Source organism: Rhodococcus sp. MH15 (assembly GCF_019266045.1).
Lineage (GTDB): Bacteria > Actinomycetota > Actinomycetes > Mycobacteriales > Mycobacteriaceae > Rhodococcus_F > Rhodococcus_F qingshengii.
Genome location: NZ_LPNP01000069.1, coordinates 346 through 115,688, shown reverse-complemented (window position 1 = coordinate 115,688; position 115,343 = coordinate 346). Strand labels below are relative to the sequence as shown.

Sequence of the window (115,343 nt, the reverse complement as noted above, 5' to 3'; positions counted from 1 at the left end):
CACCCGATGGTCCTGACGCCGGGAGCAACCCATTACCGGCCGATCGACTGGGACGGCGCGTACGCACTGATCGCCGAACATCTGAACGGCCTCGCATCGCCGGACGAAGCGGTGTTCTACACCTCCGGTCGCACGTCCAACGAAGCCGCGTTTCTCTACCAGTTGATGATTCGCAGCTACGGCACCAACAACATGCCCGACTGTTCCAACATGTGTCACGAGTCGTCCGGAAGCGCACTGACCGAATCCATCGGCATCGGCAAAGGCTCGGTGACAGTTCCCGACCTCGAGAACGCCGATCTCATCCTCATCGCCGGACAGAACCCCGGCACCAACCACCCTCGAATGCTCTCGACGCTGGAGAAGGCAAAGAGCAACGGCGCCAAGATCATTGCCATCAATCCTCTGCCCGAGGCGGGATTGCGCAGGTTCAAGGATCCACAGAAGGTGTCCGGCGTGATCGGGCACGGAGTCGACATCGCGGACGAGTTCCTGCAGATCCGGCTGGGCGGCGACATGGCGCTGTTCCAAGGCCTGGGGAAGCTGCTGCTCGAGCAGGAAGATCGCGCTCCCGGGACGGTCGTCGACCGTGCCTTCGTCGACCGGTACTGCGCCGGTTGGGACGAATACGAGAAGCACATCCGCGCGGTCGATCTCGACACGGTACTCGAGGCAACGGGTCTGTCGATGGCACAGCTCGAGGAAACGGCGGCCGCACTTGCCCGATCCGAGCGAACCGTCACCTGCTGGGCCATGGGGATCACTCAGCACACACACGGAGTCGCCACCATCGAAGAAGCAGTCAACCTGCTGCTCATGCGTGGAATGATGGGCAAACCCGGTGCCGGCGTTTGTCCGGTGCGAGGACACTCCAATGTCCAGGGTGACCGCACGATGGGCATCTGGGAAAAGATGCCGGAAGAGTTCCTGGCCGCGCTCGATACCGAGTTCTCGATCTCGAGTCCCCGCAAGCACGGATGGGACACCGTCGACGCGATCCGCGCCATGAACGCAGGCAAGGCAAGCTTCTTCATGGCGATGGGCGGCAACTTCATCCAGGCAAGCCCGGACACCGCAGCGACTGAAACAGCGTTGCGTCAATGCGAACTCACCGTGCAGGTGTCCACCAAGCTGAACCGCAGTCACGTGGTCCACGGGCAGACCGCGATCATCCTCCCCACCCTCGGACGCACCGACCTCGACGTCCAAGCCGGCGGAAAGCAGCTTGTCTCCGTGGAGGATTCGATGTCCATGGTGCACCTGTCGCGCGGACGCCTCACACCGGTCAGCCCCTACCTGCGTAGCGAAGTCGCCATCATCTGCCAACTCGCCCGCGAACTACTCGGCAACGATCACTCCGTCCGCTGGTCGGCCTTCGAGGGCAACTACGATCTGATCCGCGATTCCATCTCACGGGTAGTGCCAGGCTGCGAAAACTACAACTCCCGCGTTCGAGAGCCAGACGGATTCCAACTCCCCCACCCGCCGCGTGACTCGCGTGAGTTCCGCACGCACACCGGCAAAGCCAACTTCGGCGTGAACGACCTGCACTGGATACCCACTCCGAGTGGGCGCCTGATTCTGCAGACGATGCGCAGCCACGACCAGTACAACACCACGATCTACGGCCTCGACGACAGATACCGCGGCATCAAGGGCGGACGCAAAGTCATCCTCGTCAACGCCGAAGACATCACCGCGCTCGGATTCCGTGACGGCGATCTCGTCGACATCGTGTCCGAGTGGACAACACCCGACGGCACACTCGAAGAGCGTCGGGTCACGGAATTCCGCATCGTCTCCTACGACACCCCGCGCGGCAATGCTGCGGCGTACTACCCCGAGACAAATCCGCTCGTTCCCCTCGAACACGTTGCAGCCAAGTCGAACACGCCGGTGTCGAAGGCCGTCACCGTTCGACTCGAAGCATCGGGCGCCTGAGATGGGACGAGTCACCGCACGAACACCGGTCGTTCGAATCTCGGGTGATCGGGTCGTCACGCGCCCCGACACGCTGGCCGTCGAGGAACCACTCGAAATGAGAGTGGGCGGTCAGGTGCTGGCAGTGACGATGCGGACCCCCGGCAACGACGTCGATCTCGTGCACGGATTCCTTCTCAGCGAAGGTGTCATCGCCACCCGCGACGACGTGAGCGTCGTCCGCTACTGCGACGGCGTCGACGAATCCGGTGCGAACACGTACAACGTCCTCGACATCGCTCTCGCTCCCGGAGTGCCGTTGCCCGACCACACCACCGATCGGAACACCGTCGTCAGTTCCGCGTGCGGCGTGTGCGGCAAGACCTCGCTCGACGCCGTCCGAACCACGACGCGACATCCGCTGGTCGGTGACACGACTTCCGTCACCTCGACCATCCTGTCGGCCATGCCGGTCACACTGCGGGAGAGCCAACGGATCTTCGAGCGCACCGGTGGCCTGCACGCGGCCGGATTGTTCACCGACACCGGCGAACTCCTGGCACTGCGCGAGGATGTCGGCCGTCACAACGCCGTCGACAAGGTGATCGGTTGGGCCATCACCGACGGCCGAGTGCCCCTCTACGACACGATCTTGATCGTCAGCGGTCGGGCGTCGTTCGAACTCGTCCAGAAGGCGGTCATGGCCGGCATTCCGATCCTCGGTGCTGTCTCCGCGCCGTCGTCGCTGGCCGTGGAACTAGCGCAGGAGTCCGGGCTGACTCTCGCCGGTTTCATCCGCGGCGATTCGATGAACGTCTACTCGCACCCGCACCGAGTCGAGGTCACGTCGAACTCGCACGCAACTGAGCCGACAGTCGCACAGCGGAGTTGACTTCCCCGTAGCCCTCGTATCCACCCACCCGCTGCACGACCTCGAAGAACAGGTCTCCCCCGACGGTCGGGGTGAACAGGTGGAAGAACTCGCCGTGAGCGTCCGCGTCGTAAAGAATTCCGGTGCTGCGCATCCGGTCGAGCAGTTCCGGATTCAGTCCGAAACGCGCGTCCAGATCGTCGTAGTAGTTCGGGGAAATGGGTAGCGGAGCAAATCCCCAGTCCTGCATGGACGCAGCGGCACCGAAGATGTTCTCACACGCGAAGGCGACGTGGCTGACGCCGCCGCGACGGACCGTCGGCAGCCCACTTCGACTTCCCTCCACCATGTTCAGCGAGATGCGCAGGGTATGTCCGTCACCGTCCTGAACGAGCGTGAGCGCCTGGCTTCGCATGAGGCCGACAGAATCGGTGACGTCCTGCCCCTCGTGTGGTTGCATCTCGAACACGGACCGCAGGAGCAGCATGATGCCGTCCCAACTCTCGGCCGGAACCGCCAGTGCCACGTGGTCGATCCCGGTGAACACTGCGCCCTGTTCACGATTGCGCTCGGCGGGCAGCGGGTAGATCTCGAATGCCGATTCCCACGCTGCAGCGCTGCCGGGGCCACGAAGGTCGATCGATGTCGCATCGGTGACCTTCAGGCGTACGACGTCCGGTACCTCGGAGTTCTCGTCGCTCGACCCCGGCAACTGCACGCGCGTCGCCGGCACTTCGAGAGCCAGAGCGCGCTCTCCCCACACCTCGGGTTCGGTTGCCCGGATGCCGATCTGAGTGAGAACCGGTAGATCCGCAGGCAGCCCGGGCGCCGTCCACACCGTGCCCGCAGTCGCATCCACGGCAACGGTGAGCGGTCCGTGCCGCCACAACTGCAAATCGTGATCGTGGTGCCGTCCGACAAGATGAAAACCGACGCGGGAGAGCATCGAGTGCACCTGGTCCTGTTTCGCCGGACCCGCCGCGATTCGCAGAGACACGATTCCTTCGAGCGGGGTGCGCTCCGGGGCGGTGAACAGCGTGGGTCCACCGGCGGCAGGGTTCGCGGCGGCGACCTGTTCTTCCAGATGCAGGAGCGACCGATGAGCGTCGATTGCCGTCCGCTGGGTGTCGGCGCGGCGGAATACGTCGTTGAAGATCTCGAGCGACCACGGTCCGTCGTAACCGGTGGCGTAGACATGCTGAGCGAACGCATTGAGATCGAAGCTGCCCTGCCCCGGGAAGTTTCGGTGATGCCGGCTCCACTGGAGGATGTCCATCGCCAAGAACGGAGCGTCCGCCAACTGGAGGAAGAAGATCTTCTCGCCGGGAATCTCGCGAATTCCGGCGGGATCGTCACCGCGCGAGAGGATGTGAAAGCTGTCCAGACAGGTACCGAGCGAAGGATGGTCGACGCCCTCGACGATCTGCCACGCATGGCCGTACGTGTTGACGTGGGCACCCCACGCGAGCGCCTCATAGGCAACCTTCTTGCCGTGCTCGGACGCCAGTTCGGCGAGAGCTCCGAATTGCTCTGTCAACTGACCGTCATCGTGACTCGCGGTCGGCAGGGGCGAGGAGCACACCAGGAGCGTCTCGCACCCCAGTTGATCCATGAGCTCGAATTTGCGTTGCACTCGAACAAGATTCCGAGCAAATTGGGCCTCGTCCACCGTGTCGAAGTCACGGAACGGCTGATACAGATCGAGGGTCAAGCCCAGATCCGCAGCCCTCGTTCGTAATTCCTTCGGGGACCACGGCGAAGCAACAAAATCCGGCTCGAACACCTCGAAGCCGTCGAAGCCGGCAGCAGCGATGGCGTCGAGCTTCTCCTCGAGAGTGCCACTGAGCGATACCGTCGCGATCGACGTCCGGACCGGGGCACTCACAGCGCTGCCGCAGTCTGTTCGCCGTGTACAAGTTCCGTCATGTGCGTGAGCATCCGCTTACTGTCGGGCTCGATGCCCGTGAAGATCCGGAACGCGTCGACGGCCTGGAAGACAGTCATTCCGCCTCCGCTGAGCGTCGGGGCTCCGATCAACCTTGCCTGACGCAACAGTTCGGTTTCGAGTGGACGGTAGACGATTTCGGCCACCCACAGATCAGGGCGAAGCAGATCCGGCGAGAATGCCATTCCGGGATGAGCCGCCATTCCCATCGGCGTCGCGTGGATCAATCCGTTTGCCTTGCCGAGCACTTCGGCGAGGTCGCTCGTGTGCCGCGCCTCGACAACCTGCGCCGGAAACTGCTGCGCGAAGGTTTGTGCAAGTTCCTGCGCGCGAGGCAGGCTCGAATCGACCAACGTCAGCGTCCCGACGCCACGGTTGAGCGCGGCATAGGCAACCGCCGCACCAGCTCCGCCGGCACCGAGCTGCACGACACGATCGAGCTGTGCTCCGGGAAGTCCGTCGTCGAAATTTCGGCCGAAGCCCGACCAATCGGTGTTGTGTCCGATCGCCTTGCCGGAGTCGAAGAGGACCGTGTTCACCGCTCCGAGCCGGCTCGCATCCGGCGAGAGCTCGTCGAGGTGCTCGATCACCAACTGCTTGCACGGGTGAGTGATGTTGAGGCCGCGGAACCCGAAACGTCGTGCATAGGTGAGAAGTTCACCGATGTCCGACGGCGCCATCCCCATCGCATCGAGATCGAGGATGCGGTAAACGTACGGCAGGCCCTGTCTGCGCCCTTCCTCCTCGTGCATGATCGGAGTCAAGGAGGCTCCGATGCCGGTGCCGATCAGACCGCAGAGGATCGAATCACTCATCAGTTCTTCCCTTCTCGGACGCAGACGAATTCGACTGCGGCGCTGTAACCGTCGATTCCCAATCCGCAGATGACAGCGTCGGCGATCCCGGACACGTAGGAGTGGTGACGGAATTCTTCGCGGCCATGGATGTTGCTGATGTGCACCTCCACGACAGGGGCATCGAGTGTGACCAGAGCGTCACGCAACGCAATGGAGGTGTGCGAGTACCCACCGGGATTGATGACGATGCCCGCAACGTTTCCCCTGGCCTCGTGGATCCAATCGATCAGTTGGCCCTCGTGGTTCGACTGCTTTGCCTCGACCATCGCCCCGAACTTCTCGGCCGCCGCTACACAGCGGGAAACCACGTCGTCCAGCGTGTCTCTCCCGTAGAACTCCGGTTGGCGCTGGCCCAACAAATTCAAGTTGGGCCCGTTGAGGACCAGAACCGGTAGAGATGAAGTCATCAGGGGCACCTCGGGGTTGACGCTCGAAACTAATGTACGAACTAGTGAGTTAGTTCACGGGACGTTACTCCCCCGACGCGGACTCGACAAGCAAAGTCGACAAACTGCTGACAGATAGAGTGAGCACATGGTTTCCGAGCAGTCAGTGAACTCCGTGGTGTCGAAGCCGGAGAAACGACGCCGAAACAGCGATCTGACCAGGGTGAACATCATCGCCGTCGCCACCGAGGAGTTTGCCGACAAAGGCTTTGCCGGCGCCCGAGTGGACGAGATCGCAACCAAGACTCACACCACCAAGCGCATGATCTACTACTACTTCACCGACAAGGAAGGGCTGTACAAGTCCGTCCTCGAGCATGCGTACAGCGTCATTCGCGCACAGGAACGCGAACTCGACCTCGAGGGGTTGAACCCCACCGCAGCGGTCCGCGCCTTGGCCGAACTCACCTTCGACCACCACGAACAACACCCGAACTTCATTCGGCTGGTAGCCAACGAGAACATGCTCCGCGGTGAGCACATCGAGAAATCCGAGCTACTCAGCGGTCTCGGCGCCCCCGCCGCCGACCTGGTCTCGCAGATCCTCCACGACGGACAGCAGTCGGGAGCATTCCGCTCCGACGTAGATGCTCTCGATATTCACATGTTGATCAGCAGTTACTGCGTCTTTCGTATCGCCAATCGTTACACCTTCAAAGCGCTCTTCGACCGCGACCTGACCGACTCGACGCATCGTGAGCATCTTCGAACCATGCTCGGGGACATGGTTGTTGCCTTCCTGACCTCGAAGGCGCCGTCCTGACCCACCCCGAAGTCCGAAAAATCCCCCTACGGTGGTGAGTGGAACTCACAGCTGCCACCGGGAGGAATGACGTGACCGAGAATTACGTAGACGGGCTTTCACTCGAGGAGAAGGCGTCGTTGACGTCGGGCTCGGATTTCTGGCACAGCCAGTCCGTTCCCGGAATCGAATCGATACTCCTGACCGACGGTCCGCACGGAGTCCGGAAACAACCCGAGGGCGGCGACGCACTCGGACTCGGCCACAGCATTCCAGCGACATGTTTCCCACCGGCGGTCGGGTTGGGCTCGTCGTGGAACCTCGACCTCATCCGCCAGGTCGGTGAGGCTCTGGGCGACGAGGCCAAAGCCGAACAGGTCTCGGTCCTCCTCGGCCCAGGCATCAACATCAAACGATCACCCTTGTGTGGCAGGAATTTCGAATACGTCTCCGAGGACCCATTCCTCTCCGGCCGCGTCGCGGCAGCGCTGATCACCGGCATCCAGTCTCGCGGCGTCGGAACCTCGCTCAAGCACTTCGCTGCCAACAACCAAGAACACGACCGGATGAGAGTCAGTGCCGACGTCGACGAACGGACACTGCGCGAGATCTATCTGGCCGGCTTCGAATACGCCGTCAAGACCGCGGCCCCGACGACGGTCATGTGCTCGTACAACAAGATCAACGGTGTGTACTCGAGCCAGAACCATTGGCTGCTCACCGAGGTACTCCGCGAACAGTGGGGCTTCGACGGCCTCGTCGTTTCGGACTGGGGAGCGGTCAACGACCGCGTGGCGGCACTCGCCGCGGGCCTCGACCTGGAAATGCCGCCGACCGGAACCGATACCCAGATCGTCGACGCCGTGCGCGGCGGCGACCTGGACGAATCAGTGCTCACCACTGCCGCCGAGCGCCTGGCGACGCTGGTGGCACGCACCGCCGCCGCGCGCACCGAAGGCCACACGTACGACGTCGAGCGTCACCACGAACTGGCACGGACCGCTGCAGCGGAGTCCGCTGTCTTGCTGGCCAACGACGGAGAACTACTGCCGCTGACCCCTGGCGGGCAAACCGTCGCGGTGATCGGCGAATTCGCGTGCAGCCCGCGGTACCAGGGAGCCGGCAGTTCACAGGTGGTCCCGACCAAGCTCGACAATGCCTTGGACGCGATCCTCGACCTCGAAGGCGCCGACCGCGTCACTTTCGCACCGGGCTTCACCTTCGACGGCACTCCGGACGACGACATGGTCACCGAGGCTGTCGACGCCGCACGCCGCGCCGACGTCGCGGTGCTGTTCCTCGGACTACCGTCCGCCACGGAATCCGAAGGATTCGACCGAACCGACATCGAACTGCCGGCTGACCAGATCGCCCTGCTGGAAGCGGTCCACGGCGCGAACCCGAACACGGTCGTCGTGCTCGCCAACGGCGGTGTGGTTGCGATCGAGCCTTGGAAGGATCATGCCGCCGCAATCCTCGAGGGCTGGCTACTCGGCCAGGCGGGCGGCTCGGCGATTGCCGATCTTCTGTTCGGCATCACGAATCCGTCCGGCCGCCTGACGGAGACCATTCCGCTTCGCCTCCAAGACAATCCGTCGTATCTGCATTTCCCGGGATCACAGCAGCACGTCCGCTACGGCGAAGGTCTGTACGTGGGATACCGCTACTACGACTCCGCGCTGCGCGAAGTGGCGTACCCGTTCGGGTTCGGGCTGAGCTACACCACCTTCGACATCACCGATACCTCCGTCGAGGCCGGTGAAAACTCCGCCGAAGTGACCGTCACCGTGCGCAACAGCGGCGACCGATCGGGCAGCAGCGTCGTTCAGGTCTACGTCCACGACGCCTCGGCAAGCATCGATCGACCCGCGCAGGAATTGAAAGGCTTTGCCAAGGTCCACCTCGACCCCGACGAATCCGCGACTGTGACCATCACGCTCGACAGCAGGGCATTTGCCTATTGGTCTGTCACGGAAAAGGACTGGGCGATCGAGGCCGGCGACTACGAGATCCGCGTCGGCTTCTCGTCTCGGGACATCGCAACCACCGACACGATCACCCTGGCCGGGAACGTCGGCGTCGGCACGCTCGACGCCATGTCGACCATCGGCGAATGGCTCGCCCATCCCGTCGGCAGCGCAGTTCTCGGCGCCGCCATGGCTGCCGCAGCGGGCGACGGTGCACAGGCGGTCAGCCCCGAGATGATGGCACTCGCAGGCTCGATGCCGCTCGGAAAACTCGCCACCTTCGGCCTCGGGATCACCGAGGAACAGGTGGAGCAGTTGGTGGCGGCCGCCGCGCAGCCAGGCTCCTGACTCCCTGAACTGCGGTTTCGACGAGCGGCGTGACCGCCAGTAGATTTTTATGAACTATTTGGTTAATAATCTTGTGTAGTTGCTGTGGCGTCGGTTACATTCCTTGTATCGCTCTCCGCACAGACGTTCTTTATACGAACACAATCGGCGGATGTAGAGCCTCCACGACGCTTCCACCCAGGAGATGAGCATGTCAGCTAGCACGGTTACACCGTCCGGGCCCGAGGCGGGATCCTTGGCAAGGCCGGATACGACCAAGGTCAAGCGCGCCGCAACATCGTCGTTTCTCGGCAGCATGCTCGAGTACTACGACTTCTACATCTACGCCTCCGCCGCTGCGCTCATCTTCCCCACGGTGTTCTTCCCGGACAGCGGACATGCGGCTCTGCTTTCGCTGGCCACCTTCGGTGTCGCGTACGTCGCGCGTCCCCTCGGCGCTGTAGTCCTCGGTCATTTCGGTGACCGCGTCGGCCGCAAGAAGATCATGCTGCTCACGCTCATCATGATGGGCGCAGCAACATTCCTCATCGGATGTATTCCCAGCGCAGATTCGATCGGAGTTCTTGCACCGATCCTTCTTGTCTTGATGAGAATCGCTCAGGGCATCTCCGCCGCTGGCGAACAGAGTGGCGCCAGCTCACTGACGCTCGAACATGCCCCCGAAGGCCGACGCGCGTTCTTCTGCAGTTGGACCCTCAACGGCACCCAGGCCGGCTTCATCCTCGCCAGCCTCGTATTCCTGCCCATCGCCGCGCTCCCCGACGACATCCTCTACACGTGGGGCTGGCGAATCCCGTTCTGGGGCAGCCTGATCGTTCTGGTCGCGGCATACATCATGCGTCTCAAGCTCGAAGAGCCCGAAGAGTTCACCGAGCAGCAGGAGTCGAAGGCCGTCGCCAAATTGCCTGTTGCCGATCTTCTTCGCACCCACAGCGCAAATCTGATTCGCGTGATCTGCTGCGCTTTCATCGCCGTCGTCTCGACCATCTTCTCCGTCTTCGGTCTCGCTTTCGCCACCACCGAAGAAGTGGGGATTCCGAAGTCGACCATGCTCTGGGTTGCCATCGCAGCCAACGCCGTAGCCCTGCTCAGTCAGCCCGCCTGGGCGATGCTCTCCGACCGGATCGGTCGCAGGCCGCTGTTCATCGGTGGCGCCCTCGGTAGCGCGGTGTTCATCTACGTGTACTTCGGCGCAATCGCCAGCGGCAACGTTCCCCTGATCTTCCTCGCCGCAATCGGATTGATGTCCGTCTTCTACGCTGCCCCGAATGCCATCTGGCCGTCGTTCTACTCCGAGATGTTCAACACCAAGGTCCGCTACTCGGGCATTGCGATCGGCACCCAGGTCGGCTTCGCCCTCGCAGGCTTTGCCCCCGCCATCGGCAACGCCCTCATGGGCGGCGACAAGACACACTGGATGCCCGTTGCCATTCTGACTTCGGTGGCCTGCGTCATCTGCGCGATCTCGGCGTTCACCGCCAAGGAGACTTTCCGCACCCCCCTCAAGGAGCTCGGCAACCCGATCTAGCCGACCACCCCACAGACACCCTGCACGAACGACTGTGTTGCGCGAACGACTGTGGCCCGGCATCTCGCGAGAGATACCGGGCCACAGTCGTTTTGAGTTTTCTACGCCGTCTTGTCGCGACGCTCGCCACGTTCCGGCTTACGCGGAACGATGGTCGGAAGTACGTTGTCGTTGACGGTCTCCGCGGTGACGACCACCTTTTCGACGTCGTCACGGCTGGGGATGTCGTACATCACCGGAAGAAGAACCTCTTCCATGATGGCGCGCAGGCCACGAGCGCCGGTTCCACGCAAGATCGCCTGATCGGCGATAGCGTCGAGCGCTTCTTCGGTGAACTCGAGTTCTACGCCGTCCATGTCGAACAGGCGACGATACTGCTTGACGAGAGCGTTCTTGGGCTCCGACAGGATCTGAACGAGCGATTCCTTGTCGAGGTTGGTCACCGACGCGATCATCGGCAGTCGGCCGATGAACTCCGGAATCAGACCGAACTTGATCAAATCCTCCGGCATGACCTCGGCGAAACGATCGACCGTATCCAGTTCGGCCTTCGACCGAACCTCGGCACCGAATCCGATACCGCGCTTGCCGACACGATCGGAGACGATCCGCTCGAGACCTGCGAAAGCGCCCGCGACGATGAACAGCACGTTCGTGGTGTCGATCTGAATGAATTCCTGGTGCGGATGCTTACGGCCACCCTGCGGCGGGACGCTTGCCTGCGTACCTTCGAGGATCTTCAGCAACGCCTGCTGAACACCTTCGCCGGACACGTCACGCGTGATCGACGGGTTCTCGCTCTTACGGGCGATCTTGTCGACCTCGTCGATGTAGATGATTCCGGTCTCGGCGCGCTTGACGTCGTAGTCGGCAGCCTGAATCAGCTTGAGCAGAATGTTCTCGACGTCCTCACCGACGTAACCGGCCTCGGTCAACGCCGTCGCGTCAGCGATGGCGAACGGGACGTTGAGCATCTTCGCGAGAGTCTGAGCGAGATACGTCTTGCCACAGCCGGTGGGGCCGAGCATCAAGATGTTGGATTTCGCGAGCTCAACCGTCTCACCCCGCGCGTCACGGCCCTTGTCGCCGGCCTGAATGCGCTTGTAGTGGTTGTAGACGGCCACGGCCAACGTCCGCTTGGCGGAGTCCTGACCGATGACGTAGTTCTCGAGGAATTCTCGGATCTCCGCAGGCTTGGGAAGCTCGTCGAGCTTGACCTCGCTCGATTCGGCCAATTCCTCTTCGATGATCTCGTTGCAGAGGTCGATGCACTCGTCGCAGATGTACACCCCGGGTCCTGCAATGAGCTTTTTGACCTGCTTCTGACTCTTACCGCAGAAAGAGCACTTGAGCAGATCCCCGCCGTCGCCGATGCGTGCCATCTCGTGAGGTCCCTACTTTCCATCATGTACGTGCACTCGCCGCCACTCGATCGGTCGAGACGCTCCGCAGTACTTCGGTAGTTGTCAGATCAGACAAACTGATCGAACAAATCTGGTCGAACAATCGCAGAACGCCGGTCGAGAACCAGCCCGTGAAGTGACGGTACCCGCAGATCCCGAACGGGGTCGACCTGTTCTCGGCGTTTCGTCTGCGGATAAAAAAGAAAAGAGTCGAGATTTCAGCCTGGCAAGCGCTCCACCAGGCACTTCTCGACGTGTCCGCCTCGTGTCGGGAATCGGGTAACAGATCCTCGACACGAGGCGGAAATCGACTACTTCTGTGCGCTGAGCTTCCGGTAAGCCAGCACGTCGTCGATGATGCCGTACTCCTTGGCCTGCTCGGCCGTGAGGATCTTGTCGCGATCGGTGTCGACGCGGATGGTCTCCGGATCCTTACCCGTGTGCAGCGACAGCGTGCTCTCCATGAGCCGACGCATACGCTCGATCTCCGCAGCCTGGATCTCCAGATCGGAAACCTGACCCTGGATGCCGCCCGTAGCCGGCTGGTGGATCAGAATGCGCGAGTTGGGGAGCGCGAAGCGCTTGCCCGGCGTACCGCCGGCCAGAAGCACGGCAGCTGCCGAAGCAGCCTGACCGAGGCAGACGGTGGAAATGTCGGCACGGACGTACTGCATCGTGTCGTAGATCGCCATCAGCGCGGTGAAAGAACCACCGGGCGAGTTGATGTACATCGTGATGTCGCGGTCCGGATCCTGCGATTCGAGAACCAGCAACTGCGCCATGAGGTCGTTGGCGGACACGTCGTCGACCTGCGAGCCGAGGAAGATGATGCGCTCCTCGAACAGCTTGTTGTACGGGTCGGACGTCTTGACGCCGTAGCTGGTCTGCTCCGTGAACTGGGGCAGGATGTAACGCGATTGGGGGCCCGACGGCGCCTGGCCGCCCAGCGAGTTAGCTCCGAAAAGATTGGTCATCAGTTCTCCAAAGTATGAATTGGGCAGCGAAAGGATGGGCGAACCGGCTCAGTTGCCGGTGCCGCCGGCCTGATTCGCACGGGAGACGACGTGGTCGACGAAGCCGTACTCGAGAGCTTCCTTCGCCGTGAACCAACGGTCACGATCGGAGTCCGCGGTGATCTGCTCGACCGTCTGGCCGGTGTGCTGAGCAATCAGCTCGGCCATTTCGCGCTTGGTGTGCTTGAACTGCTCGGCCATGATCGCGATGTCACTGGCGGAACCACCGATGCCGGCGGACGGCTGGTGCATCATGATGCGGGCGTGAGGCAGTGCGTAGCGCTTGCCCTTGGTGCCTGCCGAGAGCAGGAACTGACCCATCGACGCCGCAAGGCCCATGCCGAAGGTGGCGATGTCGCACTCGGCGAACTGCATCGTGTCGAAGATCGCCATACCTGCGGTCACGGATCCACCGGGCGAGTTGATGTAGAGCGAGATGTCTCGCGTCGGGTCCTCGGCCGAGAGCAGCAGGATCTGTGCGCACAGCTTGTTGGCGATGTCGTCGTCGACCTGGGTACCGAGGAAAATGATGCGCTCTCGCAGCAAGCGCTCGTACACCGAGTCGCTGAGGTTCAACCCAGCGGTCGCTGAAGTCATGGCGGGACTCTGCAAAGTCTCCAGGTGATTGGAAGTCACGGTACCTGCCTTCTATGTGGATCTACTTGTGCGGTGGATCGTCTATGCGAAACACTTCTACTGACACAGACAGTAACGAAGTAGGGCGGCACCGGAGTCCCGGTGCCGCCCTACTTCGCTCAAAGCGGAAAACTCAGTGCAGTCGATCGTGGTGAAAACACCCGTCCGCCTGCGTTTTTACTTGTCTTCGCTCTCGGCGGAATCAGACTCGTCCGCTTCGGTTTCGGCCTCACTGCTGCCGAACAGCTCTGCGGTGTCGACAACTGCGCCGGAGGTGTCCTTGACACCGGCCGACTCGACGACGGACGCGAGAGCCTTGCCACGACGGACGTCTGCGAAGACGGCGCCGAGCTGGTTGGCCTGCTGGATCTGCTGGATGAACTGCTCAGGAGCCATGCCGTAACGCTGCGCCTGGAACAGGATGCGCTCGGTGAGCTCGTCCTGACCGACGGTGACGTTGCCCGCATCGGCAATCGAGTCGAGCAAGAGCTGCGTCTTGACGGAGCGCTCAGCGGCTTCCTGTGCATCCTTGTCGAACTCTTCGCGGCTGCTGCCCTGTTCTTCGAGGAGCTTGTTCAGTGCCTCTTCGTCGTGATCGAGACCGTGAACGGCGTCGTGCAGTGCAGCGTCGACCTCAGCCTTGACGACAGCCTCCGGCAACGGAACCTCGACGGTCTCGAGCAGCTGCTCGAGAACCTTGTCGCGGATCTGACCGGCCTGCTCGACCTTGCGGACGCGTGCGACGCGCTCACGGAGGTCAGCCTTCAGTTCTTCCAGGGTGTCGAACTCGCTGGCGAGCTGAGCGAACTCGTCGTCCTCAGCCGGAAGCTCACGCTCCTTGACCGTCTGCACGGTCACGGTGACAACAGCTTCCTTGCCTGCGTACTCGCCGGCGACCAGCGTCGACGTGAAGTCCTTGGACTCCCCCGCCTTGAGGCCGATGATGGCTTCGTCGAGGCCCTCGATGAGCTGGCCCGAACCGACCTCGTGCGACAGTCCGCTCGCGGTTGCCTCGGCAACGTTCTCGCCGTCGACGGTGGCCGACAGATCGATGGAGACGAAGTCGCCGTCCTCGACTGCGCGGTCGACGCCGGTGAGGGTACCGAAACGCTGACGCAGCGAAAGCAGCTGCTCTTCGATAGCTTCGTCGGTGATCTCGATCGGATCGACCTCGACGTTGATGGAGCTGAAGTCAGGGAGCTCGATCTCGGGGCGCACGTCGACCTCGGCGGTGAACTCGAGGAGCTCGCCGTCTTCGATCTTGGTGACCTCGATCTCGGGCTGGCCGATGGCCTTCACGCCGGCGCTGGTGACAGCCTCGGAGTAACGCGACGGCAGAGCGTCGTTGACGACCTGCTCGAGCACAGCGCCACGACCGACACGCGCTTCGAGGAGGCGGGCCGGAGCCTTGCCGGGACGGAAGCCGGGGAGACGAATCTGCTGCGCGAGGGCCTTGTAGGCCTTGTCGAAATCAGACTTGAGTTCCGCGAAGGGCACCTCAACGTTGATACGGACTCGCGTCGGGCTGAGCTGCTCGACGGTGCTCTTCACGAAACTTCGCTCCTTCGTCTGGTCTTGCTCACAACTTGTGTTGAATCGGTACTGCTGTCTGGCGCGGCACTTCACTCCCGGACTTACTGGAGGTGAAGTGCCATGTACGTACTTGTCGGGATGACAGGATTTGAACCTGCGACCCTCCGCTCCCAAAGCGGATGCGCTACCAAGCTGCGCTACATCCCGTTTCCGATCACATGAAACACACGATACGGCCATCCGAGGCCACTAAGACAGCGGGCCACAAAGGCAGCCACCATCGGTGACCGCGCACAACCCTATCGCGCTCACTACTCTCTCACGAACCCGACCGCCATTTGTACACGGCCCGGCTGTCGACCCCGTCAGTATGTCATCCGACGGCAGCCGCATACAGCAGCCACATACAGCCTTGCCTCAACTGCCATTCAGAGCCGGAATCAGAAGTCGCGCCTGCGGCCGAGACACCCCGACTCGCCGAGCAATTCGCCAATTCCCCAGGTGAACGACGGTCTCGAACTTCTCCGACCCCCCGATTATGAAATCCGGTGGGGCATTGGGTACAGTTTCGTATCGCAGACGACGAACACGGCGATCCCGAGTTGTCGTATGCACGGGGATGTAGCTCAATGGTAGAGCCTCAGTCTTCCAAACTGATCACGCGGGTTCGATTCCCGTCATCCCCTCCATCAGGAGGGAAACTCCCCAAAAGATCCGCATCGGCCCAGCCGGTGCGGATTTTTTGTATTCCGACTTTGTCCACTCAGACCACTCCCCTGCGGTCCGTATCCTGGAGTTGTCCGGATCGATTCTGCTCGGGAGGCCACGTGACCACGATTCTTCTCATACTCGTCGTTCTGGCCGTAGTCGTATTCCTGGTCATGAAAAGCCAGCAACGCGGTTCCGGCCACAGCGCAACACAACTCGACGATGCGAAAGCCGATGCCCGGCAGTCGATCGAACGCCTCGGCGGTCAGGTCTACAACCTGACCGGCAGTGACGACGCGTCGCGCCAAGCCCTCGCCGACGCGGCCGAACGGTACAACGCCGCAGGCTCGCAGATCGATCAGGCCGCAACGCCGGTCCAAGCACGTCTCGCGAAACAGACTGCACTGGAAGGGCTTTACTACATCCGCGCGGCACGGGTGGCGATGGGCATGGATCCGGGACCGGAAGTTCCTTCCATCGACGGACAGAAGGCTGCCGGTTCGGTCACCGAAGACCGTGAGGTCGAATTCGAGGGCCGCAAGGTCGCCGCATCACCCAATCCGTCGTCGCACACACCCAACTACTACCCCGGCGGCCGAGTCGCCGGACGCCCGGTCCCGGCCGGCTGGTACTCCGAACCCTGGTGGAAGCCTGCACTCGTCGCCGGCTCCTGGGGTCTGGGTTCGATGATGCTGTTCTCGACCATGTTCTCCGGCATGGCCGGGGTTCCTTACGGCGCAGAGGCTTTCGCCCAGGGTGGCGATCCCGGCGCCGACACAGGCTCCGGTGACTCGGGAGATCAGGGTATGGACGCCGGTGATCCCGGCGCCGACCAAGGAAGTATCGACAACACGGACTACACCGCTGACGGCGGAAGCGACTGGTCTGGTGGCGACGGAGGCGGAATGGATTTCGGGGGCGGCGGGGACTTCGGCGGCTTCGACTTCTAAGCCGACTGACACACCGGGCACCAGAACAGGTTTCGTGCCTTCATGACGGAATGCAGGATCGGTGTGCCGCACACGCGGCACGGCGATCCTGCTCTTCTGTAGACATAGGTACGCGGACGATCCTTCGCGTACGCCGGATCTCCGTTGTCGTGCTCGGCGCGAACGACGTGCATCTTCCCCCGTCTGACGCCGACTTTCATCAATTCGACTAGGTCTGCCCACATGGCGGTCCACTCGCCGTGAGAGACGAGATTCCCCGGTCGTTCAGGGTTGATTCCGTGACGAAAGAGAAGTTCGGCGCGATAGACGTTGCCGACACCCGCCAGGACCGCCTGGTCCATCAGCAGGGCGCCGATTGCCGTCTTGGACTTGGAGATTCGCAACCAGGCCTTCTCTGGATCCGCGTCGCGGCGCAGTGGGTCCGGCCCGAGTCTGGCCTCGATCGCGGCGACCTGAGGAGGTAGCAGGACTTCGCAGGCGGTGGGACCACGAAGGTCGGTGCCGAAGTCGGCACCGACCATTCGCATCCGGACCTGGCCTACCGGTTCTTCCATCGGCAGGGTGACGTCGGTGAACTTTCCGTACAACCCGAGGTGTACGTGAACTGTCAGACCGTTGTCGTACGTGTGCCAGAGGTGCTTTCCCCAGGCATCCGAGGACGTGAGTACGTGTCCGTCCACCAGGCGCGCGTCCTCGGCGAATCTGCCTTGCGGACTGAGGACGCGGACCGGTGAACCGACGAACTTGCGGGCATGCAACCGTGCCAGCCGGTGCAGGGTATGACCTTCAGGCACGGAACAACTTTCGGATCAGGCTTGCGGCAGAGCCGGTGCGACGCCGGTCTTCTCGTACTCGGACAGGATGTCGATACGACGCTGGTGGCGCTCTTCACCCGACCATGCGGTGGCGAGGAAAGCGTCGACGATGGCAAGCGATTCCTCGAGGGAATGCATACGTCCGCCGATGCCGATCAGCTGAGCGTTGTTGTGCTCACGTGCCAGCTTCGCCGTTTCGACGCTCCAAGCGAGGGCGCACCGTGCGCCGGGAACCTTGTTCGCTGCGATCTGCTCGCCGTTGCCACTGCCACCCAGGACGATTCCCAGGCTGCCCTCGTCGGCGACGACGCGCTTTGCGGCTTCGATGCAGAAAGCCGGGTAGTCGTCCACGGCGTCGTACTCGTGAGCACCACAGTCGATGGCCTCGTGGCCGTTCGCTTTCAGGTGTTCGATGATCTCGTTCTTACGTTCGAATCCGGCATGGTCGGCACCCAGGTATACGCGCATGGCGACAATTCTCTCAGGCCCGACCAGCCGGGCGCACCCGGGTCGACGTCACACTTTCAGGAACACGCATCGCCGCGCGAGCACACCTATCGTGGTGCCCATGTACCCCGTCAACGGCCAGGCCGCTGCACCCGCCCTTCGTATGTCACCGGGCAGTGACGCCGTTCGCCACCCGTGGGAAATCCCGCTACTCGTGCTCGCGGTGCTGACGACGGTCGTCACTTATGTGGTGGCGATCGTTCTGATCGCTGCGGGTGATCTGTCGACGTGGATCCTCGTGGTGCTCGCGGCTCCGATCCTGCTGTTCCTTGCGCGAGGTCAGCTGTACGGATCGCAACAGGTCAACGGAATCAAGATGACGCCTTCACAGTTTCCGGAGGGGTATCAGCTCGTTGCCGAGGCTGCGGCACGGTTCGGCATGAAAACTCCGCCGGATGCCTACGTCGTGCTGGGGAACGGACGGATCAACGCGTTCGCGTCGGGGCACGGATTTCGCCGTTTCGTCGTCGTCTACAGCGACCTGTTCGAAGTCGGTGGGCAGGCACGCGAGCCCGATGCGCTCGCATTCATCATCGGCCACGAGGTCGGCCACATCGCTGCCGGGCATGCGTCGTACTGGCGCCAGTGGGGACAGTTCGCGTCGAACTACATTCCGGTGATCGGATCTTCGCTGTCGCGTTCCATGGAGTACACGGCGGACAACTTCGGCTTTCACATGCGTCCGCAGGGTGCACCGGGCGCGATGGGCGTCCTCGGCGCGGGAAAGTATCTGGTGGGTCTGGTCGGGTTCGACGAACTGGCCGATCGGGCGACACTCGAATCCGGGTTCTTCCCGTGGTTCGTCAACATCTTGTCGTCGCATCCGGTGCTGACCTGGCGTGCGGCTGCGCTTCGCAACCGCACGCACTCAGGGCATCTGTTCTTCCGGCCGGGCCAGCTCTACCGAAATCCGGCGCTCACTGCCGCTCAGTCGAACTGAGGATCCTCGTTGCGGGTCCGCTTGAGCTCGAAGAAGTGGGGGTAGCCGGCCAGCGCTACTGCGCCGTCCCACACCTTGCCTGCGTCCTCGCCGCGCGGGATGCGTGAGAGCACGGGGCCGAAGAACGCCACGCCGTTGACATGGATCGTCGGGGTTCCGACGTCGGGTCCGACGGCGTCCATGCCCTTGTGGTGGCTCTCGCGCAGAGCCTCGTCGTACTTGTCGGTGTCGGCGGCCTCGGCCAGTTCAGGTGGCAGGCCGACCTCGGCGAGGGACGACTTGATGACGTCGGCGAAGTCCTTGTTGCCCTCGTTGTGAATCTTCGTCCCCATAGCCGTGTACAGCGGCAGCAGGATCTCGTCACCCTTCAGCTGCGCTGCAGCGATGGCGACACGGACCGGGCCCCAGGCCTTGGTCATCATCTCCCGGTACTCGTCGGGAAGGTCACGGCCCTCGTTGAGAACCGCAAGGCTCATCACGTGGAACTTGGCCTCGATGTCGCGTACCTGCTGGGCCTCGAGAATCCAGCGTGAGGTGATCCAGCACCACGGGCAGAGCGGATCGAACCAGAAGTCAGCAGTGTCCGTGGTCTTGCTCGAGGTTGCGCTCACGAAGAAACTCCCTATCAGTTCATGTCGGTCAGGTCATATCAGTTCGGGGACATACTCCCGTTCTGCCAACAATCATGAACCCGCAATCCTTCCCGCGCTTTCCCCCGAACCACCTCCCGATCGCAGTAGTGTCGAAAAGAAACGAGTACGAAGGAGTGGTTCAGTAATGAGCACCAACCGGAGATTCGTGATCGTCGGCGGCGGGCTCGCGGGCGCAAAGATCGCAGAAGCCCTGCGTGACAGAGATTTCGACGGTGAGATCACCGTATTGAGTGAAGAAGACCACCTCCCGTACGAGCGTCCGCCGCTGTCGAAAGAGTTCTTCGCAGGCAAGAAGACACTCCCCGAATTCACCGTCCACGACGGCGAGTGGTTTCGCGACCATCGCGTCGATCTTCGCCCGGGAACGACGGCAACGGCCATCGACCCCGCTGCGCACACCGTGTCACTTCCGGACGGTTCCACGATCAGGTACGACAAGCTCGCCTTGGCCACCGGTTCGCGGTCGCGGCGCCTCGACATCCCGGGGTCCGACGCCGAGGGTGTTCACTACGTGCGAACAGTCGATCAGGCCGCCGCGCTGCTGCGCACCCTGGCCGCCGACAAGAAGCTCGTCGTGGTCGGTGCCGGCTGGATCGGCCTCGAAATTGCCGCGTCGGCTCGCGGTTTCGACGTCGAGGTCACCGTGCTCGAACATGCCGGCCTTCCGCTCGAATCGACCCTCGGCCCGGAAATGGGTGAGGTCTTCGCCGCGCTGCACCGCCAGAACGGGGTGGACTTACGCACCGGCACGGACGTCACCGCAATCTCTGTCGACGGCGGTCACGCCTCGGGTGTCACTTTGAGTGATGGAACCGTGATTCCGGCCGACGCCGTGTTGATCGCTGTCGGCGCATTGCCGAACACCGAGTTGGCATCGGAGGCGGGTATCGACGTCGAGAACGGGGTTCTCGTCGACGCCGGTCTGCAGAGCAGCGACCCCGACGTGGTCGCAGTGGGTGACATCGCGGCCGCACAGCATCCGATTCTGAATGCACGAATTCGGGTGGAGCACTGGGCAAACGCACTCAACCAACCCGAGACGGCCGCAGAGACCATGTTGGGACGGCCCGCCGAGTACGTCCGCATGCCGTATTTCTTCACCGATCAGTACGACCTCGGAATGGAATACGTAGGTCACGCACCGCACGGCGGCTACTCCCGTGTCGTCACTCGCGGCGACGTCGACAAGCGCGAGTTCCTGGCATTCTGGCTCGATTCCGCGAACAAGGTGCTCGCCGGCATGAACGTGAACATCTGGGATGCCGGTGACGCCATCAAGGAATTGGTCGCGTCTTCGCGTCCCGTCGATCCGGAGCGGTTGGCCGATCCGGAGATTCCGCTGGCAGAAGTGTCCGCTTGAGTGAAGTCGTTCTCTTCGTGATGGGATGGACGTAATAGATCCGCACCATCTACGAGGAGATCTTTGTGGTCGCACCGAACCTGACACGCGAAACCGCAGCGCAACGGTCAGCAATCCTGACCGTCGAGAACTACCTGATCGAACTCGATCTCACCGACGGCAAAGACGCACCCGGCGAGGAGACGTTCTCCTCGAAGACCACCGTCACGTTCACCGCCACGGCCGGAGCAAGCAGCTTCATCGACATCGTCGCGGCCAGAGTCCATTCCGCGGTCCTCAACGGCACCGCGCTCGACGTCTCCGGCTACGACGAGTCGACGGGCATCAGCCTGCCTGATCTCGCTACCGACAACGAGTTGGTCATCGAGGCCGATTGCATCTACTCCCACACCGGCGAGGGACTGCACCGATTCGTCGACCCGACCGATGACTCCGTCTACCTCTATTCACAGTTCGAGACGGCCGACGCCAAGCGCATGTTCGCGTGCTTCGATCAGCCTGATCTCAAGGCCACGTTCGACGTCCGCGTCACCGCTCCCACGTCGTGGAAGGTCATCTCCAACTCCGCGGTCGTCGAGACCCTTGCCGCCGATCCCGGCAAGCACGTTTTCCGGACCACCCCGAAGATGAGCACGTACCTGGTGGCACTCATCGCCGGTCCCTACGCGCAGTGGACCGACAACTACTCCGACGAGCACGGCGACATCCCGCTCGGAATCTTCTGCCGCGCTTCGCTGGCCGAGTTCATGGACGAGGAGCGACTGTTCACCGAGACCAAGCAGGGATTCGACTTCTACCACCGCAACTTCGGTGTTCCCTATGCTTTCGGCAAGTACGACCAGCTCTTCGTCCCCGAATTCAATGCGGGCGCGATGGAGAATGCCGGCGCCGTGACATTCCTCGAGGACTACGTCTTCCGTTCCAAGGTGACCCGCTACTCGTACGAACGTCGTGCCGAAACGGTCCTGCACGAAATGGCGCACATGTGGTTCGGCGACCTCGTCACGATGGCGTGGTGGGACGACCTGTGGCTCAACGAGTCGTTCGCGACCTTCGCTTCGGTCCTGTGCCAGACCGAGGCCACGGAGTACACGAACGCCTGGACGACGTTCGCCAACGTCGAGAAGTCGTGGGCGTACCGCCAGGACCAGTTGCCGTCGACGCACCCGATTGCCGCGGACATTCCGGACCTGGCCGCCGTCGAGGTGAACTTCGACGGCATCACGTACGCGAAGGGCGCCAGCGTCCTCAAGCAGTTGGTGGCATACGTCGGACTCGAGCCGTTCCTCGCCGGACTGCGTGAGTACTTCCGTGAGCACGCATTCGGAAACGCAACCTTCGACGATCTGCTGGGCTCACTCGAAAAGTCCTCGGGCCGTGACCTTTCCGACTGGGGTCGGCAGTGGCTCAAGACCACCGGTTTGAACATCCTGCGCCCCGACTTCGATGTCGACGCAGACGGAAAGTTCACCCGCTTCGCCGTCCTGCAGGACGGTGCTGCACCAGGCGCCGGCGAGCGGCGAATCCACCGGATCGCCATCGGCATCTACGACGACCTCGACGGCAAGTTGGTACGAAGCCATCGCGTCGAACTCGACCTCGATGCCGCGGAAAGCACGGATGTCCCCGAACTTGTCGGCGTCGCCCGCGGTGCACTCGTGTTGGTCAACGACGACGATCTCACCTACGGCTCCGTGCGACTCGATCCCGAATCGTTGGCGACGGCGATCGAGCGGGTCGGCGACATCACCGACTCACTCCCCCGCACCCTGGTCTGGTCGGCGGCGTGGGAAATGACCCGTCAAGCCGAACTGAAGGCACGCGACTTCGTCGCGCTGGTCGAGCGCGGCATCAGTTCGGAGACCGAAGTCGGTGTGGTGCAACGTCTCTTGCTCCAAGCCCAAACCGCCATCGGCTCCTACGCAGATCCGGCCTGGGCCGAGGCCGAAGGCGCGGCGAGCTTCGCCAATCGGTTGCTCGAACTCGCACGTGAGGCAGAGGCCGGGTCCGACCACCAGCTGGCATTCGTCAACGCACTCACCGGCGCAGCACTCTCCCCGTGGCACACCGAGGTACTGCGCGAATTGCTCGACGCCGATCCCTCCACCGTTGGGCTCGACGGCCTGATCGTCGACACGGACCTGCGCTGGCGCATCGTCGGGGCACTCGCGGCCGCCGGTGAGATCGACGCCGAAGGAACCACAACTCCGTTCATCGACGCCGAAGCTCAGCGTGACCCGACCGCTGCGGGCGCTCGTCAAGCCGCGGCGGCCGCGGCCGGACGTCCGCAGGCCGCTGTCAAGGAAGAGGTCTGGGCGAAGGTCGTCGGCGACGACTCCGTGCCCAACATCACCGCGCGATCGATCATCGGCGGGTTCGCTCGCGAAGGCCAGGACGAATTGCTCGAGCCCTTCGTCTCCCGCTACTTCGCCGATATCGCGGCGGTGTGGGAACGACGCTCGAGCGAAGTGGCACAGACCGTCGTCATCGGGCTCTACCCGTCGTGGTCGATCTCGGACGAATCCGTAGCGGCAGCAGACCGGTTCCTCGAAGGCGACATCCCTCCCGCGTTGCGTCGCCTGGTCGTCGAAGGCCAGGCCGGCGTGGTTCGTTCACTCGCAGCACGAAAGTTCGACGCGAGCTGACATGCGAAAGGCCGGTGCCCGCGTCGATTCTCACGAATCGACGCGGGCACCGGCCTGTGTCTGACAAACAGTTACGGCGCTGAAATCGCGGCTGCCATAACGCGGATAGCGCTGATCAGTCCGTCGATCAGATTGCCTTCACTGAAGGATGCAACAGCTGCCGTTGCTCCGAGCTGGGTAACACGATCGGTGACCCGATCGGCGATTGCCCGACCGCTGCGAACCTCGACGGTGCGCTGGTTGGGCGAAACGGCGATCAGGACGGAACGCTCGGCTTCGGGCGTGGTCGGGAACAATGCGTCGGCACCCGCTGCCGGATCAGAACCGAGATCACCGACGTACGCGTTGAACCGCACCTTGGTGGCCCGCGTCGCTTCGGTCATCGCGACGTCGAGCGCGACCAGATCCATGGTCTCGAACGGAAGATCGTCGGTGAACGGCTCGCCGATGCGATGCACACCGGATACGCGTCCACTGGACGTGACGACGCTGCCGACGGGCAGGTCCTCGGGCGCTACTGCGAGCGCGGTCGAATGATCACCACTTGCCACTTGCGGACCCTCCGATCAGATCAGCCGAACCGGCTTCGATTGCGTGTGCACTGCCGTGATGGCCACCGCGAACGGTGACCTCGTCGACAGCACTCCACAGCACGGGAGCGTGATCCCACGACTCACCGAGATGGAACGCCGGCGGAACCGGTCCCGGCGTCTTCTTCCCGAGGAAGGACGCAGCCGCGAAGAACGCGGTGATCAAGGCCGGAATCCCAACGTATATCAGTACTACCTCGAGAATGCTCACACCAGATAACGTAGCCCAGAACGCCAGGAAGGAAAGCGTCAGGGCCACAAATTCTCGGGCAATTTCGTTTCGGTGACGCTAGAACTCAATTCAGGCTGCGCCCACGCCGACACATTGCTCAGGCTGCGCCCACGCCGAGATACGGCATCCACGCCGGATGCAATTCCTTGGTCGCCGCGAGCAGACGCCAGTGAGGTCCGGACGGCGGGACCAATTCCGCACGGAGGGTCCATCCGAGTTCGCTGAGCATCTTGTCTGCCTTGCGGTGATTGCAGGGGGCACAGCACGCGACGCAGTTCTCCCACGAATGCCCGCCACCTCTGCTGCGAGGAACGACGTGGTCGATGGTTTCGGCTTTGGCTCCGCAGTACGCACATCGGAAGTGGTCACGATGCATCAGCGCGGCACGAGTCATGGGGATGCGGGCGCGATATGGAACGCGCACGTAGGTGCGCAATCGAATGACCGAGGGAACCTGCACCGACCAGTCCGCGGAATGGACTACCGGGCCCTGTTCGTCCTCGTGGACGGTATCGGCCTTGCCGCAGGCCATCAGTACGACCGCGCGCCTGGCAGGAAGGGCGGTCAGCGGTTCGTACGTGACGTTGAGCAGTAGCACCCGACGTTTCACCCACTCGGGGACGACGCGATCGGGAGGGAACATCTCGAGGTGAGAATGCTCGTCGGAAAAGAGTGGGTCGGTAGTGTGCGCGAACCCGTCAGGAACAACTTCCAGAACAGCCCCTAACGCGTGGTCGTTCCGCGCGCTAGTGGGCTGGAGTTGTCGGTGATTGCGTGCAGCATGTCGGTTCTTCATACGACCTCCGGGAGACTGCCCCCAAGTTGACCACGGATGATCGCGTTACGCACTCCCATTTCGAACAAAATTGCCAGGACGGCCGGTGAATTTCCGGTGAATGGGTACGCACTCCGACTCGATACAACCGTCGTCGACCCGGAAACCGACCACTACGGCCGTCAGGCACAATGGAACTTGCCATGAATGACGTACAGCACGACGTGCAGCAGACCTTCTACGACGCCGTCGGCGGAGCCGAGACGTTTCACAAGCTCACCGCGCGATTTTACGAAGAGGTCGCGAAGGACGAGGTTGTGCGCCCGCTCTACCCCGAGGCCGATCTCGGCCCGGCCGAGCGGCGGATGCGGATGTTCCTCGAGCAGTACTGGGGCGGACCGCACACGTACTCGGAGGAGCGTGGACACCCGCGTCTGCGGATGCGCCACAATCCATTCGTGATCGGCCCGATCGAGCGTGATGCGTGGCTGCGGTGCATGCACGTCGCCATCGCGTCCATCGACGAGAAGACTCTGAGCCCGGTGCACCGCAAGCAGTTGATCGACTACATGGAGATGGCTGCCGCGTCCATGGTGAACTCCGCTATCTGACCGTCTACCTAGCCTTCGGCCTGACCACGCGCGCGACCCGGCGGACTGCTCGTACCCCGAACGACACCGTGGGATGCAGGGGCGAACTCAAGATTGCATGCTTGCGCACGTACTCTTCGACCTCCCACTCCGACCAACTGCCCGCACGGAAGAGTGCGGCATCGCCGACACTCAGGGTTCGCTCGGCGATTCCGTCGGCCTGAACGGTGACCGACCCTTCGATGATGTGCACGATTTCGTCCGCGTGGAAGTACCAGCGGAAGCGCCCCTTCGTGCAATCCCAGACGTGTGTAGTCGTGGTCCCGTCTTTACTCGCCGACCATTGCGCCGACCGTGCAACCGGTGTGCCGAAGATTATCCAGTCGCGGTTGATGGGATCATCTTCGAGCAGTACATGATCCAAACTGACCGCTTCGATTGCCGACAAAGTCAAGGCCAAGCCCCCTTGGTTGAATTCCCGAATACTTCTCCCCCGGCAGTAACACCAAAGTTGCCACATGGTGTCACCGCGTGAATGCAAAGTACACCAAGGCTAGGTAAAGAGTCACGCTTTTGCCGTGTCCAAGTCGTGAGAGTGCCAGACGTTTGGCACTATGAACTGCTGTGAGCACCCCCGCGGATTCGTCCTCTGTAAGCCGGCCCGAAGCCCCGTGGTGGAACGAGGCGGTCTTCTATCAGATCTATCCGCGTTCTTTTGCCGATTCGGGCAGCGACGGTATCGGCGACCTCGGCGGAGTCGAGGAGAAACTCGGCTACCTCGAACTGCTCGGCATCGATGCAATCTGGTTGAGCCCGGTGATGAAGTCACCGATGGCAGACCACGGCTACGACGTCTCGGATCCTCGCGACATCGATCCCCTGTTCGGCGATCTGGCGACGATGGATTCGCTGATCACGTCGGCCCACGAACGCGGAATCAAGGTCACGATGGACCTGGTCCCGAACCACACGAGTGATCAGCACGAGTGGTTCAAGGCAGCCCTGGCGTCGGCGCCCGATTCGGCGGAGCGATCCCGTTACATCTTCCGAGACGGCAAAGGTGAGAACGGCAACGAACCGCCGAACAACTGGCCGAGCATCTTCGGCGGCCCGGCGTGGACCCGTGTCACCGAAGCCGACGGAACACCCGGCCAGTGGTACCTGCACATCTTCGCCAAGGAACAGCCCGACCTGAACTGGGACAACCCCGAGGTCTTCGACGACCTCGCCAAGACTCTGCGCTTCTGGCTCGAGCGCGGAATCGACGGATTCCGCATCGACGTGGCCCACGGAATGGCCAAGCCCGACGGTTTGCCGGACCACGACTGGGAGCTCAACGAGCTCATGCGCAATTCCGACGACGACCCGCGGTTCAACAACCCGGCAGTTCACGAAATCCACCGCGGCATCCGCAAGGTCATGGACGAGTTCCCGGAGGCGATGACCGTCGGCGAGATCTGGGTGAAGGACAACCAGAAGTTCGGCGAATACATCCGGCCAGACGAACTGCATCTCGGATTCAACTTCCGACTTGCAGAAACCGAATTCTCCGCCGAGTCCGTCCGGGAGGCCGTGGAGAACTCTCTTGCGGCCGTCGCCGAGGTCGGGGGTGTGCCCACGTGGACGCTGTCGAATCACGACGTCGAACGTGAAGTCACGCGCTACGGCGGGGGTGAGATCGGAACCCAACGCGCACGGGCGATGATCCTCGTCGAACTGGCGCTTCCGGGCGCGAGCTTCATCTACAACGGAGCCGAACTCGGCCTGCCGAACGTCGACCTGCCCGACGAGGCACTACAGGACCCGGTCTGGGAACGATCCGGACATGCCGAGCGAGGACGCGACGGCTGCCGAGTGCCCCTTCCGTGGGAAGGAAGCGAACCCCCGTTCGGATTCACCACCGGTGCGAGCACCTGGTTGCCGATGCCACGCGAGTGGTCGACACTCACGGTGGAGGCGCAGATCGAGGACGTCGACTCGATGCTCTCGCTTTATCGCGCCGCCCTCGAACTCCGTAGCGCCAGGCCGGAGTTCTCCGGCGCCGACATCGATTGGTACGGCAGTCCCCCCGGCTGCCTCGCTTTCCGTCGACGCGGTGGTCTGATCTGTGCTCTCAACACCACGGAGGTGCCGATCGCACTGCCGAACGGGCAGCTGCTGTTGAGCAGCGCGCCACTCGTCGACGGTCAACTACCCGTCAACGCTGCGGCGTGGCTGATCTGAGAGAACACCGCACCCGCCACCTGTAACTCCTATCGTGCGACCATCAGCGGTATCGAACCACCGCGGTGACGGTAGATCGAACCGAACCGTGCATCGAGCCGCACCCACGATCTACTCGCCCGCACCCGAACCAGTTCCGAGGAGTCGATCTGCTCGAGATCGATGTCGGCGGTCATCGCCTCGGACCCGGTGTGCGGAACGAATCCCATTGCGGTCAAGGCAAAAATAACTCGCATCGAGATCCCGACCGTGCCGGACGGACCACTGACCTCGAGCACGTCCTGATCGAGCAACGACGCCGGCGGACCGTGACTACTTCCATGCTCCAGTGCCAAGGCGTTGCCCCGCTGCGCCAGTTCGATCAGCACCCGGGCGGGTACGTCGTCCAGGTGCTCGAAGCCGTCCATCGGCGGCAACGCCCCACGCCACGCCGAATCCATGGCGAACCCCGGATCGATCAGCTCACTTGTCGCCTGCTCCACCGCCGAGAGCAACTGATCGCCGGCAGCCGAGGTGTCGTCAGGGTTGATGGTGCCCGCCACGGTTCGCGTAGCGAGAGCGTCGAAACCCGTTGACGCCCAAACGCTCAGGTGAGCATCTCCGCGTCGACGCATCCGGATGACCGTGGACTCGTCCAAACGCAAGGCATGACCGATGAAGCCGGCCAAGTTCTTTCGCTCGGCCTCCTCGGGCACGGTCAGTACACGTTCATGCACGTTGCCAGCTCTCCAAGTACTCGCGCTCGGGCCCGCTGAGGCGACGCAAACGTTGAGTGTCGATATCGAAGGCCGCGATCTGAGTCGACGCCACGATGGACGGCGGGACACTGAGATCCGCACCGCGGGGGCGAACCTCGTACGCGATGGTGAAGTCCACCGCGCGCACCTTTTCCACCCACATGAAGACGTCGAGCGGTGAATCGTCGTGCCGAAGTTGGCCGCGATACCGCACGTGGAGATCGGCAATCACGGCCCCGTCACGCAGGGTGACCGTCGGGCGCGAGTCTTCGAACAACCAAGGAATCCGCGCCTCTTCGAGCAACGTCACCATCCGTGCGTGGTTGATGTGCTGGAAGGCATCCATGTCGGACCACCGAACCACAACTTCGGCGTGGAATCCTTCGCTCAACGTCCTACCTCCGATCGGGTGCCCATGCTGCGCACCATGCTACGAACCTGACGCGCCGCCACCGAGAGCGTCGCGAGGTCAAGCGTCCCAGACTCGAAGATCTCGACGAGAGCTGCCCTCGCCCGGCTCAGACGCGAGGCATTGGTCGACTCCCATTCGTCGATCTTCTCCTGCGGCGACTCCCCCGGTTCGCCGCCGGCCAGAACCTCCATCGTCAGCTGCCGAAGCGAACTGTAGAGGTCGTCTCGCAACGCGAGCCTCGCGAGCGAGTGCCATCGATCGCCGCGCTCGAGTCCCGAGACCGCGCTCAGCAACCAGTCGATTCCCAGATGCGCGTCCAAGGCGTAGTACAGCTCCGCAACTTCGGCGATGTCGTGATCTGCGATGTCGGCGATATCCGCGATGTCGAGCAGGCAGTAGACATCCAGCAGTCGGAACACGTCCAGCGCCAACGCTTCCGGAGCCCCGCGATCGATCACCGATTGAGCCCGCACCAGCAGATCGTCGAGTTGATGGCCCGCAAGCAGCCCCGGGACCAGAGGTGCCGTAGCCCGATACGCCGCCGAGTAACGCGCAACCTCGGCGCCGACGGCGATCGGCTGGGGCCGATTGGCCAGGAACCACCGCGACGCGCGGTCGAGCAAGCGGCACGACTCAACGATCAACTCGTTTTCGATCTCTGCACTGACGCCCGCCGAGCGGATTCGCGACCACACCTCGTCGAGCGCAAACACCTCTCGCACAGCGGCGTAGGCACGGATCGAGTCCGTACTGCTCGCTCCGGTCTCCTCGGCCAAGCGGTAGGCGTACGTGATTCCGCCGTTGTCGATCACTTCGTTCACGAGCATCGTCGCGACGATCTGCCGCCGCAACGGGTGTGCCTTGATCTCCGTTTCGAACCGATCGCGAACAGCGGTCGGGAAGTACTGCGGGATCTGCTGGGCGAAGAAATCGTTGTCCGGCAACTCGGTTGCGAGCAGATCGTCCTTGAGTGAAAGCTTGACGTGCGCCGTCAGCGTCGCCAATTCCGGCGACGTCAGACCCACACCGGCCTCGAGTCGACGCTCGATCTCCTTGTCGGTCGGCAACGCCTCGAGCTTGCGGTCAAGGCCACGTGCCTTGGTCAGATCCGTCAACTGACGGCGGTGAACACCGAGCATCTGAGAAGCGGTCACGCGGGAGATTCCGAGCAGCGCGTTCTGAGCAATGTTGTCCGCCAACACCAGCGCCGCCACGTCGTCGGTCATCGACGCCAGCAACGGATTCCGTTCCTGCGTGGGCAGTAACTGCGAACGCACGAGCGAATCGAGAAGAATCTTGATGTTCACTTCGTGATCGGAGCAGTCGACGCCGGCCGAGTTGTCGATGGCGTCGGTGTTGATGTGACCGCCGCTGGCGCTGAACTCGATTCTTCCCAGAGCAGTGACGCCGAGGTTGCCGCCCTCCCCGATCACCTTGACCCGCAGATCTTGACCGTCGACACGCACGGCGTCGTTGCTCTTGTCGCCAACCTGCGCATTGGTCTCGGTCGACGCTTTGACGTATGTACCGATTCCGCCGTTCCACAGCAGATCCACCGGTGCCGACAGAATCGCCTGCATCAATTCCGGCGGCGAGAGCTTCGTGACCCCCTCGGCCAGACCCAGTGCGATCCGGACGCTTTCGGCGATCGGAACCGACTTGACCGTGCGGTCCCAGACGCCGCCACCTTCACTGATCAGGCTCTTGTCGTAGTCGGCCCATGATGACCGTGGCAACTCGAAAAGTCGTTGACGTTCGACGAACGAGCTCGCTGCATCCGGGTTCGGATCGAGGAAGATGTGTCGATGGTCGAACGCGCCCACCAGACGGATGTGCCGACTGAGGAGCATTCCGTTGCCGAACACGTCTCCGCTCATGTCGCCGACGCCTACCGTCGTGAAATCCTCGGTCTGCGTGTCGACCCCGAGTTCGCGGAAGTGCCGCTTGACGCTTTCCCAGGCGCCGCGAGCGGTGATACCCATGCCCTTGTGGTCGTATCCCACGGAGCCACCGGAGGCAAACGCGTCGCCGAGCCAGAAGTCGTACTTGGCGGCAACCGAATTGGCGAGATCCGAGAACGTCGCCGTGCCCTTGTCCGCGGCGACCACCAGGTAGCGATCCTGATCGTCCTTGCGCACCACTCGATCCGGCGTCACAACTTCGCCGGTAGCCGCGTGCACGTTGTCGGTGATGTCGAGCAATCCGGAGATGAACGTGGTGTAGCAGGCCTTGCCGGTTTCCAGCGTCGCCATTCGATCAACGGCCGGATCACCCGTCGGCAGAGGCGGATTCTTCACGACGAAGCCGCCCTTGGCGCCGACCGGCACGATCACCGCGTTCTTGACGGCCTGAGCCTTCACCAAGCCGAGCACCTCGGTGCGGAAATCCTCGCGCCGGTCGGACCAGCGGAGCCCGCCGCGCGCGACTGCGCCGAATCGCAGGTGGACGCCTTCGACCTCGGGTGAGTACACGTAGATCTCGAAAGCCGGCCGCGGCTTGGGCAACTCGCTGATCCGTGAGGGATCGAGCTTGACCGACAGGTAGTCGCGAGAGCGGCCATCGGCGTCGACGACGTAGAAATTGGTACGCAAGGTCGCCTTCACCAAGGAGAACATTCCACGCAGAATGCGATCGGCATCCAAGCTGAGTACCTCGTCGATGGACGCACGCAACTGCTCGTCCAATTCGGCGACGCGAATGTCGTCCTGCTTCTCGGGGTCGAACATCGCCTCGAACAACTGCACCAATGCAAACGCGGTCTGCGGGTGTGTAAGCGCGATTCCTTCGATGTGGAACTGACTGTACGGAAATGTGGCCTGGCGCAGATACTTTGCGTAAGCACGCAGCACCACGGCTTGCCGCCAGGACATTCCGGCCCGCAGCACCAACTCGTTGAATCGGTCAGCTTCGGCCCGGCCGAACCAGACTGCACCGAATGCAGCCGTGAATCGCTTCTGGACCTCGGTCAGCGGGGCGGTGCTGGTCTCGAGCGGCACCTGCGCATCGAGGTCGATCTCGACCGACGCCCGAAGATCCGCCGGTACCGACAATCCGAAATCGTAGATCCAGCACTGAACGCCGTCGAGTCGCTGCACGACGTGCGGCCGCTCGTCGAGAACTTCGACGCCGAGTGACTGCAGCACCGGTAGCACCTGGCTCAACGAGATACCGTCGCCGCCGACGAAGAGCGTGAAGCGCCAGGCACCGGGCGCGGAGTCCACAGCACGATAGAGCAGTACGTCGATCGCGCCTGGCGCCAACGCCTCGAGTCGGGCGATGTCGGCCAACGCGCGTGACGGTTCGAAGTCCTCCTTGTATCCATCGGGAAGCACCCGCGAATACCGCTGCACCAGTTCCGGATCCACACCCGGACTTTCACGAACAAGGTCGTTGATGCGGTCGTCCCAGCTACGACTGACTTCGGTCAACAGAGCCTGAACTCGCTCGCGGTTGGCCTCGGAGACATCCAGATGAACCGGCTCACTGTCCGGATCGCGCCGGATCGTCACGTGCAACAGCGCAAGATCGTTCTCGGTAACCCGGGCGGTGTAATCGACTGTGCCTGGTCCGAATTCGCGCCACAGCAGGTTTTGCATCGCCAGTCGCACTCGCGTCGTGTACCGGTCGCGGGGTAGGTACACCAAGCAGGACACGAAGCGTCCGAACGTGTCCTCGCGGACAAAGAGTCGCACCTGTCGACGCAGCCCGATGCTGTGCACGGCGTGGACGGTCTCGAACAAGGTCTCGGCGTCGCTCGAGAACAACTCGGTGCGTGGGAACGACTGGATGACCTCGAGCATCGCCTGACCGGAGTACGAATGCAGGTCGACACCGGCACGCGCGATGACTTCGCGAACGCGGCGCTCGATCAGAGGAATCGCGAGGACGTTCTCGTGGAGTGCGACCACGGTGAACACACCCAGGAATCTGTGCTCCCCCACGATGTTTCCCTCGTCGTCGAGGATCGAGACACCCACGAAGTACGGGTAGACAGCGCGGTGCACCGTGGCGGGGAACGATCCCTGCGTCAGGACCAGAAGCGGTCGATCCGGGAGATCTGCGACGGGAGGCAAACTCATCGGGCCTTCGGTGACCGCGTCGGAGCGCAGCACGCCGAGCCCGCTGCCGGCGACCGTGCGTGAACCGTCCTTCGTACCCTCGAATCGCCGGTATCCGAGCACGGCATAGTTTCCGTCCGCCATCCACCGCAGCAGCCGAGCGGTATCGGAGAATTCTTCGGGGGTGATCCTCCCGGAGGCAGTTTCTGCAGCACTCTCCAACTCGTCGGCAACGCGAAGTTGCAATGCCTTCATGTCCGGGGTGTCACCAACCACCTGGCGGACGTCCGCGAGCACCTTGCCGAGGTGTGCTTCGATCGCGTCGAGAGCGGAATCCTCGACTTCGGAGTCCAACTGGACGTGCATCCAGGATTCTTGGATACCGCTGTCGCCCAAGGACATCAGATTGCCCGAGTCATCGCGTTCAACCGTCAGGATCGGATGGGCGAATTGACTGATTCCCACACCTTGTCGGTTGAGCATCGCGGTAACGGACTCGACGAGCAACGACATGTCGTCGGTGACGATCTGGACGGCAGCGCCGAGACCCTCGGATCCTGACGGGCGGTACACACGCCATACGGCCGTGCCCGGGGTCCGCTGCCTCCCGAGCGCAAGATGCGCGAGCAGGACTCGATCCGATCGACCGTTGATGACGTCGTCGCTGTCACCCTCGTCGATATGCGTGAAAAAGGCCTCGCGAAGACGCGTCAACAACGTCGCTTCGTCGAGGCCTGTGCCCTGCTGCCGTACACGGTCTGTCATTCCTGGCTCACATCCTTGTGGGTTCTGATCGCCGCGACCAATCTCTGACTCGAGACTAGCCGCGGCAACCAGTACCTAGGGTGAACTGAGAAACGAAATCTACGATGTCGTCATCTGAACAAGCGATGCTTCGAGCACCGCGCGTTCGCTGTCCGCCAGCGGTCTGGACTTTTCGGACACCGTGTCGAATCCGACCATCAACGCGTCGCCGAAAGCGCATTCGACACCCGCGTTGTCACGGATGACGTGCCGAACCGTGAACGAGGAAGTCCCGACGTGAGTCGTGAAGATCTCCACATTCAAGGGACCGGACCGATCGGTGACCGGCTTGAGGAACTCGACGGTCATCTTTCGAACCACGAGGTATCCCGGCCGGCCGCCGAGCGGCGCCAGTTTCGCTTCCAGGAACTGGATGCGCGCTTCCTGCATGTACTCGACGTAACGCGTGTTGTTGACGTGACCCAACCGGTCGGAATCGCCCCACCGGACCTGGATCTGCGCTGTGTATACGTCGGACACCGGATCAGTCCCTGGTGAGCTTGCGGTGAGTCACGCGGTGCGGGCGTGCGGCGTCGGGGCCGAGTCGCTCGACCTTGTTCGCCTCGTAGCCCTCGAAGTTGCCCTCGTACCAGTACCAAGCTGCCTCGTTGTCGCCGAAGCCACCTTCCCACGCGAGGATGTGGGTACAGGTCCGGTCCAGGAACCAGCGATCGTGCGAGATCACGACGGCGCAGCCGGGGAACTCTTCGAGAGCGTTCTCCAGCGAGCCGAGGGTTTCGACGTCGAGGTCGTTGGTGGGCTCATCGAGCAGGATCAGGTTGCCGCCCTGCTTGAGCGTCATCGCCAGGTTCAGGCGGTTGCGCTCACCACCGGAGAGGACGCCGGCCGGCTTCTGCTGATCGTGGCCCTTGAAACCGAACGAGCTGATGTACGCGCGCGAGGGGAACTCGGTCTGGCCGACGACGATGAAATCGAGCCCGTCGGACACGGTCTCCCAGACCGTCTTCTTGGGGTCGATTCCGGAACGGTTCTGGTCGACGTAGCTCAGCTTGACCGTCTGACCGATCTTGACCTCACCGGCGTCAGGCTCCTCGAGACCGACGATGGTCTTGAACAGCGTCGTCTTACCGACGCCGTTGGGGCCGATGACGCCGACAATTCCGTTGCGCGGCAACGTGAACGAGAGATCCTTGATCAGAACGCGACCGTCGAAGCCCTTGTCGAGGTTCGAGACCTCCACGACCACGTCACCCAGGCGCGGCGGTGCCGGGATCTGGATCTCGTCGAAGTCGAGCTTGCGCGTCTTCTCTGCTTCGTTCGCCATTTCCTCGTAGCGATCGAGACGAGCCTTGTTCTTGGCCTGGCGGGCCTTGGCGCCGGAACGAACCCATGCGAGCTCGTCCTTGAGGCGCTTCTGCAGCTTCTGATCCTTCTTGCCGGCAACTTCGAGGCGTGCAGCCTTCTGCTCCAGGTAGGTGGAGTAGTTGCCCTCGTACGGGTACAGGCGTCCGCGGTCGACTTCACAGATCCACTGCGCGACGTGATCGAGGAAGTAACGATCGTGAGTCACGGCGAGGATTGCGCCGGGGTAAGCAGCGAGGTGCTGCTCGAGCCACAGGACAGATTCGGCGTCGAGGTGGTTGGTGGGCTCATCGAGGAGCAGGAGGTCGGGCTTGCTCAGCAGCAGCTTGCAGAGCGCAACGCGTCGCTTCTCACCACCGGAGAGGTGGGTGACCATCTCTTCCGGCGGGGGGCAGCGCAGGGCGTCCATAGCCTGCTCGAGCTGCGAGTCGATCTCCCACGCATCTGCGTGATCGAGCTTCTCCTGCAGCTCGCCCATCTCTTCCATGAGCTCGTCGGAGTAATCCGTAGCCATCAGCTCGGCGATCTCGTTGTACCGCTTGAGCTGGACCATCGTCTCTCCGAGACCGTCCTCGACGTTCTCGCGAACAGTCTTGGTCTCGTCGAGCTCCGGCTCCTGCATGAGGATGCCGACGGTCGCGCCCGGGGCCAGGAATGCCTCGCCGTTGCCCGGCTGGTCCAGTCCGGCCATGATCTTGAGGATGCTGGATTTACCAGCGCCGTTCGGTCCGACGACACCGATCTTCGCGCCGGGGTAAAAGCTCATCGTGACGTCATCGAGGATGATCTTGTCACCGTGCGCCTTGCGCACCTTCTTCATCGTGTAAATGAACTCAGCCATGACCGCCAGCCTATCGGTGTTTGCCCTATAACCCACATTGCGCGTTGGCCGTCACTCCGATGCGGGTTCTGCGGACAGTCCGAGGTCATCGACCAGATTCACCGACATGCTCATCGACCCCCACGAAAACCGCGATGGGGACACCTCCGGGTGTCCCCAGGACGGCTCAGATCATTGCCCTGTGGATGCCCTTCGGCTCGCCACCGAGCTGCGAGAGCGTCGACGCATGGAAAATGGAACCGGGTACATGGATCGCATGTGCCAAACCGGCATGAGCATCACGCCAGAACCGCTGCATCGGCGTGTTCAACTGCAAAGCCCCACCACCGGAACGAGCAAAGATCTCGTCCACCGCCCGCACCGCCCGCCACGCCGCAGCAGTCTGCGTACGCCGACCGATCGCACGAAGCTCGAACGAAACTTCCTGCCCCTTCTCCGTCATGTCCCAGAAACGATCCACCGTCTCCAAGATCGCAGCCCGAGAAGCAGCGATCTCGGCCGCCGCCTCACCGATCGCGAACAGCACGTACGGATCTTCCTTGATCGGAACACCACTGACCGTCACACGCTCACGCTGCGCCGCCATGTTGCACGCCAACGCACCCTCGGCGATACCGATCAACGACGAAGTGATCCCCAACGGGAAAATGCACGAGAACGGGAACTTGTACAACGTCTCCGTACGACCCGCTTCCTTCCACGCCGTCCCGTCGAAAACCTTTCCCGCATCAAGAGTCCGATACGTCGGCAAGAACGCATCCTTGACGATCAGATCCTTCGACCCCGTACCGCGCAGACCCACGACATTCCAGCTGTCCTGGTCGATGTCGTAATCCGAACGCGGCAACAACACGTGCAGAATCTTCGGCGGCATCAACGGCTTACCGGACTCGTCACCGACCATCGCACCGATCATGATCCAGTCACAATGATCGGTACCCGAGGAGAACGACCAACGACCGTTGAGGATGTACCCACCCTCGACCGGCCTCGCCACACCCATCGGCGCATACGGCGACGCCATCCACGTATCAGGATCGGTTCCCCACACCTCTTCCTGAGCCTTGCGGTCAAAGAACGCAAGCTCCCACGGATGCACACCGACGATGCCGCTGACCCAGCCCGTGGCACCGTCCATCGCGCCGATAGCCATTGCCGTCTCGGCGAATTCACGCGGATGCGCCTCGAGGCCTCCGAACTCCTTCGGCTGCAACATCCGGATGACGCCGGAGTCGCGCAAACGCTTCGCGCTGCCGTCCGTCAAGCGCATCAGCTTGTCGCCCTCGACCCCGTCGGCGCGGATCTCGTCGGCGAACTGTGAGATGTTGTCCAGAACCTGACCCATGATCTTTCCGCCTCCACTGATAGTCGATCAACGACCATTAAAGTAGAACACGTTCTAGAAACTTGCGGAAGTGAAATGGCCGACATTTCTTACACTCACACGGTCTGCAGTTCCGACGGGAGTTCGACGGCGTCGCTACCCGAGGCCGCAAGCAACTGTGCGTATCGCCCACCTTGTTGCACAAGTTCGTCGTGGGTGCCCTTTTCCACAACCACGCCCTGGTCGAGGACCGCGATGAGATCCGCATCTCGAACCGTGGAAAGCCTGTGCGCCACAACAAGAGTGGTGCGTCCGACCATCAGCTCGTCGAGCGCGTCCTGCAACGCACGTTCAGTGCGATTGTCCAAGGCGCTCGTCGCCTCGTCGAGGACGAGGATCGGCGGATTCCGCAGGACTGTGCGCGCGATCGCTATGCGCTGTTTCTCACCGCCGGAGAATCGGTAGCCGCGCTCGCCGACCATGGTGTCGTACCCGTCGTCGAGACCGGAAATGAACTCGTGGATCTGCGCGATGCGCGCTGCCTGCTCGATCTCGGCGTCCGTGGCGTCGGGTTTCGCGAACCGAAGATTCTCACGAATAGTCGTGTGGAAGAGATACGTCTCCTGCGACACCACACCTACCAGGTCGGAGACCGTCGCCAGATCGAGGTCCCGCAGGTCGACGTCGTCGATTCTCACCGATCCCGCAGTCGGGTCGTACAGACGTGCGGCCAAGTATCCGAGAGTGGTCTTGCCCGAACCCGTGGAGCCGACAAGCGCCAAGGTTCCGCCGGCCGGGACCGTGAGGTCGATGTTGTCGAGGGTCTTGCTGTCGGTTCCTGGATACGAGAAGTCGACGTGGTCGAACCGAAGTTCGCCGGACATCTTGGTGCGGTCGAAGCTCTTCGACTCTTCCGGATCCGCGATGTCGATCGGCAGATCCAGGTACTCGAACACGCGACTGAACAGTGCCATCGAGCTCTGCACCTCGACGCCCGTGTTGAGCAGCATCATGGTGGGGCGGAACAATTGTGTTTGCAGCGTGGTGAATGCGACGAGGGTGCCGACGGTGATGGTGTTGCCGTGATCGAGAGTGAATCCGGCAAACCAGTAGACCAGTGCAGGCATGGCTGCGAAGGTGATCGACATGGTCGCCATGCGCCACTTGCCGGCCATCATGGCCCGGAGTTCGACGTCTGCGACTTCCGCTGAACGCTCGGTGAATCGATCCGTCAGAGCCGACTTCGCGCCGGTCGTCTTGCCGAGGAGAATGCCACTGACGGAGAGAGATTCCTCCACCTGGACCGACAGATCACTGAGTAGCTTCTGCCGCGTACCCGAGATCTTGCGGCGCTCGTCACCGATCTTGCGTGCGATACGGATGAACACCGGCAAGATCGCCAGCGAGAAGATGGCAAGCCGCCAATCCAGAAGGAACAGAGCAACAATGGTGGCTGCCACGGTCGTTGCATTCTGCGCGATGGACGTTGCCGTGTTGGTGACCACCGACTGCATACCGCCGATGTCGTTGGCAATACGCGACTGAACTTCTCCGGTTCGGGTTCGAGCGAAGAATCCGAGCGACTGATTCTGCAGATGCGAGTAGACCCGCACGCGCAGTTGGTGCATCAGTTTCTGGCCGATGCTGTTGGACATCCAGGTCTGCGCCACGCCGAGACAGCTCGTGATCACGGCAATGGCGATCATGCCGATGGCCAGAACGCTCACGAGTCCGAGGTTCTTGTCCGGGATCGCCTTGTCGAGCATTTCGCGTAGGAGCAGCGGGCTGCCCAGCGCCACGATCGCGCTGAGTGTGATGACCGCGGTGACGATGGCGATCTGAGTTCGATACGGCGCAAACAGTCCGAGTACGCGTTTTGCCGGTACGGATTCCGCCGGAGTGATCTCGACAGCGGATCGTTCGATGTTTCGCATGTGATCTGGTTTCACGTTCTACCTCCTGGAGGCTTTCTCACCCTAGTTTCATATTGATGAGGTTACCTCACTATGAGGCTGACACCAACAACGCTAGACTGACGCCATGCATTCCCGAGAGCGCGAACTCACCGACGTCGTGATGTCCGTGGCACGGCTCATCCGCCGACGTCAGGTGGCAGCGCTGGAACCATTCGGTCTCTCGCCGTCGCAAAGCCGAGCGCTGCGAGTACTGACCCGAGTGGGCGAGCCGGTTCGACTCGGGTTTCTTGCCGAGCGATTGCGCATCGTTCCGCGGTCGGCGACCGACGTCGTGGATTCCCTCGAAGAGGCCGGATGGGTGCGCCGCACTCCCGATCCGAACGATCGGCGAGCCGTGTTACTCGAGCTCACCGACGCCGGCGCTACCCTCGCTGCCGACGTCGCAAAAGCTCAACGACGCGAATCTTCGGATGTGTTCGACGACCTCGACGAATCGGAGCGAGCAACTCTCACCGAACTTCTCGAGCGAGTGGACGCGGGGCACGACTCGCGGCCCCGCGACTGCCCGAAACCTTCGGTGTGAGTCCTCACGCAGCGACGGTGTCGATTGCGTCCTCGACATTCTCCGCCGACGTCGGCTTGCTCTGACGCTCGATCTTCGAGATGCAACGAGCAAGGTCCGCGCCTACCGCAGTCGCCCGTAGCTCGAGATCGGAACGAGGCACACCCTCTTTGGTCGTGTACTCGTTGGTGCGCAACTCCCCCGCCACCATGACCGGATCACCCTTCATGATGGATGCGCCGACGCCGGTGACCAACCGCCGCCAGCAGCTGACCGTGAGATAGAGGGTCGCTCCGTCCGTCCACTCTCCGGTCACCGCGTCTTTGCGACGCGTGTTGCTCGCCATCCGAAAGCTCAGCACCTCTTCGCCATTGGTGGTCTGCCGCTTCACCGGATTGGTGATGACGGTTCCGACAACCGTTGCATGCGTTTCGTACATGTCCGATCCCCCTTCGAACTCCAGAACCCGCCAACTGCCGCGGGGCCGATCACTGCGTCGGCAGTTTCGATTGTGGAACGGCAAACGCCCGGCTCGGGATCTTCGATTTCCACCTGTGCATCGGTGGAACAGCTGTGGAGAAACAGCACTGCCCGGACCGAATGGCCCGGGCAGTGTCGGAGCTAAGTGCTAGTGGAGGATTCGTCGGATTTCTTCTCGCTGGGTGTCCCGTCCGCAGAGTCCCCGCTTGTAGTCTCCGTGTCAGCAGCCTCACGGGGTTTCCACCCCTCGCGGTCCCGCCTGGCCAATTCGGCGAACATGGCGTTGTGAGCAGCGAGGTCGGCGTCGTGGTCACGCTCGGCCGCACGGTCGGTTCGGCGCGCGGTCCTGCCATCGCTGCGCGACCACTGAACCAGTAGCGCGAGCATGACCACCATGAGCGGGATCTCGCCGGTCGCCCACGCGATGCTGCCGCCCAGCTGCTGATCGCCGATCAGGTCGTTGTTCCAGCCGAGGCCGAGCGAACGGAAGTACGCGCCGCCCATGACGGCGGTGGTGCTCATCAATGCCACGCCGAAGAAGGCGTGGAACGGAAGTGAGCCGAAGACCATTGCCAGCTTGGTCACCGGCTGCAATTGGCGTGGTGACGGGTCGATACCGATCGCCACCCAGTAGAAGAGATAGCCGCTGAGGATGAAGTGCAGGTTCATCAGCAGGTGAGCGCTGTGCGAGTCGACGGTCGCGCCGTAGATTCCGCCGAGGTAGAGCGCGTAGAAGCCGCCGACAAAGAGAACTGCCGCCACAATCGGGTGGGTGATGAATCGCGAGAACGGGCTGTGCAGAGCGGTCAGAATCCACTCGCGAATGCCGGGCACGCCGTCCTTGCCTGCCGGATCGAGCGCCCGCAGAGCCAAAGTGATCGGCGCACCCAGAACCAGCAGGACTGGTCCCAACATCGACAGCGCCATGTGCGCACCCATGTGAACGCTGAAGACTGCCGGTGCGTATTTGCCGACGCCCGAAGACGTGGCGATCAGGAGCACCGCACAACCGCTCATCCAGGCGATGGTTCGGCCGACAGGCCAGGAATCCCCACGCTTGGCCAGCTTGCGAAGGCCGATGCCGTACAGAATCGCCGCAGCAACGGCGGCGGTGCCGAACATGAGGTCGAATCGCCAGTCCGTCACGAAGGCCATGAACGACGGCGGGTCCGGAAGGTTGTAACCGAGTTCGACCTCGGGAATCGAGGGAATCGACAGCGGAGGGGGCGGCGGGGTACGACCGAGGCCGATCGCGAGGCCGATGGTTGCCGCCATCACGATGCCTTCAGCGCCGGCAAATCGAATCAGGGCAGAGCGACTCTTCGGATTCTCCGCCAGCGCCGGTAGCGCCCGACTCCGCTGAGCCCAACCGAAGAACCCGAGGATGATCAGTGCAACTGTTTTCGCGACGATCAATCGTCCATACGTCGTGGTGAATACGTCGTCGAGAGGCAGACGGACAATAGCGTTGATGACGCCGCTGAATCCCATGACGACGAAGCAGATGGATGCGACCGTCGAAAAGCGTCGGGCTGCTACGTCGGTGTAATCGCCGCCGCGGCGCGCGTGTGCCAGTAGCGCGAACAACCCGCCGGCCCAGAGCGAAGCCGCCACGAGGTGCAGGATCAGACTATTGGTAGCGATGTCATGCGAGCCGCCCGAAGAGGAGTGACCGGTGAGAGCAAGCGGCATCAGTCCGAGGAGACCGACCAGCAGCAGGAGCGGAGTCCACCACCAGCGCAGTGTCAGTCGGGCCAGGATCGCCAGAACAACCGCGATGATCGCCGTCCAACGCCAAGCGCCGGCGATCTCGACCTGATCGAGTCCCGACCACAGGTTCGCCGGTTTGATCGCTTCGGCAAACGGCTGACCCGACGTGTCAGAGAGCGTCAGAGGCACCATCATGAACGAACAGATCGCCCACACGATCGCGGCGTGCGATGCAGTTCGGACTGCCCGATAGCCGTCGACGTCGAGGACGCCCGACTTCTGCGGCGGCACGAAGAACGCGGCCAGCAGCAGTGACCCGATCGCGATGACCGCGGCGATCTCCCCCAGTGCCCGCATCGCGGGCAGGCCGTACGTGGTGATCGGGCCTGGATCCGGAATACCCAGAAGAGTCAGTGCCTGCGACGCGGAGAATCCCACCACGATGGCTCCAGTGAGCCCTGCGATGAGTCCGCTGACCACGAATATCGCGGTCGAAGAAGCGGGTGCACCGCTGTGCTGTGTGGACTCCGGTGGGGAATCTGTCGGCGCGAGGTCGGGTGTAGCCATACCTCAAGGGTAGGACCTTCGCGAACCGACTACGACAACGCGTCGGAGTTGGGCGGCGCGCGTCACATCCCGAACCCTCGAGTATGATGTTCCACGCGCCTCCGTAGCTCAGGGGATAGAGCAAGAGCCTTCTAATCTCTTGGTCGCAGGTTCGAATCCTGCCGGGGGCACCACAAGATTTGATTCACGGATAGTCACACTGCGTGGACGAGCGGCCACTGGGCAGAGCAGTCCGATACGGACCGAAACCTAGCCCACAAATTACGTGCCGTCCGCAGTAATCTGCCTCGCATGAAGAAGGCACTTCCGAAGACCCTGAAGTCACTCGCCCGGACCGTTGGAATCCTGGCACTCGCGATCGTCGTTGTATCCGTCGTCGAGCGGTTCACCGGCGCACACCAACCGACTACCGGTCCCGCCTCGTTGACCGGGCCAGACCAATCGTTGTAGCCCTTCCCTGCGACTGCGACAAGGTCGTCTCACGAAGTTCTACGACGACGAGTCGGTAGGCAAGAGTCCACCAATGGCGGCTGAGTCGCGTGCAACACGCTGTGCGGAGCGGCCCGCGAGTGTCACAGAATCTCTGGGCTCCGGATCCCAAGGCGTAACAGCAACCGGGGCGGTCAAACCTTGCGGGCAGCCGTGGGTGTAGCGCCATTGACACAAGCTGCGTCAGAATGGTTGCGCGAGAACTTGATTCGAAGGTCCGATTTCGCGAAGTGTCCAGAGAGCTGCGAAAAGTACCGTCTGCGGGACCTCGCGGCCACTCGGTGCGGCTGCTCGGATGTGGCGACTGCGCACCGATCGAACCGGTCGCATCCACCGTCAGCAACTACTCAACGACCGTCACCTTTTGACTCCGGGGATCGAAAGCGCTTGAAAAGTAAGCCAGTTCATCGTGCCGAGCCGCGCGAGAACGACCTGAACTTGCGAGATCTCGGGATCTTCGAAGAAGCCTCCGACGTGGCATTTTCCGAGATCCACACACATCCCAGGCAGTGCCTCATCCGTGCGCACAAGAGCGTCGCCAAAAGTCGCTGCGGCGCGCGATCAGCTGGACTGACGTAACCGTACCGAAGGCTTTCTACGAAAAGCTGGGCGATTCTTTGTCTCGAAATGCCATGTCGGCCCCCGAAGCATTATCGACAGTTAACTCAGACCGGAATCCAATCTGCTAAGAAAAACGAATCCAATGTGACCCCTATCTCTGGATCATTTCAGAACAGGGGTTTCGATGACCCGCGACTGAATTCACCCCCTAATTCACCCTCCTCCTATACACAGAAAAATGATTTGCATTTATGTCGAGCGTGTGTGCACAGATAATTCGCTCCACACCTTGTCGTTCCGACAGCAAATAAGGGGCAGTGAACTGCATAAAGGCTCATTCGGTACAGCAGCGCCGACTCGGCTCGGCCGCTCACCGATTGTCGACAAGTGCCAAGGCAGGCATGCAACTGATGGTCGAGATCGAATTGTGATGAACCAGCCAGTTAACTTGAAAGAAATCAACGAAAGATAGATATACCCAGGTAAGCGCAGTTTTTCTTGCATGGACGCACGTCCATGGCGTATCCAGCTATGCGATTTGCTCGTGTTAGATTCCTGATTGCGCATCGCCCGGTTTGCGCCTTCTGCGTTGTTTGCGCGGAATTTGCATCTTCTCGCGAACGGCCCCGCCCACATTTCTTTACGTTGTGCCAAAGAAAGGAATTTCATGAAAACCGTCACGGCAGCGAAGCACGTAGCACGAAGACTCCCCCTCGGAGCCATCGCACTGTTGCTATTGCTATCCGGGATGGTGCTCATGCCCGAACTGCAATGAATCGCGCAGGAAAGATCCTCGGCCGCAGCCTTTAGTACCTCGTAGGTCGTCGCGTTAGCTAATACCGGCGGTCGATCTTTCTTGGAATTTCCTGGCCTACCCAGAGCCGGCCGTCGGTCTGCGCTGGCGCCAACCAGGTCCGATTATCAACTGTTCGGCTCCGCAATAGGACGCCTGAGAATCACCAACGCTCGCATCCAGGCTCCAGAGCTGCTCAAAGGTCCCGTTTCGCTATTCGCCGGCCCCGGAAACGGGGCCCAAATCATGTGTTCTGAACGAAAGGTGTTCGTCATGCGTAACCGTGTCTTCCCACGCCGCGCCGGGGAGGGGGTGGTGTCTCGGTGGGCAGCTTTGGGGATGATTGTTGCGGTCCTGGCGCTGGTCGTATCGTCGTTCTCTTTCGTCCAGGTTGCCTCGGCAGATGACGTCGGGACCTCGACCGCCACAGTTCCGACCTCAACAGTTCCGACCACAACGAAGCCGCCCGTAACTACGACGGAGGCGCCACTGAAAACGACGGCGCCGCCTACTTCCACGTCGGAGTCACCCACTTCTGCGAAACCGGCGATCACAACCACAGCGCCCCCGTCTACGACTTCTGTGGCGGCGCAGCGACTGGCCGCACGCGGAGTCAATCCCGGCATCGATGTGAAAATCACCGACGTCCAGGTCGAGGGAAAGAACGACCAGCAGATCACGGTCGGGGACTCCGTCACGGTGAAGGGCACCTGGGACGCGTCAAGCGCGAGCCCGCAACCGGGCGACCAGTTCACCATCGGATTCCCTGACGAGTTGAAGCTCCAGTCCAACCCGACGATCGCGCTCGAGGGCGACGACGGGACGGTTTGGGGCACATGCGATCTGGTTGCTTCCACCAATCTGATGACGTGTGTTCTCTCCGATGCCGTGGCGGATCGCCCGGACGAGGTGAAGGGCGATTTCTTCGTCTACACCAAGGCGGTCGCGTACACCACCGAAGAGAAAGTTGATTTCACGATCAACGGCAGTTTCGACGTGACGCACGAGCTACCCGGCGGTGGCGGCATCAGCGACGGCAGCGTGATCAGCGAGGCCAAGAAGTCCGGCCAACTCCAGGGCAACAAGCAGTCTGTGCGTTGGACGATCGACATTCCCGGTGCCGATCTGGCCGCACTGGACGCGGGCGGCACCGGTTCGGTGACCCTGAGCGACGCGCTCTCAGAGAACATGAAGCTGTGTACGGGCAGCCTGATCGACGCGAAGCTGTTGTCCGGTCGCCCGAACGATCTCAAGCCGGTCGCAGGCGGCGTCACCGTCACCCAGAGTGCCGCTGGTGATCCAGTCAGCATCGCGCTCGACAACGGCGGCCCCTTCGAAAGAAACAAGCTCTACCGCATCGAGTACACCTCGTGCACAACCAGCGGCGAAGTGGACATCACGGGCACTGTCTACGACAACTCCGTGACCATCGGCGGGAACACCGTAGGCGCGGCAGGCGTCGGCCAGGATTGGGCTCCAGAGACCGGGCCGTCGAAGTCCGGCGGTTGGGCCGGGGGCACCCGGTACAGCGAGATCGACTGGAGCATCACGGTTCCGGGCACTTTCATCGCGAGCCTCCCCGACCAGAAAGTCATCATCAAGGAGACTCTCGGCGCCAATCACGAGGTCTGCGAGGGCGGCCTCGTCCCGACGGTCTGGCGCGCGAACCGTCTACCCGGGCTGAACGGTGAAACAACCAACCACGTCAACGTCACCTCCGAGTTCGACATCGACGCTTCCGGTGCCACGGCGAGTGCCCAATCCTTCAGCATGACCATCACGCCGAAGGAAAAGATCAAGCAAGACTCGACGCAGTACTACTACGTGAAGTTCCGGTCCTGTGTGATCGAGAAGGAGGTGCCGGACTCCTCTGATGTGTTCACCAATACGGCGGTCGTCAACGGCATCTCCAAAGACGCTTCGGTGACGGGGCCCAAGTTCGAGGGCGGCAAGACCGGCACGCTCAACACCGAACCGAAGGACGTCGCGGGCGAGAAGCAGCCTGCCGGCACGACCATCGACTGGAAGGTACAGGTCTCCGGACACACCCTCGAGGGCCTCGACGCACCGGCGGTCATCACCGACACGTTCTCCGACAGCTTGGCGGTATGTGATGTCAGCGGCGATCTGAAGAAGGACCTCAATTTCAAGGTCACCGCGCGCGACTTCCTCGCAAAAGAGGGCGGCACGGACATCACCGCAGGCACCACGGTCACACGCAGCGGCGACAACGGGATTGCTGTCACCCTCCCGAAGGACGCGGGTGACTACAACCGTGAGACACGCTATTTCATCGATTACACCCTCTGCACCAGCAGCGGTGGGCTGGATCAGCGCGGCACGGTTTACGGGAACTCGGTCTTCTACAACGGCAAGACTCAGTCGACGCAGAGTGTCAAGCAGGAATGGGGCGGCGGCGGCACAGGTCAAGGCGTGTCGCGGGGCTCGTTCTCGCTTCTGAAGGAGATCGCTCCCTTCTCCGAGAAATTCCCCCAAGACACCGAGTTCACTGTGAAAGTCGAGGAGTTCGCCCCCGGGCAAGATCCAGCGACCGACGCCCCGGTGAGCTCCTACGAGATCAAGGTGAAGGCTGACGGGACACCCGTCAGTGGGATCAACCCCCGCGGAACCGGCTGGCAGATCCGCCTGTCCGAGATCAACCTCCCCACCGTTGACGGCGTGTACTTCGAGCGAGGAACGTTCCGCCCGTCAGAGGGCGTGACGCTCAACGGGGACCGCACCGAGGCGCTGGTGACCATCACGCCGAAGAGCAATGTCGGTGTCACACTGCTCAACAAAGCGAGCCTGGGATCGGCGAGGATCACCAAATCCGTCATCGGTGACGGAGCGCGCACGGGGCTCGAGGCTTTCGTCGTCAACGCAGAGATCGCCTTCGGTGACGACGCCGCCGGCAACGAGCTGCGTCAATTCACCCTGAAGGACGGTCAGCACTACGACCTGGGCAAATTGCCCATCGGAGCGAAAGTCACCTTCACCGAGGTCCAACCGACGAACACCGACCTCGTGACGTGGTCGCTGCCGGTGATCAGCCCGAAGACGCTCACCATCGGCACCGACGCGTCGGCGAACACGGTCTCCGTCACCAACGAGGCCACGATCACGCAAGGCACCTTCGAAGTGAGCAAAAAGCTCACGGGCCCGAAGGCGTCCGACAAGGCCGTACCGGCGAGCTTCGACGTGATTGCCACCTGGCTCGATACGGACGACAACCCGCAGAGCAAGACGCTGTCTCTTCCGTCCGACGGCACCCCGGTTCCGTTCGGCGAGAACCTGCCGGGCGGCACCGAAGTCACACTGACAGAGCTGGTTCCGGCAAACGGTGACGGTCTCGCCTATGGCGTGCCCGCATACTCCGGGAATGTCAGGATCCGTCCGGACAACGCAGCCGTGGTGACCATCGGCAAGGATCTGCGCAAGATCGAGGTGTCGAACTTCGTCGACGTCAACGACGGCACTCTGCGCATCGCAAAGCAGGTCGGCGGTGAGGCCGCCGAGGCCGTCGGCGACGACGTGGAGTTCACGGTCGAGGCGCGTTGGCGCGACGGTGTGGGGTACCGCACCCAGGTGCTGAGCGTCAAGCAGGGACAGACCACACCGCTCGGCGTCGACCTCCCTGTCGGCACCGAGGTGACCTTCACCGAGACCGGCCGTCCCGATGTCGACGGAGTCGAGTGGGGCGCGATCTCCTGGGGCACCAGCCCGGAAGGCGAATCGTGGCTGCACTCGAACCTCGACGGCACCGCGACGGGCATAGTCTCCGACGACCCGACCGACGGTCGGCTGATCACGCTGTCGAACGAGGCGCTGTGGAAATTCGGATCGGTCGAATTCACGAAGTTCATCCTCGACGCTGACGGCAACCCCGTCCGCGCACCCGAGGCCGACCTGCCTGACAGCGCGACGTTCGAGGTCCGCATCGACGGAATCGATCCGGCACTCCCCGCTGGAACTGATTTCCCGGCAGTGGGCCAGAGCATCACCCTCGATGCCGGAAACGACTGGAGCTGGACGTCCGACGAGGTTGTGCCGCGGAACACCGTGATCACCTTCTCCGAGGTCGACCCCAAGCCACTGGCCGGTATCGACTGGGCGCGGCCGTACTACTACGTCTCCGCGGATGCCGGTGACGCCGATTACCGCGACACCGTCAAGGCGGTGGCCGGTGAGAAGGCTGTGGTGGAGATCCACAACCGCCCGATCCCGACCACCGAGGTGGATATCGACAAGATCGTGACCGGCCCCAAGGGCAGCCAGGTGGCCAAGGACGGATCCACGATCTTCCAGGTCACGGCTACGTGGACGGACATCGACAATGAGGCGCGGTCTTGTGTCCTCGATGTCAAGCCGGGCGCTTCGGTCACTCCGACCGCCCAGTGCGACGCAGCCGTCATCGACGGCCGAGTCCAGTTCCCGCTGAACACCGACATCACTTTCACAGAAACCGGTGCTCACACCGACGTCACCAACGTCAAGTGGGGTGACGTGATCTGGGGCGTCAAGGAAGGCAAGGCGGACGTCTCGACGATCGACGGCGAACCGACCGCAACTTCCGTCAAGCTCACCGGCGAAGCAAGCAAGTCGGTGGTTCTGGGACTCGAGAACAAAACCAGCAGCAATGGGCTGATCATCATCCCGATCCCGATCCCGCTGCCGCCGTGGGAAATCCCGACATGGCCGGGCTCTGAAGTACCCGGAGGACCAGGCACTGACGTGTCGACTCCCGGCAACAACGCTCCCGGCAACAACGGTGGTGGACACAACGGTGCTCCGGGCACACCTGCTCCGGGAAATCCTGCTCAGGCCAAACCGGACCAGTCCTCGTCCCTGCCGGTAACCGGCGCGAACGTCATCTGGCTCGCCGGTCTGGCGCTGGCACTGATCGGCGGTGGCGCATGGCTCACCCTGCGTAACCGCAAGCGTGGACCCGGCCAGGAGTAACTCCCAACCAGGAATACCGAAACAGGGCGGGTGCGACATACGCCTGGTCGCACCCGCCCTGTCACCGTCACGACGTATTCATCTCGCGGCCGCCCCCGTGGCCCACCCTTCGAAGGAGAAACACCATGTCATTCCTCCCGTTCCCGATCGTCATCGAAGGCATCGAGACCACTGGTTCTGCCGCGATCGACGGCCTCGGTCGCCTGTCCGTACTCCTTTACGATCTCCTCGGCGGTACCGGAAGCGCCACGATCAACGCGGGCAGCTAGTTCGATACGGCACCAATTCGACACATCAGTTAGCTCGGTAAATCTGTGAAGAGGAGACCCCGGTCCGTGAGCGATACCGAAGTTCCAGGGCGTCGTCGGCCGGGCGCAGGCCAGGTAATCGGCGAACTGCTCCTCACGGCCGGGGTCGTCATCCTGCTGTTCGTCATCTATGAGGCGTTCTGGACCAATATCGTCTCAGGGCGGCTGCAGGACGAGCTCAACAACAGTCTGGAGGAATCCTGGGCCGAAGTCCCCGAAGCCTCAGGAGCGATCGATGGTCAGCCGGTGTCCCCGCTGATCCCTGTGCTCGGCGAGGGATTCGCGCGCGTGCATTTCCCCACACTCGGCGCCGCGTACGCAATCGTCGAGGGCACACGCAACGAGGACCTGCGGGCCGGCCCCGGCCACTACCCGGACTCGCAGATGCCCGGCGAAGCCGGAAACTTCGCGCTCGCCGGGCACCGCAATGGTTCCGGCGCAGTCTTCCAACACCTGGATCGACTCGATGCATGCGATGCCGTCGTCGTGGAGACCGAGTTCCAATGGATGACGTACCGGTTGCTCCCACTCGACCAGGCCTCGCCCGAACGTCGCGCTGCGGCGAAAGCCTGCTTGAATCCCGAGCAAGCCGATCGTGTTTCCGAAGGCGACTACGTCCATCTCCTCGGGCGGCACATCACCGTGCCCGGGGATGTTGCGGTCGTCAACCCGCTGCCCGGAAACCCTTGGGCCGAGCCCGACGCCACGCTGGAAAGTATGTTGACACTGACCACGTGCCATCCGCTCTACTCGAACAGCGAACGCTTGATCGTCCACGCGGTTCTCGTCGAAACAATCTCGAAGACTTCGGGCACCATTCCCGCGGCATTCCAGGAGCAATGAATGTACGGATACCTCTGGGGAGCGCTCCCCGGCCCCCGACCAGTGAAGGCCCTGCTGGCGATCGTTCTCGTGGTCGCGGTGGTGCTGCTACTCATGGAATTCGTATTTCCTTGGGTGTCAGAGCATATGCCCTACTCCGACGTCACCGTATAGAGCGCCCGTGCAGGTCGGCCGACACCGGCACGAGGCCCGGCTGGCGCCCGAAGGCGCTGTCCTACAGCGGACTCGACGGACCTACGATGATTCTGGCGTGTCGATGCAAACCAGTTTCCGCGTGTGTCGGAACGGGTCGCCTAGTTGACACTCGAGGCTCTCCGGAATGTTCGTTCGACGCCTGAGCGAGCACTGAGACCTGACTCCGCCGCTACAGAACCTTCGTGAAGATCTGCGCCGGCGCTGCCGTCTCGAGCTTGGCCAGCGCCTCAACCAACCTGACGAAGTGCTCGGTATGGGTGTGGGCGTCGAGGTGCTCCTGAGATTCCCATTCCTCCACCAACACGAGCTCGCAGGGATTGTCGGTGCGCTGCAGTAACTCGTAATTGATGCAGCCGTCCTCTTTTCGGGTCTCGGTGACAAGTTCGTCGTACAACCGAAGCACTTCCGCGAGATCGCCCTGCTCCACTGTGGTTGGCACCAAAACCCTGATCACAAAGACTCTCCGATTCGTCTGACCCGCGTTGAACCCTCCGCTCGAAGTCTGCCGTAGACCTCCGACAGATCGACATTTCCGTTGTGACTCGAAGTTTGCGGACAGGCGCAATACCTACGAAACACCCCCGATACCGGAGGTTCGTAGGGTTTGCCGAAGTCGGGCTCGCAATCAGCAGCGCAGCCCTGGGCCCGGGCGAGGGGTAAGCACATGAGTGGAAATGCAGTTCGCTTGCAAGCGATCAAGGACGTCGAGGCCTACACACCTCCGGTGGTCAGTTTCACGACCGACGAGACACCCGGAGAGGTGTTCGGAGCCAACGTCTTCAACAAGGTGGTCATGCAGAAGCGACTGCCCAAGCTTGTCTACAAATCGGTGATGGCGACGATCGAGCAAGGCAAACCGCTTGATCCCATGGTCGCCGATGCGGTCGCGTCGGCGATGAAGGACTGGGCGTTGGAGAAGGGCGCAACCCACTACGCCCACGTCTTCTATCCACTGACCGGGTTGACGGCCGAGAAGCACGACAGCTTCCTCGAGCCGGTCGGCGACGGCAGTGCACTGGCGGAGTTCGCCGGCAAGACCTTGATCCAAGGTGAACCCGACGCTTCGAGTTTCCCGAACGGCGGGCTGCGCAACACATTCGAGGCTCGCGGATACACCGGCTGGGATGTCACGAGCCCGGCCTACGTTCTCGAAAACCCCAACGGCAACACACTGTGTATCCCGACCGTGTTCGTTTCGATGACCGGCGAAGCGCTCGACCACAAGACTCCCCTGCTGCGTTCACAACAGGCAATGGGTTTCCACGCCGAAAGAATCCTGAAGTTGTTCGGCCACGACGACCCCGAGCACATCGTATCGTTCTGCGGTCCCGAGCAGGAGTACTTCCTGATCGATCGACACTTCTTCCTCGCCCGCCCCGACCTCCTCAACGCCGGCCGAACACTCTTCGGCGCAAAGCCGCCCAAGGGCCAGGAGTTCGACGACCACTACTTCGGGGCGATCCCGGAACGTGTGCTCGGATTCATGATGGACACCGAGCGGGAACTTTTCAAACTCGGTATCCCCGCCAAGACACGGCACAACGAGGTTGCGCCCGGCCAGTTCGAAATCGCCCCGATGTTCGAGCGAGGCAACATCGCCGCGGACCACCAGCAGTTGCTGATGACCACCTTCAAAACCATCGCCAAGAAGCACGGCATGGAATGTCTGTTCCACGAGAAGCCGTTCGACGGTGTCAATGGCTCCGGCAAGCACGTCAACTTCTCGCTGGGCAACTCCGAACTCGGCAGTTTGCTTGTCCCCGGCGACAATCCGCATGACAACGCCCAGTTCCTCGTATTCTGCGCCGCAGTCATCCGGGCCGTCCACAAATACGCCGGCCTCCTGCGCGCGTCGGTCGCATCGGCAACCAACGATCACCGTCTCGGTGCCAACGAGGCTCCCCCGGCCATCATCTCGATCTTCCTCGGCGATCAGCTGGCCGACGTCTTCGAGCAGATCGCCAAGGGCGCAGCGACATCGTCGAAGGACAAGGGCACCATGATGATCGGAGCCGACACCCTTCCCGTCCTACCGACCGACCCGGGCGACCGCAACCGCACGAGCCCATTTGCCTTCACCGGCAACCGTTTCGAGTTCCGCGCGCCAGGATCGCTGCAAACAGTCAACGGCCCGATGGTCACCATCAACACGATCATGGCCGAGGCCTTGGACTACATGGCCACCGAACTGGAGGCCGCGGTCGCCGACGGCGCCGATTTCGACACCGCCGTCCAGAATCTGCTCACCGAGATCATCACCAACCACGGTGCGGTTGTCTTCAACGGCGACGGGTACTCGGAGAACTGGCAGATCGAGGCCGAGTCTCGCGGCCTGCCGAACCTTCGCACGACGCTGGACGCCCTTCCTGAACTGATCACCGAGTCCTCGATGGAACTCTTCGAGAAGTACAAGGTCTTCAACCACCGGGAGATGCACAGTCGCTACGAGGTCGGACTCGAACAGTACGCACTGAGCATCGGCGTCGAGGCACGCCTGGCCGCCGAAATCGGTACGACGCTGATCCTTCCGGCCGCAGTGCGCCACCAGACGGAAGTTGCGCAGAACTTCGTCGCACTGAAGTCCGCCGGCCTCGAACCGGATTCAGCACCGCTCGAAGAAGTGTCGGCGCCCGTTGCGGCTCTGCGCACAGCGCTCGCGGCCCTGCGCGCAGCAATCGACACCGACGCCGGCGAGTCGCCATTCGATCAGGCCAAGCACGCACAGGACGCACTCCTGCCCGCCATGGCAGAGGTACGTGCAGCGGCCGACTTCCTCGAAACCATCGTCGCCGACGATCACTGGCCACTCCCGACGTATCAGGAAATGCTCTTCATTCTCTGAGCATCACCCGAATATCACTACCCACAGAACTATGGCCTGCAACTCGATCGAGTTGCAGGCCATAGTTGTCGAATCTTGCTCGGCTAGCGGTCTTCCGGCATCGTGACTTCGAGGACGCGAGCCTCACCGGTGGTCGCGGGGTCAGGACGATCGCGCGAATCCGACGACGCCATCTGGAGTCCGTTCAAATCGGTCCGCATGTAGATGACGTTGTAACGGTCCCACGTGGTGGCGACGAATTCGAGGAACTGTCCGCTCGCCCACGGGTGCATGAATCCGCCGTACAACGCGGGCAACGTGATTCCACTCAACAGGGTCTGCGTACCACTCCACGGGCCTTGCGGTTGGTCGGCCTGACGGATCACCAGGTTGCCCTCGGCACTGGTGTACATGGCAACGAACTTGTTCAGGTAGTCGTTCCACTGCACTGCGAGTTCACTGACCGGTGCCTTGATGACCTGAACGGCATCGGTATCTCGCGGACTCCAACCGGAGCCGTCCCAGTATTCGTAGGCACCGAGATTTCTGATGTCGGCGCCGGCCACTCGCGCCAGGATCGCCTTACCGAAACGACCTGAGGGAGTTCCGTATTCGTAAATGTAGCCGTCCCGACCGTCGAGGAAGGCGCTCTGCTGGAAGTTGGAATTGATCGGCGATACTGCCGGAATCCCCGGAATGCCAAGTCCTTCGGTATTGGCGCGAACTGTCGCCGGATCGAGTTCCCAGTTCTCACCGTTGTCCGTGGAGAAAGCCAAAGCCGAGTAGTTGGTGGTCCAGGCTCCGGGTTCGTCCCACGACCGAACGGACATGAATCTGATGTACTGCACACCACCGTGAGAGATTCCAGCGGTCGGGATGGTGGTGAACTCACCCGGAATGCCGAATCCCGGAATGATCTCCTTGGAATGATTGGGGCCGTCCAAAGGAGAACTGTCGATCTTCATCCCGTCGGCAATGGCGGTGTCGTTGCTGCGGAACAATACGTTGCTGCGCCAGTCGTCACCCGGGGTGTCGCAGTCGCCCACCGTGTCGCCGAATGCCATCAGCACGTCGTGATCCGGCCCCGAAAGACCGTTGTCCCACATGATTCCGAGGTCGGTACCCGACACGTTGAACCGCTCGATGGTGTTGTTGGGACTGCCTGGGCCAGTGACCATTTCGATCGCCTTGGTCCGGCCGGTCAGCACCGGCAGAGCACCGTTGGGGGCGCCGGTGATCCAAGGCAGCGCGTTGGCGAGGGAGCCGGTACCGGCGGAACCACTGCCGAGTGATCCGGTCAGCGAGCCGAGCGAACCCGTCATCGATCCGGCGGAACCACTTCCTCCCGACCCACACGGTCCGCCGATCGCCGACGCAGACGGTGCTGCGGCAATCGTCGCGGCAATCGTGACGACGCCTATCGACAACATCGCCGACATGGAGTGTTTTTTACGCACGTGCAGCCCCTCTGATCATTTCGACTCCCGTTCGGACCACAGGCACAGTGATCCCCGACCGCAGAAGCAAACCATTTGGACTGTGTTAAGAGAGTGAAAGCTGAGCAAATTGTTATAAATCGCCCGTTCAACTGACACAAGTGACAGCTGTGTCCGATTTCACCTTCACAGGACAGTTGTCCGATACAGCAATAAAGGCGCCTAGTATGTAACGGAAATGTAAAAGAGTTCTCACAACGAGGTAGGTGAGCGGTGTCCGTACGTGACCGCGTAGCGCAGATTTACGATCAGGTTTTGGTTCGCAATGCAGGAGAGCCCGAGTTCCATCAGGCCGCCGCAGAGGTCTTCGAGTCTCTTCACGTAGTGCTCGAACGCCACCCCCGCTACGCCGACGCCGGACTCATCGAGCGGCTCTGCGAGCCGGAACGCCAGATCATCTTCCGCGTGCCGTGGACCGACGACCAGGGCAACGTTCACGTCAACCGTGGCTTCCGCGTGCAGTACAACAGTGCACTCGGCCCCTACAAGGGCGGCCTGCGCTTCCACCCCAGCGTCAACCTGGGCATCGTGAAGTTCCTCGGCTTCGAGCAGATCTTCAAGAACTCACTCACCGGCCTGCCCATCGGCGGCGGCAAGGGTGGCTCGGACTTCGATCCCAAGGGCCGCTCCGACGCAGAGGTCATGCGCTTCTGTCAGTCCTTCATGACCGAACTGCAGCGTCACATCGGTGAATACACCGACGTTCCGGCCGGCGACATCGGTGTCGGCGGTCGCGAGATCGGCTACCTGTTCGGTCAGTACAAGCGGCTGACCAACACGTACGAGTCGGGCGTCCTCACCGGCAAGGGCATCACCTGGGGCGGATCGCAGGTTCGCACCGAGGCCACCGGCTACGGCGTCGCGTACTTCGTCGCCGAAATGCTCAAGGCAAAGGGTGAAGGCCTCGAAGGCAAGAACGTCGTGATCTCCGGATCCGGCAATGTCGCCATCTACGCAATCCAGAAGATCCACCAGCTCGGCGGCGTCGCGATCGCCTGCTCGGATTCCTCGGGATACATCGTGGACAAGAAGGGCATCGATCTCGACCTCCTCAAGGAGATCAAGGAAGTTCGCCGCGGCCGCATCAGCGAGTACGCCGACGCAGTTCCGCATGCCGAGTTCATCGCCGACGGTTCCATCTGGGACGTGCCGTGCGACGTCGCACTCCCCTGCGCGACTCAGAACGAGCTCGACGAAGATGCCGCAAAGACCTTGATCGCCAACGGCGTTCAGGCCGTTGCCGAAGGCGCGAACATGCCCACCACCCCCGGTGGCATCCAGCTCTTCCGTGACGCGAACGTAGCCTTCGCACCCGGCAAGGCGGCCAACGCCGGTGGCGTTGCAACCTCCGCTCTCGAAATGCAGCAGAATGCTTCGCGTGATTCCTGGAGCTTCGAGTACACCGACGAGCGTCTCGCCGGAATCATGCGCGGCATCCACAAGCGCACCATCAACACCGCTGCCGAGTACGGAAAGCCGGGCGACTACGTGCACGGCGCGAACATTGCCGGCTTCGTGAAGGTGGCCGACGCCATGATTTCACTGGGCGTCATCTAGAGATTTCCGCACCACAGACAGCAGTACAAAAAGGGTGATTTCACCCTGAACCGGTTCCCGTACATCGGACTGGTCGAATCAATACCTAGGCCTCGAGGGCCCTGGGTCCGCGAGGACCCAGGGCCCTCGAGCTTGATCTGAGCAAATCGCCCGCGACGAGCACCGTAGGCGCCGGCAATGATCCCAGACGGAACTCGCGGTGTCCTCCGAAACCGTTTTCCGCTCTGACGTCGAAAAACACCGTAAGTGGACGATTGTTTAGGTCCGCAGCGCGTGGGGCATATGGACTTATCTTCACATTTGTCCATTTCACAGTTGGACGATCGTTCATGTGGTAGAAATCACAACGCCTGGCGCAATTCGATCCGCAAATTTCAGCGGCGAGTATGCCCCCGAACAAGGCCTCAGCGTGTACCCCGCTTCGTAACGCGCCGAGCCTCCGGATGCCTGTGCCAGGCGACGCACCTGTCTAGAGGAGGCCACCCATGTCCCCAGCGCTGCTGAACAACCCGGGACCGCTCATGTTGGGAGGCAAGCCCGCCTCCACAGCGGTCAACGACGTCATCCCACTGGCAAGCGATCTCGTAGATCACCTGTCCCGTGCCAACCCGACGTTGACTTCCCTCCAAACGGAGGCAGTACGTCGGGAACTGATTGCGGTGATCGTGCAGGGGCTCCAAGTGGGGATCCAGCTATTGGATCACCGCAAACTTCCCACCGACCAAGAGTTGGACGGCATTCACACGATGACCGTCCAACAAGCATTGAAAGGCGTGCCACTCAGCGCGATCCTCAACTTGACCAACGAGGGCATCAGCACTTTTCGCACCCTCATCCTCAGCCGGGCCGACGCCGAGGACTCCGCCAATCTCGGGGATCTCAACGAGTTCTTGTTCGCACTTGCGCAGCGGCTTCACTCGTTCATCTCGATCAGCTATCTTTCGGCTCTTCCTGCCGGTTCCCAACTCGGGGAATACTCCGCCGGCGCTCTCGTGAAAGCCATGCTGGACGGCGACGATCCCACCCAGCTTGCGTTGCAGATGGGCGTTGAACTCGCACCCCGCTATCTCGTCCTGCGGCTCCTGGTGAACCTGCCGCCCATCCGCCCGGGAGCACGCAACGGCAACCACCAGCGCATACAGGCCTACCGTGACCTCTCCGTCGCTCAATCGAAAATCGCGGCCCACTTCGGGTCGGCGCTGCTCGAAGCTCCTGCACCGCAACGTGGTCTGGTCCTGATCGAGGGCACACCCGACTGGGGAACAGTGTGCGAGGTCATCCAACGCGCACGCGCAACGGTCGGGGTGGAGATCACAGCAATCGCCGAGAACGCCGCGGTACGAGATATCGCCGCCGCCCAAGCAACCACTCACGAATTGGCGCAACTCGTGCGGCGCCTGAGACTGCCGGCGCGGTCCTACCGAATGGAAGACCTCGCGCTCGAGTATCAACTCACTCGGGGTGGCGCAGGCCGCGACAGCTTGATCAATCTTCTCAAGCCACTCGACGGCAATCCGGAACTGCTGCAGACATTGTCCATACATCTCGCCAACGGCCAGCATCGTCAGCGCACCGCGTCGGCGCTCGGCCTGCACACCAACACCGTCGACAATCGAATCAAGCGCATCGCAACCCTGACCGGATTGGATCCGGCCCTGCCCTCTGAACTGCTCAAACTGCGCGCTGCCATGATCTCGCTGACCTTCGCAAGCACTGATGTGGACAATCGTCCAGCGAAAATGTGAACACTCACATCCTCGCTATTAGCTGTCCACGTGTGGCGCCTGGACCCCACTTTTCCGCTCCGAACCGGGCTATAAAAGTGTGGTGCGAATCACCGCGCAAACCAGTAACAATTAAGGGGAAACACATGATCAACGGCCAGGATAACGCTCTCCTCGGTGCCTTCTTCGACACCATCCTGCAGCTCTTCAACGCGGGCAGCACCGGCACGGGCTCGACGGATGGCGGCGGCGTCTCCTAGGACGAATCTCGGGCCCTGTGCGAGAGAATCTCTCGCACAGGGCCCGCTCCAAGCCGCCTGACACTGTGATGGCGGTGACCACGGTGACCACCACGTCGCCACCGCTGAAACCAGGAGCAAGCACATGATCGCCGCACCAACCACAGGCGCTTTGGCCGTCGTTTTGAACACCGTCCTACAGATGTTCAACGCCGGCAGCAGTTTCCTCTACACCGACAACTCTCCGATTGGCGGCGGCGGCGAAACTCCCACGACGCCTGCTCCCTGATCGACTTACCCGCTCGCATCACACAGTCGCGGCACAGACAGGAACCACCGTGATAAACCAGCACACCCTGGGCAGCCTGGTCATCGACTTCGGCTCACTCTCCCGAGCACTCGGCTTCGGCAACGGCTCCATCGTGTCGCTCGGCAGCACCGGAAGTGGCTGAAACAGCCCGCCTGACCACGTCGACGATCCCGTCGCCGCTCACCTTCTCACCACATCTCGAAACAGAAAGCAGGTCCCCCTGTGCCTACAATTCCGCTCACCGGCGACCCCATCGTCATCAACATCATCGTCCAGCTACTGAGCGCGGGCAGCAGCAATGCACTCGCACTGGGCGGAGTCGGTAGCAGCGGTCTCGGTAGCACCGGGCTCGGCAGCTTCGACTCGGCGAGCCTCGGCAGCGCTGCTTAGGACCTCACTTGTGATCGGCGTTCGATCCGCGTCTTCGGCCGCCGAGGCAGTCCACGAAACCCGCGTTGCCCTCCGTCATCTGTGACGGAGGGCAACGCGGTCGTTCAGGCGAGACGGCTCGCGGTTGCGCGATCAGGCCGTCCGCCGCGGTGAATCAACGCCAGTCTTCAGGTGGATCGCTGTCGTCGTGCTCGAGGGTCACGGACTCCGAACGATCGTCAGCTGCAGCCTTTTTCGCCGCTTCACGCATCTCGATTCCGTCGGACACCCAGTCGCCGATCTCGCGCGTCACGTCTCGAACGGCCCCGGCGATGATCATCGCGATGGAGCCCACGTGGTTGGCTGCACTTTCGGTCAGTTCCTGGACCGTGTCCTTGCGGCGTTCGAATTTCCCGACCATCAGTGTGTGCCTCTCAGGCTGCAGTTCGCTGGCGCTCGACGATAACACCGGGAGGGGTCTTCGACTTGACCAAACCGGGCGGAAGAGCGAGCTTGAAGATCTTGCCCCATACCGAACCGATCTGCTTGAAGAACCCACCGGTGTTGTACGGCAAACCGTACTTCCCACACAATTCTTTCACCTGGGGAGCGAGTTCCGGATAACGATGCGCAGGCAGGTCCGGGAACAGGTGGTGCTCGATCTGGTGCGAGAGGTTGCCGGACATGATGTGGAAGAGCGGGCTTCCCTCGATGTTGGCGCTGCCGAGCATCTGACGCACGTACCACTGCCCGCGAGTCTCGTCGGCCGTCTCGTCCTCGGTGAAACTCTGGACACCGGTGGGGAAATGGCCACAGAAGATGATCGAGTACGTCCACACGTTCCGGACCAGGTTGGCGGTGACATTCCCCGCGAGAGTGGTCACGAACAGCGGCCCCGTGAGAACCGGGAAGATGACGTAGTCCTTGAGGACCTGCTTGCCCGCCTTGTTCCACCAGCCCTTCAGGAGCGGCTTGACGTCGTGCCACTTGCGTTTGCCCTGGATGACGTTCTCGATCTCGAGATCGTGCATCATCACGCCCCACTCGAAGAGCACCATCAAGGCGAAGGCCCAGACCGGATTACCGAGGTAATAGGGGTTCCACTTCTGCGCGTCGTCGATACGCAGGATGCCGTATCCGATGTCGCGGTCTTTGCCGAGAATATTGGTGTACGTGTGATGCATGTAGTTGTGCGAGTGACGCCACTGGTCGGCCGGGCACACCGTATCCCATTCGAAGACTTCGGAATTGAGCCCTGGTTCACGCATCCAGTCGTACTGACCGTGCATGACGTTGTGGCCGATCTCCATGTTGTCGAGGATCTTGGACACGCTCAATGCACCGACTGCCGCGAGCCACACCGGAGGCAGGAAGCCCAGGTACATCAAACCGCGACCTGCGACCTCGAACCCGCGCTGAGCCTTGATGATCTTGTAGATGTACTCCCGATCCTCCGCCCCGAGCGAGGCGACGGTGCGATCGCGCAATGCGTCCAACTCGCGGCCGATCTCCTCGACCTGCTCGTACGTCAGAACGACGGGAGCGTCGTCCTTCGCGTCGGAACCGTTGCCGAGGAACGGGAGGGTGGGAAGTGAAAGTCCAAACATGTCGGTCTCCAGACAGTCGTGTGGAAAATGGGACTTCAGATGTCGACGGTGACGTCGCCGACGGGAGCACTGACGCACAGCTGGATCTTCTTGTCCGGCTCGTCGTCTGTCTCACCGGTGCGCACGTTTCGGGTACGGCCCGCCTTCTTGACGGAGGTGCAGGAGAAGCAGATTCCCATCCGGCATCCGTACTCGGGATTGAGGCCCGCAGCTTCTGCTTGTTCGAGAAGTGTTTCGCCGGAGTTCTCGGCCGCCACCCCACTTTTGGTGAATGACACCTCGCCGCCGGCCTCCCCCGGCTCGGCCACCGCCGGCGCGAACTCCTCGGTGTTGAGCAAGTGCTCGACGTCGACCTCACGGAACACCTCACGCACTCCCCGCATCAGTCCGGGAGGTCCGCAGAGATAAGCCTGGGCGTCGATCGTGTCCGGATCGGCGATCCAAGGAGCCACCGCGTCGAGGTGCCCGCGATCGAAGAAACCTTCGAGGTCACCTCCACCGCTTTCGGTGTACACGAGTACCAGTTTCACGTTCGGGTTCTGCTCGGCGATGGTCTTCAGCGCGCGCGTGTACGCCACGTCGGCATCGGTGTTCGCGTAATGCACGAACACGATCTCGCCCGAGTGCTGCTCCTCCACCAGCGTCCGAAGCATCGACATGACCGGGGTGATTCCACTGCCGCCACTGATCAACAACACCCGACGCGGGCGGTCGACGGGAAGGGAGAACACACCGTCTGCCTGCGAGAGGCTGACAACGAGTCCGGGTGCCGCGTTGGCGTACAGATACTGCGACACCAGGCCACCCGGATGCGCTTTCACGGTGAGCTCGATCAGCCCACTGCGCGTAGACGCACCCCCGGCCGGCGAGTAGCAGCGAGTGTGACGAACACCGTCGATCACCACGCCCAACTGCACGAACTGGCCCGCCTGAAAACCGCGCCACTGGCGAGTCGGGCGCAGCGTGAGAGTGACGGAGTCAGCCGTCGGATGGTCGACGGCGACAACCTGCGCGCGGATGTCACGAACCGTCGCCATCGGGTTGACCAGCTCGAGGTACCGATCGATCTGATGTGGAGCAGCCATGGCTTCGATCAGTCCCACCAAGGACAGTCCGCGCCGAGGTGCGGACTTCGGTGTCGTGTTCTCAGGAGCAGATGCGATTGTCATGACCCTCCTCGTACTTCGATTGCCGGGTGTATCGATTGCTGGGCTAGCTTCCCCCGACTGCGTGAATTCAGTGTACAAATGTTCACCGAAGATAGTGTGACAGGTGCACACAAGTACATGTCAACAAGAATGTGATCCGAGTTACACGAGTTGCCGAAAGGAGCCGGAATGCCTGTACCTACACTCGACGTCGTGACGAAGGCCGGACCGGTGAACCCAGAGCGCAGGGAGCCCGACAACAGGGAACCGGAAAGTCGTGCCGCCAAGAAGGAACGCACACGCCAAGCGCTCCTGGACACTGCCATGGACCTCTCGGCCGATCGCGGCTTCGCTGGAATCAGCCTGCGAGAGGTAGCCAGGGAAGCCGGGATCGTTCCGACGGCGTTCTACCGCCACTTCGCTTCACTGGAGGACGTCGGTGTCGTCCTCGTCGAAGAGAGCATGCGTATGTTGCGCCAGATGCTGCGCGACGCAAGGCGTAATCCCAGCACCAAGGACGCCGCTACGTCCCTGGGCATCCTTGTGCGACAAGTGCATACACACGAGCGACAGTTTCGGTTCCTCTGCCGCGAACGCTACAGCGGCGTCAGTGAGGTACGACGTGCGATAGCCACTGAAATGCGGTTGTTCGTCAGCGAACTGACCATCGACCTCTCCAGAATTGCCGGACTGGAAAGCTGGTCGTCGGACGATCTGGAAATGGCTGCCGACCTGATCGTCTCGACGATGTTCAGTGCTGTCGTCGAACTGCTGGACGCCGGGACCGCCGGGTATCGCGACGAAGCCGCCGTCATCACACGAGCCGAGAAGCAACTGCGAGTCATCATGCTCGGAATGGCCACCTGGAATCCACCTCGAAACTGACCTCGGGTTCACCTTTTCGACGTACGGTGAGAGTCATGTCTTCCACGAGTACATACGAAATCCCCGTTGGCGACCTCACCTTCGACGTACTGATCTCGGGCCCGGACGACGGCATTCCGCTGGTAGCGCTGCATGGCTTCCCGGAGAGCGCCGCATCCTGGGGCAAGGTCACACCACTGCTCACCGCAGCGGGCTACCGCGTAATCGCACCGAATCAGCGCGGTTACTCCGCCGGCGCACGCCCCGAAGGGGTGGATGCCTACAAGATCGAGCACCTGGTAGCCGACGTCGTCGCATTGCTCGACGCGCTCGGCCTGTCCGACGCGCATCTTGTCGGTCACGACTGGGGTTCGGCGGTCGCCTGGCAGGTCGCCGGTCGCCATCCGAACCGGATCCGCAGCCTGACGGCGATCTCGGTCCCCCACCCCACCGCCTTCGGTTGGGCACTCCGCGAGGACGAGGACCAGAAGCAACGCTCGTCCTACATCGGACTTCTCCGACAGGAGGGAAAAGCCGAGGAAGTGTTGTCGGAGGACAACTTTCGCCGGCTGCGTGCCATGTTCGACGGCCAGATCGATCCTGAATTCGCCGACGAGCACATTCGTGTCCTGAGCGGGGAGGGCGCGCTGACCGGCGCCTTGAACTGGTACCGCGCGATGACCCGCGACTTCGGCGATATCGATCGCACCACCGTGCCGACCACGTATGTCTGGAGCACCGGCGACACAGCGCTCGGCCGCGCAGGCGCAGAACGCTGTGGTGAATTCGTGGACGCCCCCTACGAGTTCGTCGTGCTCGACGGCGGAAGTCACTGGATTCCGGAAGAGCGAGCCGAAGAGTTGGCCGAGGCGATCCTCGCACGTGCAGGATCCTGATCGCCGCGACGAATTCGGCTCTATGTATGTTGTCATACATAGAGCCGAATTGATTCCATCACCAGGAGTTCTGCGATGACCGAGACCGTTGCACCACCCCATCCTTTCGACGCTGCTGTCGGATTGACGCCACTCACCGCCGGCTTGTCGACCGGCGAGACCAATCCGGCGTACAACAACATGGTCGGGCCATTCGGCGGCGTCACCGCTGCCACGTTGCTCGAATCCGTACTGAAGCACCCCGAACGCCTCGGCGATCCGCTGTCGTTGACCGTCAACTTTGCCGGTCCGATCACCGAGGGCGCCTTCGAGATCTCCGCCCGGCCGGTGCGCACCAACCGCTCGACGCAGCACTGGTCCATCGAACTGTCTCAGGACGGAACCGTCGCCACTACCGCGACGGCAGTGTTCGGTACCAGGCGTGAAACCTGGTCGTCTACCGAGATCACGATGCCGGAAGTTCCGTCGGCCGAAGACGTTACACTGCTGCCGTTCCCCGAGTTCATCGCCTGGGCACAGAACTACGAGATGCGCTTTGTCGAGGGTGCGATCCCCGACCTGGAGTCGGGCGAGCATCCCGACTCGACCACGACACTCTGGGTGCGCGATCAACCGGCACGCGCTCTCGACTTCACGTCGCTGACCGCACTGTGCGATGTCTTCTTCCCACGAGTCTTCTTGCGCCGAGGCAAGATGGCTCCGGCTGGAACGGTCTCGATGACCATCTACTTCCACGCCGACGCTCAGACGCTGAACGAACAGGCAGACAATTCCGTCCTGGGAACGGCGCGGACCCAACGGTTCGGAAACGGATACTTCGATCAGTCGGCCGAAATTTGGGGCAGTGACGGCGCATTGCTCGCTACGACACACCAGTTGGTCTACTTCAAGGATTGACGGGAAGCGCACTGTCCCCTTCCGGCGCCTTCACCATCGACAATGCGGCAAGACCGACGCCGAGAACCACCAGCAGTCCGATGATGCCGGCACGGTCTGCACCGAAGAGCCAAGCGAACAGGCCGAACAGTGTCGGTGCCAGAAACGACACTGCTCGGCCTGTGGTCGCATACAGGCCGAACATCTGACCTTCACGCCCAGGCGGGGTGATGCGCGCCAAGAAGGTTCGTGCCGAAGACTGAGCGGGCCCGACGAAGAGGCAGAGCGCGAGACCGAAGATCCAGAACATCACCGGCCCTGACACCGCGATCAATATTGCGCCGACCACGATCATCGACGCCAGCGAGACGGTGATGACCTGTTTCGGTCCGATCCGATCGTCGAAACGTCCGGCCACCAATGCACCGATTGCGGAAATCACGTTGGCCGCAACACCGAACAACAGCACGTCGGCCGCACTGATCCCGTAGACGTTGACAGCCAGCACGGCTCCGAAGGTGAACACGCCCGCGAGACCGTCACGAAAGAGCGCGCTCGCGATCAGGTACCAGATCGTGCGCCTGTCGACGTTCCAGAGTTCGCGCAGATCGCGCCACAACACCCGATAGGAGTCGAGGAACCCGGCCTTGGACGCTCCCGGATCGACCGCGGGGCTGGGCAACTCTGGAACCTTGAAGAACACCGGAATCGCGAAAACCGCGAACCACACTGCAGCCAGCAGTGCCACCATCCGGATGTTCATGCCGCCGTCGGTGGTCAATCCGAGGAATCCCCGAGTGTCACCGTCGCCGACGATGAACCCGAAGTAGCACAGCAACAGCAGCACGATTCCGCCGAAATATCCCATGGCCCAGCCGAAGCCGGAGACTCTACCCAGATTCTCCGGTGTCGACACCTGCCGCATCATGGCGTTGTAGGGAACGCCGGCAAGCTCGAAGATCACCGAACCGATTGCGAGCAGAACCAATCCGAGCCACAGATAGCGGTAGTTGTCCTCGACGAAGTAGAGGCCCGCCATCGAGAGCACGGTGATGCCGGTCAGTATCGCGAGCGAGAGTTTACGTTTACCCGACGCATCGAAACGTTGTCCGGTGATCGGAGCGAGAATCGCGATGAAGAAGCCGGCGATTCCGAGTGCCCAGCTGAGCCACGTAGTTGCCGAAATCGTGCCGGGAAGGTCGTCACCGACCGCGTCGGTGAGATAGACCGAGAAGACGAACGTGAGGATCACTGCGTTGAATGCGGCCGATCCCCAATCCCACAGCCCCCATGCGAACACTTGACTCTTCGTGGCCGCACCGCCGATGCCTGCGGGTGGCTCTGCCTGCGTGCTCGTGGACTCGGCGCTCATACGGCGAAGCCTAACTGCGCGCGGGCGACTCGGCGCCTCTCTCCGAAGTCGACATACAAGACGCTCTATGCACCCGAGTTAGTACGCACTTAGTTGCATACGCACCTGAGTGCATAGATACTTTTTCCATGGCACTCGAACATGCGTTGCTCGTCTCCCTTTCCGAACAGGATGCGTCGGGATACGACCTCACACGCCGGTTCGACAAGTCGATCGGCTTCTTCCACAGCGCGACGCACCAGCAGATCTACCGAGTCCTCAAGCGAATGGACGAGGCAGGCTGGGTGGAGGTGGAGGCCATCGCGCAGGACGGCCGACCGGACAAGAAGATGTACCGCGTCAGCGATGCCGGCCGCGCCGAACTGACCCGATGGATCGCAGAGCCGTCCGAACCGAACCACCTGCGCAACGAGTTGGCCATCAAGATCAGGGCCGCTGCGCACGCCGATCTACCCGCTCTACGACGCGAAGTCGCTCGCCACCGCGACGGCCACGCCGCCCGCCTCGACGTCTACCGACTCATCGAAAAGCGTGACTTCCCCAATCCAGCGGCGCTTTCCGGCTCTTCACTGCACCAGTACCTCGTACTTCGCGGCGGCATCCGCGTCGAGGAAGGATTCACCGACTGGTGCCAGGAAGTTCTGGACGCACTGCCCACTGGCGAGTACGCCATCGAAGACACCGGCGAGCCCGCCACCGAAGACACTGGCGAGTACGCCACGGAAGGACATCTTCAGTCATGACGGATACACAGTTCCCCCGCCTGCTCGAACCGCTCGACCTCGGATTCACGACGCTGAAGAACCGCGTCGTCATGGGATCGATCCACACCGGCCTCGAAGATCGCGCGAAGGACACCGACCGCTTGGCCGAGTACTTCGCCGAACGTGCCCGTGGCGGAGTCGGCTTGATCATCACCGGCGGCTACGCGCCCAACCGCACCGGTTGGCTCTTGCCCTTCGGTGCCAAGCTGACCAACCGCATCGAAGCGCGCCGTCACCGCCGGATCACCAAGGCGGTTCACGACGCGGGTGGAAAGATCGCCATGCAGATCCTGCACGCCGGCCGCTACAGCTACCAGCCGTTCAGTGTCTCCGCGTCGTCGATCAAGGCACCCATCAATCCGTTCCGTCCGCGCAAGCTGACCGGCCGTGGGGTGCGTTGGCAGATCCGGAACTATGTTCGCTGCGCGCGTCTGGCCAAGTCCGCGGGTTACGACGGCGTCGAAATCATGGGCGGTGAGGGCTACTTCATCAACCAGTTCCTCTGCGAGCGCACGAACAAGCGCACCGACCAGTGGGGCGGCAGTTCCGAGAACCGTCGACGCATGGCAGTCGAAATCGTGCGACGCACACGCAAGGCCGTCGGCCCGAACTTCATCATCGTGTTCCGGTTGTCGATGGCAGACCTGGTCGAGGGCGGTCAGACCTGGGATGAAATCGTCTCGTTGGCAAAGGAAGTCGAAGCTGCCGGCGCCACGATCATCAACACCGACATCGGATGGCACGAGTCACGGGTGCCCACCATCGTCACCTCGGTTCCCCGAGCAGCCTTCGTGGACATCACGAGCAAGCTCGAGAAGCACGTCGACATTCCGGTAGCCGCCTCGAATCGGATCAACATGCCCGAGACTGCCGAAGAGATCCTCAACCGCGGTGACGCGCAGTTGATTTCGATGGCCAGGCCGATGCTCGCCGATCCCGACTGGGTGAACAAGGCCGAGCGCGGAGCGTCCGACGAGATCAACACGTGCATCGCCTGCAACCAAGCCTGCCTCGACCACGCCTTCGTTCACAAGCAGGTCTCCTGCCTGCTCAATCCGCGCGCGGGCCGTGAGACCACGCTGATCCTCTCCCCCACTCGGCGGACCAAGAATCTCGCCGTCGTCGGCGCCGGTCCTGCCGGACTTTCCGCAGCACTCAATCTTGCTCAGCGTGGTCATTCGGTCACGTTGTTCGAGGCCTCGGACAAGATCGGCGGACAGTTCGGGATCGCACAGCTCATTCCGGGTAAGGAAGAGTTCGCCGAAACCATTCGCTACTACACCCGCATGCTGGACGTGGCCGGAGTGACAGTCAAGCTCGAAACCCGCGTCGCACCAGCAGATCTCATCGGATCCTTCGACGAAGTGGTGGTTGCCACCGGCGTGACGCCGCGCGTTCCCAAGATCCCCGGCATCGAGAACTCGAAGGTGCTGACCTACGCCGAGGTCGTCCGAGAGGGCAAGCCCGTCGGCAAGTCCGTCGCCGTCATCGGTGCCGGCGGCATCGGCGTCGACGTGAGCGAATTCCTCACGCACCCCACTTCCCCCACTCTTCATCTCAAGGAGTGGAAGCAGGAATGGGGCGTCACCGAACCCGAAATGGCCCCGGGCGCTCTCACCACTCCGGTACCAGAGCTCTCCGAGCGGGAGGTCTATCTCCTCCAACGCAAGCCAGGACGCATCGGCGCCGGCCTCGCGAAGACCACCGGCTGGGTCCACCGGGCGGCCCTCAAGAACAAGGGCGTCCACGAGCTCTCGGGCGTCAACTACGAGCGCATCGACGACGCCGGCCTGCACATCACCTTCGGTGAGAAGCACGAGAAGCCCCGACTTCTCGAGGTCGACACCATCGTCATCTGCGCCGGGCAGGAGTCGGTTCGCGATCTCGTGGACGAACTGACCGTCGCGGGTGTGGTGACCCACATCATCGGCGGCGCGGATGTCGCTGGCGAACTCGACGCCAAGCGTGCCATCGAACAGGGCACACGACTGGCCGCGAAGATCTGACCGGCTACGCTGACTGATCGTGAGCCTGCCGACACCCACAACCACAGCCCGCGCCGTAGTGACCGGCGCCTCCTCCGGCATCGGAGAGGCACTGGCCGCTGATCTGGCATCACGCGGACACTCCCTGATCCTCGTTGCCCGTCGTGGCGAGGTCATGGAGGCCCTCGCCGAGAAGCTTCGCGCCGCGCACGGCGTCGAGGTGGAGGTCCGTGCATCGGACCTCTCCGACAGCGCGGCGCGTGCCGTTCTGGTCGAGGAACTCGGTGGCCGCGACATCAGCATCCTGTGCAACAACGCCGGTATCGCCACCTTCGGGCCGATCGCCGAGCTGGACCCGGCCTACGAGCGCGACCAGGTCGAGCTCAACGCCGTTGCAGTGCACGATCTCACGCTGGCCGTGCTGCCCGGCATGCTCGCGCGCAAGTCCGGAGCCATCCTGATGGTCGGGTCCGCGGCCGGCAACATGCCGATCCCCAACAACGCGACGTACGCAGCCACCAAGGCGTTCGTGAACACCTTCGCGGAATCGTTGCGAGGTGAACTCAAGGGCACCGGAGTGAACGTCACCCTGCTCGCGCCAGGCCCCGTTCGCACCGAAACCCCGGACCCGGCCGAAGCGTCGATCGTCGACAAGCTCGTCCCGGACTTCTTCTGGATCTCGAGCGAGTACACCGCCAAGGTCTCGCTCGACGGCCTGGCCGAGAACAAGATGCGCGTCGTACCGGGCATCTTGAGCAAGGCGATGTCCGTCGCGGGCGGTTACAGCCCGCGTGCCGTCGTTGCGCCGATCGTGGGCACGTTCTACAAGAAGCTCGGCGGCTGATTCACTCAAACTTCTCAGAGCAGGCCATAGCAGACCATATAGTCGGTTAATGGCGATGCGAAGAACACTGGCAGTCGGGGCAATCCTTCTTTTGACCGGAGGGTTGCCCTTACTGCTGCCCACGGCAGCGAATGCATGTTCGTGCGCATCATCGGCTACCCCGGAAGAAGCCGTGAGCGTCTCCAGCACCGTTTTTCTCGGGACTCCGACGGAGAAAACTTCGGACGGGTTCGAGGACACCTACCTGTTCGACGTCAGCCGGGTCTACAAAGGCGATCTGGCATCGGTGACGTCGGTGGGGACACTCGCGAACGGGAACGGTTGTGGCACAAGCTACGTGCTCGGCACCGAGCAGCTGATGTTCGTTTCTGCGCCGTACGACGTCGACGCCGAGCACGAGGGGCACAGCTGCGGGCCGGCTACCGAAACCGGGTTCGACATCCAAGCGGCGGTCGAGTCCGTGTACGGCGCCGGTTACGCCCCGAGTGCCGGCGGAACTCCGTCCGTTGGTGTGTCCGGCGACCGATCGACGGTCATCGGCGGAGGCGCCGCGGTGGCATTGCTCGCGGTGCTCGGTTGGTTCGGATGGAGGCGGCGGCGAGCACAGTGAGTCGACAGGCACAGTAAGTCGAGGACGTCAGGGCCGCGTCAACCTCGTTCGGCGGCGCGTCAAGTAAGCGTCAAGATCCGCCCCACCGGTGATCTTCGGGAGTAGATCTGAATGTAGCCCGCAACACGGCGGGTCACCTTCAGGAGATCGACGTGACGCTACTCGAAATCTTCCCCTCCCTACGCGGCGCAATGACACCGCGTATGGATCCTGCGTTGTGGCCCATCAGTACTCGCCACGACCACAGCGGGCGTGTCTGCATCGGCGACGTCTCCCTCGAAGAGATCGCGGACCAGTACGGCACACCGACGTACGTCGTCGACGAGGCGGACGTGCGGCACCGCTGCCGCACGTATCGAGAGATCTTCCCCGACTCGGAGATCGTGTACGCCGGCAAGGCACTGATGATTCGAGCGATGGCTACCTGGGTCTCCGACGAGGGACTCGGGGTGGATGTCTGTTCCGCCGGTGAACTCGCCGTCGCGCTTGCCGCGGGCGTGGACCCCCACCGAATCATCCTGCACGGCAATGCCAAATCGGTTTCCGAACTGAGGGCGGCGGTCAACGCGGGTGTCGGCCGGATCGTCCTCGACTCCCCCAGCGAAGCGGTACGGCTCGCGTCGGTGTGCACCCACCGACAGAAGGTGTTGGTCAGAGTCACACCCGGCATCGACATACACGGACACAAGGCAGTGTCCACGGGCATCGTGGACCAAAAGTTCGGCCTACCAGCGTTTTCCGAAGAACTGGAACATACGGTATCCGTCGTCGCCAACGCGACGCACCTGCAGCTCATCGGCCTGCATTGCCATCTCGGCTCCCAGATCACCGATCCCGAACTCTTCCGCCCCGCGATCGAGACGATGATCGCACAGATGGACGACATACGACGCACGCATCGAATCATCCTCACCGAACTCGATCTCGGCGGTGGCCATGGGATCGCCTACGTGCCGGGAGATGCCCAATTGGATCTGACCCGCCTCGCTCACGTCATCGACGAAACTCTCGACGACGCGTGCACCCGAAACCGCTTCCCTCGCCCCGAAATCGTGCTCGAGCCTGGCCGAGCGATCGCTGCGCGGGCCGGAGTCACGCTCTATCGCGTACAGAACATCAAGTCGATCAGCGGGGGACGAACCTTCGTCTCCGTCGACGGCGGGATGAGCGACAACCCTCGGGTGTCATTGTACGACAGCCACTACGATGTCGAACTGGTGAACCGACATTCGCGCGCACCGCTCCAGGAAGTCACCGTCGCCGGGCGACACTGCGAATCGGGCGACGAAATTGCCGTCGGAGCAAGGCTTCCCGCCGACCTACATGAAGGTGACCTGTTGGCAGTGCCGTGTACGGGCGCATACCACCACAGCATGGCCTCCACCTACAACAGCGTCGGCCGGCCGCCGGTCGTCGCCGTGCTGGGCGGGATTGCGCGGCCGTTGATCAGGCGCGAATCGATCAACGACCTGCTGGCCCGCGAGGTCGGCATCTGACCTCGCAGGCGCCTGAGCCTCAGCGCCTGCGGCGACTACCGGTGCCGAAGATGTTTCGCGAAATCTCGCGTCCCGCAGCCGAAGCCGCCGAGCGCAGGAAACTCTTGACAGCCGAGTTGCCCAAGATCTGCTCGGCGATGTTGGGGCCCTCTGGCTCGGCCGGCGGCGGTGGCGGCAGATCGGGCAGCGACGGAAGATCCAGGGACTGATCCGCCGTCGGAGCACCGGCCACCTTGGCCGTCAGCTTCTCGTACGCCGACTCGCGGTCGATGGTCTGGCCGTACTTCTGATTCAGCGGACTCGACGACGCGGCCGCCTTGATCGCGTCGTTGCCGATGGTGTCCATCAGCGACCTCGGAGGACGAATCTTGGTCCAGGCCACCGGCGTCGGCGCACCCTTTTCCGAGAGTACGGTCACGATGGCTTCACCGATGCCGAGTGAAGTCAGTGCCTTTTCCAGGTCGTAGTGCTCGGTTTTCGGGTACGTGCGGACGGTCTTGTTGAGGGCTTTCTGATCGTCGGGCGTGAAGGCACGCAGGGCGTGCTGAACCCGCGCACCCAACTGTGACAGCACCGAATTCGGAATGTCGGTCGGAAGTTGTGTGCAGAAGAACACGCCGACGCCCTTGGAACGAATGAGCTTGACCGTCTGTTCCACCTGCTGAAGGAAGGCCTTCGACGCGTCCGCGAACAGAAGGTGCGCCTCGTCGAAGATGAACACGAGCTTCGGCTTGTCCAGATCTCCCTCTTCGGGCAGCGTCTGGAACAGGTCCGCGAGCACCCACATCAGGAAGGTGGAGAACATTGCCGGGCGCGCCGCCTGGGCACCGAGTTCGAACAGCGTGATCACACCGGCACCGCCGACGACACGCAGCAGATCCTCGGTTTCGAGTTCCGGTTCGCCGAAGAAGGTGTCACCGCCGTCGGCTTCGAGGTTGACCAACGCGCGCAGAATCACTCCCGCCGTCGCGGAGGAAACTCCGCCGATACCCTTCAGATCCGCTTTGCCCTCAGCGCTCGTCAGGTGGGCGATGACCGAACGCAGATCCTTGAGGTCCAGCAGGGCCAGGCCCTGAGTGTCGGCCCAGTGGAAGATCAGCCCTAGAGTCGACTCCTGGGTCTCGTTGAGGCCCAACACTTTACTGAGCAGGATCGGCCCGAAACTGGTGATGGTCGCGCGCACCGGGATACCGATTCCGTCGGTACCCAACGACAAGAACTCGACTGGCATCCCAGCGGGAGTCCACGAATCGTCGCCCGTCTCGACTGCGCGAGCCTTCATCTTCTCGCTCGGATCCCCCGCCTTCGACAGACCCGAGAGATCGCCCTTGACGTCGGCCATCACAACCGGCACACCCGCGGCGGACAGCTGCTCGGCGATGCCCTGCAACGTCTTGGTCTTGCCGGTACCCGTCGCACCGGCGATCAGACCGTGACGGTTGATCGTCGCCAACGGAATCCGCACCCGTGCGGTGGGATCTGCCACACCGTCGATCACCACCGAGCCGAGCTCGAGTGCCCGCCCCTCGGATGAATAGCCCGCCGCGATTTCAGCGGCAGCACCCGAGGGCACCTGAGCAGCGGGGGTGGCTCCGGCCGATGCTTCGGCCTCGGCGGCAGCCGCTTCCTTCTCTGCTTCCTCAGCTGCTGCAGCGGCTTCAGCTGCAATCCGAGCGGCTTCGGCAGCGGCAGCCTTGGCAGCTTTCGCCTTCTCCGCCGGCGTCAGCGGCGCGGCTCCGTCCTTCGGATCCACGGTCATCGAAAAGCCCTCCTCGTTGCAATGCGGCGAAGTTCTTGTCATCACCCGAACGCCGTCTTACACACGTCGAGTTTCCACCGCAGACCTTATCCCGCGCCCGCGCGCACTACTGTGTTCCTGGTGCAGGACAAATTGGTATGGATCGATTGTGAAATGACCGGGCTGCGACTCGAGTCGGACAAACTCATCGAGATTGCGGCTCTGGTGACCGACAGCGACTTGAACATCTTGGGCGAAGGTGTGGACATCGTCATCCACGCCGACGACGACGCGTTGGCTGCAATGCCCGACGTCGTGAAGAAGATGCACGCAAAGTCGGGACTGACCGAAGAGGTTCGTAAGTCGACGATCACCCTCGCCGAGGCGGAGAAAGAGGTGCTCGCGTACATCCGCAAGCACGTTCCCGCCGCCGGTACGGCTCCCTTGGCAGGCAATTCAATCGCCACCGACCGCGGATTCATCTCACGGGACATGACGGCACTGGACACATACCTGCACTACCGGATGATCGACGTCAGCTCCATCAAAGAACTCTCCCGCCGCTGGTACCCGCGAATCTACTTCGGCCAGCCCGAAAAAGGTCTCGCCCACCGGGCACTCGCCGACATCAAGGAATCCATCCGCGAACTCAAGTACTACCGCGGCACTGCATTCGTCGCGGCGCCCGGACCGTCGAGCGCGGAGATTGCAGCCGTCGTAGAGGGCTTGGGTCCCGCCTGACCTGCCGATTGGCTTCCTGACCGACTTTCGCGCTAGTATCTCTTTCGTCAAAGCAGCCGGGTCAAACCGGTGGCCGAGGCAATGGTGGGCGTAGTTCAGTTGGTAGAGCACCAGGTTGTGATCCTGGCTGTCGCGGGTTCGAGTCCCGTCGCTCACCCAAGCGGAACCCCCGAGAATGTCGGAAGACATTTTCGGGGGTTCTTTTGGTTTGTGCGCCAGCCCCAATCTCCCCTTCCACAGCCGGGTGAACGTATCGCTCCCCTTCTCTGACGGGGGCAGCGATACGTTCACCCGAAGTGGGTGGGGTGGCGACCGCGACAAATCGCGCGCTCCCGAGCAACCCGTGCCCGAGCTGAGCGAACGTACCTCTGGTCGCTTCAGATAGACCGAAAGCCACTTTCGCTCACATCGGGGTAGCTGGAATTCGCCGCAATTGGCCCAGCCGTCGATCACTCGGGCGACGGTTCCGGCTCCCAGACACCTACGACGGTCCCCTCGCGAACATGTCGCTCGTACGCCGAAACCTTGTCGTGGATGACGTTCAGGTTTTCCTGCATCGCAGCGATCCTGGATCGAATCAACTCCTCATGCGACTGTAAAAGTGAAAGCCGCTCTTTCTCGTTTCCCGGCCCTGACCTGACGAGAGCGGCGAATTCGCGGATCGTGGCGATCGGCATACCCGAGTCTCGGAAGCGATTGCACAGCTTCAACCAAGAGACATCGCTTTCGGAGTAGACCCGACGCCCACCTGCCGAGCGCGCCACCTCGTGAACGAGCAATTCCTCACGTTCGAAGTATCGAAGGGAATCGATACTGATTCCGGTCTGGACAGCGACGTCACCGATTGACAGTTCGCGCATTGCCTGGCGACCTTTCCTTGACCTGGAGTGCACTCCAGATTTTACGGTCGCAGTCATGAATTCCATCCAGCGCAAAATCAACACCGGATTCTCCCGAGTCTCCACTGCCGACGACGTACTTGCCGGACAAGATTTAACGGGCACTACGGTTTTGGTCACTGGCGGGTACTCCGGACTGGGATATGAGGTTTCGCAGTCACTTTCTTCGGTCGGGGCGCGAGTTGTAGTTCTTGCCCGCCGACCAGAACAGGCACGGAGCGCGGTGGCCGACCTTCCGGGTATCGAAGTGCGAGCGTGCGACCTGTCGGACCCGAGCAGTGTCAGATCGTGTGCGCGAGAAATTCTCGAATCCCGGATCACTCCGGACATCATCATCTGCAATGCGGGGGTCATGGCCTGCCCGGAACTCCGTGTCGGCTCCGGCTGGGAATCACAATTCGCGATCAATCACCTCGGGCACTTTGTACTGGTGAACCTGCTTGTGCCAGCCATGCCCGCAAACGGCTCTCGCGTCGTAGCGGTCTCGTCGGCGGGACATTTTCTGTCGGGAGTGCGTTGGAATGACATACATTTCCGCAACGGTTACGACCGCTGGCTTGCGTACGGTCAAGCCAAGACTGCCAATGCTCTATTCGCTGTACAGCTGGCGAGCTCCGGTGCTTCACGCGGTATCAGTGCGTTCTCCGTCCATCCCGGGAGCATCCTCACTCCCCTTCAACGTCACTTCTCTGCATCGGAGAAACACGATCTCGGATGGACGACGCCGAATGGCGACGCCGTGCCGGGGTTCAAGACTCCCTCCCAGGGCGCCGCTACAACGGTGTGGGCAGCGACGGCACCGATACTCGCCGATCACTCCGGCGCGTATCTCCAGGACTGCAACATCGCGGACGTCGCGCAGACTGATGACATGAGCGTCGGCGGAGTGAAACCTTGGGCTACCGATCCCGCCGACGCACGCAGATTGTGGGCACTGTCCGCTGAGATGACCGGAGTGGACGCGTTCGGTCGACGCTGACACCGAGCGAACGTACCTCCCGTCGCCTCAGATAGACCGAGAGGCACTTTCGCTCACAAAAGGTGTGCAGATGCAGAAATGCCCCCAACCGGACGGTCGGGGGCATTCTGGCGTTCAGCGCTTCAGGAACGCACTCAGACGTCCGCGTTGCCGGTCTTCCAGACGCTCCAGGGGATGTTCCAGTCACCGAGGCCGTCGGTGCCGGAGAGAGTGCCGCCGACGGTGTTCTTGACGACGACGATGTCCCCACGCTTGGTGTTGTCGTAGACCCACTTGGCGTTGGACGGGCTCAGGTTGAGGCAGCCGTGACTGGTGTTGGAGTAGCCCTGCTGCCCGACCGACCACGGCGCCGAGTGGAAGAAGATACCGCTGTAGGACATTCGGGTCGCCCAGTCGACGGGGGTCTTGTAACCCTGCGCCGAGGTGACCGGGACGCCGTACGTGGACGAGTCCATGATCATGTTCGCGAAGCGGTCACCGATGATGTAGACGCCGTTGTCGGTAGGAGTGCTGTCCTTGCCCATGGAGGTGGGCATGGTCATGACAGTCTCACCGTTGACCTGGAAAGTGACCTGCTTGGTGTTGTCGTCCGCCGTGGCGATGACGGCATCACCGATGGTGAAGGAACTCTTCGCGTCTTCCTGCCCGAAGACTCCCTTGCCGAGATTGCGCCCGTACACGTTGACGCTCACGTCGACCTTGGTGCCCGGTGCCCAGTAGTTCTCCGGACGCCAACGGACCTCACGATTGTTGACCCAGTAGAACGCACCTTCGACGGCCGGAGTCGTGGTGACGGTGATCGCAGCTTCGGCAGCCTTGCGATCGGGGATGTTCTCGTCGAACTGCACCGCGATGGGCTGACCGATGCCGACCACGTCACCCTCGTTGGGCAAGACATACGGCTTGGTGACGTTGCCGGGTGCGCTGGTGGTGAAGGACGTGACCGTCGTACTTGCGCCACCCAATCCGAATGCGCGGGCCTCGATTTTGTACTTGCGGTTGTAGCCGAGTGGCTCGGTGGTGGTCCACGACGCACCGTCGGCAGCAATCGCGCCGGCAACTGCCTTGCCGTCCTGATTGACCATCGTCACGTCGGACAGAGCGCCGTCAGCGACGTTGATCTTGACCGGGTCGCCCGGCGAGAAGCCGACAGCGCCGTCGGCAGCGGTCGAGGTGAGCTTCGGCTTGATGAGTTCGGTGAGCGGATTGGAATCGATCGGCGCCGACCCTTCGGTACTGACGTCCTTGCCGCCCGACGTGCACGCGGTCATCAGAACGAGAGCACCGAGAGACGCCGCGATCATCGCCGCGCCCTTCGACGCTCGACCGTTCCCCCCGCGCACGGACAGACCCCACCTTTGACGACTCATCGTTCGACTCCGCTTCACAATTTCTCCGACTAACTTCCGCGTCACATGCGAATCCCACTTACCGGAAGGCAAGTGGGACTTGCGGTATGACTGCGCTGCACCAATGATGCCAGGCGCGCTCGTTACCAACGGTCATGAAAGGCCACGCCGTCAGTAACGTTCAAGTATCAATCGCTCCGAACCGTCCGTTTTGTTACCGCTTTCAGCGGATTTCCTCCGATCGGACTACAGCGGTGACGCCTCCACCTGGCGATTTGCTCCCGAACCGGCGATTCGGCTAATGTTCTGTCTCGCAAGAGCGAGCGCCTATAGCTCAGTTGGTAGAGCAAGTGACTCTTAATCACTGGGTCCGGGGTTCGAGTCCCTGTGGGCGCACTTGCAAAGGTCCCCACCTTCTTCGGAAGGTGGGGATTTTTCTTTGTGTCGTGGTGGACAGGTTGTGGTGAATAGACTTCACAGTTATCGGAACCACGGCCTGGAGGATTGATGACCGAGCGCGAAACCACACCGGGCAGCGAGCTGGCATTTGCCGGGGTTGCGGGTCAGGCCGCTCTGATCCGGTCCGGAGAATTATCGGCCCGCGAGCTCACCGAGAACACACTTCGCCGTATCGAACGCCTCGATTCGACGCTCAATGCTTTTGTGCGGGTTCTCGCAGACGAAGCGCTCGACGAAGCGACACGTCTCGATCAGCGCCAGGCCGACGGCCACAGCCTGGGCCCACTGCACGGAGTCCCGATCGCGATCAAAGACGAGAACGACGTCGCCGGAACGCCGACGACGTACGGCGGTGCGGCAGCAACTCGCATCGCATCGGCCGATTCAGAGGTCGTCCGGCGGTTGCGCGAGGCCGGCGCGGTGATCGTCGGCAAGACGACGATGCCCGAGTTCGGCATCTGGCCCTTCACGGAGACTGCTGCAAACGGCTACACCAGAAACCCTTGGGACACCGGCGTATCCACGGGCGGATCGAGCGGAGGATCTGCGTCGGCCGTCGCGTCGGGCATGGTCGCAGCGGCAATCGGCGGCGACGGCGGCGGTTCCATCCGACTGCCTTCGGCGTTCTGCGGGTTGTTCGGACTCAAACCGCAGCGCGGTCGGGTGAGCACCGCGCCGAACCGAAACCTCTGGCGCGGACTCGGCACACTAGGGCCTCTCACTCGTTCCGTCGAGGACAGCGCGCTCGTGTACGACGTGATAACCGGTACCACCGGGATCGACGACTACACAGCCGAAACGCTCCGCACCAGCTTTGCCGAGTCAGCCGCGTCGGCGCCCGGGCCGCTTCGCATTGCAGTGTCCACCCGGAGTCCGGTCCGGGGCGTCCGCCCGTCCCCGGAGGTCGTTGCCGCGGTGCATTCGATCGCAGAGATGTTGAGCGCGTTGGGACATCACGTCGAAGAGCACGATCCCGAGTACCCGGACGCAACTGCAGCATTTCTCCCCCAGGTGCTCGGCGGCGTCCGCGACGAAGCACTGCGCGTCGATCATCCAGCGTTACTCGAGAAGCGCACACGAGCACTCGCGTCGATCGGCCGGATAGCCGCTCCCGCGCGCGTCGGGAAATTCGCTTACCGCAAAGGTGAGCGAATCGCAGCGACGGTCAACCAGGTCTTCGACACCTTCGACCTGGTCCTGATGCCGACCACGCCCGCGCTGCCACGCCCGATCGGACAACTCGAAGGAACCGGCCTTCTGTCAGCAGTCCGCAAGGCGTTGCCGATCGCCGCCTACTGTTCGATCTGGAATGTCTGCGGCAACCCGGCGGCCGCTGTGCCCGCCGGGTTCTCCGAACGCGGACTCCCCCTGAGCGTCCAACTGGTCGGGCGCAGCGGTGGTGAACCGACCATTCTCGCCGTCGCACAGCAGTTGGAAAGCACCGTCCGCTGGCCGGATTCGCACCCTCCACACTCGTGAATTCCGGAAGCGATGTAACCATCGTCACCACGATGAACACGCGTTTTGCAAACTCCTGAGCCTGTCGGCTAATGTTCTGTCTCGCAAGAGCGAGCGCCTATAGCTCAGTTGGTAGAGCAAGTGACTCTTAATCACTGGGTCCGGGGTTCGAGTCCCTGTGGGCGCACTTGCAAGAAGGCCCCCACCTCACCAGGTGGGGGCCTTCTTCATGTTCTGTCTTCGACAACTCGGGTCAGCGAATGATCTTCCGGACCACGAGTATTCCCACCACTGAACCGACTGCGATCAGCGCGTACTTCACTGCCGGCTCGTTGAGCTTGGCGAGCACCGTCTTCTTGGTGTTCTCGACCAGCCGCTTCGGGTTGGTGCGGACCGTCAGTTCGTCGAGTGTGCTCGCGAGCTGGTTACGCGCCTTCTCGATCTCGCGTTCGATGCTCTCGGTGTCCCTGGGCACGTGTCCTCCAACTTGTCTGTGTTCTGCTGCTCTGTGTGCGGGTCTGCTGTGCGGACGCAGCGCGCCGACACTTCGCTCTACCGTAGAGGAGCAGAATGCCCTCGCGCCCACCTGCCGCGCAATTTCTCGACTAACCTCGATTCCCGTGACCGAGAACAGTAGATTGTCCGCCGGCGACGTCGCGCCGGATTTCACGCTCCCAGACGCCGATGGCAACGAGGTTTCCCTTCACGATTACCGCGGCCGCAAGGTCATCGTGTACTTCTACCCGGCGGCCAGCACCCCGGGGTGCACCAAGCAGGCCTGCGACTTCCGTGACAGCCTCGCCGAGCTGAACGGCGCCGGCCTCGAAGTCATCGGAATCTCGCCGGACAAGCCCGCAAAACTCGCGAAGTTCCGCGATACCGAAGAGTTGACCTTCCCGCTGCTCTCCGATCCCGAGAAGGCGACGCTCGAAGCCTGGGGCGCGTTCGGTGAGAAGAAGATGTACGGCAAGACCGTCCAGGGCGTCATCCGCTCGACGTTCCTCGTCGACGAGGAAGGCAAGATCGAGGTGGCCCAGTACAACGTCCGGGCCACCGGCCACGTCGCCAAGCTACGACGCGATCTGTCGGTCTAACTCCCGTACCGGCTCAAGAACAGAGCCTCCGCGAAAGCGAGATTCTCGATCTCCGACGGGTCGACGCTTTCGTCGGGCGCATGAATGCGGCATTGCGGTTCCTCGACGCCGATCAACGCGATCTCCGCGTCGGGGAACTGCTCGGCCAGTGCACTGCACAGCGGTATCGATCCCCCTTGGCCGGCAAATCCGACTTCGCGGCCGTAGGCATCGGTGAGCGCGGACTTCAGCTGCGCGAAACCTGCACCCTCCGTCGAGGACGAGAACGGCGATCCCGTCGATTCCGGAACGACCTCGATGTGGACGCCCCACGGCGCCGCCGCGCGGAGGTGGTCCGTCAACAACTTCTGTGCCTGCGCCGGATCCGTGCCAGGCGGGACACGAAGATTCAGGCGCGCCGACGCGCGGGGCGTGATCGCCGCCGCCGAACCCACGACCGGCGGGCAGTCGATACCCAGGATGGTCAGCGCCGGACGAGCCCACACCTGCTCGGCGACCGAACCGGAACCAGTCAGCTGCACCCCTTCGAGCACCCCGGCGTCGGAGCGGAACTGATCGCCGTCATAACTGACACCCGCCCATTCCTGGTCGTTGGTCAAGCCTTCGACAGTGGTGTTTCCGGCGCTGTCGTGCAGCGTCGAGAGTATGTGCACCAGCGCGGTGATCGCATCGGGCGCCGGTCCACCGAAGACACCGGAGTGAATCTCACCCTCGAGCGTCGACACGTGGACCACAACGTTCGCGATCCCGCGCAATGACGTCGTGATCGTCGGCTCCCCGACTTCGGTGTTGCCGGTATCGGCGATCAGGATCATGTCGGCTGCAAAAAGTTCGGGCCGCTCTCGCACCAGATCCTCGAGACCGCCAGTGCCCATCTCCTCGGATCCTTCGGCGACGAGCGTCAGGTGGACGCTCGGGTCCACACCGGCTGCGGCGAGCGCTCGCAGAGCTGTCAGATGCATGACGACGTTGCCCTTGCAGTCGGAAGCGCCCCGTCCGTACCACCGTCCGTCGCGCTCGGTGAGCGTGAAAGGCGGGGAGCCCCAGAGCTCTTCGTTTCCGGGCGGCTGAACGTCGTAGTGGCAGTACAGCAGAACGGTCGGAGCACCGCCCGGGCCTGGTCGACGCCCGACAACCGCGGCCGAACCGTCGGAGGTCTCGATCGCCTCGATATCGGCGAAACCCTGAGCCCGGAATGCCTCCAGGACCCAATGCGCAGCGGCCGCGCATTCTTCCGGCGGGTACTGCCGTGCATCGGCAACGGACTTCATCGCCACAAGTGCACTCAGATCCTCACGGGCACGCGGCATGAGTTCACCTACCGCGGTTCGCAGTTCTTCCGTCATCGTCTCCCTCTCCTCGGCATCGAATCTCGGTGTGCCCGAAGAATCTCAGTCTGCCCGAATCGGACGTAGGCAGGCGCCAGGATCGCCGTTGCGCCACACCGCGCAGCAACCTCTTCGGCTACTGGACAGTTGGTCACCTAGTATCGAGGTGTGGCAACAGCATCGGGACTCGTGTGCGCGCACCTGCGCGGTGCGTTTCGACCGATCACGACCGCCGAAGTAGGTGGCCGATGACACCGGATAATGCACAAGTCCCAAATTCGACGGAAAACACCGATAGCCTGGAAGACGTGCAGCCCACGACTCGTCACCGCGCGCGGCGACGAATCGACCCAGCACTGGAGAATCCCCAGAGCCTCGAAGAACCGCAGGAACTGCTGCCGCGCAAGCGTCCGACGCAAGAGCGCAGCCAGCGTAAATTCGACGCACTCCTGGCTGCGTCACGGGAACTCCTCACCGATGTCGGTTTCGAATCGTTCACCTGTGAAGAAGTCGCGGCACGTGCTGACGTCCCGATTGGGACGCTTTACCAGTTCTTCGCGAACAAGTACGTCATCGTGTGCGAATTGAACCGCCAGGACCTCGTCGGGGTCCAGCACGAGCTTGCTCAGTTCGGCGGCGAAGTACCCTCGCTCGACTGGTTGCGGTTCCTGAACAGTTTCGTCGATCACATGGCCGGGCTGTGGACGTCTGATCCGTCGCGCCGCGAGGTCTGGCTGGCGATGCAGTCGACGCCGTCCACGCGGGCAACCGGAGTCATTCACGAAAAGCAGTTCGCCGAGACCGTAGCGAAAATGCTCGGCCCGTTGACGCCTCGTACGCGGCGAGATCGTCGCCTGATGATGGCGGAAGTTCTTGTCCACGTGGTGTATTCGATGCTCAATTTCTCGGTTCAGGACGGTCAGTCGCATGCCGACGCCGTCGCCGAACTGAAAAGGTTGATGATCGCGTATCTCCTCGTCGCCGAGAAGGAATCCCGCACGAAGGACTAGTCGAACGACAAAGAGCCGGTCTCCCCTTGGGAGACCGGCTCTTTCGTGTCCGGCAGTGCTACTCCGGGTCGGATTCGATGACCGCGAAAGCGCCCGCCATGTCCCCGTCGTGCGTGAGCGAAATATGAATCTTCACTCCGGTCAGGTGTTTGGCCACGTCACCGCGAAGCCGGATGCCGGGGCGCCCCCAGGCGTCCGAGACGACCTCGATCTGATTGTGGATCATTTCCCCCAGCACCGGTGGGCCGGCGAAGAGAGCAGTGGACCATGCCTTGATCACTGCTTCCTTCGCAGCCCACCGGGCGGCGAAATGTCGTGCCGGTTCGGAGCTCCGGGTAGCGGCGTCTCGACGCTCGCCCGGTGTGAAGTTGTCGAGCATTGCCGTTCCCGGCCTGTTCAATTGCTCGGCGAACTCCGACACCGTCACGAGGTCGAAACCGATACCCAGAACTCCCATACCGTGACTACTACTTGCAGCCGGGCAGATTCGAGCGGTACACCTGGTCTGCGCCGAGTCGTGCGTCCTCGCTCAGCAGCATGTCCGCTTCGAGCTGACGCGACGCCTTGGCCGGCGTTCCGTCGGCACCGAGGCGACGATCCGCCGGGCGCTCGTAGAGGCTGTCGCCACCGCACATCGCCTTCGCGAGGCGACGCTGACCGTCGATCGTCCGCTGCTGGGCCGCAGCAACATAGGCGTCACGCTTGTCGGCCGGAACCGACTCGACGAATGCCTGCGGGTGCACGACTGCGATCAGTCCGGAGACGTGACCGAAGCCGAGGCTGGTCAGCAGGCCGGCACGCAGCGGAAGATGCTCACCGAACTTGAGCGGCTGACGTGCCCACACGAGGTGCTCGAACTCGGCCATCTTGTCGTCGACGCAGTCGAGGCTGCGGTTCGGCGGGACGATGCCCTGGCTCAGTACCTGGCAGAGCCCGATCAGCTGGAAGGCTGCGGCACCACCCTTGGCGTGACCGGTCAGGCTCTTCTGCGAGACCACGAACATCGGCGCGCCTTCACTGCGTCCCAATGCCCCGGCGAGGCGCTCGTGCAGCTCCGCCTCGTTGGGATCGTTGGCGGCAGTGGAGGTGTCGTGCTTGGAGATCACGGCGATGTCGTCGGCGCTCACGCCGAGAGCGTTGAGCGAGAGTGCAAGCTGCGAATCCGCTCCCCCACGTCCGGCGCCCAGTGCTCCGAGTCCCGGTGCCGGGATCGAGGTGTGGACACCGTCGGCGAACGATCCGGCCCAGGCGACCACACCGAGGACGGGAAGACCCATCTCGAGTGCCAGGTCACCGCGAGCGAGGAGAATCGTTCCGCCACCGGCCGACTCGACGAATCCGCCGCGGCGACGATCGTTGGCCCGCGAGAAGCGGCGATCCTCGATGCCCTTGGCATGCATGTCCTCGGTCTTGGCAGTGGCCGACATGTCGCCGAAGCCGATGATGCCTTCCGTGCTCAGATCGTCGAACCCGCCGGCAACAACCAACTGCGCCTTGCCGAGTCGGATCTTGTCGACGCCTTCTTCGACGGATACCGCTGCCGTGGCGCAGGCGGCGACGGGGTGAACCATCGCGCCGTAACCGCCGACGTACGACTGAACGACGTGCGCTGCAATGACGTTCGGCAGCGCTTCCTGCAGGATGTCGTTCGGACGGTTCTCGCCGAGCAGCGTGTCGATGTACAGGCTCCTCATGGAGGTCATGCCGCCCATGCCGGTGCCCTGCGTGTTGGCGACCAGGCTCGGGTGTACCCAGCGGAGCAGTTCGCTCGGAGTGAAGCCGCCGGTGAGGAAGGCGTCCACCGTTGCGACGATGTTCCAGAGGCCGACGCGGTCGACCGAATCTGCCATGTCGGCGGGGATGCCCCACTTGGTGACGTCGAAGTTGGTCGGAATCTGACCGCCCACACTACGAGTCAGCTTCATCTTGCGCGGGACGCGGATCTCGGTGCCTGCGCGGCGGGTGACCGTCCAGTCTCCGGACTCGGCGGAAACCGTCGCCGTCGTGTTCTCCGGATCGGATTCGACGAAGGCCTGAGCCTCTGCCTCACTGCCGACCACGAAGCTCAGATCCTTGTCCAGGAACACGGAGGTGAGCAGCGGAGCGGTGTTGTCGATCATCGCGCCCTCGTCGACGTAGCGACGGATGCCGCAACGCTCGACGACTGCGTCGTGGTACTTGTCGGCGATTTCCGCCTCGGGTACCAGGTCACCGGATTCGACGTCGTACCAGCCCGGCTTGGGGTCGTTCTCCCAGACGATGAGTCCGGTGTTCCACGCCAATTCGAGAACGCCTGCGGCAGAGAGCTGCTCGTCGACCTCCATCTCGAAGCGGGTACGCGAGGAACCGTAGGGTCCGAGCTCTCCGGCACCCACGATGACCACGAGGTCCGCGGGGGTGACGTCCAGTTCGGGCCAGCTCGGAGCCTTGACCGAGTCGTCGATGCGAGCCGGCGCGGGCAGCGCCAGGATGCTGGACTCGTCCACTGCTTCGTCGACAGCTTCGGCGATCTCGGCAACCTCGGCAGCTTCCTTGGCCAAAGCACCCAGATCCAGGTTGGCCTCGGACAGTCCGCCGGTCAGGTCGACCTCGAGCGGGGCCTCGGCTGCAGCGCGCCGCGACTCGCGGGTTGCCGTCTTCAGCAGTTCGGTCGCCATCTCCTGGGTGGACCAGGTGCGGACGCCCGCAGCTTCGACCGCGTCGACGATCGGATCGTTGTGACCCATGAGTCCGGTTCCGCGAACCCAACCGATGACCGCGTGTGCCAACGTGACCCGCTCGGCCCAGTTGCGCTCGGCCTTCCAGCGGTTGACCACGGCGATCAGCGAAGCCTTGGCCTCACCGTATGCACCGTCGCCGCCGAACGTTCCGCGGTTCGGCGAACCGGGCAGCACCACGTGCAGGTGCGTGTCGACATCGCTGTCGTAACCGATCTTCGACAGACCGCCGATGAGGCGCTCCACCGACCAGAGCAGCACGCGCATTTCCATTTCGGCGCGAGCGCCGGCGTCGGAGAGTTCGCCGCCGACACGGGGAGCTGCGAACGGGAAGAGCATCGTCGGCGTCATGGCCGGCTTGATGAGCTTCTTTGCGCCGCCTGCGTTCTCGGTGGCCTCGTTGCCGATCCAGTCGATCAGCGCGTCGACGTCGGTGTACGACGCCATGTTCGCGGGAACCACCCAGAGGGCTGCACCGGCGCGAGCGTTCTCGCGGTACAGGTCGCGGTAGAAGCCCAGACGCTGACCGTCGAGTCGCGAGGTGGTCACGAATACCGTTGCGCCACCGGCAAGGAGCTTGCCCGTGACCGCTGCCGCGATGGAACCCTTGCTGGCGCCCGTCACTACTGCGACCTCGCCTGCCCACTCGGGTGCGTCGGATTCTGCCGCAGCAGCCGCATCAGCGATGCGGGTGTAGACCTCGGCGAGTGCGGTGCGGCCTTCGTCGGTTGCACGGGTGGCCCACCACTTCGCCTGTGCGGCGACGGTGGAGCCGGCACCGATGAAGTTCTCGACCGACAACGCGGTGTCACCGAGCCAAATGCGAGCGAGATCCTCACGCGCACTTGCCCAGCGGTCGTCGAGCAGAACGGCCTTCTGCGCGTCGAATGCCGGAGCAACCAGACGCGGCCAGTCGGAGCCGAGTTCAGCCGAGACCAGGTCGACCAGTTCGGTGTCCTCGACCGTCGCGACTGCCGTTTCTTCGTTCAGTCCGAGCTGCTCGAGTACCAGGCGTGCGGCCGAGGCCAGAACGCCGTTGCGACCGGTGATGTTCTCGGTGAACTCACCCAGAGCAGCTGCGTCGACAGTTCCGCCGCTTCCGCCGCCGGTAGCGGGCAACGAGACGCTGACTCCACGAGCAGACCCGACCGAGGCAACTGCGCTGTCGATGACTGCGTCCACTGCTGCCGCGTCGGCCAGTGCGCCGGAGCTCAGGCCACCGAGGTCGCCGCCGCGGATGCTGGCGCCGTCACGGGTACCGAGAGCCACTGCTGCGGTGACGTGGTGTGCCCAGCCGTCGCCCAGTTCCCAGACCTTCTTGACGCGGTCGGCGATGTAGCCGGGACGCTTGCCCGAGGGGCCGAAGACCTTACGCAGGTGATCGTTGATCGAATCGGAGAGCACCGGTCCGAACGGCTTGTACGTACGGGCGAGCTTGTCGACGGTTGCCCCCAGGGAGCCCATGTCGGCGTCTGCGGCCCCGTCGATGGCACCGAGGGAGAGCTCGGAGCCGAGGTCGACCAGAAGCTGGTTGCGACGCGAGGAAACGCCGTCGCACAGTGCCTCGATCGTGTCCGCGGGGCCGACCTGATCGGGACGGAGCTTGGTCCACAGGCTGATCAGGACCTTCGTGGCGTCGGGCGCCTTGAAGGTGAGGTCGTCCGGACGCGGTCCACCCGAAGGTGCAGCCGGCGCGGCAGCGGCAACCGGAGCAGCGGCCGCGGCGGCCGGAGCAGCCTGCGCGGCAGGCGCTTCGATCTCGTCGTCGTCATCGACAGCGGGGTCGACGTCGGTGCCGTAGACGATCGCAGCTTCGCGCTCGACGTTGAGAACCTCGACCGGGTAGCCGAAGCGGCCCGGCAGCTTGAGGGTCTGCGACGCGAGGTTCGCGACGGTCGGGGCAGCGCCGAGACCGATCTCGACGAAGCGTTCGACCCCGAGCCCTCCTTCGGACTCGTCACCGAAGAGCAGGTCCTGCGTCTCGATCCAACGGACCGGGCTGGCGAACTGCCAAGCCAGCAGCTCGATCAGGATGATGCGGGACAACTCGTGAGTGCGCGTTGCGTAGCTGTCGAAGTCTGCGAGGACTTCCTGCAGCGGCTCGGACGGCACCAAGTCGGCGATTTCCTGAACGAAGTCACGACGCAGCGAGAACGGCTTCGGAACCAGGTTCGGGATGTAGCGGCCGATCAGGATGTCCGGGTCGATGTCGTGCGGGAGCAAGTCCTGCAGGCACACGCGGAAGTCCGCCACGCCACCGCGAAGGACGGTGGAGTGGAACGGCACGTCGATGCCGGGAACCTGGATGTATGCCCGCTTGCCACCGAATTCTGCTCGGCGACGATCGATTTCGACCTCGAGTGCGTCGAGACCGGCTACCGAACCGGCAATGGCGTACTGGCTGCCGCGCAGGTTCAGGTTGACGATTTCGAGGAACTCACCGGAGGTCTCGGCGACACCGGCGACGAAGCCCTGCACGTCGTCGTCGGAAACACCGATCTGCGACGGGCGGATAGCGGCCATGCGGTAGTCGGAGCGTCCGGCTTCGTCGCGGGGAACGAGCTGATGCATGGCCGAGCCACGCTGGAAGACGACCTCGAGAAGCGCTTCGAGCGGGAAGACCTCGGCGACAGCGGCGAGTGCGTTGTACTCACCGACAGAGTGACCGGCCAGAAGCGAATCCTCGATGAAGGTTCCGGACTCGCGCAGCTCGGCAACCTGGGCAACACCGAGAACGGCCATGGCCACCTGGGTGAACTGAGTCAGGTGCAGGACACCGTCGGGATGCCTGTGCTCGACACCACGGGCCTTGACGGTCACCGGGTTGTCTCGCACGACAGCGAGAATCGAGAATCCGAGCGCCTTACGAGTGTGCTTGTCCGCGCGCTCCCAGACGTCGCGGGCGGCCTTGGAGCGTGCGCGAGCGTCGAGGCCCATGCCCGGGCGCTGAATGCCCTGGCCGGGGAAGGCGTAGACGGTCTTCGGTGCGGCAGTGCGGCCGGTGGCGACCATGACCAGTTCACCGTCGATGCGGCAGCCGACCTCGACGATTTCCGCGCCCTGGTCGATACCGACACGATCGACACGGACGTCGATCTCGGCGCCGGGTCGAACCATCCCGAGGAAGCGAGCTGTCCAGGCGGTCAGGCGGCGCGGCGGGACGCGGGTCTCGGCCGGGCCGACTGCGGTGACTACCTGCTGCGCTGCGGCGGAGAGCCACATGCCGTGCACGATCGGGGTTCCGAGGCCGGCCAGCAGAGCGGCGTTGTCGGAGGTGTGAATCGGGTTGTGGTCACCGGAAACCTGAGCGAAGGCGCCCATGCTGACCGGAGCGAGGATCTTCGCGTCACGGCGACGACGACGCGAGGTGTCGACAGCCGCATCGCTGATCGATCCACCGGCGCGAGCCGGGTCGGCGAGTTCGCCTGCACCGGTGCGTCCGCGGATCGCGAAACGCTCGGTCATGGTGACGACTGCGGGGGCGTCGAGGCCCTCGCCGAGCATGGCACCGACCTCGACCTTGACCTCGACGACACGACCGAGGTCGGTGTCGAGAACCGAGGCGACCTCGGCATTGACCACGAGAATGCTTGTCTCGGAGGGAAGCTCACCGACGAAGTCGACGGTGTGGTCGAGGTGGACCAGGTCGAGCATGCCTTCGATAACGGAAAGACTATCGAGCTTGGCTGCGCCGAGGACTGCGAACACTGCAGGCCAGCATGCTCCGACGACGACGTCCGGAACAGCCTTGCCGCTGACACTGAGCGTGGCGGGCAGACCCGAACCGGTGACACCGGCGTGATCGGCGATGCGATCGGGAACCCACGCGACGTTGAGGCGAGCCTTGCCGTTCTTGACTGTCGGAAGTTCCTGTCCGGCAGCAACTGCCAGGAGCGCGGACATCGCACCTTCGGCATCGGCTTCGGTGACAACCGGAGCGCCGCCGTCGACGACGGACTCGGGGATCGTGATCGTGATGTCGACCGACTTGCCTGCCACCAACGGAACCGAAAGCAGCACGTGCGAGGAATCGACGACGGTCAGACTGGAACCGGTGGTGCCGTGAACTGCCTTGTCGGCAGACTCTGCACTCCACTCGTCGAGGTCGCCGAGACGACGGACGGGGTTCTGGGTCAGGCGGCCGGCCCACTGGAGGTCAGGAGCCGAGAGAACGGCGTCGAGAAGTCCGGGTGCGGAATCCTGGTGGCGACGGCTCGCGAGTGCAACCGGAGTGGTTCCGGCAGCAACCAATTCGTCGTAGGTCGCCTTCTCGAAGCGATCGAGCAGGTCACCGACCGGCTCGTCGACACGGGTGATGCCAGCGACGGCAACGGTGCCGGGGATGACGCAAACCTGATCGGCGGTGTAGCGGGGGTCGTGTGCCTGCCACAGGGAGTCGCTGCGCCACCAACGACGCACGTCACCGTCGACGACGGGAACGAAGTTGACCGGCTTGCCCGGCGTCTTGCACAACGAGATGAAGAACGAGACGTCTGCGGGATGCAGAACGGTGGTCGAGTAGTCCGGGTACGACGCCTGCAGTGCGCAGATTGCAGCCTCGGGGCGCTCGAGGGTCTCGGCGTCAGCGAACAGCGTGGGGATCGGGCCGCGGTCGACCGGGTGCAGACGCGCCTCGGTGCGCTGGAGCATCTCGCCGAAGCGAGCACGCCAGGTGATGTCGAGCCACGGGCTCGACGTCGCCTCGACGATGGCGTCCTGAAGATCGGCGCCGCAGTCGAATTCCTTCGCCGCGTCGATGCCGACGGTCAGCTCGAGGTAGCGGCGCAGCCACTGTGCGTACGTCATGGTCTCGACGTCGCCGAAGTACGGCTTTGCGGTGACGTCGAGGGCGGCGATGATCTCGTCGCGGCGCTCGGCCACTGCCTCGGAATCGCCGGCAACCTCGTCGAGGAGGCGACCGGTACGCGAAGCCGCGTTGTCGATCTCGTGGATGTCGGCACCGAGCTGGCTACGGCCGGAGGCCATTCCGCCTTCAGCGGTACCTGCACCGACCCAGTCCGGCGTACCGGGAGTGTCGACGAGGAGCTGCTTGACCTCGGGAGAGGTGGTGGCCTCGAGAGTCGCCATGGCTGCGGTGCCGACCAGGATGCCGTCGACGGGCATGGCCGGGAAACCGGCTGCGGCAGACCAGCGACCGGTCAGGTAATCGGCTGCGCGCTCGGGTGTTCCGATGCCGCCACCGACGCAGATGACCAGGTTCGGGCGTGTACGCAGCTCGGCGTACGTGTCGAGGAGCAGGTCGTCGAGGTCTTCCCACGAGTGGTGTCCGCCGGCGCGGCCGCCTTCGATGTGGACGATGACCGGGAAGTTCGGAACCTCGTTGGCGATGCGGATCACGGAGCGGATCTGCGCCACGGTGCCGGGCTTGAATGCAATGTTGGTGATGCCGATCTCGGACAACTCGTCGATGAGAGCAACAGCCTCTTCGAGTTCCGGGATACCGGCGGTGACGATGACGCCGTCGATGGGAGCACCGGCGGTACGGGCACGCTGCACGAGGCGCTTGCCACCGAGCTGCAGCTTCCACAGGTACGGGTCGAGGAACAGGGAGTTGAACTGGACCGCGCGGCCCGGCTCGAGCAGCATCTTCAGCTCTGCGACACGGTCTTCGAAGATTTCTTCGGTGACCTGCCCGCCACCGGCAAGCTCGGCCCAGTGACCGGCATTGGCTGCCGCGGCAACGATCTTGGCGTCGACCGTCGTCGGCGTCATACCTGCGAGCAGGATGGGTGAACGACCGGTCAGCTTCGTGAACGCGGTCTCGACGCCGATACGGCCGCCGGGAAGCGCAACGGGCTTCGGAGCGAACTCGGACCACGAACGTGAGACCTCAGGTGCTGCACCGGGGGTGAGCAGATTGCGGTGTCCGCCGCGGGTGGCGGCCGCGATGATGCCGATGCCCTGCCCACGCAGCGAAGAGGACGTCATACGGGTCAGCTGATCGCTGGGTCCGAGATCGAGAATCCACTTGGCGCCGGCGGAGATTGCGCCGTCGACAGCCTCGACCCAGTCAACCGGATCGACGAGGACACCCTGCGCAAGTTCGCGCGCACGGTCCGCGTCGAGACCGCAACGGGTCGCCCAGCTGCCGACGAGTTCGACGGCCTCGGTCAATGCGGGGTGATGGAAGCCGATTTCGGTGTCGAGCGGATCGAAGGACGGCGCGAAGACGGAACCGCCACGCTTCTTACCCTCACGCTCGCGGGCTTCCTCGGCTTCGATCTGTTCACAACGCTCTTGCACGCGTGCCAGCTGAGCGGGCGGCCCGGCGAGAACGACGCGGCGACGGCCGTTGCGGATGGCGAGGACAGCCGCGCGCTCAGGCGCCACACCCTCGGCAAGCTCGGCGACGATGGCGGCGAGACGCTCGGGATCGACGCCCGAGACCGCAACCATCGGCTTCGCGGAGGCGCCGGCGATGACGCCGCGGCGACGGCCGACCAAGCTGGCAGCAGCACCGACGAGCTGTGCGACGGCGAGGAGTTCACCGTCGTCATTGCCCTGCGCGGCTACGGCAGCCGTGGCCAGAAGGCCCTGCGAGTGGCCGATGACGGCAGCCGGCGGGTTACCGGCTACATCCAGACCCTGAGCGGAGAGTGCACGCAACGCCGCAAGCTGCGTGAGGAAGACGCCCGGGAGTGACACCGGAGCTGCGGTGAGCGCGGCAGCGGAAGGCCCGGCCGACTTCTCACCTTCTTCTTCGTCGACGATCTCGGCTTCGAGCATCCACGCGATCGGATCGAATCCGACCGGGCGAACCACGAGGAGATCCTGCGCGACGGGCGCGAGGCGTGCTGCTGCGTCATTGACCAGATCGGTCAGAACGGGCTCCAGTCCGTTGTCACGGCTGAGCTCCTCGAGCGAGGTGAGCCAGGGAGCGCCCTGTCCACCGAAAGCGATTGCGTAGGAAACGCCGTTGTTCAGCGAATCGACGAGGGCACCTTTGCTGGTCGTGCGGGACTGTCCCCCATCGACGCCGAAACGGCGTCCACCCTTCGAGTCGCGTCCGTTTCCTGTAGGTGTCGTGTCATCGATCGTCACGCGTACGTCCTCTCCTGGTCACCTCTGCGGCGAGGTGGGATTTGCGGTGTGCTGCCCGGCTGAAGTGCTCGCGAATTCGTCGAGAGAATCGACGGAGTCAGGGCGTTCGTGCAAGACAAGGTTTACACAGAATCATGAGGATTTCCTCACGTTTGTCGGCACCCTGGAAATCTGGACTTTCGGGGCCGTGATCTTCCTCACGAGACCTCGAGAAAGTGACTCGCGAGTAGGTCGCGAACGCCCTGCCTGGGACTGTTACCGGGATTTTCAGAAACCTGAGGAACCCCTCATATTTATTGTTACCAATTCGTGACCTCCTTGACGGACGGTCGATCCCGTGCGTTCCGGGCCACAATCTGTCGGACCCCCTCGCTACGTTCAGCGCGTCCACACCGGACAACTTCTCGGGGGGGGAGAAATCATGAAAGACACAGACGTAGTCAGAGCGGCCGAATTTATCGGCGCCGAGCTTCCGCGCGAGGCGTGGCCGCATTGGAATCAGGGATGGCCGCGCGAGTCCGAAGCCGCCCTTCTCGATGCGATCTTCTCGTCGCGCGCCGCCTATGGAACACCGAAGACCGGAGTCCGCGCCGTCGTCGACCGTTGGCGCACACACCGCTCGGTAGCCGCCGACGATCGCCTCGACAGCTTGCCCGCTCTCGCCGCCTTCACCGACCGTGGCGACGAGCTCGCAACGATTCTCGGCAATCGCCAGCGCGTGCCGGGCAACTACTTCACCAAAGCCGAAGGCGCGGCTCGTGCGGCCAAAGCGCTCGCCGACGCCGGTTGCCGGTCCAGTGCCGACGTCGAGGACACCGAAAGCCTCCGTTCGGCAGTTGTCTCCGTTCCGGGGCTCGGCCCCAGGACCTTCGAGACGCTGGTGTTCCTGTCCGGGAAGTTGACGGTAACTTCGATAGATCTACTTGCACGGTTCGCCACCGAAGCAAGCAGTGGTGAGGAATTGTTGTCGAGCACCGACGCAGCCGAGTTGCTCGTTGCGGTTGCCGAACATCTCGATGTCGATGTTCAAACGCTCACCCACGCTGCGTGGCGGTATCAACGCACGGCCGAGCAACCTCGCCGGTCGAAGAAATCCACCATGCCGCCCGCAGCGGATCCACTCGCCGAAACGGCCTGAGAGCGGGCGGGCGCATCCCGACCAGGGTGGTGTGCCCGCGAGCGATTCCACTCGCGTATCCTTTGAATTCCGCGCGCGAGTGGCGGAATTGGCAGACGCGCTGGATTTAGGTTCCAGTGTCTCAGGACGTGGGGGTTCAAGTCCCCCCTCGCGCACAACGAAGAGCCCCGCCGGATCTGATCCGGCGGGGCTTTTTCGGTTCTCGTGAGCAAGGTCAGCGCTTTCGATCCTTGACCGGTGGAGTCATGTACGTCGTCCGACTCGGTGTCAGCCCCAGACGGACCGAGCTCTCCAACCAGGTGATCGCCGAGGCCGTCGGATCCACAACCGGAACGTGAATCCCTTTGCCATGCAGCCTGTCTCGGACCGCACTGGTCACACCGAGCATCCCGGTGCAACCGAGAACGACGGTGTCGGCCTCGCCGTTCTCCACTGCCGCAGACGCCTGAGCGGCCAGTCGATCGATCAGTTTCTCCCGATCGGTAAGGCCCAGCACCGGCATGTCCACGACTCGAATACTGCCCAGCCGATTGTCCAGCCCATACCGCCGAGTGAGCGATCGGAGCATCGGCACGACATTCGGCAGGATGGTCACGACACCGACGCGATCGCCCAGACTCATCGCTGTCAGAAATGACGGCTCGAAGCCGCCGACCACCGGAGCGTCGATGACCTCTCGGGCGGCATGCACTCCGGGATCGGCGAAACACGTGATGAACACACCGTCGACGCCGTCGGCTGCCGCTTCCTCGACCCGCTGCACGATCCCGGGGCCGGCAAGTGCCTCGTCGTACTCGGACTCGATGCTCACCGTACCGGTAGGCAGCGAAACGACGTCGACCGTCGTGCCGGGCGCCGCCCAGTGCTCCACCTCGGCTGTCACCGCCGGAGTCAGTGTGGTGTCGATGACCGGGCGAATCACTCTGATGTGCATGAAACACTCCCCTGCTTTCGGATACGCGCCGAGGTTATCGATGCAGCACAGCCGGGAGAATGTGTTCAGTGCCCTGGCGTTGCGGGTGAGGATGGGCGTAGCGCACAGGTGCTGTGGAGCGGCTTCTACGACACGCCGTGGCACGGCTTCTACGACACGCCGTGGCACGGCCTCTACGACACGCCGTGGCACGGCTCCTACGACACGCCGTGGCACGGCTCCTACGACACCGTGTCGGAGATCGCAGGGCGAGGCACTATAGCTCTCAGGTACCGTCTTAGTGTGTCCAAGAACGCTACTAAACGCCGACCTGCGCTGATTCTGCTGGTCATCGTGTCAGCTGCCGGCTGCCTCGCGCTCGGCTGGTGGCAGTGGGAGCGCTTCGAAGCCGTCGGAGGCTCGGGACAGAATCTCGGGTACGCGTTCCAGTGGCCGCTGTTCGCGGCGTTTGTCGTGTACGCGTATCGCAAGTTCGTTCAGCTCGAAGACGTGGACCCCGAAGAGGCCGAAGCCGAGGAAGCCGCCGCGGAGCCGCGTGAGATTCCCGCCGACCTCTTGCCGCAACGCCCGCGGGCCGAGTTCGACGATGTGAACCTCGACGTCGACGACCCTGAAGCCCGCCAAATGCTGGAATACAACGACTACCTTGCGCAGCTCGCCGCTCGCGAGTCCGATAGGAGCACGACGTGAGTACCGGTTCGGAAGCGAGCATCGCTACCCCCGCAGTCAACGCAGAAAAGCAGAAGAAGGTTGCGTCGGCGCTGGTCCGATACCGCGTTCTCGCCTGGATCACCGGCCTCTGGCTGCTGTTCCTGACCGGTGAGATGGTCTACAAGTACCTGATTCTCGACAATTCGGCGGACGCGCCGTCGTGGTTGTTCTACATCGGCCAGATCCACGGCCTGTTCTACATGCTCTATCTCGTGTTCACGATCGACTTGGCGATCAAGGCTCGGTGGAAGCCCGGTACGACGGTTGCCACCGCGCTCGCCGGCACGATCCCGTTCCTGTCGTTCGTGTTCGAGCACAAGCGAACTGCCCAGGTGAAGCAGACTTACCAGCTCTGAGAGTTTCAAAAAGTGGAGCCCTGAACGCAGACGCGTTCAGGGCTCTACTTTTCGGATTCGGTTCAGCCGGCCAGTGCCGCCAGCGCGGGAACGAGCTGTACGAGCGCGCGCCCTCGATGTGACGCCGCATCCTTCTCGGCCGGGGTGAGTTCTGCGGCCGAGCGGGTGTCGCCGTCCGGACGGAAGATGGGGTCGTATCCGAAGCCGCCGTCGCCGGCTGGTTCGCGGCCGATCACCCCGCGCCATTCGCCGCGCACGACGGTCTCGTCGCCGCCGGGGATCACCAGTGCACAGGCGGAGACGAACGCCGCGCCTCGACGCTCGTCTGGCACGTCTCCCAGCTGAGCCAGGACCAGAGCCGTGTTGGCGCCGTCGTTTCCGTGAGTGCCCGACCATCGCGCGGATAGCACGCCGGGCATACCGTTGAGTGCGTCGATCTCGACACCGGAATCGTCTGCGATGCAGGGCATTCCGGTTGCAGCTGCTCCGTCACGCGCTTTGGCGAACGCATTCTCCTCGAACGTCGCTCCGGTCTCGGGGGCTTCGGGGAACGGCGGGACCTCGTCGAGCCCGACCAGTTCGATTCCGCTCACTCCGGCGGCGTCGAGCACCCGGTGAAGTTCCTTCAGTTTCTTGGCATTTCGGCTGGCAACCAGTACTCGTACGCTCACAGCTCAGGCACCGAACTTCTTCTTGGGTTCCGGATTTTTCGGTTCGGGTAGCACCCCGGGATACGGCTCGGCCAACGCTTGACGCTGGATCTCGAAAAGTTGCTCACAACCAGCCAGAGCGGAGTCGAGCAGCTTGTCCAGCGTCGAGCGTGGGAAGGTGGCGCCCTCACCGGTTCCCTGAATTTCCACCAGCGTGCCGGTATCGGTGGCCACGACATTCATGTCGACCTCAGCACGCGAATCCTCTTCGTACGGAAGGTCGAGACGCACTCGTCCGTCCACGACGCCGACGCTGACGGCCGCTATGCCACACGAGATGGGCTGTGGGTCGGAGAGCAGGTCGGCTGCGCGCAGGTACGTCACGGCGTCGACCAGGGCCACGTATGCCCCCGTCACTGCCGCGGTGCGAGTGCCACCGTCGGCTTGGAGGACATCACAGTCGAGGGCGATGGTGTTCTCACCGATTGCCGCGAGATCGATGCACGCTCGAAGTGATCGGCCGATGAGTCGACTGATCTCCTGCGTGCGGCCGCCGACCTTGCCCTTGACCGATTCGCGTCCACTGCGTGTGTGCGTGGCGGCGGGAAGCATCGCGTATTCGGCTGTCAGCCAACCCAAGCCGGAGCCCTTGCGCCAGCGGGGTACACCCTCTTCGACGCTGGCCGTGCACATGACGCGAGTGTTCCCGAACTCGACCAGAACGGATCCGGCCGGGTGACTGGTGAACCCGCGGGTGATCTTGACCGTGCGGAGCTCGTCGTCCGCCCTACCGTCTTCTCGTGTAGTCACCTTCGTGAGCCTAGCGGTCGCCCGGTGAGCGCTGCACCGAATGTGAGGGGAATCAGATGTCGTAGACACTTCCGGCGGAGACGGCATGGACCGGTCCGGAGAATTCGGATTTCGCTTCGGCGATCACGTCTTCACGCGATGTCCACGGCGGGATGTGCGTTAGGAGAAGTTCCTTGACGCCGGCGAGCGCAGCCACACGGCCGGCTTCCTTACCGGAGAGGTGAACTCCCTCGGGGCGATCCGGACTGTCGGTCCACGACGCTTCAGAGAGCAACACGTCTGCACCACGCGCGAGTTCGACGACGTTGTCGCACATACCGGTGTCGCCTGTATAGACGAGGACGCGGCCGTCGACGCCGGTGATCCGGAAACCGTAAGCCTCGGGTGGATGATTCATCCGGCGGGCGACGACGCTCAGTTCACCGAACGTCACCGGCTCGTTCTCGGCCCAGAGCCGGACGTCGATGGTGTCGGAGATGTCGTCCATCTCGCCGGCGCACTCGGCGGAGGACACTCCGATGCGGCACGCGGTGTCGGTGGGGCCGTAAACCAGAGCACGGCCGACCGGCGGGTTGGGGTGATAGCGACGCCAGACGAGCAGGCCGGGCATGTCGAGACAGTGGTCCGCATGAAGGTGCGAAAGCAGGATCGTCACCTCGCCCGGATCGGCGTATCGCTGCAACGCCCCAAGAACTCCCGGGCCGAAGTCGATCACGAGCGGCGGAGTTCCCGGTGCTGTGAGCAGGTATCCCGAAGCCGGTGAATCCGGACCCGTGACGCTGCCGGAACACCCCAGGACGGTCATGCGCATACCGGTCATGCTGCCACGTCTACCCGTCTGGGAAAAAGCTCTTGGTGGTTTTGGCGCGTCGAAGTCACACCGCAGTGAGGGTGTGACCCACGTCCGTTCAGAAACTCGGTGGTCGAACGGCCGGCGCCGACCCGGCGCGCTTGGCCCTCTCCCCCGACGTGAGCGCCCAGGCGGCAACCACGCCGCCGATCGCTCCGAACAGATGCCCTTGCCAGGAAACCCGTGGATCGCTCGGCAGAACGCCCCACAGCACTCCGCCGTACACGACGAAGACGGCAACGCCGATCAGGATCTGTGTGAAGCTCCGCGTGAAGAACCCGCGCACCAGCAGGTAGGTGACCCAGCCGAAGATCAGCACGGACGCACCGACGTGATTCGAGTTCGAGCCGGCGAACAACCAGGTCCCGACGCCGCCGATCACCCAGATGATGCCGGTCGCCGCGAGTCCCCGCGCAATTCCCGACACCAGCACGAGGTATCCGAGGATCAGCACCGGAATGGTGTTGGCGATCAGATGACCCCAGTCGTCGTGCAGCACCGGGGCGAACAGGATTCCCCACAGGCCGTCGAGCGTGCGCGGGGTGACGCCGGCGTTCTGGACATTCTGACCGGAGATGACATCCACAATCTCGATCACGTAGAGCAGGATCGCGAAGCCGCCCACCAACACGGCCGACTGCTTCCACACCGAGGGCGGACCGGATTTCGGTGCCGGCGTCCGGGTGCCGAAGTCCGGACTGTTGAAATCCATCGTCATCGTGTGCGTCCTCCACCGTCGATCCGGTTTTCTGATCCGGTCACTCGCGACCAGGCTCAATTCGAGATTACCGCCGATTCCAGGAGTGCTGCCTAGAGAAATGCGGACGGGAAGAGTTCGCGGTAACTCGGGATTCCGGCTACCGACGTGGCGTCGAGAATCGCTGTGACGATCGCACGTTCGACCACCTGGGCCGAAGCCGCGCACACCGCGTCGAGTATCGGCAGATCGTTCGGGAAAGCGTCCGGAACCGTGATCTCCGAATTCGGAGTGTGATCACCGGTGGCGAGCGCAAAGATCGTGTCGCCGTCGAGCGGCGAATGTGCGGGCCGAATCGCTCGGGCCAGGCCGTCATGACCTGCGACGGCGACGCGTCGGCACCCGGCTTTCGTCAAGGCGGCGTCAGTGGCGACCACACCGATCGTGGTGTTGAGGACAGTTCCCTTGGCTGCAACGGCGTTGGCCGCCGCGAGTTCGGACGCGTCGGGGAGCCTGAGGCCGAACGACTCCGCGCCGTCCGAGCCGACGCCCCACGGCAGGCCTGTTCTGGGGTCGAAGACCGAACCCACCGGATTCGCCACGATCAAGGCGGAGACCGTAGTCCCCTCGGCGGGGCCGTCGGCGATCACGACGCTGGCCGTTCCCACCCCACCCTTGAGCGCTCCGGCTCTGGCACCTACCCCCGCGCCGACCGTGCCCGTGGCGAATTCGCGCGAAGCAGTGTCGGCAGCGAGGAATCCGAAATCGCCGGTCGGACGAACGGTCCAGTCCCCCACCGGCAGATCGAAGATCACGGCGCCGGGCACGATCGGTACCACCTGGCCGGGAGCGCCCATCGCGATCCCGTGATCGTGTTCCTCGAGCCAGCGCATCACTCCGTCGGCCGCGGCAAGTCCGTAGGCACTACCGCCGGTCAACAGCACGGCATTGACCTGCTGGACCGAATGGCTCGGGTCGAGCAGATCGGTCTCGCGGGTACCCGGACCGCCGCCCCGGACGTCGACTCCGGCGACCACACCGGCCGAAGCGAGCACGACCGTGCAGCCGGTGGCTGCGCCGCTTCCGAGAGTGGCTCCCTCGTCGAGCTTGTGGTGATGACCGACGGCGAGGCCGGCGACATCTGTCAGTGAATCAGTGGGCCCGGTCCGCGTCGTGGTCATGGCATGAGCGCCTGGACGAGGGAGTCCTGCATCCACGTCAACCAGTGATAGACGTCGAGATGCGGGGCTCGCGGGTCGTCGGGTTCGAGGCTCTCCGGTGTGTCGGCGTCGATGCCGAGATTGGTTCCGAGCGCGAGACGGACGTCGTTGAGCGAGGACAGCCAGGCGTCGGCCTGTTCCTGCGTGAGAACGACCTTGCCGCCGGCCTCCGGAAGCGAAGCCAACAACATGCGAGCGGACTCACGCTTGGCGTCGATGATCTCGGGTTCGTGCAAACTGCGCAGCGCGCCGTTGACATTGGCGCCGGCGTCGTCGAGATCGTCACTGTCCGGAGCGACCTTGTCCGGATCGGTGCGCTGGAAGTCGGGAAGCAATCGCGCCAACACCGGATTGTCGGGCGTCTCCGAATTTCCGGTACGAAGACCCGTCAGCGCGGCGAGCTCGTCTTGCGGCGCCGAAGACGCGCGCTCGTCGAGAAGCCCGGTCACCGACTCCACGAGCGAGCGCAGAACCGCCGCCTCGTGGCCGTCCATCTCGGACTTGAACTTCACTCCGCCGAGTGAACTCTTCCTACTCCACGTCCGCACGCGTCGGACTCCCGTCTACGAGTTAGGCGAACAAATCGGTCGAAAAAGTGCTTTTCTCAGATGTCGTCGCGTTGCATCGTGGCCCAGAGACCGGCAGCGTGGAGGCGACGAACATCGGCCTCCATCTTGTCGCGCGAACCGCTCGAGACCACGGCCTTGCCCTCCGAATGGACTTGCATCATCAGGTCGGTGGCCTTGGCTTTGCTGTAGCCGAACAACTTCTGGAACACGTAAGTCACGTAATGCATGAGATTGACCGGGTCGTCCCAGACGATGGTCACCCAGGGCCGATCTGCGGCTTCGATGGTCGAAACAGCCTCCGACTGCTCGGGCGTGGCTTGAGGAGAGGAAGCCGTAGCGCCTCTCATCGTTACGTTCGCCGAGTAAGTGCCGGACACGGTCGCGCCGCCGAAAACCATGTATCCAGGGTACGGCGCGACGAGAGGCGACAACACCCACCCACGTCGTCTCGCGCATAGAGTTGTGTGCGTGCCTACGCAAATTTCCGACATCCGCGACGCCGGTGCCAGCACCGCACTGCTCACCGATCAGTACGAACTGACCATGCTCTCGGCGGCTCTCGCCGACGGATCTGCCTTCCGCAACTGCAGTTTCGAGGTATTTGCACGGCGGCTGCCAGACGGCCGTCGCTACGGCGTCGTCGCCGGTACCGAGCGCCTTCTCGACGCACTCGAGCAGTTCCGGTTCGGTGAACCTGAACTGGCGATCGTTGCAAAATTTCTCGACGACACGACCGTCGAGTGGCTGCGCAACTATCGATTCTCCGGTGACATCGACGGCTACCGCGAGGGAGATTTCTACTTCCCCGGATCACCGATCCTCTCGGTCCGCGGAACGTTCGCCGAGTGCGTCATCCTCGAAACCTTGATTCTCTCGATCCTCAACCACGACAGCGCGATCGCTTCGGCCGCAGCCCGCATGGTGAGCGCAGCGGGCGGTCGACGGATGATCGAGATGGGCTCGCGTCGTACACACGAACAGGCCGCCGTCGCCGCTTCACGTGCCGCGTATCTCGCCGGCTTCGACGCCACCTCCAACCTCGAAGCCGCGCGGCGTCACGACGTACCCAGTGCAGGTACCAGCGCGCACGCCTTCACTCTCCTGCACACCACCGAAGACGGTCCGGACGAGGCAGCGGCATTCCGCGGTCAGGTCGCGGCACTCGGCGTATCCACCACGTTGCTCGTCGATACCTACGACATCACCGAGGGTGTGAAAACGGCTGTCGCCGTTGCCGGTCCCGAGCTGGGCGGGGTTCGCATCGACTCCGGCGATCTCGGCGTTCTTGCTCGTCAGGTACGCCAACAACTCGACGATCTCGGTGCTACCAAAACACGCATCGTCGTCTCCGGCGACCTGGACGAGTACGCGATCGCGGCTCTGCGCGCCGAACCCGTCGACTCGTACGGCGTCGGTACTTCCCTGGTCACCGGATCAGGCGCCCCCACCGCAGGCATGGTTTACAAGCTGGTCGAGGTCGACGGAATCGCGGTCGAGAAGAGAAGCACCAACAAGGCATCTCGCGGCGGCGCCAAGAAGGCACTGCGCGTAGTGCGTCCGACCGGCACGATCGTCGAAGAGGTCATCTACCCCGCCGGATCACCGTCACCTGTCTCCGAGGCGGACGGAGCGACCGAACTGCTGATCCCGCTGGTTCGCGAAGGCAAGGTCGTCGACAGCGCGCCGACGCTCGAAGAGAGCAGAGCGGTTCTGAAGGCAGGGCTCGTGAGCCTGCCGTGGGAAGGCCTCAAGCTCTCGCGCGGAGACTCGGCTGTGCCCGTTCGATTCACCGGAGGTGAGCACCAGTGAGCGCAAAAGCACTGATAATTGTCGACGTTCAGAACGATTTCTGTGAAGGTGGCGCTCTTGCAGTCGACGGCGGTGCTGCGGTTGCGGGAGCCGTCAACGATTTCGTCAACTCCCACGAGTACGACGCCGTAGTCGCGACTCGCGATTTCCACATCGACCCTGGGGCGCACTTCTCCGAGAATCCCGACTTCATCGACAGCTGGCCGGTTCACTGCGTCGTCGGGACAGCCGGCGCCGAGTTCCATCCGGCGTTCGACGCTTCCGTCGCCGGGTCGGCGATCTTCTCCAAGGGCGCCTACAGCGCGGCCTACTCCGGTTTCGAAGGAGCAGCCGAGGACGGAACGACGCTCGAGGACTGGCTCCGCGCCCACGAGATCACCGACGTCGACGTGATCGGCATTGCCACGGATCACTGTGTCAAGGCCACGGCCGTCGATGCCGCGCGCGCGGGGTTCGCCACGACTGTCCTTCTCCCCTTCACCGCTGGTGTGTCGACCGCCACGATCGAGTCGGCATTGGTGCAGATGCGGGAGGCGGGAGTGCAGCTGATCGGGCGAGACGAGGCCTCGCCGGAAGAAGACTCGAATGCCGGTGAACTACCCCGGGAATCATCCGTGGACGTTTCTGACGTAGGGATCCATTAACCTTCGTGGGTGGCCGATCAACTCCCGAACGTTCCCGAACTGCTCCAGACAGCGGTGCGGTCGCTCGGCGGTGCCGAACGAACCAGTCAGCTGACGATGGCGTCCGCCGTGGCGCACTCGATCGACACCGGCGAGCATCTGGCCGTCCAGGCCGGCACCGGTACCGGTAAGTCGCTCGCCTACCTCGTTCCGAGCCTGCGCCACGCGGTCGAATCGGGACGCACCGTGGTCGTGTCCACCGCCACCATCGCGCTGCAGCGTCAGCTCGTCGACCGAGATCTGCCTCGGCTCGCCGATGCCCTGAAGAAGCCACTCGGCCGACGCGCAGAGTTCGCAATCCTCAAGGGCCGCAACAACTACCTGTGCATGAACAAGATCCATACCGGCGCGTCCGAGCAGCCACCCGAGGACGAGTTGTTCGATCCGTTCACGGTCTCGCGTCTCGGCCGGGAGGTCGTCCGCCTCACCGAATGGTCCTCAGACACCGAAACCGGTGATCGGGACGAATTGGTGCCGGGCGTATCCGATCAGGCGTGGCGGCAGGTCAGTGTCACCTCCCGCGAATGCATCGGTAAGAACCAGTGCCCGGTCGGTGAGGACTGCTTCGCCGAGCGCGCCCGAGTCGAGGCGTCGAAGGCCGACGTAGTGGTCACCAACCACGCACTGCTCGCGATCGACGCCATCACCGGCATCCAGATCCTGCCTGACCACGACGTCGTGGTGATCGACGAGGCCCACGAGTTGGTCGACCGCGTCACCGGCGTCGCCACGGCCGATCTCACTGCCGCCTCGATCAGTGCCGCGGCCCGGCGTTGCGGCAAGATCGCCGAAGAGCAGGATGCCGATCGCCTCGAAGCTGCCGGCGAGGGGTGGGCTGGACTCCTCGAGGAATTGCGCCCAGGTCGCTGGGAAGGCCTCCCGGACGGGGCGGCACCCGCACTGGCTGCGATCCGCGACGCGGCCTGGTCGCTGCGCACCGCTATCGGTCCGGCCAAACCGGGCATGGCAGCCGCAGACCCCGAAGCCGCTGCGGCCCGCAACGCCGCACTCTCGTCCGTCGACGACGTCCATGACAGCGCCGTGCGTATTCTCACCGCTTTCGACGAACCAGACCCGGCAAAGCGCAAGGACGTCGTCTGGCTGTCCTCGGACGAGTTCCGCGGATCGGTGCGGCGCTCCGTCCGGATGGCTCCGCTCTCGGTCGGCGGATTGCTGCGCTCGCGACTGTTCGCCGAATCCACCGTCGTTCTCACTTCCGCGACACTGACCGTCGGCGGATCGTTCGACGGTCTCGCCGTCAACTGGGGTCTTCCTGCGGAATCGTCCGCGCGCCCCGACTCGGGTACCGCCATCGGCACCGAAGCACCTTCTGACGCTTCGGCTTTCCGCTGGAACTCACTCGACGTCGGGTCGCCCTTCGACCATGCAAAGGCCGGCATCATCTACATTGCCCGCCACCTCCCTACGCCCGGCCGCGACGGCCTCTCCCCGGTCTATCTCGACGAGATCGCCGAACTCGTCGAGGCTGCGGGCGGACGCGCCCTCGGCCTGTTCTCGTCGATGCGCGCCGCCAAAGCCGCCTCGGAGGCGATGCGTGAACGCCTCGACACCCCCATCCTGTGCCAGGGCGACGACGCCACCGGCACCCTCGTCAAGGCCTTCGCCAAGGACGAACCCACGTCACTGTTCGGCACGTTGTCCCTGTGGCAGGGCGTCGATGTTCCGGGTCCGTCACTGAGCCTCGTCATCTTGGACCGGATTCCGTTCCCGCGCCCGGACGACCCACTGTTGATGGCTCGCCAGCAGGCTATCGAATCCCATGGCGGTAACGGCTTTCTCAGCGTCTCGGCCAATCACGCGGCGCTGCTCCTGGCACAGGGCGTCGGCCGTCTGCTTCGTAGCACCGACGACAAGGGCGTGGTGGCCGTGCTCGATCCGCGTCTGGCCACAGCGAGATACGCGGGTTACCTTCGCGCATCGCTGCCTCCGTTCTGGGAGACGACCAACCCCGAAGTCGTCCGCAAGGCGCTCACCCGCATCCGCGACTCACGTCCCTGAGCCGGTTCTCACGCGGGCACAATTCTGCCCCGGTGCCGACCGAACGGACCGGGGCAGAATGCAATACGTCAGACGCTCGGAGTGGTCACCAACCCGAGTTCGGACGCATCGACCAACAACCGGTGATGCGGCAACACCCGCACGGTGTAACCCACGGAGCCGGAGACCGGAAGCGCAACCTCGGCTTCGAAGATCTCGGCTCCGTCCTCGGTTCCGAAATGTGTCATCGGGAACGTCACCACGTCGGTGAGTTCCTCGCCTGGGCTGACGCGTCCCAGGACTGCCTGAACCTCCACATCCGAGACCGACAAGCCGCCGAGGCGGACCTTGGCTTTCAAAGAGATGGTCGCACCGATCTCCGGGGTGTCCGGCAGGCCGGAACCGTCCACCTGCTCGACGGCGACCGACGGCCACTGCGACTCGATACGGCGACGGAACTCGGCCACCTCACGCGCGCCGGCAAAATCGTCCGCCACTACCGCTCGAGCTGATTCCGCCGAAGGGGCGTAGTAGTCGACGGCGTAGTCACGAACCATGCGTGATGCCAACACCTTCGGGCCCAGATTCTCGAGGGTGTGGCGAACCCTCTCGACCCAGCGCGTCGGCAGATCGGCTGCATCACGGTCGTAGAACGTCGGCAGTACCGCGTGCTCGAGAAGTTCGTAGAGGGCGCTGGCTTCCAGATCGTCACGCCGCACGTCGTCGAGAACACCGTCGGCCGTCGGAATGGCCCACCCGTTCTCGCCGTCGTACATCTCGTCCCACCATCCGTCGCGAATGGAGAGGTTGAGGCCGCCGTTGAGCGCGGATTTCATGCCGGAAGTACCGCACGCCTCGAGGGGGCGAAGCGGGTTGTTGAGCCACACGTCGCAGCCCCAGTACAGGTAGCGGGCCATCGACATGTCGTAATCAGGCAGGAAGACGATGCGGTGACGCACATCCGCTTCGTCGGCGAACCGCACGACCTGCTGGATGAGTGCCTTACCGCCGTCGTCGGCGGGGTGCGACTTGCCGGCCACCACCAACTGCACCGGACGTTTCTCGTCGAGCAACATCGCACGCAGACGCTCGGGATCACGCAGCATCAGCGTCAACCGCTTGTACGTCGGAACGCGCCTCGCGAATCCGACTGTCAAGACGTTGGGATCGAATACTCCAGTGGTCCAGCCGAGTTCGGCCTCGGTCGCGCCGCGTTCGAGCCAGGACGCTCGGACGCGACGACGAACTTCGTCGACCAACTTGCCGCGCAACGCATTACGTGTTTCCCACAGTTCGGTTGCCGACAACTCGTGCAGGCGCTCCCACCCGCGTGCTTCTTCGAGTTGCTCCTGACCGACGATCCGCCTGGCCACGTCCATCCACTCCGGCGCCGCCCACGTCGGCGCGTGAACACCGTTGGTGACCGAACCGATCGGCACCTCGTCGGCGTCGAAGCCCGGCCAGAGACCGTTGAACATGTCGCGGCTGACGATGCCGTGCAACTTCGAGACGCCGTTGGCTCGCTGGCCCAGGCGAAGTCCCATGTGCGCCATGTTGAAGATCGACGGATCGGCTTCGCGCCCCATCCCGACGATGCGGTCGACGGTCAGGCCGGGAAGCAAACTCGATTCGTTCTCGCCGTTCGCTCCGCCGAAGTAGTGACGGACCAGATCCGCCGGGAAGCGGTCGATTCCGGCGGGAACCGGAGTGTGCGTCGTGAAGACCGTTCCGGCGCGGACCGCGGCCAGAGCCGAATCGAAGTCCAGACCGCTGGTGGTGACAAGTTCCCGAATCCGTTCGATGCCGAGGAATCCGGCATGCCCCTCGTTCATGTGGAACACCTCGGGATCGGGCAATCCGTACGCCGCGGTGTAGGCGCGCACCGCGCGGACGCCGCCGATACCCGCGAGGATCTCCTGCTTGATGCGGTGATCCTGGTCCCCGCCGTAGAGACGGTCAGTGACGCCGCGCAGATCCGCGTCGTTCTCGGCGATGTCGGAATCGAGCAGCAGCAACGGCACTCGTCCGACCTGAGCGATCCACACTCGCGCACGCAGCACCCGGCCACCGGGCATGGCGACGTGAATGACGACCGGCGATCCGTCTTCGGAAGCCGGGCCTGCGTCCGTCAGCAAACGAAGAGGCAACCCTTGAGGGTCGTGCGGCGGGTAGTGCTCGGCCTGCCAACCGTCGGCGGTCAGCGACTGGCGGAAGTAGCCGGATCGGTAGAGCAGTCCGACGCCGATGAGCGGCAGCCCGAGGTCGGACGCGGCCTTGAGGTGATCGCCCGCCAGGATGCCCAATCCACCGGAGTAGTTGGGCAGAACTTCGCTGACTCCGAACTCCATGGAGAAGTACGCAATTCCGCTGGCTAACGATGTGCCCTTGGCCTGCTGGGATTGGTACCAGCGCGGGGTGCTCAGATAAGCATCGAGATCGGCTGCTGCAGTGTCGAGGTCACCGAGAAATGCCTCGTCACTGCTGAGTTCGTCGAGACGGGTGGGGTCGACTTCCCCGAGCATGCGGACCGGATCGAACTGGACTGCTTGCCAGAGTTCGGGGTCGAGTCGCGAGAACAGATCCTGTGTCTCGGGATGCCACGACCACCGAAGGTTGGTGGACAGGGGGCCGAGCGCGGCGAGGCGCTCCGGAAGGTGGGCTCGGACAGTGAACCGACGCAAGGCTTTCACCCCGCGAACCCTAGTCGAGTTCCTTGCACTCTGTCCGGTGGAACCGAACGCCCGAGCCGACCTGACCACCGACAGACCCGAATTCGTCGTTATCAGCACTCCAGCGCCGCACCCACTACGGTTGAACCCGGCGAAAGAAAGTTTTACCGCGATCCATCACCAGAAATGGAGCTTCCCGTGTCAGGACGCCTCGGTATCGACGACGTGGTACCCGAGATCTCGGGTAACTATCCGGCAAAGGCCGTGGTCGGTGAAGTCTTCCCAGTGCACGCCACCGTGTGGCGAGAAGGCCACGACGCCATTTCCGCCACTCTTGTCGTGCGTGGTCCGCGCGGTACCAAGCCGCTGCGCATTCCGATGGATCCCGGGACCGAACCGGACACCGTCGACGCGGTGTTCACGCCGTCCGCCGAAGGCATGTGGTCGTTCCGGATCGAGGCGTGGAGCGATCCCATCGCCACCTGGAAGCACGCCGTGGAAGCAAAGCTCGCCGTCGGGCAAGGGGCGGCCGAGTTGGCCAACGACCTGGAAATCGGTGCGCGCCTGTTCGAACAGGCCGCGCACGAGGTACCGCGGGGCAACAGGTCCAGGCTCGAGGCCGTCACGGCGTCGCTGCGCAGCGATCAGGCGCTGACGGCTCGCGTCGCGCCGGCCTTCGCCTCCGACGTCGCCGAACTGCTCCGCGCCACTCCGCTCCGTGAACTGGTCACCAAGGGCGAGTCCCACCCCGTCGTCGTCGATCGCAACCGTGCACTGTTCGGATCGTGGTACGAGTTCTTCCCCCGCTCGACGGGCGGTTGGGACGAGAACGGGGTGCCGCAACACGGTACTTTCCGAACCTCGGCCGAAGACCTACCCCGCATCGCCGCAATGGGTTTCGACGTCGTCTACCTTCCGCCGATCCATCCCATCGGCGAGATCAACCGCAAGGGACGCAACAACACTCTCACTCCCGAACCCGGTGACGTCGGCTCGCCGTGGGCCATCGGCTCGGTCGACGGCGGGCACGACGCTGTTCACCCGCAACTCGGCACGCTCAAGGACTTCAAGGCCTTCGTCGCTGCGGCCCGCAAGCTCGATCTCGAAGTGGCACTCGATCTCGCGCTGCAGTGCGCCCCGGATCATCCATGGGCCAAGAAGCATCCGGAGTGGTTCAACGTCCTTCCCGACGGCACCATCGCCTACGCCGAGAACCCGCCCAAGAAGTATCAGGACATCTACCCGATCAACTTCGACACCGATCCTCGCGGTCTGGACAAGGAAATCCTGCGAGTCGTCCGACACTGGATCAGTGCCGGCGTCAAGATCTTCCGGGTAGACAACCCGCACACCAAGCCGCCGAACTTCTGGGAGACACTCATCTCGGAGGTCAAGAAAACCGACCCCGACGTCCTGTTCCTCGCCGAGGCATTCACTCGTCCGGCGCGCATGTACGGCCTTGCCCGGCGCGGGTTCACGCAGTCGTACACGTACTTCACCTGGCGAGTTGCGAAGTGGGAACTCACCGAATTCGGTAACGAGCTGGCGGCGAAGGCCGACGAAGCCCGACCGAACCTCTTCGTGAACACGCCGGACATCCTGCACGAGTCCCTCCAGCACGGTGGGCCCGGAATGTTCGCTCTACGAGCAGCTCTCGCCGCCACCCTGGCGCCGACGTGGGGCGTCTACTCCGGTTACGAACTCTACGAACACCAAGCCGTTCGCCCCGGCAGCGAGGAATACCTCGACTCCGAGAAGTACGAACTTCGGCCGCGCCGTTTCGCCGAAGCAGCAGCGCGAGGCGAATCTCTCGAGCCGTGGATCACCGCACTCAATCGCATCCGGCGTGCACACCCGGCCCTGCAGCAGTTGCGGAACCTGCACTTTCACCACATCGACAACGACGCGTTGATCGCCTACTCGAAGTTCGACGCCTCGACCGGTGACGCCGTCCTGACGGTGATCAACCTCAACCCGTTCGCTGCAGAAGAGGGCACCGTCTGGTTGGACATGCCGGCGCTCGGACGCGAATGGCACGACCACATGACCGTGCTCGACGAGGTAACCGGTGAGCAGTTCAATTGGGGCCAAGCCAATTTCGTCCGCCTCGAGCCCTGGCGTTCGGTGGCGCACATCCTCGCGCTCCCACCCGTTCCGTATCCGGCCCGGATCTCTCTGGCCTATCAAGCACGCAATGCGCACCGCGCAGGTGGAGGCAAGTGATGTCAACCGAGAAGTTCCGTTCGGGTATCGCACCGGACAATCACGATCTGGAGCTGTTGGCGCGCGGTGAACATCACGATCCGCACAGTGTCCTCGGCGCCCATCCCCACGCCGACGGCACCGTTCTGCGTGCGTTGCGTCCCAACGCCGAGTCCGTCAGTGCCGTCATCGGCGGCAAAGACTTTCCTCTCGAACATGTTTCGAACGGAATCTTCGTGGCTCTGGTCCCCTACCCCGACCTGATCGACTATCGCTATTCCGTGACGTACCCGGGTGGACACACGGTTCTCGCAGCCGACCCTTACCGGTTCCTGCCGACTCTCGGTGAACTCGACCTTCACCTGTTCGGCGAAGGTCGGCACGAACGACTGTGGGACATCCTCGGTGCACATCCGCGTTCTTACGAGACACCGGATGGACCCGTCGACGGCACCTCGTTCGCCGTCTGGGCTCCGGCCGCCCGCGGCGTGACCGTCGTCGGCGACTTCGACGGGTGGAGTGGGCAATTCGCCCCCATGCGAGTCCTCGGATCCACTGGGGTCTGGGAACTCTTCCTGCCCGACATCGCAGTCGGTTCGCTGTACAAGTTCCGGGTCCACGGCCACGACGGCTCCGTTCGCGACAAGGCCGATCCCATGGCATTCGGTACCGAGGTCCCGCCGGCGACTGCATCGCGAGTGACCACCAGTTCGCATGAGTGGAACGACGCGGCCTGGCTCGAAACCCGCGCCGGTGTCGATCCTTCGCAGTCCCCGATGAGCGTGTACGAGGTGCACCTCGGATCGTGGCGTCCGGGACTCGACTACCGGCAGATGGCCGAGCAACTCGCCGTCTACGTCACCGAAACCGGATTCACCCACGTCGAACTGCTGCCCGTCTCCGAGCATCCGTTCGGTGGATCGTGGGGATACCAGGTCACCTCGTACTACGCACCGACCTCCCGCTTCGGCACCCCGGACGACTTCCGCTGGTTCGTCGACCACCTGCACGCCGCAGGGATAGGTGTCATCGTCGATTGGGTGCCTGCACACTTCCCCAAAGACGAGTGGGCCCTGGCTCGTTTCGACGGAACTCCCCTGTACGAGCACGCCGATCCGCGTCGCGGCGAGCAGTTGGACTGGGGCACATACGTATTCGACTTCGGTCGCCGCGAGGTGCGGAACTTCCTCGTCGCCAATGCACTCTTCTGGCTCGAGGAGTTCCACATCGACGGACTTCGCGTCGACGCTGTCGCATCGATGCTGTACCTGGACTACTCACGCCCGGAAGGTGGATGGACTCCCAACATTCACGGCGGCCGCGAGAATCTCGAAGCCGTTGCGTTCCTGCAGGAGATGAACGCCACCGTCCACAAGAACCATCGAGGAGTCGTCACCGTCGCCGAGGAGTCGACGGCGTGGCCCGGAGTCACTCGGGCGACCAATGTCGGCGGCCTCGGATTCAACATGAAGTGGAACATGGGGTGGATGCACGACACCCTCGGGTTCCTCGGTCACGACCCGGTACACCGGACCTACCACCATCACGAGATCACGTTCTCACTGATGTACGCGTGGAGTGAGAACTACCTGCTACCGATCAGCCATGACGAAGTGGTGCACGGCAAAGGAACTCTGTGGACCCGGATGCCCGGGAACGACTTCGCCAAGGCGTCCGGCCTGCGCTCACTGCTTGCATACATGTGGGCGCATCCTGGCAAGCAACTGCTGTTCATGGGACAGGAGTTCGGTCAGAGTGCGGAATGGTCCGAAGAACGCGGCCTCGACTGGTGGCAGCTCGACGATCAGTACACCGGCACTCTCCATCGCGGCGTCCAGCGACTGGTCGGCGATCTCAACTCCGCGTATCGACGTCATCCGGCCATGTGGACCCTCGACACCTCGCCCGGTGGATACTCCTGGATCGACGCCAACGACACCGAGAACAACGTCCTCAGTTTTCTGCGTTACGGTACTGACGGTTCGATTGTCGCCTGCCTGTTCAACTTCTCGGGCAGTGAGCACTCGAGCTACCGCGTCGGGCTACCAGAGCCCGGCCGATGGGTGGAAATTCTCAACACCGATGCCGAGGTGTACGGCGGCTCCGGAGTCGGGAACCTCGGAGCGGTCACAGCAACGTCGCATTCGTGGCACGGTCGGCCAGCCTCCGCACAGGTGGCGCTGCCAGCTGCTGGAGCGATTTGGATAAGTCTGGAGCGTTGATGGTCGGCCGGCGAGTAGTCATTGTCACGTCGTCATTGTTGGCAGTGGCCGCACTGCTCGCCGGTTGTGCCCAGGGAACGAGTGGCCACGCCGTCTCGATTTATCACGATCCCTTCCGCGTCGCCGGACTCGACGCAACGGCAGGACCAAGTGGATTGCGTCCGGGAGCCCCCAACGCCGACCGAGCAATCACCGGCACCGACGGCGGGGACATCGACGCGCTGGCAGCCAACGCCATCACAGACATCGAAACCTACTGGGCCGCCGAGTACCCGGCTCTGTTCGACAAGCCCTTCGAACCGGTCGACGAGCTTTTCTCGTGGGACCCCACCGAATCGAACGGCCCGGACTTCTGTGAGGAGACCACCGAAGAACTCATCAACGCCGGGTACTGCAGCATCGATCACACCATCGGTTGGGATCGTGAATTGCTGCTGCCCGAGGTGCGGGAGAAGTTCGGTGACGTGGCCGTCGCGTTCATCTTTGCGCACGAGTACGGCCATGCCGTTCAACGCAAGGCCGGGATCGTCGGCGGTAAACGAGACGCAGCCCTGGTGCGCGAACAGCAAGCCGACTGTTTCGGTGGCGCCTTCTTGCGGCACGTCGCCGAGGACAAGGCCGCGCACTTCACGATGAACACCTCCGACGGACTCAACAAGGTGTTGGCGTCGGCGGTCGCCATCCGCGACGAAGACCCTAATGATCCTGAGAGCCACCATGGTTCGGCGTTCGAGCGCGTCACCGCCACTCAGATCGGCTTCACCGACGGCGCCGGTGCGTGCGCGAAGATGGACGCCGACGAAATCGAGTCACGACGTGCAGACCTCCCGCAGCAGTTCGCCGAGGGCAACGATTCCGGAGAACTGCCCGTCACCGAGGCAACTCTCGACGAGTTCGTGAAGACCTTCCAAGCGATCTTCGATCTACCCGAGCCGCCGAAGGTCGTGTTCACCGGCGCAGACACCGGGTGCAGCGATGCCGTTGCGACCGAACCCGTCTCGTACTGCCCGTCGACGAACACCATCGGAATCAGCGTCGACGACCTTGCCGAGCGCGGCACGCCGGGTCGCGTCGGGCGACGCGAGTTGATCCAGACCAACATCACCGGTGACTACAACGCCTATGTCCTGCTCGCGTCGAGGTACACCCTCGCGATGCAGAAGGAGAACGGCCAATCGCTCGACACTCCGCAGACTGCCCTGCGCGCCGCCTGCCTGTCCGGCGTCATCACCGCAGCGCTCAGTCCCACCAACGCCGCGGCGTCCGGAGCACAGGTCACACTCTCCCCCGGCGACCTCGACGAAGCCGTATCGGGGCTGCTGACCGACGGCCTGGCTGCCAGTGACGTCAACGGTGAGACGGTTCCGAGCGGGTTCGCACGTGTCGACGCGTTCCGGACCGGCGTTCTCGGTGGCCGGGAAGTGTGCGACAGCCGCTACACGGAGTAGCGACTGCCGGTCCACACGTCAGTAGAGAGCGGAAGCCAACTTACGACGGGCCGCGATGACGATCGGTTCCGCCGGGTCGAACAGTTCGAACAGTTCGAGCAGGCGCGTCCGAGCAGCAGCCTTGTCGTCGCCGGCAGTTCGCGAGACCACCGAGATCAAGCGGGCGAACGACGCCTCGGGTTGCTGGGCGAACATTTCCAGGTCGGCCGCAGCGAACTGCAGTTCGAGATCGGACGGATCAGCATCCGCGGCCGCAATCGACTCGGGATCGACACCCTGAACCCGAGCCATGAACTTCACCTGGCGGACAGCGCTCTTGGCCTCCGCATTGTTGGGTTCGGCGTCGAGAATTTCCTGGTACGCAGCGATGGCGGCGTCGAGATCGCCCTCGTCCAGCGCGGTTTCAGCGGCCACGAAGCGAGGATCCTCGACCTCCTCCACCGGTTCGTCCGCGTCGGAGACCGGCCCACTCAACTTGCCCTCGACAGCTTGGAGGACTGCGTCGAACCACTGGCTGAGCTGCGCCTCTGGCTGAGCGCCCTGAAAATCGGCCAACGGCTGACCAGCCGCGACAGCAACAACCGTCGGAACCGACTGGACACCGAATGCCTGCGCGATACGAGGGCTCACGTCGACGTCGACGTTGGCAAGAATCCACTTGCCGCCGGCTCGCGCTGCAAATGATTCGAGAACTTCGGTGAATACGACCGAGGGCTCGTATGCGCGGCCACCGATGTTGACGATCACCGGCACCTGGCTCGACTTCAGCAGGACTTCGCTTTCGAAGTTCTCCTCGGTCACCTCGATCACTGCCCCGGAGACAGCAGAAACGGCCCCGTCGCCGCTGGTGTTACGCGGCGGTGGTGGGGCCGTGGCCCGCTCTTTGAAGGCGGACAAGTCGACTGCGCCGCTCATGGCGGCAGCAACTGCGGACGAACGCGCGGGGGGCCTGGAACCTGGTCGAGTCACGGCTCCCAGTTTGTCACGAGTTGCGAGAAGCTACGTAGAGGGATGCAGCACTCAGACGAGCGCCGCGTTGCCCTTGGACGCCTCGAACTCCGTGGACAGCTCACCGAGCTTGCCGTTTCGCACTGCCCAGCGTTCGAAGATGACGGTGCCGAAGGGCGGAACGCTCGAGATCAGCGCAAGGATCGTGGTCTTGACGTCCCACTTGAGCGACCACGCGGTCAGGAGTGCAACAACGATGAACACCAGGAAGCCGGCGGTTCCGTGGACCATTCCGGGGATGCGAATCGCTTCTTCGTGTCCGAGGACCCACTTGAAGAACATGGCAACCAGCAAGGCCGCCCAGGTCACAGCTTCCCACCACGCCACCAGACGGAAGCGTTTCGCGGGAGTGGATACGTCAAAGATGTTCGCCATGAGGCCATTGTGCCCGAACAACTACGACGCCCCGTAGTTGTGTGAGCAAAACCACGGGGCGTCGCAGAGCGAGAGCGCTCGTTCAGGTGTATTTAGACACTCA

The 115,343-nt window shown here is 63.0% G+C and carries 91 protein-coding genes and 7 tRNA genes (1 of these 98 running past the window's edge); 50 read left to right on the top strand and 48 right to left on the bottom strand.

Going from position 1 to position 115,343, the window contains the following annotated elements; all coding sequences use genetic code 11:
• Positions 1-1,941 carry the 3' portion of an FdhF/YdeP family oxidoreductase gene (locus tag ATN37_RS18775; RefSeq protein WP_030536640.1) on the top strand. 369 nt of this gene lie to the left of the window's left edge, so the window shows 1,941 of its 2,310 coding nt (coding positions 370-2,310); the start codon falls outside the window, past its left edge; it ends in the stop codon at positions 1,939-1,941.
• A 1-nt stretch (position 1,942) separates the two neighbouring features.
• Positions 1,943-2,812 carry a formate dehydrogenase accessory sulfurtransferase FdhD gene (gene fdhD / locus ATN37_RS18770; protein WP_081558048.1) on the top strand — a complete coding sequence of 290 codons (870 nt, stop codon included), beginning with the start codon at positions 1,943-1,945 and terminating at the stop codon, positions 2,810-2,812.
• On the opposite strand, the gene ATN37_RS18765 is transcribed toward fdhD, so the two are convergent.
• From ATN37_RS18765 to aroQ, 3 genes are read right to left on the bottom strand one after another with little or no spacing between them, the layout of a single operon-like run.
• Positions 2,763-4,676 carry a sugar phosphate isomerase/epimerase and 4-hydroxyphenylpyruvate domain-containing protein gene (locus tag ATN37_RS18765; RefSeq protein ID WP_081558049.1) on the bottom strand — a complete coding sequence of 638 codons (1,914 nt, stop codon included), beginning with the start codon at positions 4,674-4,676 and terminating at the stop codon, positions 2,763-2,765. The genes fdhD and ATN37_RS18765 overlap by 50 nt on opposite strands.
• A complete protein-coding gene (locus ATN37_RS18760; RefSeq protein ID WP_054781535.1) occupies positions 4,673-5,551 on the bottom strand; it encodes a shikimate dehydrogenase in 879 nt (292 codons plus the stop codon). Before ATN37_RS18760 ends, ATN37_RS18765 begins: the two co-directional genes overlap by 4 nt.
• On the bottom strand, positions 5,551-6,000 hold the full coding sequence (aroQ, locus tag ATN37_RS18755) for a type II 3-dehydroquinate dehydratase (RefSeq protein WP_042923833.1): 450 nt from the start codon (positions 5,998-6,000) through the stop codon (positions 5,551-5,553). Before aroQ ends, ATN37_RS18760 begins: the two co-directional genes overlap by 1 nt.
• Before the next feature lie 127 nt (positions 6,001-6,127).
• Between aroQ and ATN37_RS18750 the strand changes: the two genes are divergently transcribed.
• From ATN37_RS18750 to ATN37_RS18740, 3 genes are all read left to right on the top strand, one after another.
• Positions 6,128-6,802: a TetR family transcriptional regulator gene (locus tag ATN37_RS18750; protein ID WP_019749082.1), complete on the top strand. Its 675-nt coding sequence runs from the start codon at positions 6,128-6,130 to the stop codon at positions 6,800-6,802.
• A 71-nt stretch (positions 6,803-6,873) separates the two neighbouring features.
• Positions 6,874-9,096: a glycoside hydrolase family 3 C-terminal domain-containing protein gene (locus ATN37_RS18745; protein ID WP_218695489.1), complete on the top strand. Its 2,223-nt coding sequence runs from the start codon at positions 6,874-6,876 to the stop codon at positions 9,094-9,096.
• 190 nt (positions 9,097-9,286) lie between these two features.
• Entirely contained in the window at positions 9,287-10,624 is a 1,338-nt protein-coding gene (locus ATN37_RS18740; RefSeq protein ID WP_206029568.1) for an MFS transporter, read from the top strand.
• A 101-nt stretch (positions 10,625-10,725) separates the two neighbouring features.
• Here the strand turns inward: ATN37_RS18740 and clpX are convergent, their stop codons facing one another.
• The 5 genes from clpX to ATN37_RS18715 all read right to left on the bottom strand — a co-directional run bounded on the left by clpX (position 10,726) and on the right by ATN37_RS18715 (position 15,416).
• Positions 10,726-12,006 (bottom strand): ATP-dependent Clp protease ATP-binding subunit ClpX, encoded by a 1,281-nt coding sequence (gene clpX / locus ATN37_RS18735; RefSeq protein WP_003944582.1) that lies wholly within the window; start codon positions 12,004-12,006, stop codon positions 10,726-10,728.
• A gap of 332 nt (positions 12,007-12,338) precedes the next feature.
• Positions 12,339-13,001 (bottom strand): ATP-dependent Clp protease proteolytic subunit, encoded by a 663-nt coding sequence (locus ATN37_RS18730; RefSeq protein WP_003944539.1) that lies wholly within the window; start codon positions 12,999-13,001, stop codon positions 12,339-12,341.
• Between the two features lie 48 nt (positions 13,002-13,049).
• Positions 13,050-13,637 (bottom strand): ATP-dependent Clp protease proteolytic subunit, encoded by a 588-nt coding sequence (locus tag ATN37_RS18725; protein ID WP_007730960.1) that lies wholly within the window; start codon positions 13,635-13,637, stop codon positions 13,050-13,052.
• 216 nt (positions 13,638-13,853) lie between these two features.
• Positions 13,854-15,227, bottom strand: coding sequence for a trigger factor (gene tig, locus ATN37_RS18720; protein WP_007730958.1), 1,374 nt, complete (start codon positions 15,225-15,227; stop codon positions 13,854-13,856).
• Between the two features lie 115 nt (positions 15,228-15,342).
• Positions 15,343-15,416, bottom strand: a tRNA-Pro gene (locus tag ATN37_RS18715).
• A gap of 408 nt (positions 15,417-15,824) precedes the next feature.
• Between ATN37_RS18715 and ATN37_RS18710 the strand changes: the two genes are divergently transcribed.
• Positions 15,825-15,898: transfer RNA gene (locus ATN37_RS18710), tRNA-Gly, on the top strand.
• A 192-nt stretch (positions 15,899-16,090) separates the two neighbouring features.
• Complete coding sequence (locus ATN37_RS18705; RefSeq protein WP_218695502.1) at positions 16,091-16,867, top strand: DUF1542 domain-containing protein; 777 nt, start codon at positions 16,091-16,093, stop codon at positions 16,865-16,867.
• Here ATN37_RS18705 and ATN37_RS18700 read toward each other — a convergent pair.
• Positions 16,864-17,661 carry an Fpg/Nei family DNA glycosylase gene (locus ATN37_RS18700; RefSeq protein ID WP_058039389.1) on the bottom strand — a complete coding sequence of 266 codons (798 nt, stop codon included), beginning with the start codon at positions 17,659-17,661 and terminating at the stop codon, positions 16,864-16,866. The genes ATN37_RS18705 and ATN37_RS18700 overlap by 4 nt on opposite strands.
• Positions 17,662-17,676: 15 nt before the next feature.
• Positions 17,677-18,150: a ribose-5-phosphate isomerase gene (locus ATN37_RS18695; protein ID WP_003944571.1), complete on the bottom strand. Its 474-nt coding sequence runs from the start codon at positions 18,148-18,150 to the stop codon at positions 17,677-17,679.
• Positions 18,151-18,292: 142 nt separating this feature from the next.
• Between ATN37_RS18695 and ATN37_RS18690 the strand changes: the two genes are divergently transcribed.
• Complete coding sequence (locus tag ATN37_RS18690; protein ID WP_228232720.1) at positions 18,293-19,129, top strand: M48 family metallopeptidase; 837 nt, start codon at positions 18,293-18,295, stop codon at positions 19,127-19,129.
• Here the strand turns inward: ATN37_RS18690 and ATN37_RS18685 are convergent.
• Positions 19,117-19,740 carry a DsbA family protein gene (locus ATN37_RS18685; RefSeq protein ID WP_003944541.1) on the bottom strand — a complete coding sequence of 208 codons (624 nt, stop codon included), beginning with the start codon at positions 19,738-19,740 and terminating at the stop codon, positions 19,117-19,119. The genes ATN37_RS18690 and ATN37_RS18685 overlap by 13 nt on opposite strands.
• Positions 19,741-19,906: 166 nt before the next feature.
• Here ATN37_RS18685 and ATN37_RS18680 point away from each other — a divergent pair, with 166 nt between their 5' ends.
• Both ATN37_RS18680 and pepN read left to right on the top strand, forming a co-directional pair.
• Complete coding sequence (locus tag ATN37_RS18680; protein ID WP_058039388.1) at positions 19,907-21,142, top strand: NAD(P)/FAD-dependent oxidoreductase; 1,236 nt, start codon at positions 19,907-19,909, stop codon at positions 21,140-21,142.
• 65 nt (positions 21,143-21,207) lie between these two features.
• Positions 21,208-23,787 (top strand): aminopeptidase N, encoded by a 2,580-nt coding sequence (gene pepN / locus ATN37_RS18675; RefSeq protein WP_218695488.1) that lies wholly within the window; start codon positions 21,208-21,210, stop codon positions 23,785-23,787.
• A gap of 71 nt (positions 23,788-23,858) precedes the next feature.
• Here the strand turns inward: pepN and ATN37_RS18670 are convergent, their stop codons facing one another.
• The 3 genes from ATN37_RS18670 to ATN37_RS18660 all read right to left on the bottom strand — a co-directional run bounded on the left by ATN37_RS18670 (position 23,859) and on the right by ATN37_RS18660 (position 25,405).
• Positions 23,859-24,338 carry a DUF5130 domain-containing protein gene (locus tag ATN37_RS18670; protein ID WP_003944512.1) on the bottom strand — a complete coding sequence of 160 codons (480 nt, stop codon included), beginning with the start codon at positions 24,336-24,338 and terminating at the stop codon, positions 23,859-23,861.
• Positions 24,325-24,588, bottom strand: coding sequence for a hypothetical protein (locus tag ATN37_RS18665; protein ID WP_007730943.1), 264 nt, complete (start codon positions 24,586-24,588; stop codon positions 24,325-24,327). The genes ATN37_RS18670 and ATN37_RS18665 overlap by 14 nt, the downstream gene beginning before the upstream one ends.
• A 118-nt stretch (positions 24,589-24,706) precedes the next feature.
• The gene (locus ATN37_RS18660) at positions 24,707-25,405 is read right to left on the bottom strand and encodes an HNH endonuclease (RefSeq protein ID WP_172403517.1); all 699 of its coding nucleotides are present in this window, start codon (positions 25,403-25,405) and stop codon (positions 24,707-24,709) included.
• 182 nt (positions 25,406-25,587) lie between these two features.
• On the opposite strand from ATN37_RS18660, the gene ATN37_RS18655 reads away from it, so the two are divergent.
• Positions 25,588-25,995, top strand: a complete 408-nt coding sequence (locus tag ATN37_RS18655) for a globin (protein ID WP_003944464.1) — start codon at positions 25,588-25,590, stop codon at positions 25,993-25,995.
• Between the two features lie 4 nt (positions 25,996-25,999).
• On the opposite strand, the gene ATN37_RS18650 is transcribed toward ATN37_RS18655, so the two are convergent.
• Positions 26,000-26,428, bottom strand: coding sequence for a cupin domain-containing protein (locus ATN37_RS18650; RefSeq protein WP_223304541.1), 429 nt, complete (start codon positions 26,426-26,428; stop codon positions 26,000-26,002).
• 170 nt (positions 26,429-26,598) lie between these two features.
• On the opposite strand from ATN37_RS18650, the gene ATN37_RS18645 reads away from it, so the two are divergent.
• A complete protein-coding gene (locus tag ATN37_RS18645; RefSeq protein ID WP_075833675.1) occupies positions 26,599-28,197 on the top strand; it encodes a glycoside hydrolase family 13 protein in 1,599 nt (532 codons plus the stop codon).
• Between the two features lie 29 nt (positions 28,198-28,226).
• Here the strand turns inward: ATN37_RS18645 and ATN37_RS18640 are convergent, their stop codons facing one another.
• From ATN37_RS18640 to ATN37_RS18610, 7 genes are all read right to left on the bottom strand, one after another.
• Positions 28,227-28,913: a hypothetical protein gene (locus ATN37_RS18640; protein WP_204855909.1), complete on the bottom strand. Its 687-nt coding sequence runs from the start codon at positions 28,911-28,913 to the stop codon at positions 28,227-28,229.
• Positions 28,906-29,325 carry a thioesterase family protein gene (locus ATN37_RS18635; RefSeq protein ID WP_003944573.1) on the bottom strand — a complete coding sequence of 140 codons (420 nt, stop codon included), beginning with the start codon at positions 29,323-29,325 and terminating at the stop codon, positions 28,906-28,908. The genes ATN37_RS18640 and ATN37_RS18635 overlap by 8 nt, the downstream gene beginning before the upstream one ends.
• Positions 29,322-34,169 carry an NAD-glutamate dehydrogenase gene (locus ATN37_RS18630; RefSeq protein ID WP_162113789.1) on the bottom strand — a complete coding sequence of 1,616 codons (4,848 nt, stop codon included), beginning with the start codon at positions 34,167-34,169 and terminating at the stop codon, positions 29,322-29,324. Before ATN37_RS18630 ends, ATN37_RS18635 begins: the two co-directional genes overlap by 4 nt.
• Positions 34,170-34,268: 99 nt before the next feature.
• On the bottom strand, positions 34,269-34,688 hold the full coding sequence (locus ATN37_RS18625) for a thioesterase family protein (protein ID WP_003944475.1): 420 nt from the start codon (positions 34,686-34,688) through the stop codon (positions 34,269-34,271).
• A gap of 4 nt (positions 34,689-34,692) precedes the next feature.
• Positions 34,693-36,372 (bottom strand): energy-dependent translational throttle protein EttA, encoded by a 1,680-nt coding sequence (gene ettA / locus ATN37_RS18620; protein WP_218695487.1) that lies wholly within the window; start codon positions 36,370-36,372, stop codon positions 34,693-34,695.
• A gap of 166 nt (positions 36,373-36,538) precedes the next feature.
• Complete coding sequence (locus ATN37_RS18615) at positions 36,539-37,717, bottom strand: acyl-CoA dehydrogenase family protein (protein WP_021344738.1); 1,179 nt, start codon at positions 37,715-37,717, stop codon at positions 36,539-36,541.
• A gap of 95 nt (positions 37,718-37,812) precedes the next feature.
• Positions 37,813-39,630, bottom strand: a complete 1,818-nt coding sequence (locus ATN37_RS18610) for an ABC transporter ATP-binding protein (protein WP_218695501.1) — start codon at positions 39,628-39,630, stop codon at positions 37,813-37,815.
• A 106-nt stretch (positions 39,631-39,736) separates the two neighbouring features.
• On the opposite strand from ATN37_RS18610, the gene ATN37_RS18605 reads away from it, so the two are divergent.
• Entirely contained in the window at positions 39,737-40,195 is a 459-nt protein-coding gene (locus ATN37_RS18605; protein ID WP_003945320.1) for a MarR family winged helix-turn-helix transcriptional regulator, read from the top strand.
• A 4-nt stretch (positions 40,196-40,199) separates the two neighbouring features.
• Here ATN37_RS18605 and ssb read toward each other — a convergent pair whose 3' ends face one another.
• Positions 40,200-40,613, bottom strand: a complete 414-nt coding sequence (ssb, locus tag ATN37_RS18600; protein WP_030537584.1) for a single-stranded DNA-binding protein — start codon at positions 40,611-40,613, stop codon at positions 40,200-40,202.
• 182 nt (positions 40,614-40,795) lie between these two features.
• The gene (locus tag ATN37_RS18595; protein ID WP_218695486.1) at positions 40,796-42,931 is read right to left on the bottom strand and encodes a cytochrome c oxidase assembly protein; all 2,136 of its coding nucleotides are present in this window, start codon (positions 42,929-42,931) and stop codon (positions 40,796-40,798) included.
• Between the two features lie 97 nt (positions 42,932-43,028).
• Here ATN37_RS18595 and ATN37_RS18590 point away from each other — a divergent pair.
• The 6 genes from ATN37_RS18590 to ATN37_RS18565 all read left to right on the top strand — a co-directional run bounded on the left by ATN37_RS18590 (position 43,029) and on the right by ATN37_RS18565 (position 51,037).
• Positions 43,029-43,104 (top strand) — tRNA-Arg (locus tag ATN37_RS18590).
• Between the two features lie 118 nt (positions 43,105-43,222).
• A complete protein-coding gene (locus ATN37_RS18585; RefSeq protein ID WP_003945304.1) occupies positions 43,223-43,381 on the top strand; it encodes a hypothetical protein in 159 nt (52 codons plus the stop codon).
• 1,732 nt (positions 43,382-45,113) lie between these two features.
• The gene (locus tag ATN37_RS18580; protein ID WP_218695500.1) at positions 45,114-49,733 is read left to right on the top strand and encodes a DUF5979 domain-containing protein; all 4,620 of its coding nucleotides are present in this window, start codon (positions 45,114-45,116) and stop codon (positions 49,731-49,733) included.
• 125 nt (positions 49,734-49,858) lie between these two features.
• The gene (locus ATN37_RS18575) at positions 49,859-50,002 is read left to right on the top strand and encodes a hypothetical protein (protein ID WP_003945342.1); all 144 of its coding nucleotides are present in this window, start codon (positions 49,859-49,861) and stop codon (positions 50,000-50,002) included.
• A gap of 66 nt (positions 50,003-50,068) precedes the next feature.
• The gene (locus ATN37_RS18570) at positions 50,069-50,884 is read left to right on the top strand and encodes a class E sortase (RefSeq protein WP_058038880.1); all 816 of its coding nucleotides are present in this window, start codon (positions 50,069-50,071) and stop codon (positions 50,882-50,884) included.
• A complete protein-coding gene (locus ATN37_RS18565) occupies positions 50,885-51,037 on the top strand; it encodes a hypothetical protein (protein WP_003945315.1) in 153 nt (50 codons plus the stop codon).
• 211 nt (positions 51,038-51,248) lie between these two features.
• On the opposite strand, the gene ATN37_RS18560 is transcribed toward ATN37_RS18565, so the two are convergent.
• Positions 51,249-51,518, bottom strand: coding sequence for a putative quinol monooxygenase (locus ATN37_RS18560; RefSeq protein WP_231915233.1), 270 nt, complete (start codon positions 51,516-51,518; stop codon positions 51,249-51,251).
• A gap of 225 nt (positions 51,519-51,743) precedes the next feature.
• On the opposite strand from ATN37_RS18560, the gene ATN37_RS18555 reads away from it, so the two are divergent.
• Entirely contained in the window at positions 51,744-53,921 is a 2,178-nt protein-coding gene (locus tag ATN37_RS18555) for a glutamine synthetase III (RefSeq protein WP_019749120.1), read from the top strand.
• Positions 53,922-54,004: 83 nt separating this feature from the next.
• On the opposite strand, the gene ATN37_RS18550 is transcribed toward ATN37_RS18555, so the two are convergent.
• A complete protein-coding gene (locus ATN37_RS18550) occupies positions 54,005-55,339 on the bottom strand; it encodes a DUF4185 domain-containing protein (protein ID WP_058227156.1) in 1,335 nt (444 codons plus the stop codon).
• A 270-nt stretch (positions 55,340-55,609) separates the two neighbouring features.
• On the opposite strand from ATN37_RS18550, the gene gdhA reads away from it, so the two are divergent.
• The 4 genes from gdhA to ATN37_RS18530 all read left to right on the top strand — a co-directional run bounded on the left by gdhA (position 55,610) and on the right by ATN37_RS18530 (position 59,616).
• Positions 55,610-56,953 (top strand): NADP-specific glutamate dehydrogenase, encoded by a 1,344-nt coding sequence (gene gdhA / locus ATN37_RS18545; protein ID WP_003945368.1) that lies wholly within the window; start codon positions 55,610-55,612, stop codon positions 56,951-56,953.
• Positions 56,954-57,438: 485 nt separating this feature from the next.
• Positions 57,439-58,698: a CdaR family transcriptional regulator gene (locus ATN37_RS18540; protein ID WP_003945374.1), complete on the top strand. Its 1,260-nt coding sequence runs from the start codon at positions 57,439-57,441 to the stop codon at positions 58,696-58,698.
• Positions 58,699-59,061: 363 nt separating this feature from the next.
• Positions 59,062-59,205, top strand: a complete 144-nt coding sequence (locus ATN37_RS18535) for a hypothetical protein (protein ID WP_003945326.1) — start codon at positions 59,062-59,064, stop codon at positions 59,203-59,205.
• Between the two features lie 243 nt (positions 59,206-59,448).
• On the top strand, positions 59,449-59,616 hold the full coding sequence (locus ATN37_RS18530) for a hypothetical protein (RefSeq protein WP_003945367.1): 168 nt from the start codon (positions 59,449-59,451) through the stop codon (positions 59,614-59,616).
• A gap of 154 nt (positions 59,617-59,770) precedes the next feature.
• Here ATN37_RS18530 and ATN37_RS18525 read toward each other — a convergent pair whose 3' ends face one another.
• From ATN37_RS18525 to ATN37_RS18515, 3 genes are read right to left on the bottom strand one after another with little or no spacing between them, the layout of a single operon-like run.
• Entirely contained in the window at positions 59,771-60,016 is a 246-nt protein-coding gene (locus ATN37_RS18525) for a hypothetical protein (protein ID WP_218695485.1), read from the bottom strand.
• A gap of 13 nt (positions 60,017-60,029) precedes the next feature.
• Positions 60,030-61,202, bottom strand: a complete 1,173-nt coding sequence (locus ATN37_RS18520) for an acyl-CoA desaturase (RefSeq protein ID WP_058227155.1) — start codon at positions 61,200-61,202, stop codon at positions 60,030-60,032.
• A gap of 35 nt (positions 61,203-61,237) precedes the next feature.
• Positions 61,238-62,371, bottom strand: coding sequence for a ferredoxin reductase (locus ATN37_RS18515; protein ID WP_075833685.1), 1,134 nt, complete (start codon positions 62,369-62,371; stop codon positions 61,238-61,240).
• A gap of 168 nt (positions 62,372-62,539) precedes the next feature.
• On the opposite strand from ATN37_RS18515, the gene ATN37_RS18510 reads away from it, so the two are divergent.
• From ATN37_RS18510 to ATN37_RS18500, 3 genes are all read left to right on the top strand, one after another.
• Entirely contained in the window at positions 62,540-63,235 is a 696-nt protein-coding gene (locus tag ATN37_RS18510; RefSeq protein ID WP_003945327.1) for a TetR family transcriptional regulator, read from the top strand.
• Positions 63,236-63,270: 35 nt separating this feature from the next.
• Positions 63,271-64,110 carry an alpha/beta fold hydrolase gene (locus ATN37_RS18505; RefSeq protein WP_218695484.1) on the top strand — a complete coding sequence of 280 codons (840 nt, stop codon included), beginning with the start codon at positions 63,271-63,273 and terminating at the stop codon, positions 64,108-64,110.
• 75 nt (positions 64,111-64,185) lie between these two features.
• Complete coding sequence (locus tag ATN37_RS18500; protein ID WP_218695483.1) at positions 64,186-65,007, top strand: acyl-CoA thioesterase II; 822 nt, start codon at positions 64,186-64,188, stop codon at positions 65,005-65,007.
• Here ATN37_RS18500 and ATN37_RS18495 read toward each other — a convergent pair.
• Positions 64,997-66,358 carry an MFS transporter gene (locus tag ATN37_RS18495; RefSeq protein ID WP_007733331.1) on the bottom strand — a complete coding sequence of 454 codons (1,362 nt, stop codon included), beginning with the start codon at positions 66,356-66,358 and terminating at the stop codon, positions 64,997-64,999. The genes ATN37_RS18500 and ATN37_RS18495 overlap by 11 nt on opposite strands.
• A 128-nt stretch (positions 66,359-66,486) precedes the next feature.
• Between ATN37_RS18495 and ATN37_RS18490 the strand changes: the two genes are divergently transcribed.
• The 5 genes from ATN37_RS18490 (at position 66,487) to lysA (ending at position 72,057) form a co-directional block, all read left to right on the top strand.
• A complete protein-coding gene (locus ATN37_RS18490) occupies positions 66,487-67,101 on the top strand; it encodes a PadR family transcriptional regulator (protein WP_218695482.1) in 615 nt (204 codons plus the stop codon).
• Positions 67,098-69,128, top strand: a complete 2,031-nt coding sequence (locus ATN37_RS18485; protein WP_211917793.1) for an NADPH-dependent 2,4-dienoyl-CoA reductase — start codon at positions 67,098-67,100, stop codon at positions 69,126-69,128. The genes ATN37_RS18490 and ATN37_RS18485 overlap by 4 nt, the downstream gene beginning before the upstream one ends.
• Before the next feature lie 19 nt (positions 69,129-69,147).
• Positions 69,148-69,951 (top strand): mycolate reductase, encoded by an 804-nt coding sequence (gene cmrA / locus ATN37_RS18480; RefSeq protein ID WP_007733327.1) that lies wholly within the window; start codon positions 69,148-69,150, stop codon positions 69,949-69,951.
• Between the two features lie 172 nt (positions 69,952-70,123).
• Positions 70,124-70,561 (top strand): hypothetical protein, encoded by a 438-nt coding sequence (locus ATN37_RS18475; RefSeq protein WP_054825672.1) that lies wholly within the window; start codon positions 70,124-70,126, stop codon positions 70,559-70,561.
• Between the two features lie 152 nt (positions 70,562-70,713).
• A complete protein-coding gene (gene lysA / locus ATN37_RS18470; protein WP_054187164.1) occupies positions 70,714-72,057 on the top strand; it encodes a diaminopimelate decarboxylase in 1,344 nt (447 codons plus the stop codon).
• 19 nt (positions 72,058-72,076) lie between these two features.
• Here the strand turns inward: lysA and ATN37_RS18465 are convergent, their stop codons facing one another.
• Positions 72,077-73,816 (bottom strand): helicase HerA-like domain-containing protein, encoded by a 1,740-nt coding sequence (locus ATN37_RS18465; protein WP_058227152.1) that lies wholly within the window; start codon positions 73,814-73,816, stop codon positions 72,077-72,079.
• A 120-nt stretch (positions 73,817-73,936) separates the two neighbouring features.
• On the opposite strand from ATN37_RS18465, the gene orn reads away from it, so the two are divergent.
• The gene (gene orn / locus ATN37_RS18460) at positions 73,937-74,536 is read left to right on the top strand and encodes an oligoribonuclease (protein WP_218695481.1); all 600 of its coding nucleotides are present in this window, start codon (positions 73,937-73,939) and stop codon (positions 74,534-74,536) included.
• Between the two features lie 84 nt (positions 74,537-74,620).
• Positions 74,621-74,693, top strand: a tRNA-His gene (locus tag ATN37_RS18455).
• 292 nt (positions 74,694-74,985) lie between these two features.
• On the opposite strand, the gene ATN37_RS18450 is transcribed toward ATN37_RS18455, so the two are convergent.
• Positions 74,986-75,396, bottom strand: a complete 411-nt coding sequence (locus ATN37_RS18450) for a MerR family transcriptional regulator (RefSeq protein ID WP_042923889.1) — start codon at positions 75,394-75,396, stop codon at positions 74,986-74,988.
• Between the two features lie 55 nt (positions 75,397-75,451).
• On the opposite strand from ATN37_RS18450, the gene ATN37_RS18445 reads away from it, so the two are divergent.
• Positions 75,452-76,414, top strand: coding sequence for an oxidoreductase (locus ATN37_RS18445; RefSeq protein ID WP_058038876.1), 963 nt, complete (start codon positions 75,452-75,454; stop codon positions 76,412-76,414).
• 134 nt (positions 76,415-76,548) lie between these two features.
• Here ATN37_RS18445 and ATN37_RS18440 read toward each other — a convergent pair whose 3' ends face one another.
• Entirely contained in the window at positions 76,549-77,718 is a 1,170-nt protein-coding gene (locus ATN37_RS18440) for an Ig-like domain-containing protein (protein ID WP_125052658.1), read from the bottom strand.
• Between the two features lie 368 nt (positions 77,719-78,086).
• On the opposite strand from ATN37_RS18440, the gene ATN37_RS18435 reads away from it, so the two are divergent.
• From ATN37_RS18435 to ATN37_RS18425, 3 genes are all read left to right on the top strand, one after another.
• Positions 78,087-78,159, top strand: a tRNA-Lys gene (locus ATN37_RS18435).
• 111 nt (positions 78,160-78,270) lie between these two features.
• Entirely contained in the window at positions 78,271-79,701 is a 1,431-nt protein-coding gene (locus ATN37_RS18430; protein WP_058227149.1) for an amidase, read from the top strand.
• A gap of 93 nt (positions 79,702-79,794) precedes the next feature.
• Positions 79,795-79,867: transfer RNA gene (locus ATN37_RS18425), tRNA-Lys, on the top strand.
• Positions 79,868-79,933: 66 nt separating this feature from the next.
• On the opposite strand, the gene ATN37_RS18420 is transcribed toward ATN37_RS18425, so the two are convergent.
• Positions 79,934-80,155 (bottom strand): DUF3618 domain-containing protein, encoded by a 222-nt coding sequence (locus ATN37_RS18420; protein ID WP_007733292.1) that lies wholly within the window; start codon positions 80,153-80,155, stop codon positions 79,934-79,936.
• A 145-nt stretch (positions 80,156-80,300) separates the two neighbouring features.
• On the opposite strand from ATN37_RS18420, the gene bcp reads away from it, so the two are divergent.
• Positions 80,301-80,774: a thioredoxin-dependent thiol peroxidase gene (gene bcp / locus ATN37_RS18415; RefSeq protein WP_007733290.1), complete on the top strand. Its 474-nt coding sequence runs from the start codon at positions 80,301-80,303 to the stop codon at positions 80,772-80,774.
• On the opposite strand, the gene ATN37_RS18410 is transcribed toward bcp, so the two are convergent.
• Positions 80,771-82,120, bottom strand: coding sequence for a dipeptidase (locus tag ATN37_RS18410; protein ID WP_007733289.1), 1,350 nt, complete (start codon positions 82,118-82,120; stop codon positions 80,771-80,773). The genes bcp and ATN37_RS18410 overlap by 4 nt on opposite strands.
• A 290-nt stretch (positions 82,121-82,410) precedes the next feature.
• On the opposite strand from ATN37_RS18410, the gene ATN37_RS18405 reads away from it, so the two are divergent.
• Positions 82,411-83,112, top strand: coding sequence for a TetR family transcriptional regulator (locus tag ATN37_RS18405; protein WP_064113319.1), 702 nt, complete (start codon positions 82,411-82,413; stop codon positions 83,110-83,112).
• A 58-nt stretch (positions 83,113-83,170) separates the two neighbouring features.
• On the opposite strand, the gene ATN37_RS18400 is transcribed toward ATN37_RS18405, so the two are convergent.
• Positions 83,171-83,569 (bottom strand): holo-ACP synthase, encoded by a 399-nt coding sequence (locus tag ATN37_RS18400; protein WP_003945362.1) that lies wholly within the window; start codon positions 83,567-83,569, stop codon positions 83,171-83,173.
• Positions 83,570-83,579: 10 nt separating this feature from the next.
• A complete protein-coding gene (locus ATN37_RS18395; protein WP_218695480.1) occupies positions 83,580-92,891 on the bottom strand; it encodes a type I polyketide synthase in 9,312 nt (3,103 codons plus the stop codon).
• 421 nt (positions 92,892-93,312) lie between these two features.
• On the opposite strand from ATN37_RS18395, the gene ATN37_RS18390 reads away from it, so the two are divergent.
• Both ATN37_RS18390 and ATN37_RS18385 read left to right on the top strand, forming a co-directional pair.
• Entirely contained in the window at positions 93,313-94,029 is a 717-nt protein-coding gene (locus ATN37_RS18390) for a hypothetical protein (protein ID WP_218695479.1), read from the top strand.
• Positions 94,030-94,102: 73 nt separating this feature from the next.
• Positions 94,103-94,184 (top strand) — tRNA-Leu (locus tag ATN37_RS18385).
• 59 nt (positions 94,185-94,243) lie between these two features.
• On the opposite strand, the gene ATN37_RS18380 is transcribed toward ATN37_RS18385, so the two are convergent.
• Positions 94,244-94,963: an aspartate/glutamate racemase family protein gene (locus ATN37_RS18380; protein WP_218695478.1), complete on the bottom strand. Its 720-nt coding sequence runs from the start codon at positions 94,961-94,963 to the stop codon at positions 94,244-94,246.
• A 282-nt stretch (positions 94,964-95,245) separates the two neighbouring features.
• Here ATN37_RS18380 and ATN37_RS18375 point away from each other — a divergent pair, with 282 nt between their 5' ends.
• Together ATN37_RS18375 and ATN37_RS18370 are read left to right on the top strand one after the other, a co-directional pair.
• A complete protein-coding gene (locus tag ATN37_RS18375) occupies positions 95,246-95,653 on the top strand; it encodes a hypothetical protein (RefSeq protein WP_020970031.1) in 408 nt (135 codons plus the stop codon).
• Positions 95,650-96,030, top strand: a complete 381-nt coding sequence (locus tag ATN37_RS18370; protein ID WP_218695477.1) for a DUF3817 domain-containing protein — start codon at positions 95,650-95,652, stop codon at positions 96,028-96,030. Before ATN37_RS18375 ends, ATN37_RS18370 begins: the two co-directional genes overlap by 4 nt.
• A 62-nt stretch (positions 96,031-96,092) precedes the next feature.
• On the opposite strand, the gene rdgB is transcribed toward ATN37_RS18370, so the two are convergent.
• The 7 genes from rdgB to clpS form a co-directional block, all read right to left on the bottom strand.
• Entirely contained in the window at positions 96,093-96,701 is a 609-nt protein-coding gene (gene rdgB / locus ATN37_RS18365) for an RdgB/HAM1 family non-canonical purine NTP pyrophosphatase (RefSeq protein ID WP_218695476.1), read from the bottom strand.
• A 3-nt stretch (positions 96,702-96,704) separates the two neighbouring features.
• The gene (gene rph, locus ATN37_RS18360; RefSeq protein ID WP_003945332.1) at positions 96,705-97,490 is read right to left on the bottom strand and encodes a ribonuclease PH; all 786 of its coding nucleotides are present in this window, start codon (positions 97,488-97,490) and stop codon (positions 96,705-96,707) included.
• 52 nt (positions 97,491-97,542) lie between these two features.
• Entirely contained in the window at positions 97,543-98,301 is a 759-nt protein-coding gene (locus ATN37_RS18355; protein ID WP_218695499.1) for a cyclic nucleotide-degrading phosphodiesterase, read from the bottom strand.
• A 97-nt stretch (positions 98,302-98,398) separates the two neighbouring features.
• Positions 98,399-99,058, bottom strand: coding sequence for a rhomboid family intramembrane serine protease (locus ATN37_RS18350; RefSeq protein ID WP_007733273.1), 660 nt, complete (start codon positions 99,056-99,058; stop codon positions 98,399-98,401).
• A 92-nt stretch (positions 99,059-99,150) separates the two neighbouring features.
• Complete coding sequence (locus ATN37_RS18345) at positions 99,151-100,218, bottom strand: P1 family peptidase (protein ID WP_003945309.1); 1,068 nt, start codon at positions 100,216-100,218, stop codon at positions 99,151-99,153.
• Positions 100,215-100,805 (bottom strand): DUF2017 domain-containing protein, encoded by a 591-nt coding sequence (locus ATN37_RS18340; protein WP_003945318.1) that lies wholly within the window; start codon positions 100,803-100,805, stop codon positions 100,215-100,217. Before ATN37_RS18340 ends, ATN37_RS18345 begins: the two co-directional genes overlap by 4 nt.
• Positions 100,806-100,861: 56 nt before the next feature.
• Positions 100,862-101,173 carry an ATP-dependent Clp protease adapter ClpS gene (clpS, locus tag ATN37_RS18335; RefSeq protein ID WP_218695498.1) on the bottom strand — a complete coding sequence of 104 codons (312 nt, stop codon included), beginning with the start codon at positions 101,171-101,173 and terminating at the stop codon, positions 100,862-100,864.
• A 121-nt stretch (positions 101,174-101,294) separates the two neighbouring features.
• Here clpS and ATN37_RS18330 point away from each other — a divergent pair, with 121 nt between their 5' ends.
• The 3 genes from ATN37_RS18330 to ATN37_RS18320 are packed head-to-tail and all read left to right on the top strand — an operon-like array spanning position 101,295 to position 105,337.
• Positions 101,295-102,635 (top strand): nicotinate phosphoribosyltransferase, encoded by a 1,341-nt coding sequence (locus ATN37_RS18330; protein ID WP_030537905.1) that lies wholly within the window; start codon positions 101,295-101,297, stop codon positions 102,633-102,635.
• On the top strand, positions 102,632-103,279 hold the full coding sequence (locus tag ATN37_RS18325) for a nicotinamidase (RefSeq protein WP_063316261.1): 648 nt from the start codon (positions 102,632-102,634) through the stop codon (positions 103,277-103,279). Before ATN37_RS18330 ends, ATN37_RS18325 begins: the two co-directional genes overlap by 4 nt.
• Positions 103,280-103,288: 9 nt before the next feature.
• Positions 103,289-105,337: an ATP-dependent DNA helicase gene (locus ATN37_RS18320; RefSeq protein ID WP_050656794.1), complete on the top strand. Its 2,049-nt coding sequence runs from the start codon at positions 103,289-103,291 to the stop codon at positions 105,335-105,337.
• Positions 105,338-105,405: 68 nt separating this feature from the next.
• Here ATN37_RS18320 and glgP read toward each other — a convergent pair whose 3' ends face one another.
• On the bottom strand, positions 105,406-108,006 hold the full coding sequence (gene glgP, locus ATN37_RS18315; protein WP_125051496.1) for an alpha-glucan family phosphorylase: 2,601 nt from the start codon (positions 108,004-108,006) through the stop codon (positions 105,406-105,408).
• A 177-nt stretch (positions 108,007-108,183) separates the two neighbouring features.
• Here glgP and ATN37_RS18310 point away from each other — a divergent pair, with 177 nt between their 5' ends.
• Genes ATN37_RS18310 through ATN37_RS18300 form a run of 3 tightly spaced genes read left to right on the top strand, consistent with a single transcriptional unit; the run spans position 108,184 to position 113,857 of the window.
• Entirely contained in the window at positions 108,184-110,208 is a 2,025-nt protein-coding gene (locus ATN37_RS18310; protein ID WP_030537901.1) for an alpha-1,4-glucan--maltose-1-phosphate maltosyltransferase, read from the top strand.
• Positions 110,208-112,409 carry a 1,4-alpha-glucan branching protein GlgB gene (gene glgB, locus ATN37_RS18305; protein ID WP_030537900.1) on the top strand — a complete coding sequence of 734 codons (2,202 nt, stop codon included), beginning with the start codon at positions 110,208-110,210 and terminating at the stop codon, positions 112,407-112,409. Before ATN37_RS18310 ends, glgB begins: the two co-directional genes overlap by 1 nt.
• A complete protein-coding gene (locus ATN37_RS18300; protein WP_218695475.1) occupies positions 112,409-113,857 on the top strand; it encodes a neutral zinc metallopeptidase in 1,449 nt (482 codons plus the stop codon). The genes glgB and ATN37_RS18300 overlap by 1 nt, the downstream gene beginning before the upstream one ends.
• A gap of 18 nt (positions 113,858-113,875) precedes the next feature.
• Here the strand turns inward: ATN37_RS18300 and ATN37_RS18295 are convergent, their stop codons facing one another.
• Together ATN37_RS18295 and ATN37_RS18290 are read right to left on the bottom strand one after the other, a co-directional pair.
• Complete coding sequence (locus tag ATN37_RS18295; RefSeq protein WP_030537899.1) at positions 113,876-114,772, bottom strand: tetratricopeptide repeat protein; 897 nt, start codon at positions 114,770-114,772, stop codon at positions 113,876-113,878.
• A gap of 105 nt (positions 114,773-114,877) precedes the next feature.
• Positions 114,878-115,240 carry a DUF3817 domain-containing protein gene (locus tag ATN37_RS18290; protein WP_003945330.1) on the bottom strand — a complete coding sequence of 121 codons (363 nt, stop codon included), beginning with the start codon at positions 115,238-115,240 and terminating at the stop codon, positions 114,878-114,880.
• Between the last annotated feature and the right edge of the window lie 103 nt (positions 115,241-115,343).

Excerpts from the sequence above, each read along its gene's own strand:
- ATN37_RS18515 (WP_075833685.1), bottom strand. The coding sequence starts at position 62,371 with ATGACAATCGCATCTGCTCCTGAGAACACGACACCGAAGTCCGCACCT.
- ssb (WP_030537584.1), bottom strand. The coding sequence starts at position 40,613 with ATGTACGAAACGCATGCAACGGTTGTCGGAACCGTCATCACCAATCCG.
- ATN37_RS18550 (WP_058227156.1), bottom strand. The coding sequence starts at position 55,339 with ATGTCGGCGATGTTGTCGATAGGCGTCGTCACGATTGCCGCGACGATT.
- ATN37_RS18410 (WP_007733289.1), bottom strand. The coding sequence starts at position 82,120 with ATGACGGAAGAACTGCGAACCGCGGTAGGTGAACTCATGCCGCGTGCC.
- ATN37_RS18465 (WP_058227152.1), bottom strand. The coding sequence starts at position 73,816 with ATGACCGTGGATCCGAAGGACGGAGCCGCGCCGCTGACGCCGGCGGAG.
- ATN37_RS18400 (WP_003945362.1), bottom strand. The coding sequence starts at position 83,569 with ATGGGAGTTCTGGGTATCGGTTTCGACCTCGTGACGGTGTCGGAGTTC.
- ATN37_RS18485 (WP_211917793.1), top strand. The coding sequence starts at position 67,098 with ATGACGGATACACAGTTCCCCCGCCTGCTCGAACCGCTCGACCTCGGA.
- ATN37_RS18695 (WP_003944571.1), bottom strand. The coding sequence starts at position 18,150 with ATGCGCGTATACCTGGGTGCCGACCATGCCGGATTCGAACGTAAGAAC.
- ATN37_RS18295 (WP_030537899.1), bottom strand. The coding sequence starts at position 114,772 with ATGAGCGGCGCAGTCGACTTGTCCGCCTTCAAAGAGCGGGCCACGGCC.
- ATN37_RS18300 (WP_218695475.1), top strand. The coding sequence starts at position 112,409 with ATGGTCGGCCGGCGAGTAGTCATTGTCACGTCGTCATTGTTGGCAGTG.
- ATN37_RS18615 (WP_021344738.1), bottom strand. The coding sequence starts at position 37,717 with ATGGGTCAGGTTCTGGACAACATCTCACAGTTCGCCGACGAGATCCGC.
- ATN37_RS18605 (WP_003945320.1), top strand. The coding sequence starts at position 39,737 with ATGCATTCCCGAGAGCGCGAACTCACCGACGTCGTGATGTCCGTGGCA.
- ATN37_RS18595 (WP_218695486.1), bottom strand. The coding sequence starts at position 42,931 with ATGGCTACACCCGACCTCGCGCCGACAGATTCCCCACCGGAGTCCACA.
- ATN37_RS18525 (WP_218695485.1), bottom strand. The coding sequence starts at position 60,016 with ATGGTCGGGAAATTCGAACGCCGCAAGGACACGGTCCAGGAACTGACC.
- clpX (WP_003944582.1), bottom strand. The coding sequence starts at position 12,006 with ATGGCACGCATCGGCGACGGCGGGGATCTGCTCAAGTGCTCTTTCTGC.
- ATN37_RS18585 (WP_003945304.1), top strand. The coding sequence starts at position 43,223 with ATGAAGAAGGCACTTCCGAAGACCCTGAAGTCACTCGCCCGGACCGTT.
- ATN37_RS18440 (WP_125052658.1), bottom strand. The coding sequence starts at position 77,718 with ATGATCGCGGCGTCTCTCGGTGCTCTCGTTCTGATGACCGCGTGCACG.
- aroQ (WP_042923833.1), bottom strand. The coding sequence starts at position 6,000 with ATGACTTCATCTCTACCGGTTCTGGTCCTCAACGGGCCCAACTTGAAT.
- ATN37_RS18660 (WP_172403517.1), bottom strand. The coding sequence starts at position 25,405 with ATGAAGAACCGACATGCTGCACGCAATCACCGACAACTCCAGCCCACT.
- ATN37_RS18740 (WP_206029568.1), top strand. The coding sequence starts at position 9,287 with ATGTCAGCTAGCACGGTTACACCGTCCGGGCCCGAGGCGGGATCCTTG.
- ATN37_RS18520 (WP_058227155.1), bottom strand. The coding sequence starts at position 61,202 with ATGTTTGGACTTTCACTTCCCACCCTCCCGTTCCTCGGCAACGGTTCC.
- ATN37_RS18750 (WP_019749082.1), top strand. The coding sequence starts at position 6,128 with ATGGTTTCCGAGCAGTCAGTGAACTCCGTGGTGTCGAAGCCGGAGAAA.
- ATN37_RS18500 (WP_218695483.1), top strand. The coding sequence starts at position 64,186 with ATGACCGAGACCGTTGCACCACCCCATCCTTTCGACGCTGCTGTCGGA.
- ATN37_RS18390 (WP_218695479.1), top strand. The coding sequence starts at position 93,313 with ATGAAAGACACAGACGTAGTCAGAGCGGCCGAATTTATCGGCGCCGAG.
- ATN37_RS18760 (WP_054781535.1), bottom strand. The coding sequence starts at position 5,551 with ATGAGTGATTCGATCCTCTGCGGTCTGATCGGCACCGGCATCGGAGCC.
- ATN37_RS18580 (WP_218695500.1), top strand. The coding sequence starts at position 45,114 with ATGATTGTTGCGGTCCTGGCGCTGGTCGTATCGTCGTTCTCTTTCGTC.
- ATN37_RS18725 (WP_007730960.1), bottom strand. The coding sequence starts at position 13,637 with ATGACTTCAGCGACCGCTGGGTTGAACCTCAGCGACTCGGTGTACGAG.
- ATN37_RS18730 (WP_003944539.1), bottom strand. The coding sequence starts at position 13,001 with ATGACCAATCTTTTCGGAGCTAACTCGCTGGGCGGCCAGGCGCCGTCG.
- ATN37_RS18535 (WP_003945326.1), top strand. The coding sequence starts at position 59,062 with ATGATCGCCGCACCAACCACAGGCGCTTTGGCCGTCGTTTTGAACACC.
- ATN37_RS18450 (WP_042923889.1), bottom strand. The coding sequence starts at position 75,396 with ATGCGCGAACTGTCAATCGGTGACGTCGCTGTCCAGACCGGAATCAGT.
- ATN37_RS18555 (WP_019749120.1), top strand. The coding sequence starts at position 51,744 with ATGAGTGGAAATGCAGTTCGCTTGCAAGCGATCAAGGACGTCGAGGCC.
- ATN37_RS18290 (WP_003945330.1), bottom strand. The coding sequence starts at position 115,240 with ATGGCGAACATCTTTGACGTATCCACTCCCGCGAAACGCTTCCGTCTG.
- ATN37_RS18490 (WP_218695482.1), top strand. The coding sequence starts at position 66,487 with ATGGCACTCGAACATGCGTTGCTCGTCTCCCTTTCCGAACAGGATGCG.
- glgB (WP_030537900.1), top strand. The coding sequence starts at position 110,208 with ATGTCAACCGAGAAGTTCCGTTCGGGTATCGCACCGGACAATCACGAT.
- ATN37_RS18380 (WP_218695478.1), bottom strand. The coding sequence starts at position 94,963 with ATGCACATCAGAGTGATTCGCCCGGTCATCGACACCACACTGACTCCG.
- ATN37_RS18495 (WP_007733331.1), bottom strand. The coding sequence starts at position 66,358 with ATGAGCGCCGAGTCCACGAGCACGCAGGCAGAGCCACCCGCAGGCATC.
- ATN37_RS18630 (WP_162113789.1), bottom strand. The coding sequence starts at position 34,169 with ATGACAGACCGTGTACGGCAGCAGGGCACAGGCCTCGACGAAGCGACG.
- ATN37_RS18540 (WP_003945374.1), top strand. The coding sequence starts at position 57,439 with ATGTCCCCAGCGCTGCTGAACAACCCGGGACCGCTCATGTTGGGAGGC.
- ATN37_RS18565 (WP_003945315.1), top strand. The coding sequence starts at position 50,885 with ATGTACGGATACCTCTGGGGAGCGCTCCCCGGCCCCCGACCAGTGAAG.
- ATN37_RS18510 (WP_003945327.1), top strand. The coding sequence starts at position 62,540 with ATGCCTGTACCTACACTCGACGTCGTGACGAAGGCCGGACCGGTGAAC.
- ATN37_RS18350 (WP_007733273.1), bottom strand. The coding sequence starts at position 99,058 with ATGACGATGGATTTCAACAGTCCGGACTTCGGCACCCGGACGCCGGCA.
- ettA (WP_218695487.1), bottom strand. The coding sequence starts at position 36,372 with ATGGCTGAGTTCATTTACACGATGAAGAAGGTGCGCAAGGCGCACGGT.
- ATN37_RS18355 (WP_218695499.1), bottom strand. The coding sequence starts at position 98,301 with ATGCGCATGACCGTCCTGGGGTGTTCCGGCAGCGTCACGGGTCCGGAT.
- ATN37_RS18610 (WP_218695501.1), bottom strand. The coding sequence starts at position 39,630 with ATGCGAAACATCGAACGATCCGCTGTCGAGATCACTCCGGCGGAATCC.
- ATN37_RS18690 (WP_228232720.1), top strand. The coding sequence starts at position 18,293 with ATGTCACCGGGCAGTGACGCCGTTCGCCACCCGTGGGAAATCCCGCTA.
- ATN37_RS18445 (WP_058038876.1), top strand. The coding sequence starts at position 75,452 with ATGAATTCCATCCAGCGCAAAATCAACACCGGATTCTCCCGAGTCTCC.
- ATN37_RS18705 (WP_218695502.1), top strand. The coding sequence starts at position 16,091 with ATGAAAAGCCAGCAACGCGGTTCCGGCCACAGCGCAACACAACTCGAC.
- ATN37_RS18505 (WP_218695484.1), top strand. The coding sequence starts at position 63,271 with ATGTCTTCCACGAGTACATACGAAATCCCCGTTGGCGACCTCACCTTC.
- ATN37_RS18655 (WP_003944464.1), top strand. The coding sequence starts at position 25,588 with ATGAATGACGTACAGCACGACGTGCAGCAGACCTTCTACGACGCCGTC.
- fdhD (WP_081558048.1), top strand. The coding sequence starts at position 1,943 with ATGGGACGAGTCACCGCACGAACACCGGTCGTTCGAATCTCGGGTGAT.
- ATN37_RS18575 (WP_003945342.1), top strand. The coding sequence starts at position 49,859 with ATGTCATTCCTCCCGTTCCCGATCGTCATCGAAGGCATCGAGACCACT.
- ATN37_RS18680 (WP_058039388.1), top strand. The coding sequence starts at position 19,907 with ATGAGCACCAACCGGAGATTCGTGATCGTCGGCGGCGGGCTCGCGGGC.
- ATN37_RS18345 (WP_003945309.1), bottom strand. The coding sequence starts at position 100,218 with ATGACCACGACGCGGACCGGGCCCACTGATTCACTGACAGATGTCGCC.
- ATN37_RS18430 (WP_058227149.1), top strand. The coding sequence starts at position 78,271 with ATGACCGAGCGCGAAACCACACCGGGCAGCGAGCTGGCATTTGCCGGG.
- clpS (WP_218695498.1), bottom strand. The coding sequence starts at position 101,173 with ATGAGAGGCGCTACGGCTTCCTCTCCTCAAGCCACGCCCGAGCAGTCG.